Here is a 111,714-nt window from a genome sequence, read left to right as displayed (position 1 = left end):
CAGCAGGTCCCACCACATGGGGTTGGCCGCCGGCTGGAACAGGCCCATGTGGTTGGGCACGATGTCGACGACCAGGCCCAGGCCCGCGGCGCGCAGCCGGGCGGCCAGCCGGTCCAGGGCGGCCGCCCCGCCGAGCTGCGGGTTGACCACCCGCGGGTCGACGACGTCGTAGCCGTGCGGCGAGCCCGGCGTTGCGGCCAGCAGCGGCGCCGAGTACAGGTGCCCGACGCCGAGCGCGTGCAGGTACGGCACGAGGGCCGCGGTCGCGTCGAGGTCGAAGTCGGGGCGCACCTGCACCCGGTACGTGCTCTTCGGGACGCTCATACCGTGCGGTCCAGCACGACGAGGGACCGGTCCGGCACGGTGATCGTCCCGCCCGCGATGTAGGCGCCGCCGTCGCGGGCCGGACCCGTCGCGGTGGCGATCACCAGCTCCCACTCCTTGCCGTACTCCTGCGGCGGCACCACGAAGTCCAGCGGCTCGTGGTGGGCGTTGAAGCACAGCAGGAACGAGTCGTCGACGTGCCGCTCCCCGTGCGAGCCCCGCTCGGTGATCGACTCGCCGTTGACGAACAGCATCAGCGCCCGGCCGAAGTGGTTGTCCCAGTCCTCCTCGGTCATGAGCCGCCCGTCGGTGGCGAACCACGCCACGTCCGGCAGCGGCGTGCCCTCCGCCCGGGCGACCGGCCGGCCGGTGAAGAACCGCCGGCGGCGGAACACCCGGTGCCGCTCCCGGAACAGCGCCAGCCCCCGCGCGAAGGCCAGCAGCTGCTCGTCGACGTTGCCCCAGTCGATCCAGCTGATCTCGTTGTCCTGGCAGTACGCGTTGTTGTTCCCGCCCTGCGTGCGGCCCAGCTCGTCGCCGGCGCAGATCATCGGCGTGCCCTGCGACAGCATGAGCGTGGTGAGGAAGTTGCGCCGCTGCTTGGCCCGCAGCGCGTTGATCGCCGGGTCGTCGGTCGGGCCCTCCACCCCGCAGTTCCAGGAGCGGTTGTACGACTCGCCGTCGCGGTTGTCCTCGGTGTTGGCCTCGTTGTGCTTGTCGTTGTAGGACACCAGGTCGTTGAGCGTGAACCCGTCGTGGCAGGTGACGAAGTTGATGCTGGCGAACGGGCGGCGGCCGTCGTCCTGGTAGAGGTCGGCCGAGCCGCAGATGCGCGACGCGAACTCGCCCAGCGTCGCCGGCTCGCCCCGCCAGAAGTCGCGGACCGTGTCCCGGAACCGGCCGTTCCACTCCGTCCACAGCGGCGGGAAGTTGCCGACCTGGTAGCCGCCGGGCCCGACGTCCCACGGCTCGGCGATCAGCTTCACCTGGTTGACGACCGGATCCTGCTGTACCACCTCGAAGAATGTGGACAGGCGGTCCACCTCGTAGAACTCCCGCGCGAGGGTGGAGGCGAGGTCGAAGCGGAACCCGTCGACGCGCATCTCCGTCACCCAGTACCGCAGCGAGTCCATCACCAGCTGCAGCGAGTGCGGGTTGCGCACGTTGAGGCTGTTGCCCGTGCCCGTGTAGTCGGTGTAGTAGCGGTTGTCGTCGTCCTCGAGCTTGTAGTAGTGGCCGTTGTCGATGCCGCGGAAGCTCAGCGTCGGGCCCAGGTGGTTGCCCTCGGCGGTGTGGTTGTAGACGACGTCGAGGATGACCTCGATCCCGGCCGCGTGCAGCGCCTTCACCATCCCGCGGAACTCCTGCACCTGCTGGCCGCGGTGCCGGCGGGCGTAGCCGTGGTACGGGGCGAAGAACCCGATCGTGTTGTAGCCCCAGTAGTTGGACAGCCCCAGCTCCACCAGGCGCTGGTCGTGCACGAAATGGTGCACCGGCAGCAGCTCCAGGGCCGTGATGCCCAGCCGCTTCAGGTGCTCGATGACCGCCGGGTGGGCGATGCCGGCGTACGTGCCGCGCAGCTCCTCCGGCACGTCAGGGTGGCGCATCGTCAGGCCCCGCACGTGCGCCTCGTACACGACCGTGTGGTGGTACGGCACCCGCGGGGCGGCGTCGTTGCCCCAGTCGAAGTACGGGTTGACCACGACCGCCTTCGGCATGAACGCCGCCGAGTCGGCGCCGGACATCTGCTCCGGGTCGTTGAAGTCGTAGCCGTACACCGCCGGATCCCACGCGATGTCGCCGTCGATGGCCTTCGCGTACGGGTCGAGCAGCAGCTTGTGCGGGTTGCAGCGCAGCCCCCGCGCCGGATCGTACGGCCCGTGGACCCGGAAGCCGTAGCGCTGCCCCGGCTCGATGCCCGGCAGGTACGCGTGCCAGACGAACGCGTCGACCTCGACGAGCCTGATCCGCTCCTCCCGGTCTTCGTCGTCGAACAGACACAGCTCGACCGCGTCCGCCACCTCGCTGAAGATCGCGAAGTTGGTCCCCTGTCCGTCGTAGGTCGCCCCGAGGGGGTACCGGTTGCCCGGCCAGACCTGCATGCTCGCTCCTGCTCTGTAGCTCGGCACCGCGGTACAACGGATCCTCCGTTGCCACAGTGTTACGTGCGTCGAAAGTTCACGCGCGGGTACGCGCGAAGCTGGCTGAGATATGCCCGATGCGTCCAATAATGAATCGTGCCCGCCGGGTGGTCGGAATTCCGACACCGGTTTCGGGATGAACCTCAGGCGAATTCGGCCGTGGCGCGTGTTTCAACCAAGGGGGTAAGGATCATAGTTGCTCACATGCCCCCGGGATCGGTGATGACCTTCGGCCCGCATGCCTGCACGACGCCGGCGTCGTTCGAGTCGGAGTGGCTGCTCACCGACGGGCTCGGGGGGTACGCGACCGGCACGATCGCGGGCCTGCGCACGCGCCGCTACCACGCCCTGCTCGTCACGCCCGACCGGCATGTGGCGCTCGCCGCGCTCGACCCGGTGCTGAGCGTCCCCGGCCGGGCCCCGATCCGCCTCGCCACCCACGAGTGGGGCTCCGGCGCCCTCGACCCCTCCGGGTTCGCGTTCCTGGAGTCGTTCGAGATCATCGAGTCGGTACCGCGGTGGCGCTGGCGCGTCGGCGAGTACGTGCTCGAGCGGGAGATCGCGATGACGTACGGCCGCAACGCCGTCGCCGTCGTGCACCGCCTCGTCGCCGCCCCGCCGTCCGGCCAGGCCCGCCTCACGCTCACCGCCCTGTGCACCTGGCGCGACGCCGACTCCGAGCGGTTCTCCTCCGGGCCCGCCCTGGAGACGGGCGCCTACCGCCTCGACGGGCCCGCCTGGAAGCCGGTCGGGGAGTGGTACCTCGACGCGTACTACCGCGAGGAGGCCGCCCGCGGGCTCAACCCGGTCGAGGACCTGTACGCCGCCGGGACCTTCGAGGGCACCCTGCGCGTCGGCGCCGACCTCACCGTCACCGCGTGCTCCGGCGACCTCGAGACCCCGCTGCCGGCCGGGCCCGCCGTCGTCGACGCCGCCCGCCGCCGCGCCCGCAGGCTCGTCCGCCAGGCCGGCGCCCGCGACGCCGCCGACCGGCTGCTCGTCCTCGCCGCCGACCAGTTCATCGTCGCCGGCGACGACGGCGCCCCGGCCGTCATCGCCGGATACCCGTGGTTCGGCAGCTACCTGCGCGACACCATGACGGCGTACGAGGGCCTGTTCCTGCACACCGGCCGCGCCGCCGAGGGCCGGCAGCTGCTGCGCGCCCACGCCGACCTCGGGGCGCGGATGCGCAGCAGGGAGCTCAAGGACGCCGACGGGCCGCTGTGGTACATCCACGCCGTCGAGCGCCACGTCGCGCGGACCAACGACACCGACCTCGCCCAGGAGCTGCTGCCCGCCGTCGAGGCGGTCGTCGCCGCCTACACGAAGGGCACCCGCGACGGCGTCACCGTCGACCCGCTCGACGGGCTGCTCGCCCTCGACGCCGAGCACGCCGGCGGCACCTGGATGAACGCGGTCTTCCCGCGCGGCCCGGTCACCCCCCGCGACGGCAAGCCCGTCGAGCTCAACGCCCTGTGGGCCAACGCCCTCGGCGCCGTCGCCGCCCTGCGCGAGCGCTGCGGCCGCGACGCCTCCGTCGTCCACGCCCGCCGCGACGCCGTCAAGGCCCAGTTCGTGAAGCGGTTCCGGGCCCCCGACGGCTGGCTCTACGACCTCGTCGACGCCGGCCCCGCGCCGTACCCGAAGGGCGGCAGCGGCGTGCACGACGACTCCGTGCTGCGCCCCAACCAGCTGCTCGCGTTCAGCCTGCCGTACGCGCCCGCCGCCGACGAGCCGCACCTGCGCGACGCCGTGCTGCGCGCCGTCGGCGCCGAGCTGTTCACGCCGCTGGGCCTGCGGACGCTGGCCGCGAGCGAGTACGGGTACTCGGGGGTCCACCGGGGCGGGGTGGTCGCCCGGGACACCGCCTACCACCAGGGAACGGTGTGGCCGTGGTGGCTGGGGCCGTACACCGACGCGCTGTGCGCGGCCGGCCGGCCGGTGGACGCGCTGCTCGGCGGAATTGAGGGACATTTGGGTGAGTGCGGCCTCGGCTCGGTGAGCGAAATCGCAGAGGGTGACGCTCCTCACCGCGCGACGGGCGCACCGTTTTCTGCTCGCTCGGTCGCCGCGTTTTTGCACGCACGTGCGGCGATCAGGCAAAACTGCAACTTGCAGGGATTGGAAAAAAAGAAATTGGCCCGCGAAGCCCGCCCGCGAACGCGGCGGAACGCGCTACGGTGACAGTCGGCGACGAGAGGTATCCGCTATGCGCGTATTGATGATCGCCTGGGAATTTCCGTCGAGTGAAGAGATAGCCGCGCGCCGGGGCCGTATCGCCGCCCTGTCCGCGGCCCTGGTCGCGGCCGGCCACGACGTCACCGTCGTCACCCGCCACCGCCCCGCCGCACCCGCCAACGAGACCTTCGGCGGCGTCCGGGTGGTCCGCGCCTCCGCGCTGCCGCCGTTCGACGACACCGACCTCGGCCACACCATGGCCGTCAACCACCTCCTGGCCGAGGCCGCGATCCGCTCGGCCCCGCCCGCCGGCTACGACGTGATCCACGCCCACGACTGGCTGGTCACCCACGCCGCGGTCACCCTGAAGGAGCACTTCGCGGTCCCGTTCGTGGCCACGCTGCAGGCCACCGAGGCCGGCCGCCACCAGGGCGTGCTCAGCGGCGAGACCAGCCGCTCGGTCCACTCGGTCGAGTGGTGGCTCGGCAGCGAGGCCTGCCGCGTCATCGTCCCGACGGAGTACCTGCGCTGGGAGGTCCAGCACCTCTTCGACGTCCCCGCCGAGCGCGTCGACGTCGTCCCGAGCGGCATCGACCCGGACATCTGGACCGCCGAGCCCCGCGCCGTGCTGCAGGCCCGGCTCCGCTTCGCCGGCGAGGGCCCCCTGCTGGTCTACGCGGGCCGCCTCATCGCCGAGAAGGGCGTCCAGGACCTGCTGGCCGCGATGCCCGCGATCCGCGAGCGCCATCCCGGCACCCGCGCCGTCGTCGCCGGCGACGGCGACTACCGCGGCACCCTGATCGAGGAGGCCCGGCGCCTCAAGCTCCACCGCGCCGTCTCCTTCCCCGGCCCCCTGGACCAGCCCACCCTGGCCGCCGTCCTCGCCGCCGCCGACGCGTTCGTCATCCCCAGCCGCTACGAGCCCACCGGCACGGTCGCCCTGGAGGCCGCGGCGTCCGGCGCGGCCCTGGTCGTCGCGTCCACCGGCGGCCTGGCGTCGATCGTCGAGCACGGCGTCACCGGCATCCGCTTCCCGGTCGGCGACCCCGACGGCCTCGCCGACGCGGTCGGCGCGCTGCTGCAGGACCCGATGTTCGCCCAGACCCTGGCGACCCGCGCCCGCCAGATGGCCCGCGAGCGGCACTCCTGGCACGCCATCGCCGCCCGCACCGCCGCCGTCTACGGCGCCGCGGTCGACGAGGCCCCCGCCTTCGAGGCCCGCCGCCAGGCCGCGGCCCTCGACAGCGGCCGCCCGGTCGTCTTCGTCCCGCCCGGCAACCTCCTCGCCGACCCGCCGCGCGTGCCCGTCGGCGAGCGCCCCGCCAGCCTGGTGCGGGCCGCCGCGGCCGAGGAGGCGGCGTGGCAGGCCGGGGCGTCCGCGGCCCGGGCCGCGATCGCCGCCGAGGGCTCGCTGTGGGGCTTCGACGCCGCCGAGCGGGAGGCCGCGGACCGCGATGCCGCCGCCCGCGCGGCCGCCGCGCCGTTCGACGTGGTGATGGCCGCCGTCGAACGCCGCTGACCCCGCCCCTGTCACCTTCGCTCGCCGCCCCGGGTCATCACGCTGACAACGCCCAATCGGGCCGGATTTCAGCGGAGGAACCCATGGGAGCACGGATGAGCAGCATCGCGACGCTCATGCCGGAGGCGCTGAAGGCGCTCATCGCCTTCAGCGCCGCGGCGCGCGACGAGGGCGGGCCGGAGGCGACGGCGTACCTCGTACGCCTGCGCGCCAGCCAGATCAACGGCTGCAGCGTCTGCACCGAGATGCACGCCCGCGAGCTGCAGCGGGCCGGCGATCCCGTCGAGCGCGTCTTCGCCGTCGCCGCCTGGCGGGAGTCGTCGCACTTCACCCCGGCCGAGCGGGCCGCGCTCGCGCTGACCGAGGCCGCGACCCGGCTGGCGGACCGCCCCGACGCGGTGCCCGACGACGTCTGGGACGAGGCCGCCCGCCACTACGGCGAGCGGGCTCTCGCCGCCCTCATCGTCGAGATCGCGACCATCAACGCGTTCAACCGGCTCAGCGTCCCGATCCGCCAGCCGGCCTAGCCACACTGCCCTGTCACCTTTGCCGCCCGCCGGGGGTCATTGCTGTGACACCCGGCGGCGCACGGAGGTACACATGAACGGCGACGAGTGGCTCGCGACGCACTTCGAGCGGCACCGCCCGCGGCTGCGCGCCGTGGCGTACCGGATGCTGGGCTCCCTGACCGAGGCCGACGACGCCGTGCAGGACACCTGGCTGCGCCTGAGCCGCGCCGGCACCGAGGACGTCTCGAACCTCGACGGCTGGATGACCACGATCACCGCCCGGGTGTGCCTCAACATGCTACGAACGCGCAGTCAGCGCCGCGAGGAGCCCTTCCCGGTGCACGTGCCCGACCCGGTGATCAGCCTCGAGGGCGAGCCGCAGCCGGAGGAGCAGGCGCTGCTCGCCGACGCCGTGGGCCTCGCCCTGCTGGTCGTCCTCGACACGCTCTCACCGGACGAACGGCTGGCCTTCGTGCTGCATGACCTGTTCGCGGTGCCGTTCGCGGAGATCGGGCCGCTGCTGGGCCGGACGCCTGCGGCGACCAAGCAGCTGGCCAGCCGGGCACGCCGGCGGGTCCGGCTCGCCGAGTCACCGGCCGCCGGGGACATTGCCGGCCCGGCTGCCCCGGACCTGGCCCAGCCGGCCGCCTCGGCCGTCGTGCCGGCAGTTGTCGCTTCGGCTGGGGGTGTCGCTTCGGCCGTTGCCCGTTCGGCTGGGGGTGTCGCTTCGGCCGTTGCCCGTTCGGCTGGGGGCGCGGCTTCGGCTGGGGGTGTCGATTCGGCCGCCGCCGCGGCACTTGCCGCCTCGGCCGCCCGCGATGTCGCCGGCCTCGCCGCTCGGGACCACGGTCGGCCTGCTGCCGGTGTACCGTCCTGCCCAGGCGGCGCGGACCTCGGCGGCTCGGCTGCGGACGTCGCGGACCTCGCCGCCGGGGCCCGCGGCCGGCGCGCTGTCGGCGGCCCAGCCGGTCCGGTCGCCGCGGACGTCGCCGCCTCGGCCACCGGTAATGTTGCCGCCCCTGCCGACGGCGACGTCGTCGGCTCGGGCGCCACGGACACGGCCGCCTCGGCCGCCGGGAATCGCGTCCGGCGCGCTGCCGGTGACCCCGCCCGTCCGGCCGCCGCGGATCTCGGCCGCCAGCGGGAGGTCGTCGACGCCTTCTTCGCCGCCGCCCGCGAGGGCGACCTCCGCGCCCTCGTCGCGGTGCTCCACCCCGCGGTCGTGCTGCGCCTTGATGCCGGCCCGGCCCGCCCCGGGGCCTCGATGCTGCTCCGCGGCCCGGACGCGGTCGCCCGCCAGGCCGCCACGGGCATCCGGCTCCTGCTCGACGCCCCGGCCGCCCAGCTGCGCCCGGTCGTGGTGAACGGCACGGCCGGCGTGATCGTCGTCCGCGACGCCCAGCCGTTCGCGGTGATGGCCTTCACCACGACCGGCGGCGCCATCGTCGAGATCAACGCGATCACCGATCCCGCCCGCGTCCGAGCGGCCACGGCCGCCATCGTCCCGCCCGGGCCACGCGAAGCCATGTGACGCACCCGGGCACGGCCCTGCCGCTTCGCCGTGCGCGCCCAGCCACCTCACCTGACGACCGTCGGCGGTCGAGCGGTCAAGCCGCGAAAGACGCTCGCGCCCACCTCACCGGACGAGCGAAAGACGCTCGCGCCGACCTCACCGGACGACCGACGGCGGTCGAGCCGCGCAAGACGCTCGCGCCCACCTCACCGGACGAGCGAAAGACGCTCGCGCCGACCTCACCGGACGACCGACGGCGGTCGAGACGCCAGAAGACGCCCGCGCTCACCTCACCGGACGAGCGAAAGACGCTCGCGCCGACCTCACCGGACGACCGACGGTGGTCGAGACGCGAAAGACGCCCGCGCCCAGCCACCTCACCTGACGATCGACGGCGGTCAAGCCGCGGAAGACGCTCGCGCGCGGGCGCGTTCATCCACGACATCGGCCGGCGATCGGCCGAACCAGGGGCAGGCCCACCCGATCAGTGCACTCGACCTCAGCGGCGGCGCCATTCCGCTTTGGCTTTTCCCACCGTACCCGACGCCACCTAATCGCTCTTGAACCCGATCACCCAGCGTGCACAGTCAGCCACTCCTGCAGCGGCGCGCACCCGCGGAGGAACTGCTCCACCTGCCCGCGGGCCTTCGCCGTGCCGAGCCAGGGCTTCAGCGGGAACTGGTGCCACGCGATCAGACCCTTGTGCCGCAGCAGGTCCGCGCGCGGGTGCTCCTTGTCGAAGCCCCGCGGCACGGACTTCAGCTGCTCGTGCGACGTCACCGACCAGCCCCGCGCCTCCAGCGCCGCCACGATGGCGGCCAGCGCCGCGCCCGAGGAGTCGTCGGCCACGGCCTGGCGGAAGCGGGCCAGCCGCTGGGAGTCCATCATGTACGCCCCGGCGCCCGCGGCCAGGCCCTGCGCCGTCAGCTGGATGTACCCGCCGCGCTCGAACGACGCCGAGCAGGACGTCTTGTACGGGGACTTGTCGGCGCTGAAGCGCACGTCGCGGTACGGGCGGAAGATCTTCGCCGGGCCGAACTCGGGCTCCAGCTCGGCGAGCAGCTCCGTCATGGGGCCGCGCACCTTCTCCTCGTACGTCGCCTTGTGCGCGGTCCAGTACGTCTTGGAATTGTCGGCCTCGAGCCCGTCGTAGAACTCGAGGGCCTCGACCGGCCAGCCACGGAACGTCACGAGAACGAAGCTTACGACGACACCACGAGGGCGGGGTTGGCCCGCAGGAAGCCGACCACCTCCGGTGGAGCCGTGGCGGGGGAGCCGGCGGCGAACGGGGGCCGCGGGTCGTACTCGATCGCCAGCTGGATCGTCTGCGCCACCTCCGGCCCGGCGATCCGCGCCGCGAGGGTGAGGGCCAGGTCGATGCCGGCCGAGACCCCGGCCGCGGTCGCGTACCTGCCGTCGACGACGACCCGCTCGCTCACCGGTGAGGCGCCGTACGCGCGCAGCCGTTCCGTCACCATCCAGTGCGACGTCGCCGGGCGGCCGCGCAGCAGGCCGGCGGCCGCGAGGATCAGCGAGCCGGTGCAGACCGACGTCATCCAGGTCGCGCCCGCGTCCACGGCGCGCAGCCACTCGTGCAGCGGCGCGTCCGCCACCTGCGCCGCGACGTCCGGGCCGCCGGGCACCACAACCAGGTCAGGAGATGAAATTTCCGAAAAATCGGACTCGGCGACCAGTCGAAGCGCCCCCGTGTCCGCCAGCACCGGGCCTCGAACGGCGGCCGTGAACACCGCCGATGCGTCCGGCAGCCGGGACAGCACTTCATAAGGGCCGACGATGTCGAGGGCGGTCATTCTGGGGTACAGCACCATGGCAATCTGCATTTAGAAACGCTCCCGATAATCGGCCGGGCCGACGCCCAGCTCCCGTTGGAAGGCGCGGCGCATCGCCTCCGCCGTCCCGTATCCGCAGGCCCGGGCGATCTCCTCCACGCCCGAGCGGCCCTCCTCGAGCAGCCGCCGCGCCGCCTCGAGCCGCACCCGGTCGACGTAGCGGCCGGGCGGCGTGCCCACCTCGGCCGCGAACGCCCGGCTGAACTGCCGCGGCGACAGGTTCGCGCGCCGGGCCAGGGCGGGGATGGAGAGGTCGGCGGCGGGGTGCTCGGTGGCGTACCGCTGGATCTCCCGCAACGGATCGCGGGCCGCGACCTGGGCGGCGAGCTGGACGCTGAACTGCCGCTGGCCGCCGGGCCGGCGCAGGAACATCACGAGGTGGCGGGCGATGGCGAGCGCCACGTCGCGCCCGAGGTCCTCCTCGACCAGGGCGAGCGCGAGGTCGATCCCGGCGGTGACCCCGGCCGACGTCGCGACGGACCCGTCCCGCACGAAGATCGGCTCCGGGTCGACGGCCACGGCCGGGAACCGCCGGGCCAGCGCCGCGCAGTGGTCCCAGTGCGTGGTCGCCCGCCGCCCGTCGAGCAGCCCGGCCTCGGCGAGCGGGAACGCGCCGGTGCAGACGGACATGATCCGCCGCGCGCCGGCCCCGTGCTCACGCAGCCAGGCGACGAGCCGGGGGTCGGACGCCTTGGTCCCGGCCCCGCCCGGCACGATGAGCAGGTCGGCCGCTGCGGTGGCGTCGAGCCCGCCGTCGGGCATGATCTGCAGGCCGCTGGAGCTGCGGACGGGGAGCCCGTCGATGCTGCAGATCCGGATACGGTACCGCGGGAAGCCCGCCTGGTTGGCCCCCGCAAACACCTCGAGGGGGCCGGTCACGTCGAGGCTCTGCACCCCGTCGAAGACCGCGATCACGACGCGTTCGTCCGGCACGCCTCCGATCCTGCGTGCCCGGCCGGGGCGTCAGCAACGACGCGTACCCCACCTTTCGTGCCACGCCCCGCTTTTGTCGTACCCCTGTTCTAAAGTCATTGGCGTGATCAGATGGTGGGTCTTGCGAAGCTCAGCCGGCGCGGCGCCGCGCCCGGCGCATCGCGAGCTCATCGCCGGTGTTGAACGGCTCGTCCGCGCCGCTGGTGCTGGTCGCCGGTGGGGCGGGAATCTCCTCGCCGGTGGTCGCCGCCTCGGCCGGCAGGTGCGACAGCGTGCCCTCGATCTCCTTGAACGCCCCGGAGATCGCAATGCCGAAGACGCCCTGCCCGCCCTGCAGCAGGTCGACGACCTCCTCGGGCGACCGGCACTCGTAGACGGTGGTCCCGTCGGAGATGAGCGTGATCCCGGCCAGGTCACCGACCCCGCGCGAGCGCAGCGTGTCGATCGCCTTGCGGATGTTCTGCAGCGAGACCCCGGCGTCGAGCAGCCGCTTGACGACCTTGAGCACGACGATGTCGCGGAAGGAGTAGAGCCGCTGGCTCCCGGACCCGGCCGCGTCCCGCACGGACGGCACCACGAGCCCGGTGCGGGCCCAGTAGTCGAGCTGCCGGTAGCTGATCCCGGCGGCGTGGCAGGCGGTCGGCCCGCGGTAGCCGACGTCCTCGGCCCCCGCGAGTGCGCTCGCCAGCATCCCCGTCGCGCCCGCGTGGCCGGTGCCGGCCTGGGCGTCGCCAAGGCTCGCCCCGGCGTGACCGGCGGCGGTGTGGTGGGTGCCCGGCACGTCGTCGCCAGGGTGACTCGCGCCCGGCACGGCCCCGCTCGGCTCGTCGTCGGCGCGGTAGGCGCCCGGCGCGTTCGCAAACCCGGCGTCGTGCCCGGCGCTCGAGCCGGACCGGTCGGAGGCCGTGAACGAGCCCACCTTCGGGACCGTCACGTGGACGTGCTCAGGGGCATGACCGGGTATCCCGGGATCGGGCGGCTGTTGCATTGCGACCCACCTCCAGCGTCAACACCCGCAACCCTATAGCGCACCTTGAGGGTCTGCGGGGAGGTAACGCCGCGACACGCCGCGTGCCGGTGCGCGAATCCCTGCGCGCGCCGACGCCCCGACGTACGTGCCCGCCGGCGACCCCCGCCAACGGCTCCCGACGACTTACAGCAGACGCTACTCGCCCCCGGTCACGCCCGCCCGCCCCTTGAACGAACCAGCCAGGGTGAACCCCCGGCGCCCCGCTCCCCACCCGCGGCCCACGCCGCTCCCACCCGTCCGCCGCCGACCCCTCACCACACCGCCGCCCACCGCCCGGACGCCCCCACCCGGGTGACGCCTGCCGTCGCCGCACCGCCCACGATGTCCCATCTGTGTGACGCCCGCCCTCGCCGCACCTCCACCCGGGGCGAGTCAAATCCGGGTAGCGCCCGCTCTAGCCGCCCAGCCGATCACTGCCCAGGCGCGTCCCATCTGGGTGGCGCCGCCTCTCGCCGCGCCACTTGGGCGCGCCCCAGCCCAGGCGCGTCCCATCTGGGTGGCGCCGCCTCTCGCCGCACCACTCGGGGTCGTGTCCGCGCCCAGGTGACGCCCCGGTTGGCGCACGTTGCCTCCCCGCGCACGTGGCGGCCAAGCCTCAACGCGCCGCCGCGCCCGCCCTGGTGCCGTAATCCGGCCGCGCCGCCGTCCGGCCGCCGCTGGCGCCCGTCACACCTCGGGGACCATGATGTTCGCCGCGCGCCTGCCGCTCGCGCTGGCCTGCCTTGGTGCGGCAGCCGTCCGCCGCCTGACCGTCTCGCCGCGCCACGTTCACGCTGTGGAACCGAGCCGGAGCGGGGGAGAACTGCGGGTGCGACTGGCGGTCGGCGCCTATGGCGGGGAATCGGTCGCCGGAGCGGAGTAGGGCCTCAAGCTGCCCGGCCGTCCGAGGGGGCGCCATACGAATGCGAGCGGGTAGCGCGGACTGCTGAGATGCGAAAAGGGAACTCGTCCGTCGTCAGAGAACGCCGCTGCAGGTTTTGAGGGGGTTTGGGTGGAGCGAAGCTCCCCCAATGCGAGCGAAGCGAGCCAGCCAACTCAGCAACTCATCCCGCGAAGTCCTCCGGGCGCACCTGCTCCAGGAACTCGCGGAACTTCTCGACCTCGTCCTCCTGCTCGTCCGGGATGACGATGGCGGCCTCGGTCAGGACCTGGTCGGCGCAGCGGATCGGGGCGCCGACGCGCAGGGCCAGCGCGATCGAGTCGCTCGGCCGGGCCGAGACGCGCACGTTGTCGCCGATGACGAGTTCGGCGTAGAAGATGTTGTCGCGCATCTCCACGATTTCCACCGCGTGCAGCGGGGCCTTCAAGGCCGCCAGCATGTCGCGCATCAGGTCGTGGGTCAGTGGGCGAGCCGGCTTGACGCCCTGCTGCTCGTAGGCGATCGCGGTCGCCTCTACCGCACCGATCCAGATCGGCAGGTAGCGGTCGCCGTCGACCTCCTTGAGCAACACGATGGGCTGATTGGTGGGCAGCTCCACGCGAACCCCGACCACATTCAGCTCTCGCACCGCCGCCGCCTCCGTGTCGACTTCCCTCTCCCTGCACGTTACACGGCCTCCATGGCAGTCGTGCCACTCGCGACGCCGCTGTTGTGTGCCTAGTGGTGAAGATCGCCCGCAAACAACAGGCGTTATTTACCCAGGATTTCCCTAAGTCCGGCGCGTACCAGGGCGGCGTGGACCCGTTGGGTGAGCGCGGCGAGCTCGTGGACGGTGTCGGCGGCGCGGGCGCGGCCCGCGGGGCCGTTCTGGCGTGTGAGCGGGGTCACCAGCTGGCTGAACAAACCGATCTCGCGGTCGGCGGCGGCGCGGTAGGCGCGCAGGTGACGGGGCTCGACGCCGAACTCCGCCAGGCGGGCCGCGGCGGTGGCGACCTCGAGGGCGTCCGCGTCGTAGGCGCCGCCGGGGCGGGGCTTGAGCAGGCCGTGGTCCTCGAGCGACTGCAAAGAAGCCGCGTCGAGGCCGGTCTTGGTCAGCAACTCGTCCTGGGTGAGGCGGACCTCGGCGGGGGCTTCCTGCGGTACCACATCGGAAACCTCGGTCAGCGGCTCCCGCATGGTGGCGAGGTGCTCGCGGATCACGCGCAGCGGCAGGTACTGATCGCGCTGCGCGGTCAGCACGTAGCGGAGGCGGGCGACGTCGGTCCACGTGTACTTGCGGTACCCGGCGGGGGTGCGCCGCGGCTCGACCAGCCCCTCGGTCTCCAGGAAGCGCAGCTTGGAGATCGTCACGTCGGGGAAGTCGGCGCGCAGGTGCGCGAGCACCTCGCCGATGCTCATGAGACGTTCACCCCGGGTGAGGTCCTCACCCGGGGTCGAGGGGTTCCAGGCGGCCGCGGACGCCGTCATCGCCTCAGCTTTCGTCGGGGCGCGGTCCTGCCACGAACACGAGGCGGAACTTGCCGATCTGGACCTCGTCGCCGTTGCTCAGCGTGGCGGCCTCGACACGCTCGCGGTTGACGTACGTGCCGTTGAGGCTGCCGACGTCGCGAACGGTGAACGTGCCACCCTCGCGGTGGAACTCGGCGTGGCGGCGGGAGACCGTCACGTCGTCGAGGAAGATGTCGCTGTCGGGGTGCCGGCCGCTCGTGGTCACGTCGTGGTCGAGCAGGAAGCGTGCGCCGGCGTTCGGGCCCCGGCGAACCGCGAGCAGCGCCGTGCCCGGCGGCAGGGAGCCCGACATGCGCGTGGGCACCTGGTCGTTGTCCGGGCCCTCGATGGCATCCTCAATGGCGCCAAGGTTGAGCGTGGACGTGACGTCGAGCGGGGGAAACTCGTCGTCTGGGCGCGTCATCGAACCACCTCACGGTCGTATGTCTGAGGGAGCCTAGTCACGCCCGAAATAGCGGGTCAACCGGACGCGCGGCAAAGGTACTGGCGAAAAAAAGCGGTCAGCCGGCGGTCAGTTCGCCGTAGGCCTTGGCGTCCAGCAGCGCCTCGACCGCGGCGGCGTCGGCGACCTTGAGCTCGACGAGCCAGCCCTCACCGTACGGGTCGGAGTTGATCAGCTCGGGTGCGCCCTCGAGGGCCGGGTTGACGGCGACGATCTCGCCCGTGACCGGCGCGTAGATCTCCGAGACGCTCTTGGTCGACTCGACCTCGCCCAGCGCCGCGCCCGCCTCGAACGTCTCGCCGGCCGAGGGCAGTTGGACGAACACGATGTCGCCCAGGGAGTCCTGCGCGAAGTGCGTGATGCCGACCTTGAACGTGCCGTCGCCGGAGGGCGCGAGCCACTCGTGTTCGGCCGTGTACCGCAGATCCTCGGGAATCACGTAAATCCTTCTGTCAGGCGGGGCCGTTGTTACGACGGCTTTGCGTACTGCAACGCACCGGCATTGTGTAACGCGCTCACGTGCACCGGATCCGCTTCGCGCACGGAAACCGTACCGCCGTGCTGGCGGACGCTGTCCACGACCCCTCCCGGGATGTTCAGCGCCGTCCGCATGGTGTCCGGTCCTCCGATGACCGTGATCGTATATGGCGCGCCGAGCGTCGTCCCGTCGACCACGAGGCGGCCCCCTTCCGGGGCGTCCACGAAGTAGGTCGAGGCGACGATCCGCACGGCCGAGCCGCCCGCCCCGGCGATCTGCATCGCCTCGGCGCCGGCGCCGCGCAGCTCCTCGACGGCGTCGAGCACCGTTTCGGACTTAATAGGGTCTGAACTTATACGATCGGTACCCTGCATGAGGTCGATCTGCAGGCCCGGCCCTTCGGCGGGCAGCGTCCCGGCCAGGATGCCCAGTTCGTCGGCGCGCTTGCGGGCCTCGGCCAGGGCGGCGTCGCGGCCCTGGGCGCCCGAGTCGAGCTGCCGCTGGCTGTCCTCCAGGTCGCTGATCTCCGCGCGGAGGCGGTTCTGCTGCGCGTCGAGGTCGGAGAGGATCCGCACGAGGTCCTCCGGCCGCGCCGAGGACAGCCCGGCGTCGGACGAGCCCGCCTTGAACTGGACCGCCACGGCGAAGCCGAGCAGGCCCACGAGCAGCGCGATGACGAGGTTGGCCGGCTTGCGCAAGACGTTCACGCCCGGAACAGGTGGCGCCGGATGGCCGCCACGTTGCCGAAGATCCGCACGCCGAGGACGACGACCACGCCCGTGGACAGCTGGCCGCCGACGCCGAGCTTGTCGCCGAGGTACACGATGAGGGCCGCGACGAGCACGTTGGACACGAACGACACGACGAACTGCTTGTCGTCGAAGATGCCGTCGAGCTTGGCCCGCACCCCGCCGAAGACGGCGTCGAGGGCCGCGACGACCGCGATCGGCAGGTACGGCAGCAGTCCCCCCGGCACCGTCGGTTCGAGGAAGATGCCGGCCGCAACCCCGATGGCCAGGGCGATCACGGCGATCATCGCGTGGGACCTCCAGAGGGAGTCGGCGAGGGCGTCCTCGCGTAGCGCAGCGGCGGCTCGGCGGCCGCGGCCAGGGTCAGGTTGGTGCGCTTCTTCACGCTGAACTGCATGCGGTACTCGTCGATGTACCGCTTGAACCGCTTGGCCACGCCGGAGGAGGAGAACGTGTCGGCGATGTCCGGCGGCCCGATCGCGGTCACCTCGTACGGGCTGGTCACCGGCCGGAAGTCGACGAGGATCACGCCGCCGGCGGCCCGGATCGTGCTCGTCGCCGTGAGCCGCTGCCCGTTGACGGCGACCGCCTCGGCCCCGGCCTGCCACAGCCCGTTGGCGATGTCCTGCAGGTCGCGGTCCACCACCAGGCCGAGGTTCTCCGCGGCGGCCTTGCCGGTCACCGGGTCGACCTGCGGCGGGGCGTCGACGAGCCGGACCGCGACCCCGTCGCCGCTGACCTTGCCGGTGCCGGTGCGGGCCGCGAGGTTGCGCAGCCGGGCCGCGCTGTCGTCGTCGGCGAGCGCGGCGTCGCGGGCCTGGTCGACCTGGGTGCGCAGCTCGGCGGCGCGCCGCTGCAGGTCGTCGGCGGTCTTCTGCCGGGCCCGCACGTCGGCGACGAGGTCGGAGCGGGCCTTCGTGGTGCCCGGCGCCGCCGCGACGACCTGGTGGTACGCGACGGCGAGCAGGAACCCGATGGCGAGCATCGCCACGCCGGTCAGCCAGCGCCCCGACCTCGGCGGCGGGTTGTCGCCGCGGCGGGCGGCGGCGGCCGCGTACCCGGGGTCGAGCGGATTGCGGAACAGCTCGCCCAGCAGGTCGTCGCGGCGCGGCGAGCTCACGGCGCGCTGGCGGCCGCGGCGCGCCCGGCGCGCACGTGCACGGAGGCCTGGATGAAGTAGAAGACGGCGGCGACCCAGTACAGCACGATGCCCCACCACAGCAGCGCCCAGCCGCTGGGCAGCGCCCACGAGCGCGCCGCCGAGCTGAAGTGCGCCAGCAGCATCATCGGGAAACCCATGAGCAGGATCGCGGTGGCGGTCTTGCCGACGTAGTGCACCGGCGGCGGCCCGTGGCCGAGGATCCGCAGCACCACCAGGCACAGCACCATGACGGCCTCGCGGCCCAGCAGCAGGAACGTGAACCACCAGGGCACGACGTCCTTGAACGTCAGCGCGAAGAGGGTGGCGAGGATGTAGAGCCGGTCGGCCAGCGGGTCGAGCAGCTCGCCGAGCCGGCTGACCTGCTTGAGCCGCCGCGCCGCGAACCCGTCGACCCAGTCGGACAGCCCGCCGACGGCGAGCACGCCGACCGCCCAGCCGGTGTGGTCGGTGCCGAGGAAGAGGTACAGGAACAGGGGCACGCCGAGCAGGCGCGCGAAGCTGATGAGGTTCGGGACGGTGAGCACCGGCCCGAGACCCGGCCGGTCCGCCTGCCCGTCAACCACGGTCGGAATGCTAACAGCCCGGGCGGGTGACCCAGTGGAGCCACAACGGGCCGGCCCGGTAGCGTCCGGCGGCATGAGGCGGACGATTGCCGTTTTGGCCGTTTTGGTACTCCAGGGTTGCTCCCAGTCCGCCGCCAAGCCCCCCGCCACCGCGCCTTCGGCGGACTCGTCGGCGCTCCCGGCCGGGCAGGGCGCCCTGGGCGCCGCCCCGTCGGGCTCCGCCTCGCCGAGCGCCGCCGGCCCGTGCACCATCTTCCCGGCCGACAACGTCTGGCACGCCGACGTCTCCAAGCTGCCGGTCCACCGCGACTCCGCCGCGTGGGTCGCGAGCATCGGCGCCACGGCCCACGCCCACCCGGACTTCGGCTCCGGCCTGATCGACGGCGCCCCCTTCGGCATCCCGGTCACCGTCGTGCCGGCCGGCCAGGCCAGGGTCAAGGTCGGTTTCACGTACGCCGGGGAGAGCGACCCCGGCCCGTACCCGATCCCGAAGAACGCCCGCATCGAGGGCGGCCCCAACGCCGGCGGCGACCGCCACGTGATCGTGCAGGACACGGCGGCGTGCAAGGCGTACGAGCTGTTCGACGCCCACCCGAACGCCGACGGCTCGTGGAAGGCGGGCTCCGGCGCCGTCTACGACCTGCGCGGCAACGCCCTGCGCAAGGCCGGCTGGACCTCCGCCGACGCCGCCGGCCTGCCGATCCTGCCCGGCCTGCCCCGCGCCGACGAGGCCGCCGCCGGCCGGATCGACCACGCGATCCGCTTCACCGCGCCGAAGACCCGCAAGTCGTACATCTGGCCGGCCCGCCACGCCGCGTCCGACGCCACCGACGCCGCGCTGCCGCCGATGGGCGCCCGGTTCCGGCTGAAGGCGTCGGTGGACATCTCGAAGTACCCGCCGCAGGCCCGCGCGGTCGCCCAGGCACTGAAGACCTACGGCGCGATCCTGGCCGACAACGGCTCCCCGTGGTACTTCTCCGGCACCCAGGACGACCGCTGGAACAACGGCCAGCTGGACGCCCTGAAGTCCCTGAAGGGCTCCGACTTCGAGGCGGTCGACTCCTCGCTGCTGATGCTGGACCCGAACTCCGCCCGCTGCCGCCCCTGAGCCGCTACTTGAGCAGGGCGAGGGTGAAGTCGCCGCCCTGGGGGTGGTACGCGTGGTCGATCACCCAGCGGTCCGTGAGCGCGGCGGCGAAGCGGGCCAGGACGGACGGGTCGGCGTAGAGCTCGTCGTCGGCCTTGGCCGCCTCGGGGCGCAGCGCGCTGAGGAACGTGACGGCGGCCGCGCGGCGGGAAATGTCGTACGCCTGTTCTAAAATCTGGAGGTAGTAAAGGGGGTCGTCCGGGTCCTTGAACTGGAAGATGCCGCTCGCGAAGACGTAGTCGTAGCTGCCCCCCGGAGCCTGGCCGGCGGGGAGCGCGGCGACGTGCGGGGCGCCGCGGGCCGTTGCCAGTTCGACCATGCGGGGGTCCAGGTCGACGCCGGTGTACGAGAGGGGGAGGTCCATGGCGCGCAGGTGGAAGTAGAGGTCGGCGGGGCCGCAGCCCCAGTCGAGGACCGAGCCTCCGCGGTAGCCGGACGCGCGGGTCAGGGCCTCGAAGCGGATGCGCTGCAGCTCCTCGCTGCCCCAGCCGGCGATGCGCCACGACGGGCCGTCCAGCGCGGCGTGGAACGCGAGGATCGCCTCCGTTCGTGACGTCATACGGCAGCCTCGGTCCAGGCGCGGGCCAGGATCTCGTCGGCCAGGGTCTCGTCGGGCAGGGTCTCGTCGGGCAGGGTTTCGTCGGGCAGGGCCTGGGCGAGGGCCGGCCTGCCCGCCGCCTGGATGCCGGTGATCAGGACCATCGCCGGGGAGTCGCCGGGCATCGTCACCGGGCCAGGCGGGTGCGGATCAGCAGGGCGTCCAGCGCCTCGGCCGCCGACGGGGACGCGGGCAGCTTCGAGGCGTCCCGGGCCGACTCCAGCTCGGCCGTCAGGCGCTGCACGTCCGCGGCCAGGACCTCCGGGGCGACCAGTGACGGGGGCAGGCGGTCGTGCTCGCCGGCCTTCTTGGCCTCGATGAGGTCGGGGACGTACTGCAGGGTGTTCAGCACGCGCAGGTCCGCCTGGACCTCGCCCGTGCGCATCAGGTGGATGCCGGTGTGCAGGACGCGCAGGGTGTACAGCGCCGGCTTCAGCTCGCCCGTCTTCTGGAACAGCTGCCACTGGCCCGCGGCGAAGCCCAGGTAGTGGCGGGCGTGCTCCGGGGTCAGGCAGAACGGTGCCAGCGACTTGAGCTCCTCGTGCAGCGCGGACGTCCGGATGACCAGCGGGGAGAGCAGCTGCTCCAGGACGTAGCCGTTCGGGCGCAGGAGCAGGCGGATGAACTTCGCCAGCTCCTGGCTGACGACGTCGAGCTCCATGCCCTCGCGCTCGCCGCCGATCTCGACCGTCTCCGGGCCGGTCTGCAGGCCGACCACCTCGTTGAGCGGCAGCACGTGGCAGGCGCGCAGGTCCAGGTCCGAGTCGACCGAGGCGAAGCCGTACAGGTGGGCGCCGCTGACCGTGGCGAAGACCAGCGGGTACGGGTGTTCGTCGGCCACCTCGCCGGCCCACGGCGGGATGTCGGGCAGGCTCGGCAGCGGGCGCGTCAGGAACGCGGGGCCGGCCGGCGGGGGCGCGGCGCGCAGCGCGACCAGGAACGCGTCGACGGCGGCCCGGTCGGGCTCGGCCGGCAGCGTGGTCGAGGACTCGGCCGCGGCCAGGTCGGCCTCGAGGTCGGCGGCCAGGGCGGTGAACTGCTCCCAGGTCAGCTCGCCGCGGCGGATCGCGAGGAACTCGTGGCGGTGGGCGGAGACGTCGACCAGGACCTCGCCGGTGCGCAGGACGTGGGCGCCGGCGCGCAGCAGGCGGGCCATGTGCATCGCCTGCTTCCAGCGGACCTCGCCCGTCTTCGCGCGGGTCGACGTCAGCCTCGACAGTTGGTCGCGGGCGTAGTCGCCGTACGTGCGGGCGGCGCGGACCGACAGGAACGCCGGGCGCAGGTCCAGCAGGGCCCGGCCGGCCTCCGTGACGTGCTCGACCAGCGGCGAGGACAGGCACTCCCACACGGTCGGGTTGGCGGCCAGCGCGAGGGTGCAGGCGCGCTCGACCTCCCACGAGAACTGCTCCGGCAGCGGGCCCTCGACGTGCGTCGGCGGCTTGTCCAGGCGCCAGTACGCGGGCGTCGGCGCCTGGAACACGCCGCGCCGGTCGGTGTCGGAGCTGGGGCCGTCCAGGCCGTAGGCGCGGGAGCCGACGATCGCCGAGTAGATCGTGTGCTTCGCCACGATGGTCAAGTCCTGCACAGTTGGTAGGGTAGGCACGCCGGCAATACCCGCGTGGGAGAGATCGCCGCCCGGATCGGGCGGTGGCGCCGAAGGGGCAACTCCTCCCCGGAACCTCTCAGGCAAAAGGACCTCGTCGGGTTGGCACCTCTGGAGTCTGCGACAGAGGGGGAGGAACGCACCGTTCGCCCCTGTCCCGCGACCAGAGAGTATGGCTATGACTGGTTTCGCTGCGCGGCACATCGGACCGTCCGCCGATGAACAGGCCCGCATGCTCAAGACCGTCGGGTACGAGTCGGTCGAGGAGCTCATGACCGCCGCGATCCCCGGCTCGATCCGCTGGCACCAGCCCCTCGACCTGCCGCTCGCGGCGTCCGAGGCGGAGGTCCTGGCCGAGCTGCGAGCCCTCGCGTCGGCCAACCGGCCGCTCGTGTCGATGATCGGGCTCGGGTACTACGGTACTCACACGCCGCCGGTGATCCTGCGCAACGTCCTCGAGGACCCGTCGTGGTACACGGCCTACACGCCGTACCAGCCGGAGATCAGCCAGGGGCGGCTCGAGGCGCTGCTGAACTTCCAGACCGTCGTGGCCGACCTCACCGGGCTGCCGGTCGCCGGGGCGTCGCTGCTGGACGAGGCCACCGCCGCGGCCGAGGCGATGACCCTCGCGCGCCGCTCGTCCAAGGTGAAATCCGACGTGTACGTCGTGGACGCCGACACGCTGCCGCAGACCCTCGCCGTGATCCGGACCCGGGCCGAGCCGCTCGGCATCGAGGTGCGTGTCGCCGACGTGACCGTGGAGGAGCTCCCGGCCGAGTTCTTCGGGCTGCACCTGCAGTACCCCGGGGCGTCCGGCGTGGTCCGCGACCACGAGGCCCTCGTCGCGCAGGCCCACGAGCGGGGCGCGATCGTCACCGTCGCCGCCGACCTGCTCGCCCTGTGCTTGCTGCGCGAGCCCGGCGCGATCGGCGCCGACGTCGCCGTCGGCAGCGCCCAGCGCTTCGGCGTGCCGATGGGCTTCGGCGGCCCGCACGCCGGCTACATCTCGGTCCGCCAGGGCCTCGAGCGGACCCTGCCCGGCCGGCTCGTCGGCGTGTCCAAGGACGCCGGCGGCGCCCCGGCCCTCCGGCTCGCGCTGCAGACCCGCGAGCAGCACATCCGCCGCGAGAAGGCGACCAGCAACATCTGCACCGCGCAGGTGCTGCTCGCCGTGACCGCGAGCATGTACGCGGTGTACCACGGCCCCGACGGGCTGCGCGAGATCGCCGCCCGCACCCACGACATGGCGGCCCGGCTCGCCGCCGGCCTGCGCTCCGGCGGGGTCACCACCGAGCACCTCGCGTTCTTCGACACCGTCACCGCCGTCGTGCCCGGCCAGGCCGGCCAGGTCGTCGAGGCGGCCGCCGCCCGCGGCATCAACCTGCGCCGCATCGACGCCGACCGGGTCGGCATCGCCTGCGACGAGACCACGACGTTCGGCCACCTGCGCGACGTGCTCGCCGCGTTCGGGCTGTCCCACGTCGACGTGACCGCGCTCGACACCACCGACGCCGTGCCGGGCGGGCTGCGCCGCGCGTCGGCGTACCTGACCCACCCGGTGTTCTCCAGCCACCGTTCCGAAACGGCGATGCTGCGGTACCTCCGGAAGCTCTCCGACAAGGACTACGCGCTCGACCGCGGCATGATCCCGCTGGGCTCCTGCACGATGAAGCTCAACGCGACCACCGAGATGGAGCCGATCACCTGGCCCGAGTTCGCGAACATGCACCCGTTCGCGCCGGCGTCGCAGACCCAGGGGTACCGGCGGCTGATCGGCGACCTCGAGCGCTGGCTGGCCGAGGTGACCGGCTACGACGCCGTGAGCCTGCAGCCCAACGCCGGATCGCAGGGCGAGCTCGCCGGCCTGCTCGCCATCCGGGCGTACCACCGGGACCGCGGCGACACCGAGCGCGACATGTGCCTGATCCCGTCCAGCGCCCACGGCACCAACGCGGCCAGCGCCGTCATGGCCGGCATGCGCGTCGCCGTCGTCGCCTGTGACGAGCTCGGCAACGTCGACCTCGCCGACCTCGAGAAGAAGATCGAGCAGCACCGCGACCGGCTCGCCGCGATCATGGTGACGTACCCGTCGACGCACGGGGTGTACGAAACCGGGATCTCCGATCTTTGTGCCAAGGTCCACGAGGCCGGCGGGCAGGTCTACGTCGACGGCGCCAACCTCAACGCGCTGCTCGGCTACGCCAAGCCGGGCCAGTTCGGCGCCGACGTGTCGCACCTCAACCTGCACAAGACCTTCTGCATCCCGCACGGCGGCGGCGGTCCCGGCGTCGGGCCGGTCGCGGTGCGGGCGCACCTGGCGAAGTTCCTGCCGTCGCACCCGTTCCTGGCCGCCGACGCGCCGGTCGGGCCGGTGTCGGCCGCGCCGTTCGGCTCGGCGGGGATCCTGCCGATCCCGTGGGCGTACCTGCGGCTGATGGGCCCGGACGGGCTGAGCAAGGCGACGGCGACCGCGGTGCTGGCGGCCAACTACGTCGCGGCGCGGCTGCGCGAGCACTACCCGGTGCTGTACAGCGGCGCCGAGCACCTCGTGGCCCACGAGTGCATCCTCGACCTGCGCGGGATCACCAAGGCCAGCGGCGTGAGCGTCGCCGACGTGGCGAAGCGGCTGATCGACTACGGGTTCCACGCCCCGACGATGTCGTTCCCGGTCTCCGGCACGCTCATGGTCGAGCCGACCGAGAGCGAGGACCTGGGGGAGCTGGACCGCTTCTGCGACGCGATGATCGCGATCAAGGCGGAGATCGACCGGGTCGTGGCGGGAGAGTGGCCCGCGGGCGACAACCCGCTCGCGAACGCGCCGCACACCGCGGCGGTGGTCACGGCCGACGAGTGGGCGCACGCCTACCCGCGCTCGCTTGCCGCGTACCCGAGCCCGTCGGCCCGCGAGGCGAAGTACTGGCCGCCGGTGCGCCGCATCGACGACAGCTTCGGGGACCGCAACCTGGTCTGCGCGTGCCCGCCGGCCTCTGCTTACGAAGAGTGACGGCGGGATGACTACTGAAAGTTACGCTACGCGGCGGTGACGAGGGTGTGAGGAGCCGGACCACGGTGCGGCTCAATCACACTGCAATCGGGCAGAAGCTCCCCGGTGTCCTCAAAAACGATCACACCGTTGCATAGAAGGCTCCAGCCCTGCTCCGGGTGGCTCGCCGTGATCTTGGCGGCCTCCCGGTCGGAGTCGGCGGCGGAGGGGCAGGCTGGCAGGTGCTGGCAGAGCATCGGGGGTCTCCGATTGAGAGATTCAGTTGGGTCTGTGTGGTTGTTCACATGACCAGTGATGCACGCTACTACGGCCAACGACACTATTCCGAACATGTGACGGCACAACTTGGGGATAATCCACCCTTCGTATGAGCACATTAGGTCCGGTCGTCGGGTACGGGCCCGGGACTGTGGATCTTCATCCTCCCGGGCTACCGGAGCCATGTCGCACACGAGTTTGGGAGCGCTCCCGGTTCGAATGGTACGCCGCGGACGGCGGAGACCCACTTCGATTACTGGGTGAGTTCGCGGCGACACATGGTGTACCGGTGCAGGACATCTCGGGGTCACCGAGCGTTACCAACTCGTCAACGTGTGGCATCGCGGTCCTCCTGTCGCCACCCTCCGTGACCCCCTCGCCCTCACCCGGGGTGCCCGATCTGGTGGCCGTCGCCTACTCCCACGGCGGCTCCGGCTCACCCGTCGAGGCCGGTCGCCCCGGAACTGTCGGATTGTGGACACCGAGCTGGTCGCCCGCCGAGCACGCCGCCGCGGTCGACGCGGTACGCGCGGCCATCGCCCGCGGGGACGTCTATGTGGTGAACCTGGTCGGCCACGCCAGCGCCCCATTCGCGGGTGACCCGGCCCCGGCGCTCGCCCGGGTCGCGGCGCTGCCCGGCGCCCGGTACGGCGGCGTCCTGCGCGGCGCCGATTGGTGGGTCGCGACCGCCTCGCCCGAGACGCTCGTGTCGGTCGCCGCCGGCCGGGCCGTGACGCGCCCGATCAAGGGCACCCGGCCCGCGACCGCGGCGGGCCGGGCCGACCTGCTCGGCTCGGCGAAGGAGCGCGCCGAGCACGTGATGATCGTCGACCTGGAGCGCAACGACCTCGGCCGGGTCGCCGCGGTCGGCTCCGTGCGGGTCGAGGAGCTCTTCGCCCTGCGGCGGTGGTCCGGCCTGTGGCAGGCGGAGTCGACGGTCTCGGCCCGGCTCGCGCCCGGGGTCGGCCTCGCGGAGCTGCTCGGCGCCATCTGGCCCGGGGGCTCGGTGACCGGCGCGCCGAAGCTCGCGGCGATCGACGTGGCCTCGCGGCTCGAGCCCGTGGGGCGCGGCCCGAGCATGGGGGCGATCGGGTGGATCGGGCACGGGCGGGACGGGCGGCTGGAGATCGACCTCGGGCTGACCATCCGGACCGTGGCCGTTGCGGGCGGGCGGGTTCATGCGTGGGCGGGCGGGGGGATCGTGTGGGACAGCGATCCGGCGGCGGAGGTTGCGGAGGCGGCGGCGAAGACCGCCCCGATCAAGGCCGCCCTGCGCGGCGTCTAGCTCCGCCCGCCGCACCCGGCCGCTCTTCGGCGACGTGCACCCCGCGCGTCGGCACCGTGGCGGCGCATGGCTCGGCGGCGGGTGGCGTGCGTCAGCACTCGGCGGCACACCGCCTGGCGCGTCCGCGAGGGGCGCGTCCGCGAGGGGCGCGTCCGCGAGGGGCGCATCCGCGAGGGGCGCATCCGCGAGGGGCGCATCCGCGGAGAGTCGCGATCGCTGAGCCGGCGGCGCTGAAGCGCAACCGGCGGGGGGAGCGAAGTGAGCTAGTCGCGGCGGAGCATGATTTCGAAGGCGCGCTGGGAAGGCTCCGGGGCGGCGTGGAACGACGCGAACAGCGTGCACGACAGCGGTGCGTCTGGCGTGGTGACGCGATGGGCCGTCACGTGCGGAGAGTCCCAGTGCACGCGCGGCAGGTTCTGGCTCGGGCCGAAGCAGGCGTCCAGCTCCGCGCGGCTCAGCGCCGGCTCGGCGAAGCGGATCTCGACCGACGCCAGGCCCGCGCGCTCGTTCATGAACAGCTGCAGCCAGGCCGTGCCGGGCGGGCTCGGCTGGACGAACAGGCGGCCGAGGTCGTCCTGGGTCGGGGCCGGCAGGCCGAGCAGCGCGGCGACCTCGGCGGCGTGCTCCGTCGTCACGCCGCAGATGCGCCGGGCCCACGTCCACAGCAGGTCGGTGGTGACCGGGCGGGCGACCAGGTCCAGCAGGTGGCTGGGGACCGGCGGGCGGCGCCACGACGCGGGCCAGTCGTCGAGGTCGGCGAGCTCGGCGCCGTCCACCATCAAGGTGTACAGCGGCTCGGCCGGGAAGTCGTTGACCCGCACGGTGAGCTTCCGGCCGTCTACCTCGGCGTGGTACGGGAACTCGCCGTCGCCGGAGTGCTCCCACGCGATGGGAAGGTCGGTCAGGTCGGTCATGACTGTCCTCAAGAACGGCAAAGCAAACCCGATATACGGCAAAGCAGACTCCGACAGCGTAGGCGGTGTCTGCAAACCCACAGTTGAGGGCCGTCACAGTCACCCCCCAAGACCGCCCCTTACCGATAGCGTCAACGTTGCTATGCGCCGCTACCTCATCTGGAGCGTCGGGCTCCTTGCGTACGTTGTCGCCGTCTTCCATCGATCGTCCCTCGGCGTAGCCGGGGTCGCCGCCGCCGAGCGTCTCGGCGTGGGGACCGCCCTGCTGTCGATGCTTTCCGTGGCGCAGCTGGCCGTGTACGCCGGCATGCAGATCCCGGTGGGCGTGCTCCTCGACCGGTTGGGGTCGCGCCGGCTGCTCGCCGCGGGCGGGGTTCTCATGCTCGCCGGGCAGCTCATCTTCGCCTTCGCGGGCGACATCGGCACGGCGATCGCGGCGCGGGTGCTCATCGGCGTCGGTGACGCGATGACGTTCATCAGCGTGCTGCGCATCGTCGCGCTGTGGTTCCCGCCCCGGCGTAACCCGCTCATGGTGCAGCTGACGGGCATGGTGGGGCAGCTGGGTGCGCTCGCTTCGGCGGTACCGCTGGTGCTCCTGCTGCGCCACGCCGGCTGGACGGCGACGTTCCTCGGCGCGGCCGGCCTGGGTGCCGCGGCGGTCGTGCTGGTGCTGACCTCGATCCGCGACCGCCCGGCATCCGAGACGCCGGAGAAGTCGGAAACTCGCGAGCTGGGGCTCAAGAACTCGTGGGCGCACCCCGGCACCCGGCTCGGCCTGTGGACGCACTTCGTGACGCAGTTCTCCGGGTCGGTGTTCGCGCTGCTGTGGGGGTACCCCTTCCTGACCCAGGGCGAAGGACTGGCGCCGGACACCGCGGCGCTGCTGCTGTCCGTGCTCACCATCGGCGCCCTGGTCATGGGGCCGGTCATCGGGCACTTCTGCGGGCGGCTGCCGTACCACCGCTCGACCCTCGTCCTGGCCATCGTCGGCGCGTCCGCGGCGGCGTGGACCCTCGTGCTGCTGTGGCCGGGGCGCGCGCCGCTGTGGCTGCTGGCCGGGCTCGTCGTCGTGCTGACCGTCAACGGCCCCGGCTCGATGATCGGCTTCGACTACGCCCGCTCGTTCAACCCGGCCGACCGCATCGGCGGTGCGACCGGGATCGTGAACGTGGGCGGGTTCGTGGCGTCGATCCTGCTGATCGTCGCCGTGGGCGTCCTGCTCGACCTGCAGACGGCGCCGGGGGCCGACCACCCGTCGCTGGGCGCGTTCCGGTGGGCGTTCGCCGTGCAGTACATCCTCTGGGGCGTCGGCGCGGCGCAGGTGTACCGCTACCGGCGCACCACCCGCCGCCGCGTCGCCGCCGAGGAGCTACGCCTCGCCGTCGCCTAGCGTGCGCCACAGAAACTCGAAGGCCAGGGCCCATTTGTACGCCAGCTGGGCATTGTCGGCCGCGCCGCCGTGGCCGCCCTCGATGTTCTCGTAGTACGTGACGTTCTGGCCGTGCTCGCGCAGCCGGGCCACCATCTTGCGGGCGTGGCCGGGGTGGACGCGGTCGTCGCGGGTCGAGGTCGTGATGAGCGTCGGCGGGTACGGCACCCCGGCGCGCACGTTCTGGTACGGCGAGAACAGCGACAGGTACGCCCAGTCGTCCGGGTCGTCGGGGTCGCCGTACTCGGCCATCCACGACGCGCCGGCCAGCAGCAGGTGGTAGCGGCGCATGTCCAGCAGCGGCACCGCGCACACGATCGCGCCGAACAGCTCCGGGTACCGCGTCAGCATCACGCCCATGAGCAGCCCGCCGTTGGAGCCGCCCTCGATGCCGAGCCGCTCGCGGGTGGTGATGCCGCGCGCGACCAGGTCGGCGGCGACGGCGGCGAAGTCCTCGTAGGCGCGGGGGCGGTTCTCCCGCAGCGCCGAGCGGTGCCACGCCGGGCCGTACTCGCCGCCGCCGCGGATGTTGGCCACGACGTAGGTGCCGCCGCGGGCGAGCCAGCCGCGGCCGATGATCGGGTTGTACGACGGGACGCGCGAGACCTCGAAGCCGCCGTACCCGGACAGCAGCGTCGGGGCGGGCCCGGCGTCGGGGCGGCCGACGACGAAGTACGGGACCTGCGTGCCGTCGGCCGACGTGGCGAAGAACTGGCGGGTGGTGACGCCGTCGGCCGGGAAGTACGCCGGGCCCTGCTTGAGGGTCTGCGGCGCGTCGCCGCCGAGGACGCCGTGGCGCAGCGTCGGCGGGAGGGTGAAGCCGCTGGACAGCAGCAGGTACTGCTCGTCGGCGTCCGGGTTGGTGTCCCACACGTCGGTCTGGCCCAGCTCGCTGCCGAGGACCGTCTTGTGCCACTCGCCGTCGCGGTACCGCAGCAGCTCCAGCCGGCTCTGCACGTCGGCCAGCAGGACCAGGATCAGCCCGGTCCGCGTCCAGTCGGCGTAGCTCAGCGACGTGTGCGGGTCGGGGGTGAACAGCACCGTGAGGTCCCGGCCGCCGGCGATGAAGTCGTCGAGCCGGGTGACGAGCAGCAACCCGGCCGGGTGCGTGACGTCGCCGACGGTCCAGTCGGTGCGCACCCGCACGAGCAGCCACTCGCGGTGCACGTCGACGCCGGCGTCGTCCGGCACGTCGATGCGGGTGAGGGTGCCGCCGGCGTAGAGGTACCGCTCGGAGTGGAAGAAGTCGGTGGAGCGGCGGATGATGGCGCGCTCGCCGTCGGCGCTCGGGTCGCTGCTGGCCCGCGCCGACACGTCGTCCGGGGAGGCCTCGAAGATGACCGGCGCGTCGGCGACCGCCTGGCCGCGGGTCCACACGCGGACCTGGCGAGGGTAGCCGGAGGACGTCATCGAGCCGGGGCCCGTATCCGTACCGACGAAGACCCGATCGGCGTCGATCCAGCTGACGTCGCTCTTGGCCTCGGGCAGCGTGAAGCCGTCCGCGACGAACTCCAGCGCGTCGAGGTCGAACTCGCGCACCACCGCGGCGTCGGCGCCGCCGCGCGACAGCGAGAGCAGGCAGCGCCGCTCGCCGGCGAGCGGGCCGGTGCGCAGGAAGGTCACGCCCTGCCACACCCAGTTCTCGCCCTCGGCGGCGGCGAGCGCGTCGAGGTCCAGGACCGTCTCCCAGGCCGGTTCGGCGCCACGGTAGGACTCGAGGGTGGTGCGCCGCCACAGGCCCCGCGGGTGCGTGCCGTCCTTCCACAGGTTGTACACCCGCCGCCCGTGCCACGCGATCATCGGGATGCGGTCGTCGGCGTCGAGCACCGCCCGGATGCCGTCGTACATCTCGGTGAAGCGATCATTGCCGGTCAGCGCCGCCGTCGTCTCGGCGTTGCGCTCGCGGACCCAGGACAGTGCCCGCTCGCCCTCGACGTCCTCGAGCCACAGGTACGCATCGTCGCGAATGATCGTTTCCGTCATCCGATCAGTCTGACCGACCCGCGGCCGGTTCGACCACACGTTCTCGGTGCCGTTGGCGCGCCGCGAAGTCCGCGGCCGGCACGGCCTTGTCCCAGAGCCAGCCCTGCGCCAGCGGTACCCCCAGTGCCGCCAGCACGTCCCGCTGGGCGGTCGTCTCCACGCCCTCGGCCACGACCGCCAGGTTAAGCGCGCTGCTCATGGCCACGACGGCCCGCACGATCTCCTCGTCCTCCGGGCTGGTGCCGAGCCCGCCGACGAACGAGCGGTCGATCTTCACGCCGGTGACGGGATGGCGGCGCAGGTACCCCAGGGCCGAGAACCCGGTGCCGAAGTCGTCGACGGAAATACGCACGCCGAGCTCGCGCAGGCGCCGCAGCAGCCGCTCGGTCAGCTCGCTGCCCTCGACCATCACCGACTCGGTGATCTCCAGCACGAGGTTGCCGGCCGGCAGGTGCGCCTGCTCGAGGATCGCGGCGACCCGGTCGGCGAACGCGGCGTCGCCGAGCTGGCGCGGCGAGACGTTCACCGACATCCAGAAGTCCTCGCCGACCGTGCCGTCGGCGCGCCAGCGGGCCGCCTGCTGCACAGACTCGCGCAGCACCCAGGCGCCGAGCGCGGAGATGAGGTTGGCGTCCTCGGCGACGGCGATGAACATGTTCGGCCCGATCCAGCCGCGCACCGGGTGCTCCCAGCGCACCAGCGCCTCGGCGCCGACGGTCCGCTCGCCGAGCCCGTCGGTGAGGTCGACGATCGGCTGGTACGCGATCGACAGCTGCTCCTGCGCGACCGCCGCCCGCAGCGCCACCTCGATCTCCACCCGCTCGCGGACCGCGTCGCGCATCGAGGCGTCGAAGACCGTCCAGCGGTTTCGGCCCTGTTCCTTCGCGCGGTACATCGCGGTGTCGGCGTCGCGCATCAGCGCCTCGGCGGTCCCGTGCCGCTCGGCCCGCACGATGCCCATCGAGGCGCCGACGACGACCTCCGCCTCGGTCCCGTCCGGCCCGGTGAGGCGCAGCGGCCGCTCGACGCACTCCATGATCCGCCGGGCGTCGGCCATCGCCGCCGGCTCGGCGCAGCGCTGCACGACCACGAACTCGTCCCCGCCGACCCGCGCCACGGTCGCCGCGGCCGGCAGCGCGTGGCGCAGCCGGGCACCGACCTCGGCGATGAGCCGGTCGCCGGCCGGGTGCCCCCACGAGTCGTTCACGAGCTTGAACCCGTCGAGGTCGAGGTAGAACATCCACACGTCGCCGGGCCCGGCGCCGGTCAGCAGCCGGTCGACCATGATGCCGAGCAGCCGCCGGTTCGGCAGCCCGGTGAGCGGGTCGTGGGTCGCCTGGTGCTCGAACCGCCGCTGCGCCGCGGCGTGGCTCTGCACCGCGTCGGAGGCCCGCACGAGCAGCAGCGCGACGATCGCCGCCCCGCCGACGCCGAGGATCCACCGCGACAGTGGCGTGGGGTGGGCGAGCACGACCGTGAGCACGAACGGCACCGCGACCGCCGGCCCGATGACCAGCATCCGGGCCGGCGACCAGGCCTGGATCGGCAGCGGCGTGGCCTGCCCGAGCGCCTTCGCGGTCGGGTGCAGCGCGGCCGCGCCGCCGAGCGCGAACCCGGCCAGGAACGGCAGCGCCATGAGCCGCGGCCCGTTGACGTCGCCGTGGCGGCCGATGACGGCGTACCCCAGGTCACCCGCGAACAGCAGCAGCATCATCGACCCGAGCAGCACGAACGCGGGCTCGCGGACGGCCGTCGTGAACGCCAGGTTCACCCCGAGCAGCACGATGACGACGTCGAGCAGCGGGTACAGCCCGGCGAGGACGCTCACCAGCAGCGGCCGTCCGGGTATGCCGACGGCCGGCAGCACGAAGAGCAGAGCGGAGGCGATCGCCGCGCCGAGGCACACGATGAGCCCGTCGAGCAGCGCGTGCCGGTTGATGCCCCAGCGGTTCAGGAACGTGACCATGGCGGCGATGAAGAACCCGAACCCGCACACGGAGAAGGCGTCGCCGAGCTGGGCCAGCGGGTACGGCTGGTCCTGCAGCAGCGCCCGCACGACGACCCCGACGAGGAAGAACAGCGCCGCGGCGGTGAACATCCGCCAGGGCCGGCGCGGCCGCGCGTCGTGCAGCCGCGGCCCGAACGCCCACGCGAGCACGGACAGCCCGCCGACGAGCGGAAACGCCAGCCCCGGCACGATGTCGAACGCCCACAGCGCGGTGGCGGCACCCCCGATGACGAGCACCCCGATCCACAGCGCGCGCCGCATGCCCCTCGCATCGGCGCCGTTCCGGACGAGCTTAAGTTTTTGCGCGTTCCGCAACCTTGCGTGCCGCGCACTTTTGGTCGTACGCTGAGTGGCATGGAACCGGGCCTGCGCGAGCGCAAGAAACAGGCGACCCGCCACGCGCTCGCCCTGGCCGCCCTGCGCCTGACCGTGGAGCGCGGCCTGGACGGCGTGCTGGTCGAGGACATCGCCGCCGAGGTGGGCGTGTCCCCGCGGACCTTCAACAACTACTTCTCGAGCAAGGCGGAGGCGATCTGCGCCCTGGCGCTGGACCGGGCCCAACGCGCCGGTGCCGCGCTGCGGGCCCGGCCTGCCGGCGAGCCGTTGCGGGCCGCGATCGAGGCGACGGTGCTGGCGGAGTTCTCCGGCGGCGCCGTCCCTGAACACGTCCCGGACCGGGTGTGGTTCGCCGGGCTGCGGCTCGTGCTGGCCACGCCCGCGATCCAGGGCGAGTATCTGCGGGTGCGGGCGGCGATGCAGGAGGCGCTGTCGGCGGCGATCCGCGATCGGCTGGCGCTGCCGCCGGAGTCGTTGCTGCCGGACGTGATCGGGGGAGCGGTGGCGACGGCGTGCGACGTGGCGTCGAACCACTGGCTGCACGCGGACCCGCCGGTGCCGCTGCGTTCGCTGCTTGAGGAGGCGCTGCGCCACTTGGCCGACTACTGAGCCGGCCCGGTTGCTGTTTTTCCGGATTTATCCGGCGCTGGCGCGCCAGATAAATCCGACATTTCGGTTATGCGGCGTTGGGGCGTTTCTCGCGGCCGTGCGCCAGTACTACGCCCGGCGCCGCGACGTCAGAGGGCGACGTCTGGCACCTCGGCGTGGCGGTGTCTGGGCCCGCTGCGGGCGTCGCGGCGTCGGGGGGGGTCTGGCGCTGCGAGGTGGGGGGCGCCAAGGCAACGCATGGCGGGGCCCCACGCGGCGTCGGGGGCGAGTCTGGCGCCTCGGCGTGGTGGTGCCGGGGTGGCCCCGTCTGGCTCTGCGGCGTGGTGGCGTCGAGGCACGTGCGTCGCGGCGTCAGAGGGCAACGTCTGGCGCGGCGTCGCGCCAGGACAACGCCGGCACTGCGGCGCCGCGACAACGCCGAGGCGCCGGACAAGGCTGGCGCTGCGGTGTCGCAGGGCCAGGGCGACACCCGGCGCCGCGGGCGTTGCGCGATGTGCGGGACCCGAAATAAGCGAAATGTCGGATAAATCTGGCGCGCCAGCGCCGGATTTATCCGCCCAAAACCCCCACCGTCGCGGTGGGCCGAGCGAGGAGAGCGCGACATGACACTGCACGTCGAAGTGCGCGGCGAAGGGCCCGCGCTGCTGCTCATCCCCGGCGGCGCCGGGGACGCCGCCACCTTCACGCGGCTGGCGGACGAGATGGCCGGGGAGCGGACCGTGGTGACGTGGGACCGCCGGGGGTTCAGCCGCAGCCCCATCGCCGAGGAGGAGCTGCCGCGGCGGTACGAGCTCGACGTCGAGGACGCCGCCGGGCTGATCGACCGGTACGGGGGCGGGCGCGCCGACATCCTGGGCAGCAGCTCCGGCGGGATCGTCGCGCTCGGGCTCGTCGAGCGGCACCCGGGCAAGGGCGGCGTCGTCATCGCGCACGAGCCGCCGCTCACCGCGATGGTCGAGGACGGAGGCGAGATCCGGCACGGGTTCGACGGGGTCGTCGAGCTGCAGGAGCGGGCGGGGACCGAGGCGGCCATGCGGCGGTTCGGGGAGGTCGCCGGGCTCGGGTACCGGGAGCTGCCGCCACTGGAACAGCTGCCGCCCGCGATGCGGGAGCTGCTGGGGCGGCTGGCCGGCAACGGGAGGTTCTTCGTCGAGCAGGAGCTGCGGCGGTACACCGCCGTCGCCCCCGACCTCGATGCCGTGCGCGGGCGGGTGGTCATCGCGGCGGGCGAGCGCTCGGGCGCGCAGTTCCCGGCCCGGGCCGCGCGCGGGCTCGCCGCGCGGCTCGGTGCGACGGTCGTCGAGTTTCCCGGGGACCACGACGGCTACGTGGAGTTCCCGGTCGAGTTCGCGAAGAGGCTCCGCGAGGTGCTCAGCCGAGCGACGTGAGGCGCTCGCCCAGGTCGGTGCGGCGGTAGTCGAGGCGCCGGCCGTTGCGCGCGGCGACGATCAGGCCCGCGTCGCGCAGGGCCGTCAGGTGGTGCGAGGCGGTGGCCGGGGCCAGGCCCAGGCGCTCGGCCACGTCGCCGGTGCTCGACGGCGTGGCCAGCAGCGTCAGGACCGCGGCGCGGGTCCCGCCCAGCAGCGCGGCCAGCGGCGCCGGCGGGGGCGGGGCGGCGGCGAAGACGGCGTGGACGGAGCGGGGCGGGTACCACAGCGCGCGCCGGTCGCCCGACTCCAGGATCCAGGCGTGGCGGCCGCTGAAGGCCGTCGGCAGGATCGCCAGCGGGTGGCCGTCGAGGTGCCACGGCGGGTACTCGGCGTCCTTCAGGTAGTCCAGGCGCAGCGCGTCCGGGTCCCAGCGCAGGCGCGGGTGCAGGTCGTCGAGGAGGGCGCGCGGGCCGGGGAACGCCGCCGCGGACGTGCGGTGGGCGATCTCGGCGTCGGCGAGCGCGCGCAGGCGGGGCCAGAGCTCGGCGAGGGCGCCGGTGAAGTACCGCCGGATCTGCTCGATGAGCGTGGGCATCAGCGCCGCCGGGTCCTCGCACGGGACGCCGGCGGCGTGCAGCTCGGCGGCGACGTGGTCGGGCGGGGTGGCGGCGATCGCGTCGAGCTCGTCCGGGAGGGTGGGGCGGGCGGTTCGCGGTACCGGAGACAGGAAATCGGGGATCGCGCCCGTCGGCGGGGCGAAGACGCGCCAGAAGACGTCCAGGCCGGACACCCGCGCGGCGACGCGGGCGCGCCAGCGGGCGTGCTCCCACGAGCCGGAGCGCAGCGCCATCGCGCTCGTCACGACCTCGGCCATCGGTGAGTGGGCGAAGCGCACGCGGAGCAGGTCGTCGGGGGTCAGCTCCAGGCGCTTCACGCTGCCATTCGACCACGGTCGAACGGCTCCGGCCCAGTCCCGCGGGCGCCTACCGTGCGGCTCATGCAGTACACGAAACTGGGCCGCACGGGGCTCGCGGTCAGCCGGCTGTGCCTCGGCACGATGAACTTCGGGTGGCAGCTCGGCGAGGCCGACTCGCACGCCGTCCTCGACCGTGCCCTCGCCGACGGGATCAACTTCGTCGACACCGCCGACATGTACGGCGCGCGCGACTACGAGGGGACCAGCGAGACGTACATCGGCACGTGGTTCGCCAAGACCGGGCGGCGCGACGAGGTGGTGCTGGCCACGAAGGTGTACCAGCCGATGGGGGACGGGCCGAACGACCGCGGCCTGTCGGCTCGGCGCATCGTGGCCGCCTGCGAGGCCTCGCTGCGCCGCCTCGGCACGGACCGGATCGATCTCTACCAGATGCACCACATCGACCGCGGTACGCCCTGGGACGAGATCTGGCAGGCCATGGACCTCCTGGTGGCGCAGGGCAAGGTGGTGTACGTCGGGAGCTCCAACTTCGCCGGCTGGCACCTGGTGGCCGCGCAGGCCGCGGCGGATCGGCGGCGTTCGCTCGGGCTGGTGTCGGAGCAGCTGAAGTACAGCCTCCTGAGCCGGGAGGTGGAGCTCGAGGTCGTGCCGGCCGCGCAGGCGCTCGGGATCGGGCTGCTGCCGTGGTCGCCGCTCGCGCAGGGGCTGCTCTCCGGGGCGCTGCGCAAGCACCGCGACGGCGCCGCCGGGCGCACGACGACCCACGCCGCCGCCCGGGTGCGGGAGCATCGGGAGGTCCTCGCCGCGTACGAGAGGCTGTGCGACGACCTCGGCCGGCACCCGGCCGCCGTCGCCCTGGCGTGGCTGCTGTCGCGGCCGGGCGTGACGGCGCCGATCGTCGGGCCGCGCGCGCCGGAGCAGCTCGACCTCGCCGTCGAGGCCCTCACCACGACGCTCGGCGATGACGCTGAGGCCCGGCTGAACGAACTGTTCCCGCCGGTCGGGCGGGGCGGGCCGGGGCCGGAGGCGTGGGCCTGGTGACGTTGTCCACCGACCGCCGGGCGGGGCCGCCGATCGCCCGACAGCGCTGAAGAAATCCTGTCGGGTGATCGGCGCGAAGTCGTCACGACCTCGTGACTTTCGGTGTATGGCACCCCATCGTGGTGTTTCGGATGCACACAGTGAGCCTGTGTTCGTGCTCCACGGATGGGGAGATGTGGATGAGGAAACCGAGAGCCCGGCGGTGGGGCCGGGGCGCCGCGGGAGCCGTCGCGGCGGCATTGTCGATCGGCGTGGTGGCGGGCGCTCCGGCCTTCGCCGCCGGTAGCGAGGGGATCGCCGCGGGCCTGCACGCCGCACCGCGCGCCGGCGGCGGCTTCCTGGCCGACGAGTGGCCGGCCACCGCCGGCACCACGGTCAAGAGCGTCCGCTCGATCGTCAAGGCCGACTCCGGCTCGGCGGCGTCGCTGACCGGCCAGGGCGTCGGCATCGCGCTGATCGACACCGGCATCTCGCCGGTCACGGGCCTGCCCGCGGGGCAGGTCGTCAACGGCCCGGACCTGTCGTTCGAGTCGCAGTCCGGCCAGCTGCGCTACCTCGACACGTTCGGCCACGGCACGCACATGGCCGGCATCATGGTCGGCAACGACACCGCCGGCGGCACCGTCGGGCTCGCCCCGAAGGCCAAGGTCACGTCGGTCAAGGTCGGCACCGCCACCGGCGCCGTCGACGTGTCGCAGATGATCGCGGCCATCGACTGGGTCGTGGCCAACCGCAACTACGACCCGTCGAACCCGATCCGGGTGCTCAACCTGTCGTACGGCACCGCGGGCATGTCGGGCCAGAACGTCGACCCGCTGATGTACGCCGTCGAGCAGGCCTGGCAGGCCGGCATCGTCGTCGTCATCGCCGCCGGCAACGACGGCACCTCGACCACCGCGCTGACCAACCCGGCGATGGACCCGTTCGTCGTCGCGGTCGGCGCGTCCACGACCAACCAGACCGTGTCGACCGCCGACGACGACCTCGCGACCTTCACCAACGGCTCGACCGCCAGCCGCAAGGTGGACATCCTGGCCCCCGGCATGTCGATCGTCTCCCTGCGCGACGTCGGCTCGTACATCGACCAGACGTACCCCAGCGCCCGCGTCGGCGACACCGGCTTCAAGGGCTCCGGCACGTCCCAGGCGGCCGCGGTCGTCTCCTCCGCGGCGGCGCTGCTGCTGCAGCAGCGGCCGGGCCTCACCGCCGACCAGGTGAAGACGCTGCTGGTCAACGGCGGCACGACCCTGACCACGGGCGTCGCCGGCAGCAGCAAGATGAAGGAGCTCAACGTCGCCGCGTCGGCCGCGCTGGGCACCCCGTCGACCACGCAGGCCTTCGCCAAGGGCGTCGGCACCGGCTCGATCGAGACGGCCCGCGGCGGCAACCACCTCGTCGCCGACAACGTGTCGCTGACCGGCGAGAACACGCCGTTCGGCCCGTTCAACAACGCCGCGTGGGCGTCGCTGGCGGCGCAGAAGACGTCCTGGAACGGGGGCGTCTGGATGGGGTACCGCATGGCCGGCGACACCTGGACGGGCGCCGGCGGCGACGGCGGTACGGGCCAGGTCTCGGGCCTCGCCGGCAAGTGCGTCGACGTGATGAACCGCCTGAACAACAACGGCACGCCGATCCAGCTGTACGACTGCAACAACACGCCGGCGCAGTACTGGCAGCTGCAGTCCGACGGCACGGTCCGCGCCCTGGGCAAGTGCATGGACGTGACCTCGGCCGGCAACACCAACGGCACGAAGATCCAGCTCTTCGACTGCAACGGCACCCCGGCGCAGCAGTGGAAGGTCACCTCGCTGCGGCAGCTGATCAACGTCGGCTCGGGCCGGTGCCTCGACGTGACGGGCTGGAACTCGACCAACGGCACGCAGCTGCAGCTCTGGGACTGCCTGGACCAGGACAACCAGCGCTGGGTCCCCCCGTACACGTCCCGGACCTGGTCCGCCGCGACGTGGCAGGGCAAGCCGTGGACGGGCATCGGCACGTGGGCCGACCCGCAGTGGTCCGAGAACTACTGGACCGGCCACTACTGGTCGGGCCACTACTGGTCCGGCCACTACTGGTCGGCGGACGGCTGGTCGACGGCCGGCTGGTACTGAGCTGCCGGCTCGCTTCGCTCGCGCCGGGGGAGCTTCGCTCCACCCGGACCCCTGAGCTGCCGGCTCGCTTCGCTCGCGCCGGGGGAGCTTCGCTCCACCCGGACCCCCTCAACACCTGCGGCGGGGTGCTCCGGCGGTGCATGAGTGCCCTGCTCGCACGGGGTGTGCCGGCCCTCGGCGGGTTGGATGCGAGCGGAGCCCGTCCGTAACGAAGGTCGCGTATGAGGCCGTCGCCCACTTGGGCGGCGGCCTCTGCGCGTTCCCACTGGAGCGCGGCCGGCAAGGTCGCCCGCGATCCCGACAAGTCGGGCACTCCGTGCCACGACTTGTCGGATTTATCGCTCGGCAGGCGAAAAATCATGACAATCCGGTGGCGGTGGCGGTGGCGGTGGCGGTGGCGGTGGCGGTGGCGGTGGCGGTGGCGGTGGCGGTGGCGGGTGGCGGGTGGCGCGGCGGGCGAGGCGGCGCCGTTGCTCACGTCCGCGGGGCGGGCAGGCGCTGCGCTCGGACGGAGGCCGCGGGAGGCGCTGCGCTCGCGCGAGGCGGCGGGAGGCGCTGCGCTCGCGCGAGGCGGCGGGAGGCGCTGCGCTCGCGCGAGGCGGCGGGAGGCGCTGCGCTCGCGCGAGGCGGCGGGAGGCGCTGCGCTCGCGCGAGGCGGCGGGAGGCGCTGCGCTCGGGGAGACGGCCTTGTGCGCCACCGGCGCGGGGCGGCGCCGCGGTCGGCGGCGCCTTAGCCAAGCGCCCGCCCGGCGGCCGTCGGCCTTCGCCGCCGACCGGCCGGTGGCGGGGCTAGCCGGCGTGCTCGGCCAGGACCGCGTCGGACAGTGCCGGCCACACCTCGGCCGCCCACTCGCCGAAGTCGCGGTCCGTCAGGCAGGCCAGCGCCAGGCCCGCGTCCGGGTCCACCCACAGGAACGTGCCCGTCTTGCCGAAGTGGCCGAAGGTCCGCGGGCTGTTGTGCGCCCCCGTCCAGTGCGGCGACTTGCCGTCGCGCAGCTCGAAGCCGAGGCCCCAGTCGTTCGGGTCCTGGCGGCCGAAGCCGGGCAGGACGCCCGAGACGCCGGGGTACTGCACCGCGGTCGCCTCCGGCATGAGGTCCGGAACCAGGGACGGGTCCAGCAGCTCCTGGCCCAGCAGCGCCAGGTCGGAGACCGGGCCGACCGCGCCGGCGGCGGGGGAGCCCTCGAGGCGGGTGCCGCCCATGCCCAGCGGGCGCAGCACCGACTCGGTCATGAGCTCCGCGAACGTACCGCCCGTGCGGGTCAGGACGAAGTCGGCCAGGAGCTCGAAGCCGCGGTTGGAGTAGATGCGCTTGCGGCCGGGGGCGGACAGGATCGAGGGCTCGTCGAAGGCGACGCCGGAGGTGTGCGCGAGCAGATGGCGGACCGTCGCGCCGTCGGGGCCGGCGGGCTCGTCCAGCAGTACGTCACCCTTGTCCACCGCCACGAGGACCGTCAGGGCCGTGAGCAGCTTCGTGACCGACGCCCACGGCAGGGCGGTGTCCGGGCCGTGGCGGTCGCGGACACCCTCGGCATCCACGACCGCCACGGAAGCGGTCTCTACGGGCCAGCTGTTCACCAGGTCAAGTGCGCTCACCCGTTGAAAGCTACGGCAACGCGTTGAGGAACGGTTCCTGGGCGTTCATGAACTCCCAGTTGTAGTACCGGTCCCAGTTGATCGACCAGGTCATGAGGCCGCGGAACGCCGGTGACGTACCGCCGCGGAGGGTGTATGAACCGCACCCGGTGCCCTTGACGAGGCAGGTCACCGCGCTCTGCACGACGGCCGGGGCCACGTAGCCGTTGCCGGCGCTCACCGCGGCCGGCACGCCGATGCCGATCTGGTCGGGGCGCAGGCCCGGGAAGGTCTGGCCGGTGTTGGCGACCGGGAACCCGGCCTTGAGCATGTCGGTCATGGCGATGTGGAAGTCCGCGCCGCCCATGGTGTGGTACTGGCCGTCGAGGCCCCAGATCGGGCCGGAGTTGTAGTCCTGCACGTGCAGGATCGTGAGGAAGTCGCGCACGGCGTAGATGACCGGCAGGAAGGAGCCGGCGCGGTTGTCGCCGTTGCTCGTGCCGCCGTAGAACTGGTAGCCGAGCTGGACGAAGAACGTCTCGGGGGCCATGGTGAGCACGAACTTGGTGCCGTACTTGGCCTTGAGGGTCTTCAGCGCCGAGATGAGGTTCACGATCACCGGCGTCGTCGGGTTGCGGAAGTCGCTGTCGCCGGCGTTGAGGTACAGCGAGTGCCCCTCGAAGTCGACGTCGAGCCCGTCCAGGCCCCACCGGTCGATGATGGCGCTGACCGAGGAGACGAACGTGTCGCGGGCGGCGGCCGTGGTCAGCTGGACCTCGCCGTTCTGCCCGCCGATGGAGAGCAGGACCTTCTTGCCCTGGGCCTGCTTGGCCTTGATGGCGGCGAGGAAGTCGGCGTCGCTCTCGACGTTCGGGCACTCCGAGACCGAGCAGCGGTTGAACCGGATGTCGCCGGAGGTGACGCTGGTCGGCTCGCCGAACGCGAGGTCGATGACGTCCCAGGCGGCCGGGATGTCGGCCATGCGGATGTAGCCGGAGCCGTTGGCGAAGCTGGCGTGCATGTACCCGATGAGGGCGTGCTTCGGCAGCCCGGTCACCGGCGGCTGGCTGGTGCTGGGCGAGGTCGACGGCGACGACGAGGGGGACTTCGAAGGGGACTTCGAGGGGGAGGGCGAGGTGTTCGGCGTGGTCGGCGACGTGGGCGGGGTCGTGGTCGGCGGCGTGCCGGGGCCGTCGAGCGAGATGTCGTCGGCGTTGTAGGCGCCGGTGCCGTACCACCCGTGCAGGAACACCTGGACCGACGTCTGCCCGGCGCCGGTGGTGAACGGCACCGTCAGCTTGGTGTAGGCGGAGGCGGCGGGCGTCCAGGTGGAGGCGCCGCCGGTGACCCCGATATAGACGTAGTTGCCCTTGACCCAGCCCGAGAGGGTGTACGCCGTGTTCGGCTGGACGGTGACGGTCTGCGTGCACTGGGCGTTGTCGGAGGCGGTGGCGTTGCCGTTGAGGGCATAGCTGCCCGAGTGCACGGGCGAGGTGACCGCGCCCGAGCCCGAACCGGTGCACGACCAGCCGGACAGGTTCCCGCTCTCGAAGCCGGGGTTGGACAACAGATTGGCCGCGTACGCGTTGGTGGCCACGAACAGGCCCGTGACCAGCAATGCGACGGCGCCGACAACGATCGCGACGCGCTTCATGGGCGACTCCCATCGACGGTGGTCGCCATTATTAGGTTTGTTAACTGTTGTTGTCCAGAGCTCTTAACCCTGCGGTAATGATCACGATCGTCCGCCGTGCCCGACACCGCCCTGCAGGATCGCCTGCGGGCGGTGCCGGAACAGCTGACGCCTAGACGCGCGCGGGCTCGGCCGGCGCCGGGTCGGTCGCCAGGTGCTGGCGCAGCTTCTCGCCCTCGATGTCGACGTTGGGCAGGATGCGGTTGAGCCAGCGCGGCAGCCACCAGGCGGCCCGGCCGAGCAGCGACACCACCGCCGGCACGATCGTCATGCGCACGATGAACGCGTCGATCGCCACGCCGATGGCCAGCGCGAAGCCCATCGACTTGATGACCGGGTCGTCGACGAGCACGAAGCCGCCGAACACCGACGCCATGATGATCGCCGCCGCCGTCACGACCCGGGCGCCGTGGCCCATGCCGCTGATCGTGGCCTGCCGCGGGCTCTCGCCGTGCACGAAGTCCTCGCGCATCCGCGACACGAGGAACACCTCGTAGTCCATGGCCAGGCCGAACAGGATGCCGATGAGCAGGATCGGCAGGAAGCTCACCAGCGGCCCGGGCCGGTCCAGCCCGACCAGCGAGCCGAGGTGGCCGTCCTGGAACACCAGTACCGTGATGCCGAACGTGGCGCCGACGGTGAGCAGGAACCCGGCCGCGGCCTTGAGCGGCACCAGGATCGAGCGGAACACCAGCATCAGCAGCAGCACCGACAACCCGACGACCAGCAGCAGGTAGATCGGCATCGCGTTGGACAGCTTCTCGGACACGTCGATGCCGACGGCCGTCTGCCCGGTGACCGCGAAGTCGGCCCCGCCGATCGTCTTGAGCTTGTCCCGGACCGCGTGGACCAGGTCCTCGGTCGCCGCGTCGGTCGGCCCGGTCTTCGGGATCAGCGCGACCAGCGCCGTCTTGCCGTCGCGGCTGAAGTTCGGCTGGGTCGCGGCGAGCAGGTTCTCGGTGCCGGTGAGCTTCTGGATCGCCTCGCCGGACTTCGCCTTGGTCGTGTCCGGCGAGTCGCTGGACACCACGAGCGCGAGCCGGCCGTTGAAGCCGGGCCCGAAGCCCTGGTCGATGAGGTCGGCGGCCTTGCGGGCCGGGGTGTCGGCCGGGCCGGCGCTCGCCCCGGGCAGCGCGATGCGCATGTGCGCGGCCGGGATCGCCAGCGCCGCGAGGCCGAGCACGCCGACCAGGATCACGGGAACCCGCAGCCGGATCATCCAGCGGGCCCAGCGGAAGCCGAAGTTCTCGCTGTGGTGCGCGGCGCCGTCGGTGACGGCCTTGCGCTGGGCGCGGGAGAGGATCCGGTTGCCGGCGAAGGCCAGCAGCGCCGGCTGCAGCGTGATCGCGACCAGCACGGCGACGGCCACGGTGCCGGCCGCGGCCAGGCCCATCACGGTCAGGAACGGGATGTTGACGACCGACAGGCCGGCCAGCGCGATGACGACCGTGAGACCGGCGAACACGACCGCGGATCCCGCGGTACCGACGGCGCGGCCCGCCGCCTCGTCCGGCGCAAGCCCCTCGACGAGGTTCTGCCGGTGCCGCGAGGAGATGAACAGCGAGTAGTCGATGCCGACGGCGAGCCCGAGCATGAGCGCCAGCACCGGCGCCGTGCTGGTGAGCTGGACGACGCCGGACAGCGCGTACAGCCCCGCCATGCCCGCCCCGACACCGAGCAGCGCGTTGAGCATCGTCATGCCGGCCGCGACCAGCGACCCGAACGTCACGAGCAGTACCACCAGGGCGATGGCGACGCCGATGCCCTCCTTGCCGCCGACCTCCGGTTCGTGGTTCATGACCTCGCCGCCGTGCTCGACGCGCAGCCCCGCCTGCTCCGCCGCCTTGCCCGTCGCCTCGTACGCGGCCCGCTGGTCCTTCGTGACCTTGTCGGCCCGGTCGACGAACTGCACCGTGATGAGCGCGTACTGCCCGTTCGGCGAGAGCGCCCGCGTGCTGTACGGATCGAGGGCCCCGACGACGCCGGGCAGCTTGTTGGCCTCGCCGACCAGCCCCATCACCGCGTTCTTGTTGTTCCCGTCGGCGAGGTTGGCGCCGTCCGGTGCCTTGATCACGATCGTGCCGGTGGCGCCGCTGGCCTCGGGAAACTCATGCTTGAGCGCGTCGATCGCGCGCTGCGACTCGGTGCCGGGCATCGTGAAGTCGCTGGAGGTCGGCCCCTTGAACGCGGCCGCCGCGCCGCCGAGCGCGCCGAGCACCACGATCCACAGGACGAGCACCAGCCAGCGGTGCCGGAACGAGCCCCGGCCGAGCCGGTAGAGCACAGTAGCCATGACGTTCGCGTCCTAACGGTTGTCAGGGGTGAGGGGAGCGAGGGCGCGCGTCGCCGCCTCGATGAGCGCGGCGCGCAGTTCCTCGTCGGAGTAGTCGTGCGTCTCGAGGTCGATACCGAACGCGATCGCCGGGATGCCGGCGAGCACGAGCTTGGCCGCGATGACCGCGGCGGGCGAGCCGGACCCCGCGGCGAGGACCTCGCACACTTTCTGGGCCATAAGGTGTACGCGTTGAAAGGCCGGCTGCTGCAGCAACCCGGGAAGGTCGCCGAAAATGACCTGGATCTCCTTGCGGTAGCGCATCGACAGGTCGACGAACCCTTCGATCGCCGCCTCGCGTGCCTCGCCGCCCTCCAGGTGCCCGAGCCGCTCGTGCAGCTGCTCAAGCTCGGCGATGGCCGGCGCGCAGAGCTGGGTGAGGATCGCTTCCTTGCTGTCGAAGTGGTACAGCAGCGCCGCCTTCGAGCACCCGACGTCCACGGCGATGTCGTGCAGCGAGGTCCCCTTGTACCCGGCCTGCGCAAACAGCCGGGCCGCCGACGCCAGGATCTCGTCGCGGGTACTGCTCCGCACCACCCCGCACCTCCTCTGCGCCGCTGCCGCCCGTACCTGTCCGATCGGTCAGGTTTTCCTGCGACAGCATGCCTGGCCGATCGGTCAGGATCTGACCGATCGGCCAGTTTGAGAGCCACGTCACAGCCGCGGCCCTGTTCCGTTGACATCGGCCCGCGCCCGTCGCTTCCGAGAGATCCACAACCGGCGGATGTATTCCGCCTCCATCGCTGCGATCATCAACGCCGTCGGACGGCCGCAGCGACACACGCAACGACGGAGTGGACCATGGATGGAACCGTTGGTGCAGAAGACTTCTACCGTTTGTTCGAGCAGGCGTACGAGGACGAGCTGGCCGCGATCGGCCGCTTCAACCTCGTGGTCGTGGGCGACACCGGAGCGGGCAAGAGCACGCTCGTGAACGCGGTGTTCGGCGTGGACGACGCCGCGACCGGCGTCGGCCGGCCGATCACCCCCGAGATCATGGGTTACGAGGGTCCGCCGCCGTCCCGGTTACGGATCTTCGACACTCCGGGTTTCGAGGTCGGCCACTCCACCGACCAGCTCATCGCCGGCCTGACGGCTCTGATCCAGGACCGCCGCCAGCAGCCGCCGTCCGAGCATATTCACGCCGTGTGGTTCGTCATCAACCAGAACAGCCACCGCATCCAGCTCGGCCACGAGAAGATCATCCGCGCGCTGGCCGCGCTGCACCTTCCGCCGCTCATGGTCCTGACCCACGTGGAACTGCGGCAGGGCCGCCCCCAGCGCTCCGCGATCGAGCTGGCGCGCGAGATCAACGCCCTGGCCCTGCCGCTGGGCGCCCGGGGCAATGTGTTCCTGGTCAACTCCGTGGTGGAGGAGGAGGGGGCGAGCCCCCAGCACGGCCTGACCGAGCTGGTGAACGCCACGGTCGGTCAGATTCCCCACGCCGCCCGCCTCGCCTTCAAGGTCGCCCAGATCGTCGACTTACGGCTGAAGCGCGAGCTCGCGCTGCGACATCTGAAGCGGGCCCGCCCGTTCGCCTTCGCGGCCGGCGCCGTGCCGGTACCGCTGGCGGACGTTGCGGCGCTCATGACGGTACACGCGAACCTCCTGGCCCGAATCGGCGCCGCCTACGGCCTCAAGCTGGCCCCGGCCCAACTGGCGAAGCTGGCCGCGCTCACGGCGGTTATCGGCGGATCGGCGGCCCTGGCGTCGCGCCGCGTCGCCGCGACCGCGGCCACGTGGGTCGCGACGACGGGCGCGGAGCGAACGGCCGAGCTGGCGGCCCGCGAGGTAGCCAAGATCATGGCCGAGGAGGCCGGTCGCGAGGCGGCCAAGATCGCGGCCCGGAAGGTCGCGGCACGCAAGGTCGCCGAGCTCGTGGTCGACGAGGCCGCCCAGCGGATAGCCGCGAAGACGGTGGACGGCGTGCTCAACGTCGCCGCCCGTAAGGCCGTCGAGGAGGCGGGCAAGGAGACGGCGAAGATCGCCGCCCGCAAGGCCGTGGCGGTAGCGGCCGAGCACACCGGCAAGGAGGCGGCCAAGGTAGCCGCCCGCCAGGCGGCGAAGCGGAGTATCTGGAAGATCGTCGGCAAGGCGGCCCCGGGGGTGAACGCGGCGATTGCGGTCTTCAACGGCACGCTGTGCGTGGGCATCACGATCGCGGTCGGCCATGCGTGGATGAAGGCGTGCGAGGAGATGATCAAACGCCCGGACCTCTTCGCCAACGTCGCGGAGGTCGACGTCATCGCCCTGTACAACTCGTTCTTCAAACGCCGTAAGTCTCAGCCTCCGACGGACGACGACCTGGACGCAATGCTCGACGCCGACGCCGAGGAGTTCTTCGCGGGCGCCGCGGATGAGCCCGCTCCGGACGCCGGCGTCGAGGCCGAGCGCCCAGCCGGCGCCGGCGAGGCGGCCTAGCAGTCGGCGGCCTCCACGCCGCAGACGCCGCCAGCGCCGTGGAGGCCAATCCCGCGGTCAGGTACGAGGCGGGGGCCCCTCTGCGGCCGCTTGTGGTCGCGTGTGCGGGCTCTCCGCGGTCGCCGCCCGCGGTCGCGTATGAGGTCCCTCTGTGGCCGGTCCCTGTCCCTGGGCCCCGCCCACAGTCGCGCGTGTGGCCCCTCTGCTGCGGTTGAGGCCGCGCGCAACGGTCGTGTCCGCGCCCGCGATCTGGCAGACCTTCGCAATGCCACGCGCCTGAGGGCCGTCCGGGGGTCGGTGTCAAGCCGCCGTCAACTGGGCGCGGACCGCAGCGATCACCGCCTCCGCATCCTCGATCGTCGAGCGCGGGTTGACCACGCACGCTCGCAGCGCGAACGCCCCGTTGACGACGGTCCCGGACAGGAACGCCCTCCCGCTGTGCTGCAGCGCGGTCAGCACCCGCCGGTTGAGAACGTCGAGGTCCTCCTCCTGCCGCGAGCGCGGACGGCCGCGGAAACACACGACGCTCAGCCCGCGAGCGAGCAGTTCCAGGTCGGGCGCAGCGTCGACTGCGGCGGCGAGTGCGTCGGCGACCGCGAGGTCGTGCTCGATCAGCGACCGGTAGCCAGCCACTCCCAGGTGCTTGAGCAGCATCCACACCTTCAGTGCGCGGAACGGCCGGGTTTGCTCGAAGCCGTACTCGCTGAACCACGCCGGGCCGCCGACGCCGTCCTGGTCGTCGTCGGTGCGCAAGTACGGCGGCACCAGGCTGAACGCCTCCCGGGCGCCCGTCGCATCGCGGAAGAGCACCAAACCGGCGTCCACGGGTGCGTACAGCCACTTGTGAGGGTCGAGGGTGATGCTGTCGGCCCGCGCCAGCGCCTTGCGGACGGCCGCGAGGTCGTCGAGGAGCAGCACGGCCGGTCCGCCATATGCGGCATCGACGTGCAGCCACACTCCACGCTCGGCGCACACGTCGGCGATCGCCTCGAGATCGTCCACGGCGCCGGTGTTGACCGTGCCGGCGCTGCCGAGCACCGCGACCGGCACGCACCCGGCCCGCACGTCGGCGTCGATCGCGTCGCGCAGCAGGTCGACCCGCATCCGGTGCTGCGTGTCGGCCGGGATGATCCGCGTGTTTGCAGAGCCGATGCCCAGCAGCTCGGCGGCCTTGAGGGCGGACCCGTGCCCCTCGCCGCCCTGGTAGAGCACGAACCGCGGTCCGCCCTGCACCCCGTCGCGGCGGACGTCGATCCCGGATCGGTGCGCTGCCCGGTGTCGCGCGGCGGCGAACCCGGTGAGCGTCGCCGCCGACCCGCCCGACACGAGCAGCCCGCCCGAACCGGCCGGCAGCCCGGCCAGTTCGGCGAACCATCGGACCACCTGCCGCTCCACGTGCACGGCTGCGTGGTTGCCCCCGGCGACACTGGGATTCATGGCGGCCGCCAGCAGTTCGGCGAAGACCCCCAGCGGATGCGGCGGCGGATTGACCCACCCGTAGAACCGCGGATGCCCGTTGCCGAACGGCCACGGCTCCACACGGGCCGCGAAGTCGTCCAGCACGCCGTCGACCGGCGCTCCCGTCAGGGGCGGCGCCCCCCGCTCGAACCCGCGCACGATGTCGCCCGGAACCGGCGCGAACACGTCCCGCTCCGGCATTCCGGCAATGTGTCGGACGGCGAGCTCGACAACCTGATGCCCGACGGCCCGCAGACGCTCCGCCGACCACTCGAAGTCCGGCGAAGGGCCGCGCCGTTCAGCGAGTCCGTGATCGTGCGGTGCGGCCCCCTGATGCCCGACGGCCCGCGGGTGTGTCGCCGACCTCTTGAAGCCCGGCGGAAGGTTGCGTCCTTCAGCGTGTCCACGCCCGTGCGGCGCGGCCCCGATGCCGTCCACCGCGTCACCGCTCATGGCGACTCCCCATGTGCCGCCACGTCCATGGCCAGGTAGTAGACGCACGGCTCGTCGGCGGGATTGGCGAAGCCGTGGTGGCGGTCGCCGGCGTAGAACGCGCTGTCGCCCGTGTGCAGGTCGATCGGGTCGCCGTCCAGCGTGAGGCGCAGCGTGCCGGACTCGACCGCCACATACTCCCTCGAGCCCGCGCCGTGCGGCGTGAACGTGCCCGCGTCGACGTGGGCCTCGATCGTGGTGCGCATCAGCTCGAACTCCACGCCCGGCAGGACGGGGCTGAGGACCCGCCGCTCCCAGCCCGCCGGGTCGCGGGCCACGTCCTGCTCGGCGCGGCGCAGCACCGTCGTCTGCGGCGGGTGCTCGTCGCGCAGCAGGCGGGCGATGGTCGTGCCGAGGCCGGTCGCGATCCGGTCCAGCACGGCGACGGTCGGCATCCGGCCGTTGCGCTCCACCTCCGACAGCATCGACCGGCTCACCCCGCTGGCCGCGGCGAGCTCCTCGAGCGTCATGCCGCGCCGGAGTCGCTCCTGCTTGATCCGGCGCCCGAGTTCATCGATTCCCACGCCTTCCACTATAGCGGAATTCCGCTATAGTGGAAGAGTCTTCCGAACGACGGCCTCGACGGCCGCGGGGCATACGCCGTCGTGGAGGGCATCCAGGGCCAGCAGGGCCGCGCCGGCGACGGGCGGTGACGAAAGGACGGTGACCGATGCTTCGGGTGACATTGCGGCGATGCGCGCCACCACGTCGTCGTGCAGCTGTGGGTGCCGGGCCGTAAGCACGCCCCCGCCGAGGACCACCGTGTAGGGGCGATCGAGCAGGTCGAGCCGCGTCGCCGCGACCCGGACCAGGGCCTCGATCTCGTCGGCCAGGCGGCGCACCACCCGGCTCGCCACCTCGTCGCCGGTGGCCGCGACCGTGAACAGCACCTTGGACAGCTCGTCCAGCCGGGCGGGCGGCAACTCTCCCAGGTGCAGCGCGATCGCGACCGCCTCGACGGTGGGGCGCCCGAAGTGGCGGCATACCGCGTCGGCGAGGGCGGTCGCGGGACCGCGGCCGTCCTCGGCCCGGCACGCGTGGTAGAGCGCCATGGACGCCAGGTGGCGGCCTCCGCCCCAGTCCCCGGACAGCGGCCCGAGGGCGGGAAAGCGTGACGTGGCGCCGTCGGCGCGGCGACCAGCCGCGTTGATGCCGGCGCCGCAGACCACGCCGACCGCGTCCGGGGCGGAGGTGCCGGCGCGCAGCAGCGCGAAGAGGTCGTTGTCGACGACGGTGACGCCGGCCAGCCCGAGCCCGCCGACGGCGGCGTTGAGCTGCTCGACTTCGAAGGGCAGGTCGGCGCCGGCGACGTACACGGACAACCGGTCGAGCTCCACCGACGCGGGCAGGGCGGCCGCCGCCCGGGCCTGGGCGACGAGCTCGGCGAGCTGGGCGACGGCGGCGGGCAGCCCGAGCACGTGCGGCGACGTGGTCGGGCCGGTGACCCGCGCGAGGATCCGCCCGTCGGAGTCGCCGAGCACCACGTCGGTCTTCGAGTTTCCACCGTCGGCCGCGGCAAAGAGCCGTGCCGTGCCGGCCGTCGAGGCGCCGCCCCTCGTCGTGGCGGACTGCGTCACGGTGGTGGTGGTGGCCGTCGGGCGGGCGCTGTCGGCTGTGGCGGTGTGCTGTGCCATGTCGGCCGTCGAGGCGCCGCCGCTCGTCGTGGCGGAGTGCGTCGTGGTGGTGGCGGTCGGGCGGGCGGCGTCGGCCGTGGCGGTGTGCTGTGCCGTGCCAGCCGTCGAGGCGCCGCTGCTCGTCGTGGTGGAGTGCGTCGCGGTGGTGGCCGTCGGGCGGGCGGCGTCGGCTGTGGCGGTGTGCTGCGCCGTGTCGGCCGTCGGGCGGGCGCTGTCGGCTGTGGTGGTGTGCGGTGCCGTGCTGGTCGTCGAGGCGCTGCCCCTCGTCGTTGCGGACTGCGTCGCGGTGGTGGTCGTTGGGGCGGCGGCGTCGGCTGTGGTGGTCGTCGGGGTGGTGCCGTCGGGCGTGGTGGTGTGGCGTGTCGTGGTCGCTGGCGAGGCGGCGCCGCTCGTCGTGGTGGCCTGGGTTGCGGTGGTGGTTGTTGGGGCGGCGTTGTCGGGTGTGGCGGTGTGCTGTGCCGTGCTGGCCGGCGGTGTGGGGTCGGCGCTGACCGGAGTCGGGGGCGGTGGGGTTTCGGTGGTCGAGGTGGTGCCGTCAGCTGGCGGTGGCGGGGTCACGACAGCCAGGCCAGGTGGTCGCGGTTGGCCGACAGGAGCTCGTCGGTCAGGCGGTCGGCCTTGGCGTGCTGGGCCACCAGCGGGTGGGACAGCAGGGCGCGGTAGACGCGGTCGCGGCCGCCGTGGAGGGCGGCCTCGACGGCCAGTTCCTCGTAGGCCGACACCGAGGAGATCAGGCCGGCCAGCTCGGGGCGCAGCGGGGGTGCCGGCAGGGGCGTGGCGCCCGTGGCGCCGACGCGGCAGGTGGTCTCGATGACCGCGTCGTCGGAGAGGAACGGGAAGAAGCCGCGGTTGCGGACGTTCACGGCGTGGATGCCGCCGTCGTCGTGTTGCAGCGACGCGATCAGGCCCACCGCGGCCTCCGAGTAGAAGGCGCCGCCGCGCTCGCCGAGGAGGGCGGGCTTCTGGGTCAGGGACGGGTCGGCGTACAGGGACAGGAGCTCCGACTCTATTTCCGAGACCCGCTCGCCGCGCGTGGGCTTGCCGCGCTCCTCGCGCACGACCTCGTCGTGGCTGTAGAAGTAGCGCAGGTAGTAGGAGGGGACGCAGGCCAGGGACGAGATGACCTCGCGGGGGAGTTGCAGGCCCGAGGCGATCTCGTCCAGGGCCTTGTCCAGCAGCTCCGGCAGGCGGTCGACGCCGTCGACGTAGGCCGCGCGCTCCCAGGTCAGGTGGTTCAGGCCGACGTGGCCCAGCGTGACGGCGGACGGGTCGACGCCCAGCGCGGCGGCCCAGCGGCGCTGGAAGCCGATGGCCACGTTGCACAGGCCGGCGGCGCGGTGGCCGTCGTCCAGCAGGGCGCGGGTGACGATGCCGACCGGGTTGGTGAAGTTGACGATCCAGGCGCCGGGGTCGGCGCGGCGGGCGATGTCGAGCACCACCGGGACGGTGCGCAGGGCCTTGGCGAAGCCGCCGGCGCCCGTGGTCTCCTGGCCGACGCAGTCGCAGGCGAGCGGGAAGGTCTCGTCGCTGATGCGGGCCTGCTGGCCGCCGACGCGCAGCTGGATGACGACCGTGGACGCGCCGCGCAGGGCGTCGTCCACGTCGGACGTCCAGCGCAGCGACGCGGCGCTGCCGTGGAACGCCAGCAGGCGGCGGGCGAAGGCGCCGACGACCGCCAGGCGATCGGCCTGCGGGTCGAGCAGCACGATCTCCGAGGCGAACGGCGCCAGGCGCGCGAACCCGTCGATCAGCTCCGGGGTGTAGGTGGACCCGCCCCCGACGACGGCGATTTTCAACCCTTGACTCCTGTCAGTGTCACGCCCTGCACGAAGGCGCGTTGTGCGAAGAAGAACAGCGCCACGACCGGGACCATGGTCAGGATGGTCGCGGCGCTCACCAGGTTCCACTGCACATGGTGCAGTGTCCGGAACGAGGCCAGGCCCAGCGAGAGCGTCCAGTTCTGCTCATTCTCGCTGGTGTACAGCAGGGGGCCGTAGTAGTCGTTCCAGGCGTAGAAGAACTGGAACAGCGCGGCGGCGGCGATGCCGGGGCGGGCCATCGGCAGCACGACCCGCAGCAGGGTGCGCCACTCGCCGCAGCCGTCGACGCGGGCCGCGTCCAGGTACTCGCCGGGGATGGTGACGAGGAACTGGCGCAGCAGGAAGATCGAGAACGCGTCGCCGAAGAGCATCGGCAGGACGAGGGGCCATAGGGTGCCGGTGAGGCCGTAGTTGGCCCACATGAGGTACAGCGGCACGGTCGTCACCTGCGGCGGGATCATCATCATCGACACGATGACGACCAGCACGAAGCCGCGGCCGCGCCACCGCAGCTTGGCCAGGGCGTAGGCGGCCGGGATGCTGGAGAGCAGCATGAACAGCGTCGCGAGGGTCGCGTAGAGGACGGTGTTGAGCAGGTACCGCGGCACCGGCGTCTTGGCGAACACGGTCCCGTAGTTGGAGAAGTGCCAGGTCGAGGGCCAGTAGGAGGCCGTCAGCGCCTGCGAGTCGGACATGAACGAGGTCAGCAGCAGGAACCCGACCGGCGCGATGAACATGATGCTCAGCGCGATCGCGATGCTGTGGCGGGCGACGAAGGCGAGTTTCACGACGCGGTCTCCGGATTCACGGTACGGCGAAGCAGCAGCAGCGACACCCCGAACGCGACCACGAACAGCACGACGGCCAGGGCGTTGGCGTAGCCGAGCGCCCCGTAGCGGAACCCGACGACGTAGAGCCAAAGGGGGTACGTGAACGTCGAGCCCTCCGGGTACCCGAACGTCGAGGAGATCCCCGCCCCGGTGGTGGCCTGGCCGCTGGCGGCCGATGCGGCGACGGCGGCCTGTGCGAAGTACTGCAGCGTCGTGATGACCCCGATGACGGCCGTGAACACCACGACCGGCCGGATGTGCGGCATCGTCACGTGCCGGAACCGCTGCCAGGCGTTGGCCCCGTCCATGGTGGCCGCCTCCAGCTGCGCGGTCGGCGCGTCGAGCAGCGCCGCGAGGTACAGCACCATCATGTCCCCGCAGCCCCACAGGGCCAGCAGGACCAGCGACGGCTTGGACCAGTCGGGGGAGTTGAACCACAGCGGCGGGCTCATGCCCAGGTGCGACAGCGCCGAGTTCACCGGGCCGACGCCGGGCTTGAGCAGGTACACGAAGGCGAGCGTCGCGGCGACCGGCGGGGCGAGGGCCGGCAGGTAGAAGATGGTGCGGTACCACCCGCCGGCCCGCCGCAGCTTCGTGAGCAGCAGCGCGGAGGCGAGGCCGCCGAGCATCCGGGCCGGCACCATGAACGCGACGAACCACAGCGTGTTGCGCACCGCGGTGGCCAGGAACGCGTCCTCGAACATGTGCCGGTAGTTGCGCAGCCCGACCCACTCGGGGACGGTCAGCAGGTCGAACTTCGTGAACGAGAAGTACACCGCGGACACCAGCGGGTACACGAAGAACACCACGATGCCGACCGTCGCCGGCGCCATGAAGGAGGCGACGGTCAGCGTGTGGCGGAGCCGGTGGCGCATTCAGCCGCCCAGCTGCAGCAGCGAGTTTACCTGCTTGTCGACGTCGGTCAGCCCGGCCTTGAGGTCGGCGACCTTGCCGCTCTGCCAGGAGTCGCAGAACGTCTGGAACGTCTCCTGGTAGGCCGGCCCGGCCGAGGACGGCGGCGTGGTCGTGGTCTTCGGGTGGTTGAAGATGTCCACGAACGTCTTGAACTCGGCGTCGAGCTTGAGGTCGGGCGAGGCGAGCGCGTCCTTTGTGGACGGTATGTTCTTCAGGCTGTTGGCCAGCTTGACGATCGCCTTCGTGTCTGTGGTGAGGTACTTGATGAGCTCCCACGCCGCCTCGGGGTTCTTGGCGGTCTTGGAGATGCCGATGACGTTGCCGGTCACGTACCCGGCGCCGTAACGGTCCGATGTGGACGTCGGCATCGGCGCCACGCCGAACTGCAGGTCCGGCGACTGGTCCTTGGCGAAGGCGATGCGGTACTCGCCGTCGATCGCCATCGCCACCTGCCCCTTCTGGAAGGCGTTGGCGTCGGAGTACTCGTCGCCGAGCCCGGCCCGGAAGGCCTCAAGCTTGTCGTACCCGAACCAGTCCACAAGGGACTTCTGCCACTGCAGCAGCTGCGGCCAGGCCGCGTCCCCGCCGATCGCCGAGGAACCGTCGGGCTTGAGCCACTGCGCGCCGACCATCGGCCCGAGGTGCGACGGCGTGTTCTCGTAGAAGCCGAACTCCGGCAGGAACCCGGCGGTGGTGATGGTGCCGTCGGCCGAGCGCTTGGTGAGCTTCTTGGCGTCCTCGGCGAACTCCTCAAGGGTCTTCGGCGGCCCGGAGATGCCCGCGTCGGCGAACATCTGCTTGTTGTAGTACAGGCCGTAGGCGTCGGCGAGGACCGGCATGGCGCAGCGCTTGCCCTTGAACTCGGTGTACTGCTTCACGGTCGGCGGGAACGCGTCCATCGAGACCTTGTCGCGGGCGATGTACGGCGCCAGGTCGAGCCACGCGCCGGAGGAGCAGAACTGCCCGACGATGTCGGTGGAGTACGACAGGCCGACGTCCGGGCCCTGCCCGCCGCCGATCGCCTGGGTCATCTTCGAGTCGTCCTGGCCCGACTTGACCACGACGTTGATCTTCGGGTGGCTCGCCTGGAAGTCCTTCACGACCGCGTCGATGGCCTCGGCCTCGCGGTCGGTGAAGAAGTGCCAGAACTCCACGGTGCCGGAGACGTCGGCGCCCGGGTCGGCGATCGGTTTGTTCTTCGGGGCGGGAGTACACGCGGCGGTCAGGGCGACGGCCGCGGCGATCACGAGGAGGCGACGCACGGGGGGCTCCTTGGTCGTGGGGTGGTGCTAGGGGGTGGGTTGGCGCAGTGCGGCGAGGAGGGACTCGCGCACCGCGGACACCGCGGCGTCGGCGGCGCCCAGCAGCGGCGCGTCGTCGTCGACGGTGCTGACCGCGATCGCCGTCTCCAGCGGCGCGGCGTTGGACATGGCCTTGGTGACGGCCTCGCCGAGCGGCGCGCCGTACTGCCGGGCGAGCTCGCCGCCGATGACGACGAGCGGCGGGTCGAGGACCGCGACGACGGCCGCGAGCCCGAGCACGATCCGGCCGGCGAGCTCCTTGAGTAGTTCGTCGGTGGTGTCGTACCGCGCGGCCAGCGCCCGGACCGCGTCCGGCCCGACGAGGTCGTGGAAGTCGCCGTCGCCGACCGGGATGTAGCCGATCTCGCCGGCGCCGCCGCGGGCGCCGCGCAGCATCACGCCGTTGCCGAGGTCGATGGCGAGGCCGAGGCCGCTGTCGCCGAGCCACAGCAGCACGAAGGACTCCGCGCCCTGCGCCGCCCCGTGGGCCCGCTCGGCGAGCGCGGCGAGGTTGACGTCGTTGTCGACGCCGACCACGGTGCCCAGCCGGTCCTGCAGCTCGTCGACGAGCCCGGCACGGCTCCAGCCCGGCACGTCGACGTGGTGGATCACGCGGTCGCGGGGGTCGAACGCGCCGGCCACCGCGAGCTGCACGTGCGCCAGCCGGTCGCGGTCCACGCCGAGCTCGCCGATCGCCTCCTCGACCGCGCGCACAGGGTCGGTGTGCGCGAAGTCGACGGGCACCTCGAGCCGCGCCCGCTGGACGCCCCGCAGGTCGTAGAGGGCGGCGGTGAGCGCGGGGGAGTGGTCGCGCACCGACATCGCCACGGCGTAGGCGGCGCCGGCGTCCACCGCGTACACCTCGGCGTTGGGGCCGGGGCGCCCGGTCTCGTGCCCGACGCCGACGACGAGCCCGGCCTCGGTCAGCCGCCGGATCGCCTCGGAGATCGTCGGCTTGGACAGGCCGGTGAGCGCCCGCAGCTCGGCCCGGGTGAGCTCGCCGTGGTCGAGGAGGTGCCCGAGGGCGGCCGCCTCGTTGAGCGCCTTGAGCAGCTTGGAGGATCCCCCGACCGCCACGGCTTGCCCCCAAACTAATAGGCAGACTGACTAACAGTTGGGGGAAAGGTATGCGCCACGCTCGGCGCTGTCAATGGCTACGCGCGGGCGCTACGCCACGCGGTGACGATCTCCTCGACGTCCAGTGGCCGCAGGATCGCCGGCGGGCCCTCGATGAAGCCCCGCTTGGCGCGCTCGATGCGCGTGTTGAGGTCGGCTACTGCACGCCGTACCGAATCCTCGGTCTTGAACTTGACCAGCGCTTCGGGGAAGTCCTCGACCTCCCGGCGCAGCCGCAGGGTCGGCGGGATGCCGCCGGGCAGGCTCTCGCGGCGGGCGAGATCCTTGATCCACCAGTCCTCGTCGTAGAGTTCACCGTGATCGGGCAGGGGCTTGCCGGCGCCGGGGAGGTTGTCGAACTCGCCCCGCTCCCGCGCCTCGCGGATCTGCCGGTCGATGTGGGACTCATACCAACTGGTCATTGCCCTCAATGGTACCCGTGGCAGGATCAAGATCGATGGAGCATCTCGAGCGGTACGGCTACCCGGCGCTGGCACTCCTGGTGCTCCTGGAGGGCATCGGCATCCCGACCCCGGCGGTCAGCGTCGTGGTCGCCGCCGCGGCCCTCGCCGCGCACGGCCACCTGTGGATGCCGGCCGTCGTCGCCGTCACGCTGGTCGCCGCGGTGCTCGGCGACAACCTCGGCTACCTGCTCGGCCGGCGCGCCGGGCGGCCCGCGCTGCTGCGCTTCGGCGGGCGGGTCGGGCTCACCGAGGCGCGCCTGTCGAAGGCCGAGAACTTCATCGCCACGCGCGGGCTCAACATCGTGGTGGTCGCCCGGTTCATCGACGGGCTGCGCCAGACCAACGGCCTGATCTGCGGTGCGACCGCGCTGCCGTGGCGGCGCTACGTGGTGCGCGACGGCATCGGCGCCGTGCTGTGGACGTCGTTGTGGGTCACCGTCGGCGCCGTCGTGGGCAACAACCTGGAGCGGATCGCGCGGTACAAGCTGCCCGCGCTGCTCGCGGTGGCCGTCGTCCTGATCGTCCTGGGGCTCCGGTACATCCTCCGCCGCTTCCGCCATCGCTGAGCGCTACGTTATGTCACCGCACGGGTGCATTGCGTGACGGAATTTCGTGAAATATCCGTCCGCAGCTCGCATTTCGGGTTAGGTGGAGGGCGCGACGGACGTTCCCCGTCGATCACTCGTCGAAAGGTCGTCATCATGAAACGCTGGCTCATCCGGTCGGTGCAGATCGCCGCGCTGGCAATGGGTGGCCTCGCGCTCACCGGCACCGCCGCGCACGCCGACAGCTGGAACAGTGGTCCCAACGTCGGCCTCTTCAACGGCAACCAGAGCTCCACCACCATCCAGACGCCGGTGAACATCTGCGGCAACTCATTGGCGATCATCGGCTTCGCCAGCGCCAACTGCAACGGCGGCGCGTTCGCCTACAACGGCAACGGCGGCGCGGCCAGTGGCGCCGGTTACCACGACGGCTCCAACGGCAACGGCAACGCCAGCAGCTACGGGGTCCACAACAAGAAGCACAAGAAGCACAAGAAGAACGGCGGCGGCGCCAACGCGAACGCCTACGACGACGGCAACGGCCGCAACCACGGCAACGGCGGCGCGTCGGCGTACAGCAACAACGGCGACTGGAACACCGGCTTCAACGCCGGCATCGGCAACGGCAACCAGTCCTCGTTCACGTTCCAGGCGCCGATCAACGTTTCCTGCAACTCCGTTGCGCTGGTCGGCTTCGCCTCCAGCTGCTGAGCTCTGCTTCGGGGCACCGCCTGTCCCTTGTGAGCGTTGGCCGATCTACGCGGAAGTTCAGCCCTTCCGCATTCGGCCAACGCTCATCGGCGTCCGCTCACTGTCCTATTCGGACGGCCCGGCCCGTCACCGTCGGGTTGGCGCCCTCCTGCAGGCCGACGCGCAGGAGGCTCGGGCGCCCCATGTCGTGTCCCTGGTGGACGGTCAGCGTCGCCGGGGTCGTCACGAGTCCGAGCTCGCGCACGTACCCGCCGAACGCCGCCGCGGCCGCGCCGGTGGCCGGGTCCTCGTACACGCCGCCGGGCGGGAACGGGTTGCGGGCGTGGAAGACCGTCTCGGTCTCCCGGTGCACGAGGGCGACGGTCGTCCAGTCGCGTTCGGCCATGAGCCGCTGCAGCCCGCCGAAGTCGTAGTCGAGCCGCGCGAGCCGTTCGCGTTGCCGGACCGCGACGATCGGATGCCAGGCGCCGGCGAACGTCGCGCGGATCGGGAACGCCGCGTCGAGGTCTTCGCGGTCGTACCGCAGCATCGCCAGCAGCCGCTCGATGTCCCGCTCGTCGATGGCAACGCTTCGGGGCGCGACGCTGCTGAGCGTGGCGGACCCGTCGGCGGTCCGGACCGGGATGCGGCCGACCGGCGCGTCCAGCGCGATGTCGCCGTCGCCGAACCGGTCCGCGTACGCCACGGCGGTGGCGATGGTCGCGTGGCCGCAGAACGGGACCTCGGCGAGGGGGCTGAAGTACCGGACGGCGGCGCTGCGCCGCTGCGGGTCGTTGCCGGTCAGGAACGCGGTCTCGGAGTAGCCGACCTCGGCCGCGATGCGCTGCAGGTCGGCGTCGGCGAGCCCGGTCGCGTCCAGGACCACGCCCGCCGGGTTGCCGCCGTTCGGGTCGTCGGTGAACGCGCTGTACCGCAGGATCTCCATGTGTGCCGAGGCTAGGCCGGTTTCCCGCTCGCGGCGCAGTCCAATCGCGCCGGCCTGGCCTCGGTTCTCCGATCGGCCGGACATGGTTCAGGCCGGCGTCCGCTCGGACGCCGGCCTCAGGTCTGTGCCCGGGTCAGCTGGACGCGACGCCGAGATGCCCGCCCTCGCCGCCGTGCAGCTCGGTCCCCTCGGCGAACGCGGAGTCGAAGCGCTGCTGCAGCGCGTCGAGCTCGCCGAACTCGGCCTGGTGGGCGTGCTCGCTGCCCTCGGCGGCGAAGACGTGGTCGTCGACGCTGCCGTCGTGGCTGTAGTTGGTGTAGTCGTCCGACTCGTAGTGCACGGCCGGGCCCTGGTCGAACTCGGTGTGGTGCCCCTGCGAGAAGTCGGTCGAGGTGTCGGCGTGGTGGTCGTTCTCGTACACGCCGTACTGGTTGCCGTAGTCCGACTCCGAGCCGTGGGCCTGGTGCAGCTGGTCGAGACCAGCGTGCTCCTGGCCCGTCTCGAAGTGCCCGTAGTCGACGTCGCCCCCGCCGTCGTAGGAGCCGGTGTCGATGTCGCTCATGGAGTGTTCCCCCTCGCTGGCTGACAGAGTGCGATGCCATCGACGTTACGGTCTGTGCGTCATCCGGGAATCCCCCGAACGTGCCACGCGTCACACCGGCTGGCCCATGCCCTCCCGACGTGCCAACTATCGGCCCATCCCACGCAAGGCCATCGACGGTCACCATCGTGTCCGCTCACTGTCCGTCGCCGGCGCTTCCGGCATCCCGGAAGTTCTTCGGAGAAATCCGCGATGCGGTGTCGGATCGGGGTGGTGGCGTTCGTAGCAGGGGTGAGGCCGCCCGCAAGGGGTAGCGCCCGTTTCGACGCACAGGAGATGATCTTCAGATGCAGTACCTGATTTCCGTGATCGACGACGGCACCGGCCCGGCCACCGCGAAGGAGGACGCCGCCATCGACGCGTTCAACGACCGGCTCCAGGCCGAGGGGCACTGGGTCTTCGCCGGCGGCCTCGCATCGCCCAGCACGGCCACCGTCATCGACAACCGCGAGGGGCAGGCGCTGTTCACCGACGGGCCCTTCGTGGAGTCAAAGGAGTACCTCGCCGGCTTCTGGATCATGGAGGCACCCGACCTGGACGTGGCGCTCAAGCTCGCCGCCGAGGGGTCGAAGGCCTGCAACCGGAAGATCGAGGTGCGGCCGTTCCTGTCCGCGTGATCGACGTCCGCCAGGCGGCCACCCGGGCCCACCGGCCCGGGTGGCCGCCGTGCTGACCAGGCGCGAGCGCACAGTTTTTTCGGAGGCGGTGTCGGATCAGGTCAGGGGCGTTCGTAGTAGCGATGAGGCCGCCCAAGAGGGGCGCCCGAGCGTGAAGGACGTTCCTCATGACTACGCTGGCGGAGCCGGGCACCGACACCACACGCCGCTCCAGTCGCCTGATGTGGGCGATCCTCGGCTTGGTGCTGCTTGCCGACGCTCTCGACGTGATCGACGCAACGGTCACGAACATCGCCGCCCCGACCATCGCCCGCGAGCTCAACGGCGGGGAGAGCCTGATCAAGTGGTTGGGCCCGGCGTACATGCTCGCCATGGGCGTCCTGCTCGTGCTCGGCGGACGGCTGGGTGACAAGTTCGGCCAGCGCAGGCTCTTCCTGATCGGCATCAGCGGATTCACCCTGGCCTCGGCGGTCGCCGGGTTCTCACCCGACCCGACCCTGCTCATCGCCGCCCGGGTCGCTCAGGGAGCGTTCGGCGCTCTCCTGATCCCGCAGGGCATGGCGATCATGGCGAAAGCGTTCGACCGTGACATGCTCGCCAGGGCGTTCGGGTTGTTCGGCCCGGTGCTCGCCCTGTCCAGTGTCGGCACCCCGGTCCTGGCCGGCTTCATCATCAGCGCCGACCTGTTGGGCCTGTCCTGGCGCCCGATCTTCCTCGCCAACATCATCCTCGGCATCATCGGGCTGGTCATGGCCGCCAGGATCCTGCCGCGTGACGACGACGGCGACCGGTCCGCCGTCGTCGACGGCTGGGGCTCCGGCCTGCTTGCGGTAACCATGCTCGGGCTGCTGTTCGGCCTGATCGAGGGCTCGACCAACGGCTGGACCGCCGTCCCCGTCGTCTCGATCATCGTCGGAGTCCTGTTCTTCGCGGCCGTCGCCTACCGCCAGCGGACCGCGACCCACCCGCTCATCAAGCCCTCGCTCATGAAGAACCGGGGTTTCACGTCCGGATTGCTCGTGTGCCTGGTCGCCGTCGCCGCCGGCACCGGCCTGATCTTCGTGCTGTCGCTCTTCCTGCAGGAGGGGTTGCACGTCAGCGCGCGGGACACCTCGCTCGGCCTGTTACCGCTCACCCTGGGGCTCGTCGCCGCCGGGTTCGCCGCCATGGGTGGCCTGGTTGCCAGGCTCGGCCGCCGGCTCGTCTTCATCGGCCTCACCGTCGACCTCGTCGGTTGCGGCTGGGTTCTGGCCCTCGTCGCTCACTCCGGGACGAACGTCAGCCTCTGGGCGCTGGCCCCGGCGCTGTTCGTCATCGGCGTTGGCATCGGCCTCAGCTTCGCCACGATCCCCACCGTCGCTCTCGGCGACGCTAAACCCGACGAGGCCGGCAGTGCCAGCGGCTCGTTCAGCTCGATCCAGCAACTCGCGTCAGCGATCGGCTCGGCCGCGGTCGCGTCGATCTTCTTCCAAGCCGCGACCTCCGGACTGGCCCACGCGATGAAAGTCACGCTGATCGTCGTTCTGGCCGTCACCACCCTCAGCCTCCCGGTCGTCGCCCTGATGCCCCGCAGGGCACCGTCAGAGTGAGCAACCGGCCAATCGTGGCGTGAGATCAGGGTTCGTGGGCGTTGCCGGCGTCGTCGAGCGTGACTGATCGTCCGTCAAGCCGCGCGTGGACTTCCCGAGCGCGTCTGGTCTTCCGGAAAGCCCGCCCAGCGCCCGCCCCTCGCGGTCGCCCTGGCGCCCGCGCCTCGCGTGCGGCCTCCTCCCGGTCGACCGCCCCTCGCGCGTGCCCGCGTGCGGCCCCTCCGTTCGCGCGTCCCAATGTCACCCGGTCGACCAGCTCTCGCCCTGTCCGTTTCTGATCAGTGCACCCGCGACACCCCTCGCCCGCCGCCCTGGCCTGTTTTATGCGTTCAGCCTACCCACGACGTATGACACTTTCCGGCCGTGAAGAGCCGATCCGAGCGGCGCGTGGCGGGATTTGTCACTTGGGGCATCCAGGGTATTCACGGCGAACCGATATCCAGTGGACGCGACGCCGCGGCGCCGGGGAGGATCCGGAAGCATGGTGCAAGCGTCCGGGGTGCGGATCGGCTGGGGTGACCTGCCGCGCAGCGTGCAAGACGGGATCGCCGGCGTGCTCGGGGAAGCCGTGGTCGAGAGCGTCTCGCAGATAGGGGGCTTCTCACCCGGCACCGCCGACCGGGTCGTCACCGCGTCGGGGCGGCGGGCGTTCGTCAAAGCCGTCGGCAGCGGGCTCAACGAGCACAGCGTGGAGTTGCACCGGGCCGAGGCCGGGATCGTGCGGCGGCTGCCGGGTGGCCTCCCGACGCCGCGGCTGCTTGGCGTACACGATGACGGAGACTGGGTCGCCCTGGTCTACGAGGACGTCGAAGGGCGTCATCCGCACACGCCGTGGGTGGACGCCGAGGTCGAAGCGGTGCTCGAGGCGTTGCGCCGGCTCGCGGTACCGGTCCAGGGGCTCCCGCGCCTGCAGGACGGTTGCGCCGACGACTTCGCGGGGTGGCGCCGGCTCGCGGCCGAACCGGACGAGAGCCTCGGGCCGTGGGTCAACGATAACCTCGGCCTGTTCGACGAGCTCGCCCAGCAGGGGCTCGCGGCGCTCGAGGGCGACTACCTCGTGCACGGCGACGTCAGGGCCGACAACCTGCTCGTCCGCGACGACGGATCGGTGGTCGTCGTCGACTGGCCGTTCGGCTGCGCGGGGCCGAAGTGGTTCGACACGCTCACCCTGGTGCTCAACGTCCGGCTGTACGGCGGGTGGCTCGACGACGGCGTCATCGACGCCCGTCCCGAGGAGATCACCGGGTGCGTGGCCGGGGTGGCCGCGCTCTTTGCCGACCGGGCGCGGCGGCCGGCGCCGGTGGGGCTGCCGACGCTGCGGAAGTTCCAGCGGGATCAGGCCGGCGTCATGGTGGCCTGGCTGCGGGACCGGGTCAGCGCGCCGACACCACGTTGAGCGGGGCGGCCGAGGCGGCGTTCGGGAACACCTCGGTCAGCGCGCCGAGGCCGCAGCGGCGCTGCAGGATCTCGCCGATGACGGTGCGGTAGTCGGTCGTCGCCGTGAGGTCGCCGGCCGTCAGGTTGGCGGGGGCCAGGCCGGGCCAGGTTCCGTGTACCCGGCCGCCCCGCACGCCGCCGCCCAGCAGCAGCATCGCGTTGCCGTTGCCGTGGTCGACGCCGCGGGAGCCGTTCTCGGCCACGCGGCGGCCGAACTCGCTCAGCGTGACGAGGGTGACCCGGGTGAACGCGTCGCCGAGGTCGGTGGCGAAGGCGTCGAGGGCCAGGGCCAGCTCGGTCAGGTGGTCGTACATCCGCTGGCCCTTCACCGCCGTCCCGAGCGCCTCGTGCATGTCCCAGTCGCCGAAGTCGACGGCGGCGGCCATCAGGCCGACGTTGCCCTTGACGAGGCGGGCGACGTCGCGCAGGGCGTTGCCGAGCGCGGTCGCGGGGTAGGTGGCGGCCGGCGTGTAGGCGGGCAGGGCGCCGACCGTGCCGAGGGTCTGGCCGACGGCGCGGGCCGGCTGGGCGAGCAGGTCGGGGGCGCCGTCGAAGAGCTTCGTCAGGGTACCCATCATCGGGGTCTTCGCGTCGTTGCCGTTGAGCTTGAACGAGTCGACGCCGAGCATGCTCAGCGACGGGGCCGGGCCGGACAGCAGGCGCGCGGGCGAGCTCGTGCCCATGGCCACGCCGGCCATCGGGAACGACGCGCCCGCGACGCCGAGCGTGCGGTCCAGCCAGCCGGTGCGGATCGACGTGCCGGCGGCGGCGCGCTCCATGTCCTCCATCGCCTGGAAGTGCGAGCGGGACGGGTTGGGCTGGCCGACCGCGTGCACCGCGCCGAACGTGCCGGCCGCCCAGCGCGCCTGCAGCGGGGCGAACGCGGGGTGCAGGCCGAACATGGCGTCCCCGGCGATGACGTTCGTCTTCGGTACCGCGATGTTCGGCCGCGCCTTGTAGTACTCGGCGTCGCCGATGGGCACGATCGCGGAGAGGCCGTCGAAGCCGCCCCGCAGCGACAGCACGACGAGGGTGTCTCCGGTGTACGGGGTACCGGCGAAGGCCAGCCGGGTCGACAGGCCCTCGCCGATCAGGCCGGTCAGCGCGGCGCCGGCGCCGATCGTGAGCACCCCGCGGCGGGAGACGCAGCAGTCAGCAAGCATGTCGTGAACCCCAAAGAACGAAGAGCGGATTTCAGCGGTACAGGAAGTAGGGCGAGTCCAGCATCAGCGCGACGACGTGCGGGAGGCGGCCGGTGATCGCCGGGTCGGTGGCCTTGAGCGGGCTCGCCGCCGTCTTGCCGAGGAACGACAGCACCGCGGCCGCGTGGGCGGGGGCGAGGGGCTGCCCGACGAGCCGTGTGGCGAGCTGGTCGACGAGCGCGCCGTGGGTCGCCGGCAGGCTCGGCACGAGGTACGCGAGCGTCGACACGGGCCGGGTCAGCTGCTTGGGATACCAACCGGCGGCCAGGTTCAGGTGCGCGTTCCAGCGGATGAGCAGCCCCGACGGCGCGGCCCAGGCGGCGGCCACGTCCGGGTAGCCGTTCGGCGGCGCCCAGCGCAGCGGCGCGTGGCCCATGTCGGCCAGGTAGTTGTAGAGGCCGCGCACCGCGGTCATGTCCGCCGACGGGCCGATGCCGAGCACGCGCACGGTGGCGGCCAGGTCCTCCAGCGGCGTGCGCAGCTTGGCGCCGTTCGCCGCCGCGAACTCCGCCGAGGTGAAGAGGGCGCGCAGGACCGGGACGATGGCGGTGTTCTGCTGGAGGTACACCTGGGAAAGCCTCGACACGAGGGCGGCCGGCGGGTCGTCGGAGACGAAGCGGACGCAGAGCTTGCGGGCGATGCGCTCGGCCGTCGCCGGGTGCGCGGCCAGCATGTCGGCGAAGGCGAGCGCGGCCGCCTCGCCGCCGCCCGCGGTCGCGTTGTCGTGGCGCCAGCCGAGGATCGTGACCGGCCCGGTCGCGTGCTGGTTGGCGTCGAAGCGGTACAGCCCGGTCTTGCCGTCGACGGTGAGCCCGGTCAGCAGCCGCGCGGCGTCCCTGACGTCGTTCTCGGTGTACACCAGCCCGACCGTGTGCAGCTCCATGAGCTCGCGGGCGTAGTTCTCGTTCGGCTTGGCCTTCGTCGAGGACCGGTTGTCCAGATAGGACAGCATGGCGGGCGCGGTCATCGACGCCTTGAGCAGATCCGCGAACCGCCCGAGCGCAAACCTGCGCACAATGGCGTCGTACGCGCCCCGGCTGTCCCACACCTCGCCGGACGGGCACGTCACGTTGAGGTGGTTCGACCAGAAGTCCACCATGAGCTCGAACAGCTGCCGCCTGCTCCACGCCGCCCGCGCGACCGCGGCGGTGCCGAGTTGCTGCATGACGTCCCACGCCCCGGACTTGAGCGCGCCGCCCTGCACGAGCGCGCGGACGCCCGCGATGTCCTTCTGGATCAAGGTGTACTTCGAGAGCACGGCATCGCACGCGGCGTCATCGATCGACGCCGGGTTGAGCTGCCGCTCGAGCCACGCGGCGGCGCCGAGCTTGCGAAGCTCGCTCTCGCTCTCGGGCGTCGGCCCGTACGTGGCACGCCGCAGCAGATGCAGCACCGGATCGGCGGGGGTGAAGCTGGTCACGCGCCTTACGTCGGCACACGTCATGCCGGCCTTGACGCCTGTACCCGCCCGGCAACCGTACTGCGCCGTGCAGCCAACTGGTCGGCGCTCGTCCGGGGCGACTCCCGTTAAGTCGGGCGCTGGCGCGCCACGACTTAACGGATTTATCGCCTGTCAGGGCATAAGTCCGACAGGTCGCGACGCGGCGGATAAGTCGGGCGGTTCGCGCCGCAACTTATCAGCATTTTTCGCCTGTCGGGGTATAAATCCGACAAGTCGTGGCGCGCCAGCGCCCGACTTGTCGCAAATGCTCGCCGGCCGTGAAGACGCCGCTCAAGGCGGTGCAACGCCCGCTGCGATGGGTCTTGCGTGCCGTGAACATCAACGGTGCCGTGGTCGTTTGGGTCGCGGAGATCAAGGTGCCGCGACTGAGGCAGCACTGCGATCCGCTGGGCCGCGACTGCTGCGGACCGTTCGGCCGTCGGCGATCGCGGCGCTGGCGGCGAACGCAGCGCCCCGGCGGACGAGGGCGTGCGCGACCACGACGCGCTGGGCGGCGGGGGTGGCAATCGGGGCGGGGTGGTTCAGGGGAGTGTGGCGCCCAACGCGTGGGCGAAGGCGACGACCGCCGGATGCGCGGCGGAGCCGGCCCGGAACGCCAGCCGGGTGCGGCGCCGCGTCGGCAGCGGCGTGAGCACCACGCCGGCCGGCACGTCCGTCGCGGCCAGCTCCGGCACCAGGGCCACCCCCTGGCCGGCGGCGACGAACGTGAGGACGGTGACGAAGTCGTCGGCGTGGTGGCGTACGCGCGGGGTGAAGCCGGCGGCCTCGCACGCCCGCACCGTCATGGTGTGGCACAGCGTGCCGCGGCTGGCGAGGATCCACGGTTCGTCGCGGCACTCCGGCAGCGAGCGCGGGCCGGCGGCGGCGATGAAGATCGTCTCCTCGAGCAGGGGAGCGGTCCGCAGGGCGGGGTCCGGCTCGATGGGGACCAGGTCGTAATCGTGCACCAGGGCCACGTCCAGGGCGTCGTCGCGCAGCAATGCGGGTACCGCGGCCGGGTCCAGCTCCTGCACCGCCAGCTCGAGGGCCGGGTGGGCGGCGGCCAGCGCGACCAGGGCGGGCAGCAGCAGCGTGCGCATCGCGGTCGGGAACGCGCCGATGCGCAGCGGGCCCGACAGGCCCGTGCGGGTGGCGACGACGGCGGCGCCGGCGCGTTCGAGGGCGGCCAGGACCTCCTCGGCGTGGGTCGCCAGCACCACGCCGGCCGGGGTGAGGGTCACGCGGCGGCCGGTGCGGGCCAGCAGGGGCACGCCGGCCTCCCGCTCCAGGGCGGCGAGCTGCTGCGAGATCGCCGACGGGGTGTACCGGTGGGCGGCCGCGACCGCCGCGATCGTGCCGTGCTGGGAGAGGTCGCGCAGCAGGCGCAGGCGGCGGACGTCGAGCATCAGCTCAGCTTACGCTCGACGGTGCGAATATGAACTGGACCTTGCGCTCGGGAGCGGGCGACGCTGGACGGCATGGAGCTGCATGGGATCTTCGTACCGCTCGTGACCCCCTTCGACGCCGGCGGCGGCGTCGACATCAAGGCGCTGCGGCGGCTGGGGGAGTCGGTGCTCGGCGACGGCGCGGCGGGGCTCGTCGCGCTCGGCACGACCGGCGAGCCCGCCACGCTGACGCCGGCCGAGCGGGCCGAGGTCGTCGGCGCCTGCCGCGAGCTGGGCGCACCACTGCTGGTCGGGGTCGGGGGCAGCTCGACCGCGGCGTGCGCGGCCGAGGTGGCGGCGCTGCCCGACGGGGTGGCGGCGATGGTGGTCGTCCCGCCGTACACGCGGCCGGGGGAGGCGGGGGTCGTCGCGCACTTCCGGGCTGTGGCGGCGGCGTCGGCGGTGCCGGTCGTGGTGTACCACGTGCCGTACCGCACGGGGCAGACGCTCTCGCCGGCCACCGTGCTGGAGGTGCTGTCGATCCCGAACGTGATCGGCATGAAGCTCTCCGACGGGCCGATCACGGGCGACACCGTCGCGCTGCTGGGCGCCACCGACCGCAGCATCCTCGGCGGCGACGACGCCGTCATCTCCCCGCTGCTGGCGCTCGGGGCGAGCGGCGGCATCCTCGCCTCGGCGCACGTGGCCACCGCCTCGTACGTCGCCCTCTACGAAGCCTGGCGGGACGGCGACGCGAAGGCGGCGCGCGGGCTCGGCGGCGGGCTCGCGGCGCTGTCGGCGGCGCTGTTCGCCGAGCCGAACCCGGCGGTGATCAAGGCGGTGCTGCACGCGCAGGGGCGCATCGCGACCGCCGCGGTGCGGCTGCCGCTGCTGCCGGCCGGCGACGCGGCGCGCGACGCCGCGCTCGCCCTGCTATGAGTCGCCCTTGCGCTCCTCGCGCTTGCGCAGCTCCTCCTCGCGGCGGCGCAGGTCGGCCTCCCACTTGGAGAACATCTCCTCGTCCGCCTTGCGGTTGCGGGCGATTTCGCGCAGGAACTCCGGGTCGTCGTCTGGGGCGAGCCGGCGCTGCCGCGACGGGCGCTGGTCCTCGGGGAAGCCCGCGCCCGGGCGCCACTGCGCGCCGGCGCCGGCCCGGGCCGCCTGCTGCGGGCGGCCGGCAACGAACCAGGCGATCCAGCCGACCGGCGAGAACAGCAGGATGATGAAGACCCAGGCGATCTTCGGCAGGTTGCGCACCAGGTACTCGTCCGTCGACAGGCAGTCGATCAGCGCGACCACGAGCATGACGAGGTCGATCAGGAACAGCAGACCATAGAGGCGAATCACGCCGGACATCATGCCGGAACCCGGCGCCGTGTGTTGTCCCGCCGGGCGTTTGGCAGGATCGGCCGTGTGACCGATACCGACCTGGCCGCGCGTATCGCCGGCACCTGCCGCCTGACCGGGCAGTTCGTCCTGCGCTCGGGGCGCACGGCGACCGAGTACTTCGACAAGTACCGCTTCGAGGCCGACCCGCGCCTGCTGGACGAGGTCGCGGCGCGCGTGGCCGCGCTGATCCCGCCCGGCACCGAGGTCCTCGCCGGGCTCGAGATGGGCGGCATCGCCGTCGTGGTGGCCGTGGCCCGGCACGCGGGCCTGCCGTGCGCGTTCGTGCGCAAGGCGGCGAAGCCCTACGGCACCCGCCGCCTCGCCGAGGGCGCCGACGTCGCCGGCCGGCGGGTGGTGCTCGTCGAGGACGTGGTGACCTCCGGCGGCCAGGTCCTGCTGTCGGCGGCCGAGCTGCGCGCGCTCGGCGCCGACATCGGGCACGCGCTGTGCGTCATCGACCGGCAGGAGGGCGGCGCCGAGGCCCTCGCCGCCGAGGGCATCGAGCTGCGGGCCGCCTTCACCCGCGCGGACCTCGACGAGTCGACGCCGCGGGGCTAGGCGAGCGCGACGCGCAAGTACCCGAGGTCGAGCTCGCCCCGCCGCAGCCGCTCGACGTCGGTGCGGTGCGCGTCGACCGGGATCAGCAGCGCGTTGCGGGCCGCCTCGGGGCGGGCCGGACTCCGGCGCTTCGGCGGCGGCCCGGCCGGCTCGCGCTTGACGTGCCGCTCCCGGCGGCCGGCGCCGAGCCGGGCCCGCACGTCGGACCAGCGCGCCGCCGGGAACTTCAGCGACTCGTCGGCGAGGACCAGGTCGCGGGGGATGCCGCGCTCGTCGCGGACCGGGAACACGACGATGGTGCGCTCGGCGGCGAGCTCGGCCAGGGCGAGCATCCGCAGGCCCTCGCGGCGCGACACGCACAGCTCGCGGTCGCGGATGAGCACGGCGCCGCGGGACGGGCGGGCCAGGCGCAACACGCGATAGGCGTAGGGGCCGACCTGCACGTCGTCGCGGATCGTCACGACATAGGGTTGGGTCCTATGGTGCGCATCGAGCGGCTGGTCACGTCGGGCACGTTCTCCCTGGACGGGGAGACCTTTGACGTCGACAACAACGTCTGGATCGTCGGTGACGACGAGGAGGCCGTGGTCATCGACGCCGCCCACGACGCGGGGGCGATCGTGGACGCGCTCGGCGGTCGCCGTGCCCTCGCGATCGTGTGCACCCACGGTCATGACGACCACATCGATGCCGCGCCCGAGGTGGCGCTGCACACCGGCGCGCCGATCCTGCTGCACCCGGACGATCTGCCGCTGTGGCACATGAGGCACCCCGCTCTCGAACCGAACACGCACCTTACCGACGGCGACGTCATCCGGGTAGGCGGCGCGCAGCTGCACGTGCTGCACACCCCCGGCCACAGCCCCGGCGCCGTCTGCCTGCACGCCCCTGAGCTGGGCGTCGTCTTCTCCGGCGACACCCTCTTCCAGGGCGGCCCCGGCGCGACCGGCCGCTCGTTCTCCGACCGCCCGACCATCCTCGCATCGATCCGGTCCCGTCTGCTGACCCTGCCGCCGGAGACGATCGTGCACACCGGCCACGGCCCCGACACCACGATCGGCGCCGAGGCGCCCGGCATCGAGGACTGACCGGACACGCGTCAGCCGGCGTCGGCGAGACGCTCCAGGATCGCGGCGGCGTGCAGGAGCGCGTCGCGCTCGCCCGGGCTCAGCTCGCCGGCCATGACCGCGGCGAGCCACTCGTCGCGCAGCCGCATGTCCGCGCGCAGCGCCGCGCGCCCCTCGTCGCTGATCGCGAACACCCGCTGCCGCTTGTCGGCCGGGTTGTCCAGCCGCCGGATGTGCCCGTCGGCCTCGAGGTCGGCGAGCACGCGCGTGACCGACTGTGGCTGCAGCCGGTCGGCGGCGGCGAGCGCCCCGGCGGTCAGCGGCCCCTTGCGCGCCAGGTGCGACAGCATGCTGATCTTCGTCAGGCTCAGCCCGTCGGGCGCGCGCTGCAGCTGCAGCCGGCGCGAGAGCCGCTGGGTGGCGCGGCGCACCGCGCGGGCCGCGGACAGGTCGGGATCAGGTTCCACCGGCGCCTCACGTCACGAGCTTGACGCTCACCGTACCGCGCTGCGATATTCAGCATGTGCGTAATATCTGGTCCGCGATGGCCGGCTTCGCGCCGGTCCTCGCCACCGTCGCCACGCTCATCCCGGTCGCCGGCGCCGCGCACACCGGCATCGGCATCGTCGTGCTCGGCGCCGCGGTCAGCCTCATGTCCGGCCGCGCCGCGCACGGCGGCGGCCCCTGGCGCCTGCTGCTGGTCCCGGTCGGCGCGGTCGTCGTGGCCGCCTTCGCCGTGCTGTTCCACGCCGCCCACGCGTACGGCGACGCCTTCTTCGTCGTGGCGGTCGCCGCCGCCACCGCGGCCCGCGCCCTCGGCCCGGCGGCCGGCCGGCTGGGCCGCGCCCTGGTCCTGCCGCTCATCGGCATGCTGCTCGCCCCGGTCAACCCCGGCCCGCATCCGGCGCAGACGCTGGCGTGGGCGACCCTGGCCGTCTTCGTGGCCGAGGCGTATGTGCTGCTGGCGCGGCTGATCCGGCGTACCGATGCGGAAGAGGAACTGCCGAGCACGGCCCCTGCCCGCGTCCACGTCTGGCGCGGCGTCCAGTCGGCCCTCGCGCTGACGCTGGCGTTCGCGATCGGCCAGACGTGCTTCGGTGAGCACTGGGCGTGGACCGTGATCAGCGCCTACACGGTCGGCGCGGCGGCGCGCTCGCGCGGCGACGCGCTGCTCAGGGGCGCCCACCGCACCCTGGGCGCGCTCGGCGGCACGCTGGTCGCCACGGTCCTGGCGCTGGCGATCGGCGAGCGCCCGGCCGTGGCCGTGGCGCTGCTGCTGGCGATCCTGGCCGCCGCGTACTACCTGCGTCAGTTCGGCTACGCCTGGTGGGCCGCGGGCGTCACGGCCGCGCTCGCGCTGCTGTACTCGCTGCTCGGCGTGTCCGGCACGGCCGCGCTGCCGCTGCTCGGCGCCCGCCTCCTGGCGGTCCTGATCGGCGCGCTGTGCGCGATCCTGCCGGCGACGCTGCTGGCGCCGATCCGCACGGGCGCGGTCCTGCGCAAGCGCACCGCCGAGGCGCTGCGCTCGGCCCGCGACGGCGACTACGCCCTGGCCCAGCGCCAGGTCGCCGCGCTGCGCGAGGCCGCTGCGCCGCTGCTGGCGATCCGCCGCCTCCGCGAGCGCCGCGAGCTGATGTGGGTCGACGCGCTGACGGCCGCGCTGCCCGACCTGCGGACCCTGGCCGAGCGCCCGCAGGACCCGGCCGCGCTGCGCCGCGTCCGCAAGACCCTGTCGGAGGTGGCGGACGACCTGCGCGCCGCGGCCGGCCGTCCGGCTCCGGTGCCCGTTGCATAAACAGGGCCGGGACTCGGGTCCGTGCAACTGACGACCGTTGTTCCCACCAGACAAAACTCGGGCCTGGCGGCCCTCGGCCAGGTCCGCGGTGCCAAGACCCCTACTCGTACTCGGCCGCCCGCGCCAGCAACGCCTGGCGTTCGGCATCCGCATGGGCCAGCCCGGCCGCCTGCCGGAACAACGCGGCCGCGCGCGCCCGGTCCCCGTCGCGCCCGGTGAGGTCGGCCTCGGCCGCGATCGCGTGCGGATAGTCGTCGAGCGCCCCGGAGGCCCGGGCGGCGGCCAGCAGGGCCAGGCCCGCCCGCGGCCCGTGCGCGTAACCGTGCGCCACGGCCCGGTTGAGCGCGATGACGGGCGTGGGCTGCCGCGCGTACAGCGCGTCGTAGCACTCGGCGATCCGCGTCCAGTCGGTCTGCGCGGCGCTGCTCGCGGTGGCATGACAGGCGGCGATGCGGGCCTGCAGCGTGTACGGCCCGTCGCCGCCGGACGGCCGCGCGTCGAGGGCGGCCAGGATCGCGACCCCCTCGGCGATGGCGGCGTGATCCCACAGCGCCCGGTCCTGCTGCTCGAGCGTGAGCAGCCGCCCGTCGCCGTCGCGCCGCGCCGCCCGCCGCGAGTGCTGGAAGAGAAACAGCGCCAGAAGCCCGGAAATTTCGGATAGATCGGTCGCGGCGGCGGCCCGGGGCAGCAGCGCCCCGAGCAGCCGCGCGAGCCGGATCGCCTCGTCGGCGAAGGCCGGCGACCCGTCCGCGTTGTACCCGTTCGTGAACAACAGATAGAGCACCCCGAGCACGCCGGGCAGCCGCTCCGCGAGCGCCGCCCCCTCCGGCACCCGGTACGGGATCCCCGCCTGCGCGATCTTCGCCTTCGCCCGCGTCAGCCGCCGCGTCATCGTGGCCTCCGACACCAGGAACGCCCGCGCGATGTCCCCCGTCGGCACACCGCACACGATCCTCAGCGTCAACGCCACCCGCGCCTCGAGCGGCAGCGCCGGGTGGCAGCACGTGAACACCAGCCGCAGCCGGTCGTCGGGAAACCCGGAGGCGTCGCCCGGCGCCGGCTCCCCCCGCTCGAGCACGGCGACGTCGCGCAGCTTCCCCCGCTCCACGCTGGCCCGCCGCAGCACGTCGACGGCCCGGTTGCGCGCCGCCGTCATCAGCCACGCCGCCGGGTTGTCCGGCACCCCGCCGGAGGGCCACCGCTGCAGCGCCGCCGTCATCGCCTCCTGCGCGCAGTCCTCCGCGAGGTCCCAGTCGCCGGTCATGCGGATCAGCGCCCCGACGATGCGCGGATACGCCTCCCGGGCCGCCGACGCGACCGCCGCCGCGGTGGCGTCCACCGCGGCGGCAGCCGGGACCGAGGGGCGCGACGTCACCGCTCGAGGTCGACGAGCGGCCGGATCTCGAGCCGCCCGCCGCGGGCCATCGGGTGGGCCCGCGCGACCGCGATCGCCTCGTCCAGGTCGGCGCACTCGAGCAGGTCGAAGCCGACGATGACCTCCTTCGTCTCGGCGAACGGCCCGTCGGTGACGAGCAGCTCGCCGTTGCGCACGCGGACCGTGGTGGCCGCCTCCGCGGGCCCCAGGACCGAACCCATGACCCGCCGCCCGGCCGAGTCGTTCTCCGACACCCACAGCTCGATGTCGGGCTCGTTCGACTTGTCGGTGTCGGGCTCGGTGTCGCTGCAGACGAACATCATGTACTTCATCAGGGATTTTCCCTTCATCGGAAGTCGCTTCAACCCTAGTGACGAACGGGTGCCGCGCGTCCGGACCGGTCGCCCGAAGATTTTTCTACTGCAGGGGGAAACGCCCGTTGCGGAACAGGTCGACGAAGATCTGGTGGTCGGCGCGGGCCCGGGCGCCGTAGGAGTGGGCGAAGTCGACCAGCATCGCGGCGAAGCCCGGCTCGTCGCGCTCGAGCGCCGCCAGGATCGCCTCCTCGGTGGAGAAGTCGACGAGGGCGTGCGCGTAGTCGTCGTCGGCGACGGAGTGCATCCGCGCCGTCGCCCGGCCCAGGTAGGACCACACCGGTCACGTCGGCGAGCTCGTTGACGTCGCTCCAGTCGAGGTCCGCGGCGTACGGCGACACCTCGGCCACCATCTGGCCGACCCCGCGCAGCTCCGTGTGCCCCGCCCACGTGTCGGCGTGGGCCTGCAGGGCGCGCTGCGACTCGCTCGTGCGGTGGCCCTGGTGGCGGAAGTACTCGCGCACCCGCGGGTCGGTGACCCAGCGAGAGACCGCCGGGGTCTGTCCCTGCCCGTCGAAGTCGTTGACGTTGAACACCAGGACGCCGGCCGAGTTCATGTAGGTGCCGAAGTTCTCGGCGTGCAGGTCCCCGTGGATCCACACGGCGGAGGTCCGCGGGTCGAGGAACTCGTCGGCCGTGCCCTGCACGTCGGCGTAGAACAGGCAGGCGCTGCCCCGGTAGAACGCGAACGGCGACGCCGCCATCTTGCGGAACTTGCGCCGGAACGCGGCCGGGTCGAGCGCCATCAACTCCCCGAACTCGGTAACAACACATCGGTCAGCACCTCGGCACGCTCCATCACCCGACGATACGGACCGCATGACGTTTGTCATCGCAACCGGTGCGCGGCGGCACTGATGCCGCCGGCCGGCGCCCCTGAGCCAACGACGGGTCAGGCCTCTGTTCGCGGACAAGGGTCGCTCGGGGGTGATCTATTCAGCCGTTCCAACGATCTCGGTGGAGCGCTGCTTGCCCACCCAGCCGGGGGCCGTGGGGCTCTGGCTGCTTGTGGCGTGGCGTCGGCGGCGGAACTCGCAGGCGAGCGTGGTGCTCCGCACGCGGCCGGCCGGCCCGCCGGTGACCGGGCACCTGTTCGTTGCCGGGTGCGCCGCTGCGGGTTTTGAGGGGGTGCGGGTGGAGCGAAGCTCCCCCGCCGCGAGCGAAGCGAGCCGGGTACTCAGCCTGCGGCGAGGCCGTCGGCGACCAGGCGGAGGCCGCGGCCCTTCGACGACTCCGGCAGGCGCTGCTCCATGACGAGCGCGCCCGCGATCACCGCGTGCAGCTCCCGTGTCGTCAGGTCTGGCCGCACCGCGCCCGCCGCCTGTGCGCGCTCGAGGAGCCGTGACAGGGCGGCCTCCAGCTGTGCGCCGGCGGCGTGGATCGCCGGGCCCGGGCCGGCGGTGTCGGTCAGGGCGGCCGACAGCGCCAGGTTCTGGGCCGCCTCGCCGGCCAGGTGGTGGAAGAAGTCGAAGAAGGCGGGGCCGGGGTCGGCGGCGTCCGCGAGGGCCGCCGCGCGCTCGGCCAGCTGCCGCAGGCGGTCCTCGATCACCGCGGCGAACAGCGCGTCCTTCGTCGGGAAGTGGCGGTGCACCGTGCCCGGGCCGACGCCGGCCCGGCGGGCCACGTCGTCGAGGCTCACCGACGGGCCCGACTCGGCGAACGCCTCGCTGGCGGCGGACAGCACCCGCTGGCGGTTGCGCACCGCGTCGGCGCGCGGCTGGCGTTCGGGCATGGGACATCAACCCCTTGAAACCGGGGCGACGGCCCCGCTACAGTCCAAGCGGGGCGGTTGCCCCGGATAATGAAAGGACAGGCTGCGGATGATTATCGTGACCGGGGCCAACGGCCCGTTCGGGCGGCTCGTCGCGGAGCGGCTGCTGGGGGAGGACCTCGCGGTCAGCGTGCGGGACGTCGGCAAGGCGGCGGCGCTGCGCGAGCGCGGGGCCGCCGTGCGGCACGGCGACTTCGGGCGGCCCGAGACGCTGCCGGGCGCGTTCGCCGGCGCGGACACCATCCTGCTCAACGCCACCTACTACGGCACGCCGCCGGAGGTCCGCGGCGCCCACCTGCGGGCCGCGCTCGGCGCCGCCGTCGCGGCCGGCGCGCGGCGGGTCGTCGTCACCAGCTGGCAGGACGCGGAGGCCAGCACCATCCCGTCGGTGGCCGACTTCCCCGCGACCGAGCGGGCCGTGCGGAACCTGCCCGTGGCGTGGACCGTGGTCCGGGTCGGGTACGGGCTGGCCGCCGCCCTCGCGCGGGACGTCATCGCCGCCCGGCGCGACGGCGTGCTCACCGCGCCCGCGGGTGAGGCGCGGGTGGCCGTGGGTGAGACCGCCGAGCAGGCCGAGGCACTCGCGCGGGTCGTGGCCGAGCGTGGCGGCGTCCACGACGGGCGCACATACGACCTGACCGGCCCCGACACCGTCGGCTGGGCCGACCTGGCGGCGATGGCGGGGGAGGGGGTCGCCTACCGGCCGGAGACCGACGCCGGCTTCCGTGAACGATCGATCGCCGCCGGTTTCCCGCCGGCCGTCGCCGAGCAGTTGCTGGCGCTGTACGCATCGTTTCGCAGCGGGTGGGCCGGCACTCCCACGGGTGACCTCGAGGCCCTGCTCGGGCGCCGCCCGCTCGCCGCCCGCGACGCGGTGCGCAATGCCATCGACGGGTGGAAATGGTCCTGAACCACGCAACGGCCGGGTGAGGGATAGCATCAAGATCCTGACCCGGGTGATCGGCGCGATGAATCCGACCCGAACAGCCGGGTGGAACGGCCGTTCCGGGGCAGGCGTCCCGCGGTACCGGCGAGTAGGGTATTGATCTTGTGTCGATGCATTGCGTGACGTGTGGTGCTCCCGGACACGACACTCGCGGCGCCATCCTCTGTGTCCACCACGGCGGCGTGCCCTCCGCGGCCTACGTGGCCGCCCTCGTCGGCGGCGGCGTGGCCGAGTCGGCCGCGGCCGACCTCGTGCCCGACGAGCTCGACGCCGAGCTCGACGACCTCGACGCGCGGCCGCCGACCGCGCTGCGGGCGTACACCTGGCTGTTCGTCGTCGTCACCGCGCTGCACACCGCCCTGCTCGCCGTCGACGTGCTCGTGCTGCGCCGCGAGGACGCCGTCCTGCGGGCCTACGAGGTCGACGCGGCCACCCTGGAGCGGCCGGGCACCGCGGCCGTGTTCGCGCTCGTCGAGCGGCTCGGCGAGGCGGTCACCGTGGCCCTGTGGGTGACGCTGCTGATGTTCGCCGTCTGGCTCGGCGTCGTCGGGCGGGTCGCCGACCGGCTCGGGCACGACCGGCGCTTGCTCATGCGGCACTGGACGTACCTCGGCTGGCGCATGACCCTCATCCCGCTGGTGATCTACCTGTTCATCGAGGCGGCCCGCGACGACGTGCGCCCGGCCGACCCCGCGGCGTTCGTCGCCGAGGCCCTGACCGCCAACCACACGGCGATCATGTTCGCGTCGCTGCGCATCGTGATGCTGGTGCTGCTCGGGTCGTACACCGTGATCGTGTGGCGCCGGCTCAACCCGCGCGAGCCGGTCATCCCCCCGCCGTACTGAACGGGATGCTCAGCTCTGCTCCATCCACCACTCCGTGAACTCGCGCGCCTGCCCGACCTGGTCCAGGCGCAGCAGCCACAGGTTGCTGTAGGTCGTCGACGGGTACACCGTCGTGCCCTGCACCACCGACAGCTCGGGCGTCACCACGACCGGGAACCAGCTGAACGTGGCCTCCCCGGGGGCGTCCTTGCGCGCGAGCCACTCCGCGATGATCGTGTCCCGGCCGCGCCACGGCTCGCGGTACGGCGCGGTGTAGTACGCCGCGTCCGCGGCGAACAGGGCCCCGATCTCGGCCGGGTCATTGCTGTTCCACGCCCGCACGTAGCCCTCGACCCAGCCCGTCACGGCCTCCAGATCCGTCATGGGCTATTCCTACACGTACGCTGGAGCCGTGGCGAGGTACTTCGACGTACATCCGGACAATCCGCAGCCCCGGCTGATCGGGCAGATCGTCGCGCTGCTGCGCGAGGACGGCCTGGTCGCCTACCCCACGGACTCCTGCTATGCGCTGGGCTGCCAGCTCGGCAGCCGCCCGGGGCTGGAGCGCATCCGCGAAGTACGCCGCCTGGACGACCGGCATCACTTCACGCTCATGTGCGCCGACTTCGCCCAGCTCGGGCAGTTCGTGCAGATCTCCAACTCGGTGTTCCGGCTGGTCAAGGCCGTCACCCCGGGCAGTTACACGTTCATCCTGCCGGCCAGCCCCGAGGTGCCCCGCCGGCTGCTGCACCCGAAGAAGCGCACCGTCGGCGTGCGCATCCCCCAGCACACCGTCACCCAGGCGCTGCTGGCCGAGCTCGGCGAGCCGCTGCTGTCCAGCACGCTGCTGCTGCCCGGCCAGGACGAGCCGATGACGCAGGGCTGGGAGATCAAGGAGATGCTCGACCACCAGCTCGACGCGGTCATCGACGGCGAGTGCGGCACCGAGCCGACCACGGTGGTCGACCTGTCCGAAGACGAGCCGGAGATCCTGCGCGTCGGCGCGGGTGACCCCAGCCGCTTCGAATAACAACCCCCAACCGCCAATCGAGCTCTGAGGCCTCATCGGGCAACCAGGTCGTTCGCGGTGCGCAGGACCGGCGCGGCCGACCACGCGGCCGGGTCGGTGTTCGTCGTGCCGTGGACCGTCAGTGTCACCGACTCGCCTGGTAGCAGCGTCACCAGCTGGCGGTCGATGGTCGCCGACGGATCGACGCGGTCCGGGAACACCGTCAGGTCGCGCACGAACGTGCGCGCGGTGACGTCCAGGGCGACGCCGCCGGAGATCGGGCGCACCGCCACGTCGACGGCGGGGGCGGGGTAGCGCAGGTCGACGTCCTCGGCGAAGAACCACACGGCGTCCCCGGCGACGAGGAGCTCGGCGCTCGGGTCGTCCGCGGTGGCCACGTCCGGCGGGAGCGGGACCGTCGCCGCGCCACCGGGCGGTACGTCGAGGGTGATCGCCGTCTTGGCCAGCACCGCGCCGGTGAAGGAGACGCGGCGGACCTCCAGCGGGGTCTGCCACCTCGCCGGGGTGTCGTTGAGCGCGACCAGCGCCAGGCCGCCGTCGCGGGGCTGGATGGTGAGCAGCTGCGGGGCGTAGACGCGGCGCAGGGCGTACCACAGGGGCTTGCGGCGGCCGTCGCCGTCGACCGCGGACCACGACGTGACCGGCCAGTCGTCGTTGAGCTGCCACATGATCGTGCCCATGCACAGGGGCTTGAGCGAGCGGAAGTGCTCGATGCCGAAGGCCAGGGCGCAGGCCTGGTTGAGCTGCGTCGACCAGTGCCAGTCGTCGAACGACGACGGCGGGGGGAAGTGGCCCGACAGGCCGCGCAGGAGCTTCTCGTTGCCGCCGGTGGCCTTCTGGTGGGACGACTCCGGGGTGAGCGGCTCCGCCGTCACCGAGCGGCGCAGCGTGGCGTACGCGGGCGGGGCCTGGAAGCCGAACTCGGCCAGGAAGCGCGGGCGGTAGGTGCCGTAGTGGCGGTAGTCGTGGGTGTTCCACACGTCCCAGATGTGGGTGGTGCCGTGGGACGGGTCGTTCGGGTGCAGGTCCGGGGTGCCCGAGTAGGGGCTGCCGGGCCAGTAGGTCCGGGTCGGGTCCAGCGACGCCACGATCCGGGGCAGGACGTCGAGGTAGTAGCCCTCGCCCCAGGTGCGGCCCTGCAGCTCCTCCGGCCAGCCCCAGTCGTGGTAGCCCCAGATGTTCTCGTTGTTGCCGACCCACAGGACCAGCGACGGGTGCGGCATGAGGCGGACCACCTGCTCGCGGGCCTCGGCGGCGACCTCCGGGCCGATGGGGGGCTCCTCAGGGTAGGCGGCGCAGGCGAACGGGAAGTCCTGGCCGACCAGGAGGCCGAGCTCGTCGGCGAGGTCGTAGAAGTCGTCGCTCTCGTAGATGCCGCCGCCCCACACCCGCAGGTAGTTCACGCCGGCGTCGCAGGCCTGGGCGATCCGCTCGGCGTACCGGGCGCGGTCGACGCGGGTGACGAACGCGTCGTCGGGGATCCAGTTCACGCCGCGGACGAAGATCGGGCGGCCGTTGACGACCAGGGTGAAGCGGGAGCCGTCGGCGTCCGCCGTCGTGTCCCACTCGACGGTGCGGAAGCCGATGCGGCGGTGCCACGCGTCCAGCCGCGCGCCGCCGGCGTCCTCGAGCGTGACCTGCAGGTCGTAGAGGGGCTGGTCGCCGTGGCCGCGGGGCCACCACCGCCGGGCGTCGGGGACCTCCAGGCTCACCGTCGCCGCCGTGGCGTCCGGCGCGATCTCGGCGGTCGTCGTCCGGCCGGCGACCTCCATGCGCAGCCGCAGGGCCGCCGGCCGCCCCCGTTCCAGGTCGACGTGGAGGTCCACCCGGTCGGCGCCCACGAGCGGCCGGACCCGGGCCAGGCGGGCCGTGGACCAGGCGTGCAGGCCGATCGGGCGCCAGATGCCGGCGGTCACGACGGTCGGGCCCCAGTCCCAGCCGAAGTTGCTGGCCATCTTGCGGATGTACTGAAACGGTTCAGGATAGGCGTTGGGGCGGGCCCCGACCTCGTCGCGGACGCGCTCCGCGTAGTCGTACGCCGAGTCGAACCGCACCCGCAGCACGTTGCCGGAGGGGCGCAGGGCGCCGGCGGTGTCGAAGCGGTACGACCGGTGCATGTTCGCCGTCCGCCCGAGCTCGACGCCGTTGAGCTCGACGGCGGCCACCGTGTCCAGGCCCTCGGCGACCAGGTCGACCCGCTCGCCGTCGATGCCGTCGAACGTCGTCTCGTACACCCAGGCCGACCGGCCGATCCAGTGCAGCCGGTCCTCGTTGTCGTCGAGGAACGGGTCCGGGATCGCGCCCGCGGCGAGCAGGTCGGTGTGTACGCAGCCGGGCACCGCCGCGGGGAACTCCCGGCCGTCGGCGGCCCGGAGGGTCCAGCCGGTGTGCAGCGGACGCTGGACTGCCATGTGGACTCCCGAAGTACTGAACCGGATAAGCTCCTGGAACCCGAACACTAGGTGGCGGCCCGAAGCAGTGTCAACTGAAGCGTTTAGGCGGGCGGGTCGACTGGCGGGCCGTCAGGGTCCCCGGCGGGAGGGTCAGGTGGGTCTCGCCCCCGCCGCCGATCGCCTGCAGCAGCGCCCGGGCGGTCAGCTCGGCCTGCAGCGCCGGCACCTGCACGACGGCGGTGATCTCCGGGACCGTGATCTGGCACAGGTCGGAGTCGTCCCAGGCCACGACCGAGAAGTCGTCGGGCACCGACAGGCCCATCTCGTGGGCGACCTTGAGCGCGGCGGCGGCCATGACGTCGTTGTCGAAGACGAGCGCGGTCGGCGGCTCGGCCCGGCTCAGCAGCTCCCGGGTCGCGCGCATGCCGTCGGCGGCGCTGTAGTTGGTGTACACCACCCGGTATCGCACCTCGCCCAGCTCCTCGACCGCCGCGACGTAGGCCGCGTCGCGCTGGGCGGTGTGCAGCAGCTCCCGGGGGCCGGCGACGCGGGCGACGTCGCGGTGGCGCAGGGCGCGCAGGTAGCCGATGATGCCGTGCGCGGTGCCGGCGACGTCGGCGTCGACGGAGCTCAGGCCGGACAGGTCGAAGCCCTCGGACCCGCCGCCGATGACCGCGGCCGGCAGCCCGATGTCGCGCAGCGCGGCCGGGCGCGGGTCGCCGTGGCGCAGGTCGGTGAGGATCACGCCGTCGACGTGGCGGCCCGCGTACCAACGGCGGTACACGTCGATCGTCTCGGTGAAGTCGTCGACCAGGTGCAGTACCAGGGCCACGTCGTTGCGGTTGAGCTCCGCCTCGACGCCGCTGAGCATCTGGGTGAAGAAGGAGTCGACGACCATCACCCGCGGCGGGCGCACGAGCACGATGCCGACCGCGTTGGCCCGGGCGGTGCCGAGCGAGCGGGCGGCGATGTTCGGGGCCCAGCCCAGGTCGCGGGCGGCCGCGAGCACCCGGGCCCGGGTCTGCTCGGACACGCCGGGGCGGCCGTTGAGCGCGTAGGAGACCGCGGCCTCCGAGACGCCGGCGTGCACGGCGACCTGCCGGATCGTCACTCGCCCGTGATGGTGCTGTTCGCCCGAACCTGTCATCAGAACGGCAGTCTAGCCTCGAAGAAAGCATGAGCAGCTCACTTGGTGGCACCGGCGGTGAAGCCGTTGTAGATGAACCGCTGCAGGAGCAGGAACACGATGAGGGTGGGGACGATGACGAGGATGACCCCGGCCGAGATGACCTCCCACTGGGCGCCGAAGGGCCCCTTGAAGCGGAACAGCGACGTGGAGATGACGCCGAGGTCCTGCGACGGCATGTACAGGAACGGGATGTAGAACTCGTTGTAGATCGCGATGCCCTTGATGATGACGACGGTGGCGATCGCCGGCTTCATGAGCGGCAGGATGATGCGCCGGTAGATCGTGAACGGGCCGGCGCCCTCCAGCGCCGCCGCCTCGTCGAGCTCCGTCGGCACGCCGCGCAGGAACTGCCGGAAGATGTAGATCGCGATGATGTCGGTGCCGAGGAACAGCGCGATCGCCGACCAGCGGGTGTCGTAGAGGCCGAGGGTGTCGACGACCTTGAACGTGGCCACCTGGGTCGTCACCCCCGGCACGAGCGTGGCCAGCAGGAACAGCGCGATGACGACGCCGCGCAGGCGGAACTCGAAGCGGTCGATGGCGTAGGCGGCCATCGAGCCGATCAGGACGGTGCCGGCCAGGGACACGGCCAGGATGATCGAGGTGTTGACGAAGCCGCGCAGCATGTGGCCGTCGCTGAACGCCACCGCGTAGTTGTGCAGGTTGAACCAGTCGTGCGGCGGGTCGAACGGGCCGGTGGTGGCGAACTCCTGGTGCGTCTTGAGCGAGGCGAGCACCAGGACCAGCGGGGGCAGCAGGACGACGATCGACGCGCCGGCGAGCGACAGGTACTGCAAGACCCGAGTCACGATGCGACCTTCCGCTGGGCCCACGTCACCAGGCTGACGATCGCCAACAGGACGACGGCCATCGCCGAGGCGAGACCGAACTTGTAGTACTTGAACGCCATGTTGACCGTCTGGATCACGAACGTCTCGCTCTCGTTCGCGCCGCCGGTCATGATGAACGGGATCTCGAAGACCGACAGGGCGCCCGAGATCGCGAGGATGAACGACAGCCCGACGACCGGGCGGATGCCGGGCAGGATGATGTACCGGAACCGGGCCCACCGGCCGGCGCCGTCGAGCTCGGCGGCCTCGTAGAGGTGCGCGGGTATCGACTGGATCGCGCCCAGGAACAGCACGAAGTTGAGCCCGAGGTACCGCCAGATCGACGTGCCGGCCAGGGACCAGTTCACGACGTCGGGGTCGCCCAGCCACTGCTGGCGCGCCCCGTCCAGCCCGACGGCGCCGAGCGCGGAGTCGAGGGTGCCGCCGGGCTGGAAGAAGAACAGGAAGATCATCCCGATGGCGACGCCGTTGATGAGGTACGGGAAGAAGATGATCCCCTTGAACACGTTGCGGAACCAGGTGCTGAAGCTCAGCACGGTGGCGAAGTACAGCGCGAGCAGGATCTGGACCACCGCCCCGGCCACGTAGTACAGGCTGACCTTCAGCACGCCGAACAGCTCGGGGCGGGTGAAGATCTCCACGTAGTTGCCGAGCCCCACGAACTCCTTGCTGGGACTCAGCCCGTCCCAGGAGGTCACGCTGTACCAGAACATGTTCACGACCGGGATGTACGTGAACACGATCAGGAACAGCAGCGGCACGACCAGGAACGCGTACGGGGCGGCGGTCCGGCGGGTGCTCACTTGAGCTTGGCCCGGGCCTGAGCCCACTTCTTGTTCAGGTCGGCGAAGATCTGGTCCTTGGACTCGTTCTTCGCGCCGCGCGCGGCGTCGACGATGCCCTGGCGGTACTTGCCGTCGAACAGCGCGATCTCCGCCGCGTTGCCGATCTTGTCGGCCAGCCCCTCCTGGCCCTTCGGCGCCGGGTTGAGCTCGATGAACTCGGTCTTCGCGGCGGTCAGGTCGGCGAGGGTCGAGGGCATCGCCGCGCTCTTGAGCGTGGCCACGCCGCCCTGGTCGGTGGCGTAGTTCGACTCGTCGGTGAACCAGTCGATCCAGGCCCGCGCGGTCGCCTTGTTCTTCGAGTTGATGTTGATCGCGTTCTTGTAGTCGCCCCCGACGACGGTGTGGAACTTTCCGTCGGTCTGGTACGGGAACGGCCAGTACCCGATGTCGTCCTTGCTCGCCGCCGCCTGCTGCATCTGCACGATCGACCACGAGCCGAGCATCATCGTGGCGATCTTGCCGGTGCCGAGCAGGTTCTTGGACTGCTCCCAGTTGGTCGTCGTCGGGTCGGGTTCGGTGTAGCCGCCCTTGACGGCGTCGTAGAGCAGCGAGTCGATGACGTACTGCTCCTTGCCGGCGGTCCAGGGCGCGTCGTCCTGGCCGAGCTTGTTGACGGCGTCGGGGTCGCCGCTGATCGCGCCGCGGGCGCCCTCCCACTGGCCCAGCGGCCAGCCGTCCTTGTAGTTGGTGTACAGCGGGATGGCCCCGGTCTTGTCCTTGATGGCCTTGAGCGCGGCGAGGAACTCCTCGGGCGTCCTGGGCGCCTCGGTGATCCCGGCCTGGGCCCAGACCTTCTTGTTGAACACGTACCCCTGCGCGTTGCCGGTGATGGAGAGCCCGTACACCTTGCCGTTGTACGTCTGCTCGGTGCGCACGAAGCGGTACTTGTCCTTGAGCTCGTCGACGGTGCCGAGCGGCTCGAAGAACGAGGGCAGCTGGTCGGCGTTGACCGAGTTGGGGATGAGCAGCACGTCGCCGTAGTTCTTGGTGTTCATGCGGACCCGGACCTCGCCCTCGTAGTCCGTGATCGCCTCGAACTTGACGGTCGTGCCGGGGTACTTCGCCTCGAACTTCTTCTTGTAGTCCTGGAAGACCGTGTTGACGATGTCGGTGCGCTGCGTCAGGACGGTGATCTCGCCGGCGATCTTGCCCGGGTCGGCGGCCTTGTCGTCACCGCAGGCGGCGAGGGCCAGGCTCAAGGCGAGCAGTCCGATGAGGGGTGTTTTCATGGAGAGCCCCTTTCGTTATTCGGCGCGGAGATTGGCGATGTCGAACGAGCCGCCGCCCGAGAACCACAGGTAGTAGGCGCGCACGTCGGCCAGCGCGGCGCCGTCGCACGACATGGCGGTCGTGAGGTCGATCGAGACGGTCGTGGCGGTGCCGGCGTTGACCCAGCCGAACGTGGACTGGCACCAGGTCCAGGCGTCGCCGGTCTGCACCGCGAGGCTGGTCGAGGTGCCGGCCGCGCCGGTGGTCAGGTCGTACTTGACGGTGCCCCTGCCCGACAGGTCGAGCGACGCCGGCAAGGGGGAGACGCCGAACCAGCCGCCGTCGGCCGTGTCGATGTGCAGACCCGTGACGGTCCCGGCGTTGGTCTGCCAGTTCGCCGAGGCGAAGCCGTCGGTGGGGATGGGCAGCGGGTCGCCCGGGCGCGGGCGGACCGTGACCGTGATCGTGGCCGCGTTGGAGGTGCGGCCGGCCTCATCGCGGATGGTGTACGTCGTCGTGGCGCGGCCCACGAAGCCCGCCGCGGGCGTGAACGTCACCGCGCCGGTCGCGGCGTTCAGGGTGAACGCGCCGCCGCCCGGGGCGAGCGTGATCGTCGAGGGCCTGACCTTCGTCCGGTATGCGATGTCGTTCGCGGCCGGCATCAGCGTCACCGGCTCGTCGTGCAGGGTCTGGGCGGCATCGTCGTCGGCCACGGGCGGGCGGGAGCGCCGGCCGTGGAGCAGCTCGTCGCCGGCGTTGGAGATCGTGGTGCAGACCGGGCTCGGGCAGTACACGGTGAAGCCGTCGTAGTCGGGGTAGTTCGTCCCGTCGTCCTGGACGCCGGAGAGGAGCCAGTAGAGGAACCCGTCGATGCCGTCGCGCACCGCCTCGTCGGTCCAGGCCTTGTACACCGGGTTGCGGGTGGCCCTGTCCTTGTACCCGAACTCGCCCAGCATCACGGGCTTGCGGATCCGGTCGGCGACCTGCACATGGGTGCGGATCCACCGGGTGCCCCAGGCGGCGTCCTTGCCCCAGCCGTCGGGGTACAGATGGAAGGACATGAGGTCGACCGCGGGCAGCGCGGCGAGGGCCGCCGAGTCGACGCCGTCGGCGCAGTTGACGGTCCAGTCCGTGCTCGCGCGGTCGCTGCACAGGAAGCCCTCGTCGCCGACGCCGACGAGGTGGTGCGGGTCGCTGGCGTGGATGAAGCGGCTCACGTCGTCGGCCCAGCTCACCAGGGTCTTGTCGGTGCACGTCGCGGATCTGGGCAGGGCGCCGGACCCGCCGCAGCGCGGCTCGTTGGCCAGCTCCCAGGCCATGACGGCCGGGTCGTCCTTGTACTGCACGCCGGTCAGGCTGTTGGTGCGGTTCAGGACGTGGGCGACCCAGTCCTTGTACCAGCCCCGCACGACCGGGTCGGTGTAGAAGTCGTCGTGGTGGGTGCCCCCGTGCCAGCGCACGTACTGGTCCATGCCCCCGAAGTCGCTCCAGTTGTTCGTGAGCGGGATGACGAGCCGGATTCCCTTGTCGTGGGCGGCCTTGAGCACGTAGTCGAGGCGCTGCAGGCCGTCGGGGCCGTCGTTGGGGACGGGCTTCGTGCCGTCGAAGGACAGGAACGACACGCCGTTCTGCCCGGACTCCATGAAGCCCCAGGTGCGCAGCACGTTGAAGCCGGCCGCCGCGGCGTCGCCGAGCACGTCGTCGACCATCGCGCGCGAGTTGTAGTGCAGGTAGTAGTTGTTGGAGCCGGCGAACCGGAACGTCTTGCCGTCCAGCCGCAGGTCGGATCCCTGCCGCGTGACGAAACCGGTGCCGCGCTCCGCGGCCTCGGCATTCCCGGCGAAGGTGAGGATCGCGAGGGCGGCGGCCGCGCTCGCGAGCAGTCTTTTGTACATCGATGGCCTCCTTTGGCGGGGGAGGGTAGTCAGCAACGTGCATGCGTCAATGGAGCCGGACCACCCACGCTGATCAGCCCGGACGCCGGGCGTGAAACTTTCCGCGGGCACATCGTGTTAAGCGCTTAATCTGAGCCGACGATACGAGCCGGGCCCAGGTCAGTCAAGGACGTGATTACCCGCTTCAGTCGCGCATGAGGTCGGCGGCGGTGAGCAGCGAGCGGGTGCCGAGGCGCCGCCGCGTCTCGTCGCGCTCACCCAGGTCGTCGACGACGCAGGCCAGCCCGAGCCACTCGGCGCCGGCCTCCTCGACCATCTCCCGGACGGCCAGGGCCTGGGCGCCGGTCTCGACCCAGTCGTCGACGCACAGCACCCGGTCGGCCGGGCGGATCAGCGCGCGGCGGAAGCTCAGGACGGCGCCGCCCTCGTGGTACGTCCCGGGCAGCCGCCGGGTGGCGTAGAACGCCGAGTGCAGCGCGACCCGGTCGTTCTTGCGCGCCTCGACGAGCCCGACGCCGAGGTGGGCGGCGACGAGTGCGCCGAGCAGCGTCCCGCGCGAGGCCGGCCCGATGACGACGGTCGGCGTGGCGTCGATGAGGCCGGCGACGGCCGCGGGCAGGTCCCGCAGGACGACGGGGTCGCGCCACCACTCCGTGATGTCGGCGAAGACGACGTCGGGCCCGCCGCGCCAGTGGAAGCCGACGCGGAGCCGGGCCTTGATGTCAGGCACGTAGCTCAGGCACCGAGCGCCGGGGCCGGCTGCCAGCGCCAGCGGGGGTGGCAGTCGGGGTCGTTCGCGGCCAGCACCGCCTTCAGGACGCCGTCGGGGTCGCAGCTGTACAACCCGGAGCTCCAGACGTTGTTGACCTCGAGGAACGCGAACTGCCCGGCGTCGGTGCGCCCGACGTCGATGACCGCGGTCGGCGGCACGTCCTGCGCCGGCAGGTCGGCCAGCACGAGCGCGACGAACGCCGCCGCCTCGTCGTGCCACGACGCCCGGTGCGTGCGCAGCGACGGGCTCCACTCCTCGCCCTCGACCAGGTACGGCGACCAGGCCACCGGCTGCCGGCCGATGGTGAAGACGCGGTACTCCGAGGCGAGGTCCAGCCAGTGGTCCATGATGATCAGCGTGCTGTCGGCCGGCAGCCGGGCGGTGCGCAGCCGGTTGCGCAGGTCGTCGGCGTTGCGCACCCACGCCGCGGAGAACGCCGGGTGCTTCTCGTCGGCGAGCTTGGCCACCGCGGGCCGCGGCCCGACGATGTCCGGCGCCTCGCCGACGCTCACGAGCCGGATGTCGCGCCCGGTGACGTCCCGCGGCAGGGCGGCGAACCACGCCGGTGACGCCCCAAACAGGCACACGTCGGCGCCGCCGGCGATGAGCGTGGTGAGGTAGCCGCCGGCCGCGCGCCAGGCCACCCCGTCCGCCGAGTGCAGCCCCTTGACCTCCGCCGGGTCGCCCGGCAGCTGCTCGACCGGCAGGCCCATGCGCTGGGCGGCGTGCGTCAGCGCCGCGCTCGCCTCGGGGGAGCGCACGCGCATTGCCAGGGTCCGGAACTGACGCACCCTCACATCCTGCCAGCGAGCTTCGTCAGTGTCGTTGCCGGAGGCCACAGACGGCACAACGCTGCCCGGACGGGCTCACCGAGGGCATCCACGGTGACACTTTCGGGGACATCGAGGTCGACTTTTGGTATGAAAGTTACAAATCGGGCACGGTAATGCCATGGCTACCGAGCTGCGGAACCGCTTCGTCGTCCCGCCGATGGCGCGCCGCCGCCGCGTCCAGCGCCGCCGCCGGCTGGTGATCGCCGTCACGCTGCTGACCGTGGTGTCCGGCACGACGGTGGTGCGCACCTACGCGCACGACGTCGACCGCGGGGTACACGTGCTGGGCATCGACGTCGGCGGCCGTTCCCGCGACGACGCGCGCCGCGCCCTCGCCGCCGGCCTGGCCGCCCGGGTGCGCCAGCCGGTCGCGGTCAAGGTCGGCAGCGAGCCCGCCGTCGTCGAGCCCGCGTCCGTGGGCCTGGCCGTCGACGTCGACGCCACGATCGCGCGGGCCGAGGCGGCGTCCCCGGCGCCGTTCGCGGCGGCCGACGTCGAGCCGGTGGTGACCGTCGACGCCGCCCGCCTGTACGCGGTGCTCATGGACCACCTCGGCCCGCAGGGCGACGCGCCGGTCATGCCGGCCGTGCGCTTCGACGGGCTGCGGCCGGTCCCGGTGTACCCCGAGGCCGGCCGCGGCCTGGACCGCCGCGCGATCGGCGCGGTCGCCGCCGCCGGCTGGCTGCGCCGGCCGGTGCTCGAGTTCCCGGTCGTCGACCTGGTGCCGCGCAGCACCCGCGCCGACGTCGACCGCCTGGTCCGCGAGCTGGCCGCGCCCGCCGTCGCCGCCCCGCTGGTCCTGGCCACCCCGCGCGGCGACGTCACCGTCCCGGCCGCCGGCATCGCCGCCGCCCTGCGCCTGGAGTCCGGCCCGGACGGCGCGATCACCCCGTCGCTGGACGCCGGCGCCCTGCGCCGCGCCGTGCCCGCCGCCCTGGCCCGGGTGGAGATCCCGGCGACCGACGCCCGCATCGAGATCGAGGCGGGCCGGCCGGTCATCCGCCCGCAGACCGACGGCCGGCGGGTCGACCTGAGCGCCCCGGCGCTGCTGGCCGCGCTGCGCTCGACCGCCACCCCGCGCCGCGTCCAGGCCCCGCTGATCTCCGCCCCGGCCGCCGTCACCGCCCAGTCCCTGGCCAAGCTCGGCGTCACCGAGCCGGTCGGCACGTTCACGACCCACTTCGACCCCGACCAGCCGCGGGTGGTGAACATCCGCACGATGGCCGAGGCGCTGCGCGGCGCCCTGGTCCGCCCCGGCGAGACGTTCAGCCTCAACCAGCGCGCCGGCGACCGCACCCACGCCCGCGGCTACGTCGACGCGCCCGGCATCGAGGACGGCAAGATCAAGAACACCCCCGGCGGCGGCGTCTCCCAGGTCGCCACGACGCTGTTCAACGCCGCCTACCTGGCCGGCCTGCAGGACGTCGAGCACCACCCGCACAGCTACTACTTCGACCGCTACCCCGCGGTGATCGAGGCGACGGTCGTCTACGGCGCCCTGGACCTGCGCTTCCGCAACGACGGCCCGAGCGGCATCCTGATCGACACGGCGACGGCGGCCGACTCGGTGACGGTCACGCTCTACGGCACGCGCCGCTACGAGGTCTCCACCGAGTACGGGCCGCGCATGAAGGTCGTCCAGCCGCGTCCGGTGTACCTCACCGAGTCCGACTGCAACCCGACGAACGGCGCCCCGGGCTTCACGCAGGAGGCGTACCGCGTCTTCCGCCACGACGGCAAGGAGCTTCGCCGCGAGCGCTTCGTGTGGCGCTACGACCCCGAGCCGCAGTTCATCTGCGGCCCGCCCCCGCCGCCGTCGAACCGCCCCACGGCCGCCCCCTGACTGAGCCAGGCTCCAGCTCGCGCCACGCCCGCGGCGACCCGCCGCGCCTCGCGGTCGTTCAGCTCTCGCCATTTCCGCAAGGTCAACATCCGCCGCACGCTACCCGTCGCCCGCGCGGTGCCAAGGTGCGTCCGGCGTAGGGCAGGGGCGTCGTCGGCGTCGGTCCAGGACGGCGTTGCCGTTCTGTCACTGAAGACTCTTCGTTCGTTCACGACCGAACGACGACGGGCTGGAATGATGCACGCATGTCGATGAAAAAGATCGTCGTTGCGGCGGCGGTAGGTGCCGCCGCGCTGCTCGTCGCCACGCCCGGGCCGGCCGGCGCCACGCCGCCGGGGATTCCTTCGAAGGCCACCGCGCAGACGCAGCTCAACGCGCTCACCGTCGCCGCCGAGGGGTCGATGAGCGGGTACTCGCGCGACCTGTTCCCACACTGGATCACCATCAGCGGCTCGTGCGACACCCGCGAGACCGTCCTCAAGCGCGACGGCACGTCGGTCGTCACCAACAGCTCCTGCTCGGCCACCTCTGGGCGCTGGTACAGCCCGTACGACGGCGCGACCTGGACCGCCGCCTCCGACGTGGACATCGACCACGTGGTGCCGCTGGCCGAGGCGTGGCGCTCCGGGGCGAGCGGCTGGACGACGGCGAAGCGCCAGAGCTTCGCCAACGACCTGAGCCACCCGCAGCTCATCGCCGTCACCGACAACGTGAACCAGGCCAAGGGCGACCAGGACCCCACCACGTGGCAGCCGCCCTTGACCTCTTACCGGTGCACCTACGCCAGGATGTGGATCAACGTGAAGTACACCTGGGGCCTGAAGCTGCAGTCGGCGGAGAAGTCCGCGCTGCAGTCCATGCTCAACCTGTGCTGAGCGTGCTGGTCCCGGCCTCCACGACGTAGGACGCGCTCGTCGACACCGCCGCCGTGCGCGTGGCGACGGTGTCGACGGTGCGCGCGTCGGTGCGCCACAGGTCCTTGCCGACCTCGCAGCGCAGGTAGCCGCGGCGGGATCCGTCGAAGTAGCGCACGTGCGGGTTCAGCACCGGTTGAGCAGCTCCCGCCGGCCGAGGCGGCGGCCTGGCTGAGCCGGGTCGCCCCGCCGAAGCGAGGTTAGTGGGTGTAGGGCTCCAGGCAGCCGAACTCGGCGGCGGAGCCCCGGACCTCGGCGGTCACCCGCTCCGGGCGCACGTCGCCGATCACGCACGCGCGGGTGCCGATGCGCACGGCGTAGACGGCGCCGGCGACCGTGGGGTCGCGCATGCTCTGGACCTGGATCCGGTCGGCGGCGTAGCCCAGGGCGAGCAGGGCCGACCGGGTGGCGGTGTAGCCGAAGTCGTTGCCGGCCCGCACCGCCTCCAGGGCCGGCTTGATCTTGTCCGCGGCCGCCTGGGCCTCGGCCTTCTCGGCGTCGGTGAGCTCGGTCCGCACCTTCCACGCGTTGTTCTCGGCGTTGTGCGGCGCGCCGTCGCCCGGCGGGACCGTCCGCGGCGTCGGCGACGGGCCCAGCGGGTCGGGGGCGGCGGGCGCCTCGGCCGGGCGCGCGCATCCCGCGGCGAGGGCCAGGGTGAGCGCCAGGGCCGCGGCGAGTCGGATTCGCATGGGCCGATCCTGCCGTAGCCGGGCGGATCGGGAATCCGTGCGGCTACTCAACAGCCGGCTGAGTACAGTGCGCGGATGTCGCCTCGTGAGCTCGTCGTGCTGGGCACCTCCAGCCAGGTGCCGACCCGGTCGCGCAACCACAACGGGTACTTCCTGTCGTGGGACGGCGAGGGCATCCTCTTCGACCCGGGCGACGGCACGCAGCGGCAGATGGTCCACGCCGGGGTGGCGGCGAGCGACATCAGCCGCATCTGCATCACCCACTTCCACGGCGACCACTGTCTCGGGCTGCCGGGCGTGATCCAGCGCATCTCGCTGGACCGGTCCCCGCGGGACGTCCAGGTGTACTTCCCGGCGAGCGGCCGGGAGTACTTCGACCGGCTGCGCTCGGCCGCGCCGTTCCACGACTGCGCGACGATCACCCCGCGCCCGGTCGCCGGCGACGGCGTGGTCGCGCAGACGGCGACGTTCCGCATCGAGGCGCACCGGCTCGATCACGGCATCGAGGCCTACGGCTACCGGCTGGTCGAGCGCGACGGGCGGCGCATGCTCCCGCAGCGGCTGCGGGAACGCGGCATCGCCGGGCCCGACGTGTCGGTGCTGCAGCGCGAGGGGGAGCTACGCGGGGTGCGGCTGGAGGAGGTGAGCGAGCCGCGGCGTGGGCAGCGGTTCGCCTTCGTGATGGACACGCGGCTCTGCGACGGCGTCGGGCGGCTGGCCGAGGGAGCCGACGTGCTCGTGATCGAGTCCACCTACCTCGCCGAGGACGAAGGGCTGGCCGTCGAGCATGGACACCTGACCGCCGGGCAGGCGGCGCGGGTGGCCGCGGAAGCAGGAGTGCGCACGCTCGTGCTCACCCACTTCTCGCAGCGCTACGACGACCCGTCGCGCTTCCGGCGGGAGGCGGAAGCGGTGTACGACGGCGAGGTTGTGGTGGCGGAGGACCTGAGCCGGGTCAGGATCCGCGGTTAGGTCGTGTCTCGTGGATCTTTGGTGAGGTCGCGTAGCCAGATCTTCATCGTGGCGATGTCGACGGTGGCCCGGAACATGTAGTCGCGTTTGTCGTACCTGGTCGCCACGGCGCGGAACTGCTTGAGTTTGTTGATGCAGCGTTCGACGGTGTTGCGCTGTTTGTAGCGTTCGCGATCGAAGTTGGGTGGCCGGCCGCCGTGGGAGCCTTTCTTGCGGCGGTTGGCCGCCTGGTCGGCCTTGACCGGGATGGTCGCGGTGATGCCCCGTCGGCGCAGGTGCGTCCGGATCGCCTTGGACGAATATGCCTTGTCGGCCAGGACGTGCCCGGGCCGGGTCCGGGGACGCCCGCGCCGGCGCTGCACTCGGATACCGGTCATCACCTGCGCGAAGCCGGTGCAGTCGGCGCGTTGCCCCGGCGTGGTGTGCCGGGAGATCGGCCGGCAGCGCCGGTCCGCGGCGAGGTGCAGCTTCGTCGTCAGCCCGCCCCGGGACCGTCCGAGGCACTCCCGGCCGCCCGATTCGTCCTTTGCTGCTTCCCCTTTTTCGGATGGTCGACGGCTGGGGCATGGCGGGCGCCGGCGGCGTGCGGGTGCGCCCGGATCGAGGAACTGTCCACGGACACGGTCCAGTCCTCGCCTTCCTCGGCGTCGCAGTCGATGCGCAGCGTGTCGCAGATCCGCATCCAGGTGCCGTCGATAGCCCAGCGACGTTTTCGCTGGTAGACCGTCTTCCACGGGCCGAACCGCTCGGGGAGGTCCCGCCAGGTGATCCCAGTGCGTTCCCGGAACAGGATCGCCGAGACCACCGTGCGGTGGTCCCGCCAGCGACCACCACGCGGTGGATCAGGCGGCAGCAGCGGCTGCAGCAACGCCCATTCCTCATCAGTCAGCTCATGCCGTCGAGACACAGCCGTCTATTTACCGCATCCGACACCGATGATCCACGAGACACGCCCTAGTCGCATTCAGTGCAGATCGGCGCCCCGTTCTTCTCCCGCGACAGCTGGCTGCGGTGGTGCACGAGGAAGCAGCTCGAGCAGCGGAACTCGTCGCCGCGCATCGGCACGACGGGAACCGTGAGTTCCTCGTCGGGCAGCTCGGCGCCGGGCAGCTCGAAGCCGGCCTCGGTCTCGTCGACGTCGACTGATGCGGACTGGCCATTGGCCCGGCGCGCGGTGAGCTCCTCGAGACTGTCCTCTGCGAGGTCGCCGCCGACCGGGTGGCGTGGCGCGTCGTAGTCGGTGCTGATGGCCATGGCGTTCACCCTCTCTTGGTGACTTGGTTGTGTAACGAACGCCGCCGGCCTCGGATGTGTTCCCGACCGACATGAATGAATCCAATGTGTTCCGGATCACGCCCGTTCACGCAGAAACGGGCCCGATTCGGTCCACTGTGGACATATCAACAGCGGCAGCGCCAACGAGGCTACCTCGCCGGGTCGGCCGTGTGCGCCTTTTTGGGATTCTCCGCGCGGATGTTGTGTGCCGAATCGCATCGCCGCAGGTCACGGGCTTGCGCCGGCCGATCGGAGGAACGCGGCGGTGACCGCGGTTACAGTGCACGGCATGAACCTCCCCGAACGGGCCCGCGTGGTGGTCGTGGGCGGCGGCGTCATCGGCACGTCGGTCGCGTACCACCTGGCGAAGATGGGCGTGGCCGATGTACTGCTGCTGGAGCGGGACCGGCTCACGGCCGGGACCACGTGGCACGCGGCCGGGCTGATGGTGACCTTCGGTTCCCTGTCGGAGACGTCCACCCGGCTGCGGCAGTACACGCGCGACCTCTACGCCGGCCTGGAGGCCGAGACCGGTCTCGCGACCGGCCTGCGCCGGTGCGGGTTCATCGAGCTCGCCGCCGACGAGGGGCGGCTCGAGGAGTACCGGCGGGTGGCCGCGTTCAACCGGCACATGGGTGTCGACGTGCACGAGATCTCCCCGGCCGAGGTTCGCGAGCTGTTCCCCTTGGCCCGCACGGACGACGTGCTGGCCGGCTTCTATGTACCCGAGGACGGCCGGGCCAACCCCGTCGACGTGACCATGTCGCTGGCCAAGGGCGCCCGGCAGCGCGGCGTGCGCGTCCTGGAGGGCGTGCCGGTGACCGGCACGCTGCGCCGCGGGGACACCGTCACGGGCGTCCGGACGCCGTACGGCGACATCGAGGCCGAGATCGTCGTGAACTGCGCCGGCATGTGGGCCCGCCAGCTCGGCGAGGAGGCCGGCGTGAGCATCCCGCTGCAGGCCGCCGAGCACTACTACCTCATCACCGAGCCGATCGACGGGGTGAGCGCCGACCTGCCGGTGCTGGAGGACCCCGGCGCCTACGGGTACTTCCGCGAGGAGACCGGCGGCCTCATGGTCGGGCTGTTCGAGGGCGCCGCCGCGCCGTGGAGCGTCGAGCGGGTGCCCGACGGCTTCTCCTTCGGCACCCTCCCGCCGGACTGGGACCGCATGGCGCCCTACCTGGAGAAGGCGATGGCCCGCATCCCGGTGACCGCCACCGCCGGCGTGCGCACCTTCTTCTGCGGCCCGGAGAGCTTCACCCCGGACCTGGCGCCGATCTTCGGCGAGTCGCCCGAGCTGCGCAACTACTTCGTGGCCGCCGGGATGAACTCGATCGGCATCCTGACCGGCGGCGGGATCGGCCGGGCCCTGGCCGCCTGGATCGCCGAGGGCCGGCCCGACGTGGACGTGACCGGGATGCACATCGACCGGCTCCAGCCGTACCAGCGCAATCGGGCATATCGCGCGAGCCGCACCGTTGAGGCTCTCGGACAGGTATATGCGACACACTTCCCCAACAAGGCCTTCACCTCGGCGCGCGACGCGCGGCGCTCGCCGCTGCACGACCGCCTGGAGCCGCTGCGGCCGTACCGCCGCGACGTGTCCGGCTGGGAAATGCCCGACTTCTACGACTTCTCCGGACAGACAGCGCCTTCCTGGCAGAAACCGGAATGGTTCGGGCAGTGGGCGCAGGAGCATCGCGCGGCGCGCGAGGACGCGATCCTCATGGACATGTCGTTCATGGCCAAGTTCCTCGTCCAGGGCCGCGACGCCGCCGCCGCCCTCGAGGAGCTGTCCGCGAACCGCGTGGCCAACCCGGGCCGGGTCACCTACACGCAGTGGCTCAACGAGGGCGGCACGATCGAGGCCGACCTCACCGTCACCCAGCTCGACGAGGACCGGTTCTGGGTCGTCGCCTCCGACACCGCCCACCGCCACGCCCTGACCCGCCTGCGCCGGCACCTCGGCGACCGGCACGCGTTCGTCACCGACGTGACCTCGGGCTGGGCGCAGATCAACCTGCAGGGCCCGCGCTCCCGGGAGATCCTCGCCGCCGCCGCGGAGGCCGAGATCGGCCTGCCGTTCCGCGGCGCCGCCGAGATCGAGGTCGGCTACGCGCGGGTGCTGTGCCTGCGCATCACGTACGTCGGGGAGCTGGGCTACGAGCTCTACGTACCGGCCGACCAAGCCGTGCACGTCTACGACCGCCTGGTCGCCGCCGGGGCCGGGCGCGGGCTGCGCCACGCCGGGCTCAAGGCCGTCGCCAGCCTGCGCATGGAGAAGGGGTACCGCGACTACGGCCACGACATCGACAACACCGACGACGTCCTCGAGGCCGGCCTGGGCTTCGCCGTGGCCCTGGACAAGGAGCACTTCATCGGCCGCGACGCCGTCCTGGCCCGCCGCGCCCGCGGCCCGCTGACCCGCCGCCTGGTCCAGGTGCTCGTCACGGACCCCAAGGCGCTCATGTTCCACGGCGAGGTGGTCCGCCGCGACGGCCGGGACGTCGGCTATGTGCGGGCCGCCTCCTACGGCCACACGCTCGGCGGCGCGGTCGGCCTGGCGATGCTCGACGCCGGCGCCCAGCCGCTGGACCAGGCGTGGCTCGACGCCGGCGAGCTGACGGTGGAGATCGCCGGCGCGACGTATCCGGCCCGCGCGTCGCTCCGCCCGCTGTACGACCCGACGAGCGGGCGTGTCCGCGACTGACAAGCTTGCTTTCAGTAGTTGTGCAACTACGCTCAGTGCCATGAGGATCAAGACGCTGGGCGTCGCGGCCGTCGCTCTCGCCACGCTGGTGGCGCCGGCGACCCCGGCCGCGGCCGCCACCGAGGCTTACACGTTCGCCGGCCTCGCGGACTGGGACCGCGACGGCCACCAGGACATCGTGGCCCGCAACAACGGCACGGGCGACCTGATGCTGTATCCGGGCCGGTCGGTCCGCGGCTACAGCGGGGGTCGCGCCGGCGAGGATCGGCAACGGCTGGGAAGGGTTCACGGTGGCCGGCATCGGCGACTGGGACCGCGACGGCCACCAGGACGTCGTCGCCCGCAATGACGCGACGCAGGACCTGTGGCTGTACCCGGGGGAGTCGCAGCGCCGCTACAGCTCCCAGGACCGGGTGAAGATCGGCAGCGGCTGGGGCGGCTTCACGTTCGCCGGTGTCACCGACTGGGACCGCGACGGCAACCAGGACCTCATCGCCCGCACGGCCGCCGGCGACCTGATGCTGTACCCGGGCCAGTCGGTCCGCGGCTACAGCACGGTCGCGCCGGTCAGGATCGGCAACGGCTGGTGATCCGCAGGGCGATCAGGGCGGCCTCGGCCGCGGCGATGAGCGCCGCGGCCGGGTAGCCGTGCCAGATCGTCAGCTGGACCGCCGCGGCGAGCCAGAGGGCGTCGGTGACGAAGTACGGCACCGACGCGGTGTTGATCGTCAGTTCGACGCGGCCGAACCGGTGGATCGTGATCTCGTACCGGCCGCGCGCGGCCCGGCTCACCACCAGCGCCACCAGGCCCGCGCACAGCGGGCCGAGGATCGCCATGGCCCAGTCGGGCTCGCCGCGGACCAGGCCGGTCAGCACCGCGTCGAGCCCGAACACGCCGATCAGCAGCCAGAGCAGGTCGAGCGCCGACCCGGCCAGGTTGGCCAGGAACCCCTCCCGCACGGCCCGCGGGTCAGGACAGGACGCGGACCTGGACGGTGGTGGCCATGTTGGCGAGCTGGGTCAGGATCTCCTGCGGGTAGTTGATCGCGATGTCGGTCAGCAGGTAGCCGTACTCGCCGCGGGTGGCCAGGATCTGGCCCTCCACGTTGACCTTGTGGCCGGCCATGATGCTGTTGACGTCGGCGAGCACGCCCGGGACGTTGTGGTGCAGCAGCGCGATGCGGTGCGTGTCGGGGGCCTGCACGAGGTTGAGCGAGGGCAGGTTGACGCTCAGCGTCGTGGAGCCCTCGGCGATGTACTTGTGCAGCTTCTCGGCGACGAAGGAGCCGATGTCGGACTGCGCCTCCTCGGTCGAGCCGCCGATGTGCGGGGTGAGGATGACGTTGGGCAGGCCGCGCAGGGCCGAGACGAACTCGTCGCCCTTCGCCTTCGGCTCCTTCGGGAACACGTCGACGGCGGCGCCGGCGAGGTGGCCGTTGTCGAGGTGCCGGCGCAGCGCGTCGTGGTCGATGACGAAGCCGCGGCTGAGGTTGAGGAAGATGCTGCGCGGGCGCATCCGCGCGAACTGCTCCTCGCCGAAGAAGCCGCTGTTGCCGGGGCGGCCGTCGACGTGCAGGGTGACGATGTCGGCGACCTCGAGCAGCTCGTCGAGGGAGTTGCAGCGCACGGCGTTGCCCAGCGCGAGCTTCTCGGAGGTGTCGTAGAAGTACACCCGCAGGCCGAGGTTCTCGGCGAGCACCGACAGCTGGGTGCCGATGTTGCCGTAGCCGACGATGCCGATGGACCGGCCGCGGATCTCGTGCGAGCCCTCCGCGTCCTTGTTCCAGACGCCGTTGTGCATGTCGGCGTTCTTCTCCGTCAGCCGCCGGGTGAGCGCGATGATCTCGGCGATCGCGAGCTCGACGACGCTGCGGGTGTTGGAGAACGGCGCGTTGAACACGGCGATGCCGGACTCCGCGGCGGTGCGCAGGTCGATCTGGTCGGTGCCGATGCAGAACGCGCCGACCGCGCGCAGCTGCGTCGCCTCGCTCAGCACCCGGGCGGTGACCTGCGATTTGGACCGGATGCCCAGCAGGTGGACGCCGTCGAGCCGCGCGATCAGCTCGTCCTCGTCCAGCGCGCGCCCGACGGTCTCTACCTCATACCCCTCGGAGCGCAGCCGCTCGACCGCGACCGGGTGGATGTTCTCGAGGAGCAGGACCCGCACGGGGTCGGCCTGGGAAGTCAGTGGCTGCACAACACCTACCCTATGTGGCCTCAGCCGTCACCGGTACGTGACCCGCGACTCGTCGGCGGGCCGTCACCGGCGGATCGGGAAGCCGTCGGGTCCTGCGCCACAGCGTGCCGCTCGCGCAGACGCGAGCGAATTTCTTCCGGCGTGTACGCCCGGCGGCGCCGCTCGGCCCGCGCGACCAGCACGCCCGTGGCCGCCACGCCGACGACACCGGCCAGCCCCGCCACCTTCCACCACTTGATACGCATGAGGCCCTAGGGTAGTACCGGTGATGGTCGATCTCGATGAGGCCGTGCGGATGACACGCACGGGTGACCTCTGGGTGTTCCGCGGCCGCTCGACCGCCGACCGCGCCATCCAGACCCTGACGAACAGCCCCGTCAACCACGTCGGCATGGCCGTCGTCCTCGACGACATGCCGCCGCTGATGTGGCACGCCGAGCTGGGCCGCTCGCTGCGGGACATGTGGACCGGCAACCACCAGCGCGGCGTGCAGCTGCACGACCTGCGCGACGCCGTGCTCGTCTGGGGCCGCCGCTACGGCCAGCGGGCGTGGCTGCGCCAGCTGTTCCCCGAGGCCGGCCCGGCCATGGAGGACGCCGTCCTGCGCACCATCGCCCGCCTCGACGGCACCCCCTTCCCCTCGACCGCCCGCCTCGCCGGCCGCTGGTTCCGGGGCCGCCTGCCCCACCTGCGGGAGCAGACCTCCGGCAACCTGGAGACGGCGTACTGCGCCGAGGTCGTCGCCGTCACCTACGAGGAGATGGGGCTGCTCGCGCGGGGCAGGCGCGCCAACTGGTACGACCCGGGCAAGTTCTGGAGCGGCGACGACCTCGAACTGCAGGGCGGCGCGACGCTCGGCGAGGAGATCTCGGTGTCGCTGGACGGCGCATGAGGCCGCTGGGGCTCGGCCTGGTCGGCGCGGGCGAGGTCGCCGCCCGGCACGTGCAGGCCGCGGATTCGGTACCCGAGGTGCGCATCGCGGCCACCTACGACCTTCGCCCCGAGCGGTCCACCGTGCCCGACTTCGACGCGCTGCTGGCCCACCCCGGCGTCGAGGTGGTCGTGCTCACCGTGCCGCACGCCCTGCACGAGGACCTCGCCGTGCGCGCCCTGGCGGCCGGCAAGCACGTGCTGGTCGAGAAGCCGATGGCCACCACGACCGCCGCCTGCGCCCGGATGATCGCCGCCGCCGAGGCGGCCGGGACCGTCCTGTGGGTCGGCCAGCAGCAGCGGCAGTTCGCGCACGTGCGGGCCGCCCGCGACCTGCTGCGCTCCGGCGAGCTGGGGGAGATCCGGGCGTACCGCGAAATCCGCAGCAACCACTACGGACCCGGACGGCCGGCCTGGTTCTTCGACCCCGGCCTGGCCGGCGGCGGCGTTGCGATGCTGGTCGGCATCCACACCATCGACCGCGCCGCGATCCTGCTCGGCGCCGCCCCGGTCGCGGTCGCCGCCACGACCGAAACCCCGCCGGGCTGGCGCATCGAGACGTCCGCCGAGGGCGAACTGTTCTTCGACGCACCCTTCACGTGCCATTTCCGGTGGTACTCCGCGGAGGATTTTCAGTACGACACGACCGTCGAGTGCGAGCGCGGCGCGCTGCACCTCGACCCGGCCGGCCTGACGGTCGCCGGGCGCCGGGTCGTCGACTTCGACGCCGACCGCGAGTACACGGAATCCTTCGCCCGGCAGTACCGCGCCCTGGCCCGAACGGTCCGTGAGGGCGCCGGAATGGACATCCAACCGGCCGAGGGGCTCGCCGCGGTCGCGGCCGTTGCGGCGATTTATGCCTCGTCGCAACGTCTGGGTGTGCGGATGCCCATAAGTTCCTGACCAACTCTGGCCGTTCGGAGGTGCGCAGTCTGCGAACGGGCCGTTGTAGCTTTTTCGCGTGACCGAAGAGCCCGAAGAGCCTCTCGACCACCAGGCTCAGCTCGAGCCCGACGCGGAAGCGACCGTGCCACTGCCGGACCTCGACGGGCAGCCCACCGTGCCGCTGCCGCCGCCCGTGCGGACCGAGCCGGCCCACCGGCCGCCGACGGCGCTCATCGCGGGGCTGGTCGCGGGCGTGCTGATCGCCGGTGGCGTGCTCGCCGTCCTCGTCGGGCGGATCGGTCGCGAGCCGGCGGCCGCCTCCGAGGGGCCGCCGCAGCGGTTCGCCTCGCCGCAGGCGCTGGTGGAGTACCTCGACCGGCGCGGCTTCGCCTGCAACAGTTTCGAGGCCGTCGGCGACCTGCACGACGGCACCGGACAGGCCCGCTGCGTGGCCGGCGGGGCTCGGGTCGGCGTCGGCGTGTACGCCATCCACAGCGAGGTCGAGGCGCAGTGGTCGGCGCTGGCCGGCAGCCGCGACCCGCTGTTCATGGCCCTGGGGGAGAACTGGACCGTCGACGGCCCGGCCGACTGGACCAAGCGCGTCGCCGACGCGCTCGACGCGCAGTACCGCGCGCAGGCCTGAGGCCGCTTTCCGGCGGATGCCCCGGACCGTCTCGTCGACCGGACCCGGTTGTGCGGCAGGCCTTAACATACTCGGATGCTCGATCGGTTCCTGCGCGTATGGCTCGGTAGCTGGCCGTCGCCCGGTGGGCTCGCCGTCGTCGGCAGCCCGCTGCGGGACAAGCCGCGATGGGACGGCGGCGAGCAGCGCGCGCTCGGCGTGACCGACGGGGCGGGCAACGGGGTGCTGTCCGTGCCGCCGGCCGCCCGCGACGCGGTCGCCGCGCTGGTGGCCCGGACCGCGCCGGGCGACCTCGAGGCGGTCCTCGCCGAGCGCCTGCCGGCGCTGGTCGGCCGGCCCGAGCAGCACTTCTTCACCGGCGTGTTCCGCTGGAGTGACGCGCCGGCCGACCTGCCGGACGAGGGCGCCTGGGAGCCGTCGGACGGGCCCGGCCTGCCGGAGTGGCTGCGGCCGTTCCCGGGGGAGGTGCTCGTGGCGCGCGCGCCGGGCACGGGGGAGTACCTGGCCGGCGTCGGGCTCAAGCCGCACGACCCGACCGGGATCGAGATCTCCGTCGGCACCACCGAGGCCGCCCGCGGCCGGGGGCTGGCCCGGCGGCTCGTCGCCCGGGCGGCGCGGCGGATCGCCGGCGCCGGTGCGGTACCGATATATCTGCACGACCCGGCGAACACCGCGAGCGCCCACGTGGCCGTCGCGTCCGGCTTCCCCGACCTCGGCTGGAAGGTGCACGCCCTTGCCGGGGCGGCCTGACAACGAATCCGGCGATAATCCGCAGATCCCGACCGGCGGCGACGATGTGTGCGGTATGTTCCCCCCTTCCGGCGCAGTGCATGTCGGCCGCCAGCCGATCTTCTCGCGGCACGGCGACGTCCACGGCTACGAGTTGCTCTTCCGCGGCGACGCGGCCGCGGTGGACGCGGACGAACGCGGCGCCTACGCCACGAGCCGGGTGCTGATCACCGCCTTCACCGAGATCGGCATCGAGCCGCTGTGCGGGCGGGCGCTGTGCTTCGTGAACCTGACCCGGGAGTTCCTCGTCGGCGACCTGCCGCTGCCGTTCGACGCCGAGCAGGTGGTCCTCGAGATCCTCGAGACCGTCGAGATCGACGACGTGGTCGTGGACGCCGTCGCGGCGCTGGTCCGCCAGGGGTACCGCATCGCGCTGGACGACTACGTCTTCGGCCTCGGCCACGAGCCGCTGCTCGAGCTGGCCACCTACGTGAAGATCGACATCCTGGAGACCGCGCCGGCGGATCTCGTCGACACGGTCGAGCGCTGCCGGAAGTACCCCGGCGTGAAGATGGTCGCCGAGCGCCTCGAGACCCCCGAGCAGCTCGACCTCGCGCGGGGCCTCGGGTTCGACTACTTCCAGGGGTACGTGCTCGGCCGGCCCCAGGTCGTCAGCGCCGCCGCGCTGTCGCCGTCCCGGCTGGCCCGCGTCGAACTGCTGAGCCTGCTCGTCGGCCCCAGCATCCCGCTCGGCCGCGTGGTCGGCCTCGTCACCAGCGACCCGGCGCTGAGCCTGCGCCTCATGGCGGCCGCCAACGCCGACTCGCTCGGCCTGCCGGTGAAGGTGTCCTCGGTACACGAGGCGGTCCTGCTGCTCGGCGTGGACCGGCTGCGCGACTGGGCCACCCTGATGCTCGTCAGCGACCTCGACGACCCCGGCACCCACCAGCTGTCCGCGGCCATCACCCGGGCCCGGATGTGCCAGAACATCGCCGGGCGGATGGACCTGCCGCCGGAGGCCGCATTCACCGTCGGGCTCGTCTCCGCCGTCGCCGAGCTGCTCGGCCAGGGCGCCGCCGAGCTGGCCCTGCGCCTGTCGCTCAGCGCCGAGGTGAGCGAGGCCCTCGTCGACGGCGCCGGCCCGCTGGGCGAGCTGCTGTCCCTCGTCGCCGCCTACGAGGCCTCGGACCTGCCGATGCTGCTCGCCGCGCCGCTGCCGGTGGAGGACACCGCGCGGGCCTATCTGGACGCGGTGGCGTACACCGGCCAAATCATCGCGCCGCGCGCGCGGCCCGCTTGATTTCCGGCGCCCGGGGCCGATAAGTGGGCGTGGACAGCACCCGCCCCGTGCACATCGGCCGCCAGGCGCTCTACGACGAGCGCGGCGCGGTGGCGGCGTACGAGCTGCTGTTCCGCGACGGCCCCGACGTGCACCACGCCACCGTCCGCGACAGCGCCGCCACCAGCCGGGTCATCGTCGAGGCGTTCACCGCGTTCGGCATCGAGGAGCTGGTCGGCGACAAGCCCTGCTTCGTCAACCTCACCCGCGAGTTCCTCGTCGGCGAGCTGCCGCTGCCGTTCCCGCCCGGCCGGGTCGGCCTGGAGCTCATGCCCGGCCTGCCGGTCGACGACGACCTCGTCGCCGCCGTGGCCGCCCTCAACGCGCAGGGCCACCGCCTGGCGCTGGACGCCTTCACCGGCGACCCGGCCACCTCCCGGCTGCTGCCCCACGTGCACTACGCCAAGGTCGACATGCTCGCCGGCGACCGGCACACCATCGCCCGCATCGTCGAGCAGTGCCGCCGCATCCCGCGCATCCGCCTCGTCGCCCAGCGCGTCGAGAACCACGAGCTGCTCGAGCTCGCCCAGCGCCTGCGCTTCCAGCTCTTCCAGGGCCACGTGCTCAGCCGCCCGCACCTCGTCACCACGCACGCGCTCAACCCGACGCGGCTGGCCCGGGTGCGGCTGCTGACCGAGCTCGCCGCCGAGGACGTCGACCTGGACCGCGCCGTGGCGACGATCGAGCGCGACCCGGCCCTCGCCGTGCGCATCCTGCGCGGGGTGAACGCCGCCGCCAACGGCCTGAAGCAGCCCGTCTCGTCCATCTTCCAGGCGGTGGTACTGCTGGGGATCCCTCAGGTCCGGCAGTGGGCGACGCTCATGATGGTCGCCGACTTCGCCGGCGGCGACGAGTCCGTGCTCACCGACGCCGTCGTGCGGGCCCGCATGTGCCAGACGGTGGCCGAGCGGCGCGGGTCGCACGACGGCGCGACCGCGTTCACCATCGGCCTGCTCTCCGCGATCGGCGACCTGCTCGGCGGCGACGCCGGCGCGCTGACCGCCCAGCTCCCGCTCACCCCCGACGTCGCCGAGGCGGTCGTGCACGGCCGCGGCGAGCTCGGCGCGGTCCTCGGCGACGTGCGCAGCTACCAGCGCGGCGGCGGGGGCGACCTCGGCGAGGACCTGCTGGCCGCGCTGCGCTGGACCAACGCCTCGCTCGCCGAGCCCGAGCCGGCGGCCCGCTGAGCATGCGCGCGCAACCGGGTCAGCGAGGCTGCAGCTCGCGCCGGCTGATCCCCAGGTACACCCGGTGGTCCCGGTGGTCGATGCGCTCAACGGCGCTCACGTCCACGTTGAGGAGCGCGCCGTCACGGGCGGCCACGACGACCTTCCGCCCGTCGTACGTGCGGCGGTCGATCGCCCCGACCTCCCCGTCGGTCGCCTCGACCGTGTACCCCACGAGCACCATGGTCCCACCGCCCCTCGTCCGTTCAACGGTGCTTATACCCATCGGGATGTGCTTTCTCCCTTCCGGCCCTTGATCGGGATGAGCATAGTTCGCGGCTTTGGGCTATCTTGCCTGCCATGCGTGGGTGGCCCATCGGGCTGGCATTGTGGCTCGTGTTCCTGGCCGCCGTGGAAGCGGCGGGCTTCCTGGCGGTCTGGCGCTTCTTTGTCGACAGCGTCCAGGGGCAGCAGCTCGACTTCGTGGCCATCACCGGCAACAGCATCGGCCGCGTGCGCCTCGAGTCCCTGGTGCACAACACCCTGAACGGCATCTCGATCGTCTCGCTCACGGCCGCGACGATCGCGATCGGCTTCATCGCCCTGGCCCGGCGCCGGGTCGCCCTGGCGGTCGGCGCGCTGCTGCTCATCGGCGGCGCGAACGCCACCACCCAGCTGTTCAAGGCCCTCATCTACCGCCCCGACCTGGGTGTCGACCCGGAGCGCGCGGCGGCCGGCAACAGCCTGCCGAGCGGCCACACGACGATCGCGGCCTCGGTGGCCGTCGCGCTGGTGTTGGTGGTCCCGTCGAAGGCCCGCGGCCCCGCGGCCCTGCTGGGCGCGGTCTTCACGTCGCTGGCCGGCGTGGCGACGCTCTCGGCGGGCTGGCACCGCCCGAGCGACGCGGTGGCGGCGCTGCTCGTCGTCGGCGCCTGGGCCGCGGTCGCCGGCCTGTTCATCGTGCTGGCCCAGCGCCGCCACGGCGGCGTCTCGTACGGCCCGCCCAGCGCCTACACGACCCTCTTCCTGGCCTTGGTCTCGTTGGGCCTCCTGCTCGGCGCGGTGCTGTGCCTGCGGCTGACCGACGACGTCATCACGAGGTCGGTGGAGGACCTGAGCCGCCGTCGGCTGTTCGTGGCGTACGCGGGCGGCGCTTTGGGCATCACCGGCACGGCCGGCCTGATGATCGCCGCGGTCCTGTCGACGGTCCACCGCGTGGTGCCTCACCTGGTCCCCGACGACGAGACCCCCGTCGAGGGCGCGCCGCTCAGCAGTGAGCTGCCCACGGTCGATCTGAGGGCCGCGGGCGACGACCCGACGACGCAGGTGCTCCCCTCCTAGCGCCTGTTTCATTACTGGGGTGGGAGCGAGGCCGAGTCCAGATTTCGTCTGGCGGTGGCCCGCGGAAGCCTGGCTACCGGTGTTGTAACCCGGCTTTCGCGGGACGCCGCCAGGCGGAATCTGGGCCGGCCGCAGCCCCGCCTCAGTAATGAAACAGGCGCTTGGGGCTGCTGTCACGTCCACTTGACCGTGTCGAAGGCGGCGGCGACGTTGGGCCACAGTGCCGCCGGGTCGGTGCCGGCCAGCTCCCGGCCGGTGTGGTAGCACGCCAGGGCCAGCCGCGGGGCGAGCACGGCCGTCTCCGACGTGGCGCCGCGCTCGGCGAGCAGGAGCCGCATCCGCTCCGCGAACGCCCGTTGCTTGCGCGCGTTGCGGTCCTCGAGCTCGGGGTTTCTGGCGAGCAGGCGCTCCCGCCGCACGTACAGCTCGGGATCGCTCGTCACGGCGGCGCAGATCTGCTGGGCAACCGCCCGGAGCAGCGCGATGGCCTCGCCGAAGCCGGGCCCGGACGGGCCGGTGGCCGCCGGCAGCTCCAGGCCGTCGAGCCAGTCCTGCTCGCCGGCGAACACGACTTCCTGCTTGTCGCCGAAGTACCGGAAGAAGGTCGTCCGCCCGACCTGCGCCCGCTCGGCGATGTCGGTGACGGTCACGTCGGCGTAGCCGCGCTCCTCGAACAGGTCATACGCCGCGGCGATGATCTCCTCGCGCGCCCGTTGCTGCTTGCGCTCCCGCAGTGACGCCTCGTGTCCAACCACCCGATCAGTCTAGCGTTCTTGAACTGAGTGCGTTACGGTACTGAGTACCAGAAGGTACTCGATACCGATGACGGGGGACCAGGCATGCGTGCGGTGGAGATCAGACAGTTCGGCGGCCCGGAGGTCGTGCAGGTGCGCGACGTGCCCGACCCGGTGCCCGGCCCGTCGGAGGTGCTCGTCGAGGTCGCCCGAAGCGGCGTCAACTTCGCCGACACCCTGCTGCGCGAGGACGGCTACATCACGTCGGCGACGCTGCCGGTGATCCCCGGCGGCGAGGTCACCGGCCGTGCGCCCGACGGCCGGCGGGTGGCGGCGATGACCGAGCGCGGCGGCTACGCGGAACGGGTGGCGGTCCCGGCGGCGCACGCATTCCCGGTCCCCGACGAGCTGGACGACGTCGAGGCGGTGGCCCTGCTGGCCCAGGGCCTGACGGCGTGGTGGCTGGTCCACCACACGGCGCGGGTCCAGCCCGGCGACAGCGTGGTGGTCCACGCGGCGGCCGGCGGCGTCGGCTCGCTGGCCGTCCAGCTGGCCCGGATGCGCGGCGCCGCCCGGGTGATCGCCGTGGCGAGCACCCCGGAGAAGCGAGACGTGGCGATGTCGCTGGGCGCCGACATCGCGGTCGACCCGGCCGCCGACGACCTCACCGCCGCGCTGCTGGCGGCCAACGACGGCACCGGCGTGGACGCGGTCCTGGAGATGACGGGCGGCCGCGTGACGGACCGGAGCCTGGCCGCGCTGGCGCCGTTCGGCCGACTCGCCTTCTACGGCATGGCCGGCGGCGTCGAGCCGGAGAAGGTCTCCCCGCGGGCTCTGCAGCGCCGCTCGGCCACGGTGAGCGGCTTCTGGCTGATGCACGCCTTCGATCGCCCGGAGGTCCTGCAGAAGGCTTACGCGGAGCTGTCCGCGCTCGTCATCGCCGGCGAACTGCGAGTCATCCACGGCGGCGACCACGCCATGAGCGACGTCCGCCGCGTCCACGAGGACCTACGCGGCCGCCGCTCGATCGGCAAACTTGTCCTCGATCCGGCGAGGTAGCCCCTGGCGCCCGGCCTCACCGGATCGCTCCGGCTCGCTCGCCTGCGGTCCATCCCGTCGGCTTCGCGCTCGGCCGGCCGAGGTGATGCAGTCCGGTCGGCGAGGCTGGACGAACCTTCCGCGCTGGCGCCGGGGTTGATGCGGTCAGCGAGGTCGGTGAGGCGAACGCGGGGCGGACGAAACGGAAGACTTCGCGGGGCTGACGACGTCGCCGTGCCGAGCAAACTACGCTCAGTGACGTGAAGACTACCTTGTGTGCGGCGTTCCTCGGGCTGGTCGTGGTGCTCGGCGGGTGCGCCGGGCGGGACAACACGCGCGGGGAGGGCGGCGGCGCCGAGGGGTTCAACGCGGGGCTCACCGGGGTCGTCAACCCCTCCGACGTCGCCGGCGGCACGTTGAAGCTCGCGAGTGCCAACGACGTCGACTCCTGGGACCCGACCCGGTCATACATCAACGCCGTGTACAACCTGCAGCGGTTGTACGTGCGGACGCTGCTCACGCCGGCGGCGGCGCCCGGGGGCGACGGGCTGGCGCTCCAGCCTGACCTGGCCGAGGCGATGCCGGGCGTGTCGGCGGACGGGTTGACGTACAGCTTCCGGCTGAAGGAAGGCCTCCGCTTCGAGGACGGCAGCGCGATCCGGGCGCAGGACGTGAAGTACGGCATCGAGCGGCTGTTCGCGCAGGACACGCTGTCCGGCGGGCCGACGTACCTCATCGACCAGCTCGACCAGGGGCAGCACTACCCGGGGCCGTACGCGTCGGCCGACGGGCTCAAGTCGGTCACCACGCCCGACGACCGGACGATCGTGTTCCACCTGGCCGAGCCGTTCGCGGACTTCCCGTACCTGCTGGCCATGGGGGTTGCGGCGCCGGTGCCGCAGAAGCTCGACACGGGGGAGCGGTACGGGGACAAGCCGGTCGCGTCCGGGCCGTACAAGTTCGAGAGCATCGACCCGGGCAAGAAGGTGGTCTGGGTGCGCAACGACGCGTGGGCGCGCGGCTCCGACGACGTGCGGCGGGCGCTGCCGGACCGGATCGAGCTCACGATCGGGGCCGAGCCGACCGAGATCGACCAGCAGCTGTTCGACGGGGCGCTCGACGCCGACGCGGGGCAGGGCGGCGTGCAGACGGCGTCGCAGGCCAAGGTGCTGCTCGATCCGGCGTTGAAGAAGAACGCCGACGCGCCGACGACCGGGTTCGTGCAGTACGCGGCGCTGAGCACCGCCGTGGCGCCGTTCGACGACGTGCACTGCCGGCGGGCGGTGCAGTACGCGATCGACAAGGCAGCGGTGCAGACGGCCCGCGGCGGCGCCGACGCCGGCGGCCAGATCGCGGGCGGGATGCTGCCGCCGGGCATCCCCGGCTACGACGAGGGGCTCGACCCGTACCAGACCAGGAGCGGCAAGCCGCAGGCCGACAAGGCCAGGAGCGAGCTGCAGCGCTGCGGCCGGCCCGACGGGTTCGACACCGTCATCGCGGCCACCGACAGTCCCAAGGCGATGAAGACGGCCGAGGCGGTCCAGGCGTCGCTGGCCACGGTCGGCATCAAGGCGCGGATCGACCCGTCGGACCCGTCGCTGTACGCGCGGTCGGTCGTGGGCAGCCCGGACAACGTGCACAAGAAGGGGTACGGCATCATCCTGTCGGCCTGGTCCGCGGACTTCCCGACCGGGTACGGGTTCTACCCGACACTCATCGACGGCCGGCAGATCCTGCCCAGCGGCAACAACAACTACGCCGAACTGGACGACCCGCAGATCAACCAGCAGCTCGACGACGTGCGCACGGTCACCGACCGCACCCGGGCGGCCGGGATCTGGCAGCAGATCAACGCCGAGGTCATGGACAACGCCTCGATGGTGCCGCTGACGTACGACCGGGTGCTCAACTACCGCAACCCGCGCCTGACGAACGTGTTCGTCAGCCAGTACTACGGCATGTGGGACGTCACCGCGATGGGGGTCGGTGGCTGATGCGACGTTTTACGCAGTACCGCCGCGGATAATTGGACAGTATGGCGAAGACGGATGACCTCGGGGTGCCCCGCGTCGACGAGGCTGTCGACCTCGACACCGTCCGGGACGAGGCGGAAGAGATTGCGGTACCGGCGTTCGACTACATCGCGCAGCCGATCGCGGGCATCGTCGAGGGGCTGACGGGCCACGCGCACGACTTCGAGCGCGACCACGAGGACACGCAGGTCGAGCCCGAACCGTCTGAGCACACGTCCAGAAGCGTCGAAGAGTCCGCGAACATCTACGACGAGCGCTGAGCGTCAGGGGCACGACCACGGGGCCGCGGTGAGCAGCTGGTTCACACGCGCCGCCGGCCCCGTGGCCCAGGCCCCGGCGTGCTCGTGGCCGCCGACGGCGATCGCCCGGTGCCAGGTGATGGCGCGGACCACGTTGCCGGCGATCATGGCGTGGCGCATGTCCACGACGCCGATGGCGAGCAGGCCGTCGACGGCGGGCATGAGGGTGCGCTGCCGCTCGGCGTACCGCGGCAGGACCCTGATCAGAGCCTCGTCGACCTTCTCGGTGACCTCGTTGTTCACCGTTGCGGGGCCGGGTGGGGCAGCGGGTGTGCGCCCTCGGGCCGCAGGCCGTCGAAGATGATCGCGAGGTAGCGCCGCCACAGGTCGGGCGGGGCGCCCGGCGCGTAGCCGGCGACGTAGTTCGGCGCGCACATGAGCAGGAACAGGTCCGTGCCCGTGATGTCGTCGCGCACGGCGCCCTGGTCGCGGGCCTTGTCCACGAGCGCGTCGATCGTCTCCCGCAGCCGCGCCTGCACGCGCGACACCTCCGCGTTGCCGCCGCTCGCCCCCTGCAGGAACGACAGGTCCCGCTGCTGGCGCTGCTCGGCCGCCACGCTCAGGAACTCCATCAGCGCCGCGCCGGAGTCCTCCGCCGCGAGCAGGTGGTCGCCGGTCTCGATGAGGACCTCGACGCGGTCGAGCACGATCGCCGCGATCAGGTCCTCCTTCGTCGCGAAGTGCCGGAACACGGTCCCCTTGCCGACCCCGGCCCGCCGGGCGATGTCGGCGATCGACGCCTCGAGCCCGCGCTCGGCGAACTCATCGGCGGCCGCCGCGAGCAGCAGCCGCCGGTTGCGCGCGGCGTCGGCACGCAGCGGTCGGGTCACGTCCGACAGCCTAACAAGTTGACCGCCCGGTCCGCTTACGATAAGGTGACCGCATGGTCCGCTTGACCTCGATGCAAGCCCTCGTCGCCTTCCAATACGGCCCTCCCGAAGCCCACACGATCGCCGAGCTGCCGATTCCCGAGCCCGGACCGGGCCAGATCCAGGTCCGCATCGCCGCCGTGTCGCTCAACCCCGCCGACGTCCGGCTCGCCGCCGGCGACTTCCGCGGCGCCGTCGACCTGCCGTTCCCGCACGTCCCCGGCAACGACTTCGCCGGCACCGTGAGCGCCGTCGGCGAGAGCGTCACCCGCTTCGAGCCCGGCGACGAGATCTTCGGCTTCGCCACCCCGCGGGCGCTGCGCCACATGGGCAGCTCGTCGCTCAGCACCGGCGCCCTTGCCGAATACGCGGTGTTCGAGGCCGAGACGCCGTTCCTGGCGCGAAGGCCCGCCGCGCTCGACGTCGAGCAGGCGGCCGCCCTGCCCACGGTCGGCCTCACGGCCCGCGCCCTCATGGCGTCCGCCGAGGTCAGGCCCGGCATGAAGGTCCTGGTCGTCGGCGCCACCGGCGGCGTCGGCACCGCCGTGCTGCCCCTGCTGGCCGCGGCCGGCGCCCACGTGGTGGCGACCGCTCGCGATGCGGGTGCCGCGGCGGGGAACGCGGCCGAGCCCGGCGCTCGCGTGGTGGCGGCCGCTCGCGATGCCGGTGCCGAGGCCGGGAGCCGCCTGGCCGAGGCCGGCGCTCACGTGGTGGCGGCCGGTCGCGATGCCGGTGCCGTGGCGGGGAGCGCGGGCGATGCCGATCTGGTGCGCTCGCTCGGCGCGGCCGAGGCGGTCGGCTACGACGACTATCCGGACGGCGTGGACCTCGCGCTCAACCTGGTGCTGCCCGGCGACCGGCTCGACCGGCTCGTCGCGGCCGTCCGTCCCGGCGGCACCCTGCTGAGCATCACGTTCCCGCCGCCCGCCGCGCACGACGACGTCGACGTCCGGCTCGTGCTCGACATGGAGGCCCGCCACGGCGGGATGGCCGAGGTCGCCGCCGACGCGCTGGCCGGCCGGCTGCGGGCGAGGATCGCCGCGCGATACGAGTTCGCGGACGCCGTGCGGGC

At 72.4% G+C, this 111,714-nt stretch carries 107 protein-coding genes, 2 pseudogenes and 1 riboswitch (2 of these 110 running past the window's edge); of the genes and pseudogenes, 41 read left to right on the top strand and 68 right to left on the bottom strand.

What is annotated here, in order from left to right:
- On the bottom strand, positions 1-324 hold the 5' end (the start) of the coding sequence (gene treY, locus ACQEVU_RS32840) for a malto-oligosyltrehalose synthase (RefSeq protein ID WP_433330420.1). It extends 1,896 nt beyond the left edge of the window; only the first 324 of its 2,220 coding nucleotides appear in the window; its start codon is at positions 322-324; its stop codon lies off the left edge, out of view.
- Positions 321-2,426 carry a glycogen debranching protein GlgX gene (gene glgX, locus ACQEVU_RS32835; RefSeq protein ID WP_433330418.1) on the bottom strand — a complete coding sequence of 702 codons (2,106 nt, stop codon included), beginning with the start codon at positions 2,424-2,426 and terminating at the stop codon, positions 321-323. Before glgX ends, treY begins: the two co-directional genes overlap by 4 nt.
- 243 nt (positions 2,427-2,669) lie before the next feature.
- Here glgX and ACQEVU_RS32830 point away from each other — a divergent pair, with 243 nt between their 5' ends.
- The 4 genes from ACQEVU_RS32830 (at position 2,670) to ACQEVU_RS32815 (ending at position 8,202) form a co-directional block, all read left to right on the top strand.
- Positions 2,670-4,649, top strand: a complete 1,980-nt coding sequence (locus tag ACQEVU_RS32830) for an amylo-alpha-1,6-glucosidase (protein ID WP_433330416.1) — start codon at positions 2,670-2,672, stop codon at positions 4,647-4,649.
- Between the two features lie 25 nt (positions 4,650-4,674).
- A complete protein-coding gene (locus tag ACQEVU_RS32825) occupies positions 4,675-6,162 on the top strand; it encodes a glycosyltransferase family 4 protein (protein WP_433330414.1) in 1,488 nt (495 codons plus the stop codon).
- Positions 6,163-6,257: 95 nt separating this feature from the next.
- A complete protein-coding gene (locus ACQEVU_RS32820; protein ID WP_433330412.1) occupies positions 6,258-6,689 on the top strand; it encodes a carboxymuconolactone decarboxylase family protein in 432 nt (143 codons plus the stop codon).
- Positions 6,690-6,762: 73 nt separating this feature from the next.
- Entirely contained in the window at positions 6,763-8,202 is a 1,440-nt protein-coding gene (locus ACQEVU_RS32815; protein ID WP_433330410.1) for a sigma-70 family RNA polymerase sigma factor, read from the top strand.
- 552 nt (positions 8,203-8,754) lie between these two features.
- Here ACQEVU_RS32815 and ACQEVU_RS32810 read toward each other — a convergent pair.
- From ACQEVU_RS32810 to ACQEVU_RS32755, 12 genes are all read right to left on the bottom strand, one after another.
- Entirely contained in the window at positions 8,755-9,375 is a 621-nt protein-coding gene (locus tag ACQEVU_RS32810) for a DUF2461 domain-containing protein (RefSeq protein ID WP_433330408.1), read from the bottom strand.
- A gap of 11 nt (positions 9,376-9,386) precedes the next feature.
- Positions 9,387-10,025: a DJ-1/PfpI family protein gene (locus tag ACQEVU_RS32805; protein WP_433330406.1), complete on the bottom strand. Its 639-nt coding sequence runs from the start codon at positions 10,023-10,025 to the stop codon at positions 9,387-9,389.
- Positions 10,026-10,967 carry a GlxA family transcriptional regulator gene (locus tag ACQEVU_RS32800; protein ID WP_433330404.1) on the bottom strand — a complete coding sequence of 314 codons (942 nt, stop codon included), beginning with the start codon at positions 10,965-10,967 and terminating at the stop codon, positions 10,026-10,028.
- Between the two features lie 130 nt (positions 10,968-11,097).
- Positions 11,098-11,658, bottom strand: coding sequence for a MerR family transcriptional regulator (locus tag ACQEVU_RS32795; protein WP_433335174.1), 561 nt, complete (start codon positions 11,656-11,658; stop codon positions 11,098-11,100).
- Positions 11,659-13,040: 1,382 nt separating this feature from the next.
- Entirely contained in the window at positions 13,041-13,505 is a 465-nt protein-coding gene (locus ACQEVU_RS32790; protein ID WP_223093836.1) for a bifunctional nuclease family protein, read from the bottom strand.
- A 122-nt stretch (positions 13,506-13,627) separates the two neighbouring features.
- On the bottom strand, positions 13,628-14,275 hold the full coding sequence (gene ftsR / locus ACQEVU_RS32785; protein WP_433335172.1) for a transcriptional regulator FtsR: 648 nt from the start codon (positions 14,273-14,275) through the stop codon (positions 13,628-13,630).
- Between the two features lie 73 nt (positions 14,276-14,348).
- Entirely contained in the window at positions 14,349-14,789 is a 441-nt protein-coding gene (gene odhI / locus ACQEVU_RS32780) for an oxoglutarate dehydrogenase inhibitor Odhl (RefSeq protein ID WP_433330401.1), read from the bottom strand.
- 97 nt (positions 14,790-14,886) lie between these two features.
- Complete coding sequence (gene gcvH, locus ACQEVU_RS32775; RefSeq protein WP_433330399.1) at positions 14,887-15,267, bottom strand: glycine cleavage system protein GcvH; 381 nt, start codon at positions 15,265-15,267, stop codon at positions 14,887-14,889.
- A gap of 29 nt (positions 15,268-15,296) precedes the next feature.
- Positions 15,297-16,013 (bottom strand): DUF881 domain-containing protein, encoded by a 717-nt coding sequence (locus tag ACQEVU_RS32770; RefSeq protein WP_433330397.1) that lies wholly within the window; start codon positions 16,011-16,013, stop codon positions 15,297-15,299.
- The gene (locus ACQEVU_RS32765; RefSeq protein WP_433330395.1) at positions 16,010-16,342 is read right to left on the bottom strand and encodes a small basic family protein; all 333 of its coding nucleotides are present in this window, start codon (positions 16,340-16,342) and stop codon (positions 16,010-16,012) included. The genes ACQEVU_RS32770 and ACQEVU_RS32765 overlap by 4 nt, the downstream gene beginning before the upstream one ends.
- Positions 16,339-17,175, bottom strand: a complete 837-nt coding sequence (locus ACQEVU_RS32760; protein WP_433330393.1) for a DUF881 domain-containing protein — start codon at positions 17,173-17,175, stop codon at positions 16,339-16,341. Before ACQEVU_RS32760 ends, ACQEVU_RS32765 begins: the two co-directional genes overlap by 4 nt.
- A complete protein-coding gene (locus tag ACQEVU_RS32755) occupies positions 17,172-17,780 on the bottom strand; it encodes a CDP-alcohol phosphatidyltransferase family protein (RefSeq protein WP_433330391.1) in 609 nt (202 codons plus the stop codon). The genes ACQEVU_RS32760 and ACQEVU_RS32755 overlap by 4 nt, the downstream gene beginning before the upstream one ends.
- A 73-nt stretch (positions 17,781-17,853) precedes the next feature.
- On the opposite strand from ACQEVU_RS32755, the gene ACQEVU_RS32750 reads away from it, so the two are divergent.
- Positions 17,854-18,888: a hypothetical protein gene (locus ACQEVU_RS32750; RefSeq protein ID WP_433330389.1), complete on the top strand. Its 1,035-nt coding sequence runs from the start codon at positions 17,854-17,856 to the stop codon at positions 18,886-18,888.
- 4 nt (positions 18,889-18,892) lie between these two features.
- Here ACQEVU_RS32750 and ACQEVU_RS32745 read toward each other — a convergent pair whose 3' ends face one another.
- The 4 genes and pseudogenes from ACQEVU_RS32745 to ACQEVU_RS32730 form a co-directional block, all read right to left on the bottom strand.
- Positions 18,893-19,486, bottom strand: a complete 594-nt coding sequence (locus ACQEVU_RS32745; protein ID WP_433330387.1) for a class I SAM-dependent methyltransferase — start codon at positions 19,484-19,486, stop codon at positions 18,893-18,895.
- Entirely contained in the window at positions 19,483-19,656 is a 174-nt protein-coding gene (locus ACQEVU_RS32740) for a hypothetical protein (protein ID WP_433330385.1), read from the bottom strand. Before ACQEVU_RS32740 ends, ACQEVU_RS32745 begins: the two co-directional genes overlap by 4 nt.
- A complete protein-coding gene (locus ACQEVU_RS32735) occupies positions 19,653-20,396 on the bottom strand; it encodes a nucleotidyltransferase domain-containing protein (protein WP_433335170.1) in 744 nt (247 codons plus the stop codon). The genes ACQEVU_RS32740 and ACQEVU_RS32735 overlap by 4 nt, the downstream gene beginning before the upstream one ends.
- 51 nt (positions 20,397-20,447) lie before the next feature.
- Positions 20,448-21,101: pseudogene (locus ACQEVU_RS32730) on the bottom strand (nucleotidyltransferase domain-containing protein); the annotation flags it as partial.
- Between the two features lie 33 nt (positions 21,102-21,134).
- Positions 21,135-21,233, top strand: a riboswitch (glycine riboswitch).
- A 67-nt stretch (positions 21,234-21,300) separates the two neighbouring features.
- Here ACQEVU_RS32730 and gcvP point away from each other — a divergent pair.
- Positions 21,301-24,132: an aminomethyl-transferring glycine dehydrogenase gene (gene gcvP, locus ACQEVU_RS32725; RefSeq protein WP_433330383.1), complete on the top strand. Its 2,832-nt coding sequence runs from the start codon at positions 21,301-21,303 to the stop codon at positions 24,130-24,132.
- 26 nt (positions 24,133-24,158) lie between these two features.
- Here the strand turns inward: gcvP and ACQEVU_RS32720 are convergent, their stop codons facing one another.
- On the bottom strand, positions 24,159-24,368 hold the full coding sequence (locus ACQEVU_RS32720) for a DUF5999 family protein (RefSeq protein WP_433330381.1): 210 nt from the start codon (positions 24,366-24,368) through the stop codon (positions 24,159-24,161).
- A gap of 131 nt (positions 24,369-24,499) precedes the next feature.
- On the opposite strand from ACQEVU_RS32720, the gene ACQEVU_RS32715 reads away from it, so the two are divergent.
- On the top strand, positions 24,500-25,675 hold the full coding sequence (locus tag ACQEVU_RS32715; RefSeq protein ID WP_433330379.1) for a chorismate-binding protein: 1,176 nt from the start codon (positions 24,500-24,502) through the stop codon (positions 25,673-25,675).
- A gap of 263 nt (positions 25,676-25,938) precedes the next feature.
- On the opposite strand, the gene ACQEVU_RS32710 is transcribed toward ACQEVU_RS32715, so the two are convergent.
- Positions 25,939-26,589, bottom strand: a complete 651-nt coding sequence (locus tag ACQEVU_RS32710) for a hypothetical protein (protein ID WP_433330377.1) — start codon at positions 26,587-26,589, stop codon at positions 25,939-25,941.
- 142 nt (positions 26,590-26,731) lie between these two features.
- On the opposite strand from ACQEVU_RS32710, the gene ACQEVU_RS32705 reads away from it, so the two are divergent.
- Positions 26,732-27,979: an MFS transporter gene (locus tag ACQEVU_RS32705; protein WP_433330375.1), complete on the top strand. Its 1,248-nt coding sequence runs from the start codon at positions 26,732-26,734 to the stop codon at positions 27,977-27,979.
- Here ACQEVU_RS32705 and ACQEVU_RS32700 read toward each other — a convergent pair.
- Positions 27,959-30,001 carry a prolyl oligopeptidase family serine peptidase gene (locus tag ACQEVU_RS32700; RefSeq protein WP_433330373.1) on the bottom strand — a complete coding sequence of 681 codons (2,043 nt, stop codon included), beginning with the start codon at positions 29,999-30,001 and terminating at the stop codon, positions 27,959-27,961. The genes ACQEVU_RS32705 and ACQEVU_RS32700 overlap by 21 nt on opposite strands.
- 4 nt (positions 30,002-30,005) lie before the next feature.
- Entirely contained in the window at positions 30,006-32,270 is a 2,265-nt protein-coding gene (locus tag ACQEVU_RS32695; protein ID WP_433330371.1) for a putative bifunctional diguanylate cyclase/phosphodiesterase, read from the bottom strand.
- A gap of 93 nt (positions 32,271-32,363) precedes the next feature.
- Between ACQEVU_RS32695 and ACQEVU_RS32690 the strand changes: the two genes are divergently transcribed.
- Together ACQEVU_RS32690 and ACQEVU_RS32685 are read left to right on the top strand one after the other, a co-directional pair.
- On the top strand, positions 32,364-32,954 hold the full coding sequence (locus ACQEVU_RS32690) for a TetR/AcrR family transcriptional regulator (RefSeq protein WP_433330369.1): 591 nt from the start codon (positions 32,364-32,366) through the stop codon (positions 32,952-32,954).
- Positions 32,955-33,556: 602 nt separating this feature from the next.
- Positions 33,557-34,342, top strand: a complete 786-nt coding sequence (locus ACQEVU_RS32685; RefSeq protein WP_433330367.1) for an alpha/beta fold hydrolase — start codon at positions 33,557-33,559, stop codon at positions 34,340-34,342.
- Here ACQEVU_RS32685 and ACQEVU_RS32680 read toward each other — a convergent pair.
- Complete coding sequence (locus ACQEVU_RS32680) at positions 34,326-35,258, bottom strand: ArsR/SmtB family transcription factor (RefSeq protein WP_433330365.1); 933 nt, start codon at positions 35,256-35,258, stop codon at positions 34,326-34,328. The two genes, ACQEVU_RS32685 and ACQEVU_RS32680, sit on opposite strands and share 17 nt — an antisense overlap.
- Before the next feature lie 63 nt (positions 35,259-35,321).
- On the opposite strand from ACQEVU_RS32680, the gene ACQEVU_RS32675 reads away from it, so the two are divergent.
- Complete coding sequence (locus ACQEVU_RS32675; RefSeq protein ID WP_433330363.1) at positions 35,322-36,302, top strand: aldo/keto reductase; 981 nt, start codon at positions 35,322-35,324, stop codon at positions 36,300-36,302.
- 179 nt (positions 36,303-36,481) lie between these two features.
- A complete protein-coding gene (locus ACQEVU_RS32670; RefSeq protein ID WP_433330361.1) occupies positions 36,482-38,413 on the top strand; it encodes a S8 family serine peptidase in 1,932 nt (643 codons plus the stop codon).
- 789 nt (positions 38,414-39,202) lie between these two features.
- Here ACQEVU_RS32670 and ACQEVU_RS32665 read toward each other — a convergent pair.
- From ACQEVU_RS32665 to ACQEVU_RS32650, 4 genes are all read right to left on the bottom strand, one after another.
- A complete protein-coding gene (locus tag ACQEVU_RS32665; RefSeq protein WP_433330359.1) occupies positions 39,203-40,009 on the bottom strand; it encodes a serine hydrolase domain-containing protein in 807 nt (268 codons plus the stop codon).
- Between the two features lie 10 nt (positions 40,010-40,019).
- On the bottom strand, positions 40,020-41,642 hold the full coding sequence (locus tag ACQEVU_RS32660; RefSeq protein ID WP_433330357.1) for a chitinase: 1,623 nt from the start codon (positions 41,640-41,642) through the stop codon (positions 40,020-40,022).
- A gap of 151 nt (positions 41,643-41,793) precedes the next feature.
- Complete coding sequence (locus ACQEVU_RS32655) at positions 41,794-43,974, bottom strand: MMPL family transporter (RefSeq protein ID WP_433330355.1); 2,181 nt, start codon at positions 43,972-43,974, stop codon at positions 41,794-41,796.
- A gap of 12 nt (positions 43,975-43,986) precedes the next feature.
- Positions 43,987-44,550, bottom strand: a complete 564-nt coding sequence (locus ACQEVU_RS32650; protein WP_433330353.1) for a TetR/AcrR family transcriptional regulator — start codon at positions 44,548-44,550, stop codon at positions 43,987-43,989.
- A gap of 264 nt (positions 44,551-44,814) precedes the next feature.
- Here ACQEVU_RS32650 and ACQEVU_RS32645 point away from each other — a divergent pair, with 264 nt between their 5' ends.
- Positions 44,815-46,434, top strand: coding sequence for a GTPase family protein (locus ACQEVU_RS32645; protein WP_433330351.1), 1,620 nt, complete (start codon positions 44,815-44,817; stop codon positions 46,432-46,434).
- A 300-nt stretch (positions 46,435-46,734) separates the two neighbouring features.
- Here the strand turns inward: ACQEVU_RS32645 and ACQEVU_RS32640 are convergent, their stop codons facing one another.
- The 9 genes from ACQEVU_RS32640 to ACQEVU_RS32600 form a co-directional block, all read right to left on the bottom strand.
- Positions 46,735-48,093 (bottom strand): pyridoxal phosphate-dependent decarboxylase family protein, encoded by a 1,359-nt coding sequence (locus ACQEVU_RS32640; protein ID WP_433330349.1) that lies wholly within the window; start codon positions 48,091-48,093, stop codon positions 46,735-46,737.
- 248 nt (positions 48,094-48,341) lie between these two features.
- On the bottom strand, positions 48,342-48,908 hold the full coding sequence (locus tag ACQEVU_RS32635; protein WP_433330347.1) for a helix-turn-helix domain-containing protein: 567 nt from the start codon (positions 48,906-48,908) through the stop codon (positions 48,342-48,344).
- Between the two features lie 24 nt (positions 48,909-48,932).
- Complete coding sequence (locus tag ACQEVU_RS32630; protein ID WP_433330345.1) at positions 48,933-50,576, bottom strand: N-acetylglucosamine kinase; 1,644 nt, start codon at positions 50,574-50,576, stop codon at positions 48,933-48,935.
- On the bottom strand, positions 50,573-51,814 hold the full coding sequence (locus tag ACQEVU_RS32625) for a 6-phospho-beta-glucosidase (RefSeq protein ID WP_433330343.1): 1,242 nt from the start codon (positions 51,812-51,814) through the stop codon (positions 50,573-50,575). The genes ACQEVU_RS32630 and ACQEVU_RS32625 overlap by 4 nt, the downstream gene beginning before the upstream one ends.
- Positions 51,811-52,626, bottom strand: a complete 816-nt coding sequence (locus ACQEVU_RS32620) for a carbohydrate ABC transporter permease (RefSeq protein WP_433330341.1) — start codon at positions 52,624-52,626, stop codon at positions 51,811-51,813. The genes ACQEVU_RS32625 and ACQEVU_RS32620 overlap by 4 nt, the downstream gene beginning before the upstream one ends.
- The gene (locus ACQEVU_RS32615) at positions 52,623-53,543 is read right to left on the bottom strand and encodes a carbohydrate ABC transporter permease (protein WP_433330339.1); all 921 of its coding nucleotides are present in this window, start codon (positions 53,541-53,543) and stop codon (positions 52,623-52,625) included. The genes ACQEVU_RS32620 and ACQEVU_RS32615 overlap by 4 nt, the downstream gene beginning before the upstream one ends.
- Entirely contained in the window at positions 53,544-54,845 is a 1,302-nt protein-coding gene (locus ACQEVU_RS32610) for an ABC transporter substrate-binding protein (protein WP_433330337.1), read from the bottom strand.
- A gap of 27 nt (positions 54,846-54,872) precedes the next feature.
- Positions 54,873-55,961, bottom strand: a complete 1,089-nt coding sequence (locus tag ACQEVU_RS32605) for an ROK family transcriptional regulator (RefSeq protein WP_433330335.1) — start codon at positions 55,959-55,961, stop codon at positions 54,873-54,875.
- A gap of 77 nt (positions 55,962-56,038) precedes the next feature.
- Complete coding sequence (locus ACQEVU_RS32600; protein WP_433330333.1) at positions 56,039-56,422, bottom strand: DUF1992 domain-containing protein; 384 nt, start codon at positions 56,420-56,422, stop codon at positions 56,039-56,041.
- A gap of 35 nt (positions 56,423-56,457) precedes the next feature.
- Between ACQEVU_RS32600 and ACQEVU_RS32595 the strand changes: the two genes are divergently transcribed.
- A complete protein-coding gene (locus ACQEVU_RS32595; RefSeq protein WP_433330331.1) occupies positions 56,458-57,030 on the top strand; it encodes a DedA family protein in 573 nt (190 codons plus the stop codon).
- Positions 57,031-57,165: 135 nt separating this feature from the next.
- Complete coding sequence (locus tag ACQEVU_RS32590) at positions 57,166-57,720, top strand: chaplin family protein (RefSeq protein WP_433330329.1); 555 nt, start codon at positions 57,166-57,168, stop codon at positions 57,718-57,720.
- Positions 57,721-57,817: 97 nt separating this feature from the next.
- Here the strand turns inward: ACQEVU_RS32590 and ACQEVU_RS32585 are convergent, their stop codons facing one another.
- Together ACQEVU_RS32585 and ACQEVU_RS32580 are read right to left on the bottom strand one after the other, a co-directional pair.
- A complete protein-coding gene (locus ACQEVU_RS32585; protein WP_433330327.1) occupies positions 57,818-58,645 on the bottom strand; it encodes a PhzF family phenazine biosynthesis protein in 828 nt (275 codons plus the stop codon).
- A gap of 133 nt (positions 58,646-58,778) precedes the next feature.
- Positions 58,779-59,207, bottom strand: a complete 429-nt coding sequence (locus ACQEVU_RS32580; RefSeq protein WP_433330325.1) for a hypothetical protein — start codon at positions 59,205-59,207, stop codon at positions 58,779-58,781.
- Between the two features lie 326 nt (positions 59,208-59,533).
- Here ACQEVU_RS32580 and ACQEVU_RS32575 point away from each other — a divergent pair, with 326 nt between their 5' ends.
- The 3 genes from ACQEVU_RS32575 (at position 59,534) to ACQEVU_RS32565 (ending at position 62,848) form a co-directional block, all read left to right on the top strand.
- A complete protein-coding gene (locus ACQEVU_RS32575) occupies positions 59,534-59,863 on the top strand; it encodes a YciI family protein (RefSeq protein WP_433330323.1) in 330 nt (109 codons plus the stop codon).
- Positions 59,864-60,030: 167 nt separating this feature from the next.
- A complete protein-coding gene (locus tag ACQEVU_RS32570; RefSeq protein WP_433330321.1) occupies positions 60,031-61,452 on the top strand; it encodes an MFS transporter in 1,422 nt (473 codons plus the stop codon).
- Positions 61,453-61,933: 481 nt separating this feature from the next.
- Positions 61,934-62,848: a phosphotransferase gene (locus tag ACQEVU_RS32565; protein WP_433330319.1), complete on the top strand. Its 915-nt coding sequence runs from the start codon at positions 61,934-61,936 to the stop codon at positions 62,846-62,848.
- Here the strand turns inward: ACQEVU_RS32565 and ACQEVU_RS32560 are convergent.
- The 3 genes from ACQEVU_RS32560 to ACQEVU_RS32550 all read right to left on the bottom strand — a co-directional run bounded on the left by ACQEVU_RS32560 (position 62,826) and on the right by ACQEVU_RS32550 (position 66,938).
- Positions 62,826-64,052: a DUF1501 domain-containing protein gene (locus ACQEVU_RS32560; RefSeq protein ID WP_433330317.1), complete on the bottom strand. Its 1,227-nt coding sequence runs from the start codon at positions 64,050-64,052 to the stop codon at positions 62,826-62,828. The two genes, ACQEVU_RS32565 and ACQEVU_RS32560, sit on opposite strands and share 23 nt — an antisense overlap.
- A gap of 31 nt (positions 64,053-64,083) precedes the next feature.
- A complete protein-coding gene (locus tag ACQEVU_RS32555) occupies positions 64,084-65,511 on the bottom strand; it encodes a DUF1800 domain-containing protein (protein ID WP_433330315.1) in 1,428 nt (475 codons plus the stop codon).
- A 563-nt stretch (positions 65,512-66,074) separates the two neighbouring features.
- Positions 66,075-66,938, bottom strand: coding sequence for a LysR family transcriptional regulator (locus ACQEVU_RS32550; RefSeq protein WP_433330313.1), 864 nt, complete (start codon positions 66,936-66,938; stop codon positions 66,075-66,077).
- Between the two features lie 72 nt (positions 66,939-67,010).
- Here ACQEVU_RS32550 and ACQEVU_RS32545 point away from each other — a divergent pair, with 72 nt between their 5' ends.
- Positions 67,011-67,856: a dihydrodipicolinate synthase family protein gene (locus ACQEVU_RS32545; RefSeq protein WP_433330311.1), complete on the top strand. Its 846-nt coding sequence runs from the start codon at positions 67,011-67,013 to the stop codon at positions 67,854-67,856.
- On the opposite strand, the gene ACQEVU_RS32540 is transcribed toward ACQEVU_RS32545, so the two are convergent.
- On the bottom strand, positions 67,851-68,264 hold the full coding sequence (locus ACQEVU_RS32540; protein ID WP_433330309.1) for a PLD nuclease N-terminal domain-containing protein: 414 nt from the start codon (positions 68,262-68,264) through the stop codon (positions 67,851-67,853). The two genes, ACQEVU_RS32545 and ACQEVU_RS32540, sit on opposite strands and share 6 nt — an antisense overlap.
- A 66-nt stretch (positions 68,265-68,330) precedes the next feature.
- Here ACQEVU_RS32540 and ACQEVU_RS32535 point away from each other — a divergent pair, with 66 nt between their 5' ends.
- Positions 68,331-68,864 carry an orotate phosphoribosyltransferase gene (locus ACQEVU_RS32535; RefSeq protein WP_433330307.1) on the top strand — a complete coding sequence of 178 codons (534 nt, stop codon included), beginning with the start codon at positions 68,331-68,333 and terminating at the stop codon, positions 68,862-68,864.
- Here the strand turns inward: ACQEVU_RS32535 and ACQEVU_RS32530 are convergent.
- Positions 68,861-69,325 (bottom strand): hypothetical protein, encoded by a 465-nt coding sequence (locus ACQEVU_RS32530; protein WP_433330305.1) that lies wholly within the window; start codon positions 69,323-69,325, stop codon positions 68,861-68,863. The two genes, ACQEVU_RS32535 and ACQEVU_RS32530, sit on opposite strands and share 4 nt — an antisense overlap.
- Positions 69,326-69,343: 18 nt before the next feature.
- On the opposite strand from ACQEVU_RS32530, the gene ACQEVU_RS32525 reads away from it, so the two are divergent.
- Positions 69,344-69,952 carry an MBL fold metallo-hydrolase gene (locus ACQEVU_RS32525; protein ID WP_433330303.1) on the top strand — a complete coding sequence of 203 codons (609 nt, stop codon included), beginning with the start codon at positions 69,344-69,346 and terminating at the stop codon, positions 69,950-69,952.
- A gap of 11 nt (positions 69,953-69,963) precedes the next feature.
- Here ACQEVU_RS32525 and ACQEVU_RS32520 read toward each other — a convergent pair whose 3' ends face one another.
- On the bottom strand, positions 69,964-70,398 hold the full coding sequence (locus ACQEVU_RS32520) for a MarR family winged helix-turn-helix transcriptional regulator (protein ID WP_433330301.1): 435 nt from the start codon (positions 70,396-70,398) through the stop codon (positions 69,964-69,966).
- Between the two features lie 56 nt (positions 70,399-70,454).
- Between ACQEVU_RS32520 and ACQEVU_RS32515 the strand changes: the two genes are divergently transcribed.
- Positions 70,455-71,726 carry an FUSC family protein gene (locus tag ACQEVU_RS32515; protein ID WP_433330299.1) on the top strand — a complete coding sequence of 424 codons (1,272 nt, stop codon included), beginning with the start codon at positions 70,455-70,457 and terminating at the stop codon, positions 71,724-71,726.
- Between the two features lie 100 nt (positions 71,727-71,826).
- Here ACQEVU_RS32515 and ACQEVU_RS32510 read toward each other — a convergent pair whose 3' ends face one another.
- From ACQEVU_RS32510 to ACQEVU_RS32495, 4 genes and pseudogenes are all read right to left on the bottom strand, one after another.
- Positions 71,827-73,101 (bottom strand): RNA polymerase sigma factor, encoded by a 1,275-nt coding sequence (locus tag ACQEVU_RS32510; RefSeq protein WP_433330297.1) that lies wholly within the window; start codon positions 73,099-73,101, stop codon positions 71,827-71,829.
- Positions 73,098-73,433, bottom strand: a complete 336-nt coding sequence (locus tag ACQEVU_RS32505; RefSeq protein ID WP_433330295.1) for a YciI family protein — start codon at positions 73,431-73,433, stop codon at positions 73,098-73,100. Before ACQEVU_RS32505 ends, ACQEVU_RS32510 begins: the two co-directional genes overlap by 4 nt.
- Positions 73,434-73,518: 85 nt before the next feature.
- Positions 73,519-74,274 (bottom strand): annotated as a pseudogene (locus ACQEVU_RS32500) (DUF2252 family protein).
- Between the two features lie 378 nt (positions 74,275-74,652).
- The gene (locus tag ACQEVU_RS32495; protein ID WP_433330293.1) at positions 74,653-75,207 is read right to left on the bottom strand and encodes a TetR/AcrR family transcriptional regulator; all 555 of its coding nucleotides are present in this window, start codon (positions 75,205-75,207) and stop codon (positions 74,653-74,655) included.
- 88 nt (positions 75,208-75,295) lie between these two features.
- Here ACQEVU_RS32495 and ACQEVU_RS32490 point away from each other — a divergent pair, with 88 nt between their 5' ends.
- Entirely contained in the window at positions 75,296-76,156 is an 861-nt protein-coding gene (locus ACQEVU_RS32490) for an NAD(P)H-binding protein (RefSeq protein ID WP_433330291.1), read from the top strand.
- A 218-nt stretch (positions 76,157-76,374) separates the two neighbouring features.
- On the top strand, positions 76,375-77,037 hold the full coding sequence (locus tag ACQEVU_RS32485; RefSeq protein ID WP_433330289.1) for a hypothetical protein: 663 nt from the start codon (positions 76,375-76,377) through the stop codon (positions 77,035-77,037).
- 9 nt (positions 77,038-77,046) lie between these two features.
- On the opposite strand, the gene ACQEVU_RS32480 is transcribed toward ACQEVU_RS32485, so the two are convergent.
- Positions 77,047-77,400: a nuclear transport factor 2 family protein gene (locus ACQEVU_RS32480; protein WP_433330287.1), complete on the bottom strand. Its 354-nt coding sequence runs from the start codon at positions 77,398-77,400 to the stop codon at positions 77,047-77,049.
- A 28-nt stretch (positions 77,401-77,428) separates the two neighbouring features.
- On the opposite strand from ACQEVU_RS32480, the gene ACQEVU_RS32475 reads away from it, so the two are divergent.
- Positions 77,429-78,046 (top strand): L-threonylcarbamoyladenylate synthase, encoded by a 618-nt coding sequence (locus tag ACQEVU_RS32475; protein ID WP_433330285.1) that lies wholly within the window; start codon positions 77,429-77,431, stop codon positions 78,044-78,046.
- Positions 78,047-78,078: 32 nt separating this feature from the next.
- Here the strand turns inward: ACQEVU_RS32475 and ACQEVU_RS32470 are convergent, their stop codons facing one another.
- The 8 genes from ACQEVU_RS32470 to ACQEVU_RS32435 form a co-directional block, all read right to left on the bottom strand.
- Positions 78,079-80,457: a glycoside hydrolase family 2 protein gene (locus ACQEVU_RS32470; RefSeq protein ID WP_433330283.1), complete on the bottom strand. Its 2,379-nt coding sequence runs from the start codon at positions 80,455-80,457 to the stop codon at positions 78,079-78,081.
- 70 nt (positions 80,458-80,527) lie between these two features.
- Entirely contained in the window at positions 80,528-81,550 is a 1,023-nt protein-coding gene (locus tag ACQEVU_RS32465; RefSeq protein ID WP_433330281.1) for a LacI family DNA-binding transcriptional regulator, read from the bottom strand.
- 74 nt (positions 81,551-81,624) lie between these two features.
- Positions 81,625-82,437, bottom strand: a complete 813-nt coding sequence (locus tag ACQEVU_RS32460; protein ID WP_433330279.1) for a carbohydrate ABC transporter permease — start codon at positions 82,435-82,437, stop codon at positions 81,625-81,627.
- Entirely contained in the window at positions 82,434-83,282 is an 849-nt protein-coding gene (locus tag ACQEVU_RS32455; RefSeq protein WP_433330277.1) for a carbohydrate ABC transporter permease, read from the bottom strand. The genes ACQEVU_RS32460 and ACQEVU_RS32455 overlap by 4 nt, the downstream gene beginning before the upstream one ends.
- Positions 83,279-84,553, bottom strand: a complete 1,275-nt coding sequence (locus ACQEVU_RS32450) for an ABC transporter substrate-binding protein (protein ID WP_433330275.1) — start codon at positions 84,551-84,553, stop codon at positions 83,279-83,281. Before ACQEVU_RS32450 ends, ACQEVU_RS32455 begins: the two co-directional genes overlap by 4 nt.
- Positions 84,554-84,568: 15 nt before the next feature.
- Positions 84,569-86,428: a cellulase family glycosylhydrolase gene (locus tag ACQEVU_RS32445; protein WP_433330273.1), complete on the bottom strand. Its 1,860-nt coding sequence runs from the start codon at positions 86,426-86,428 to the stop codon at positions 84,569-84,571.
- Between the two features lie 184 nt (positions 86,429-86,612).
- Positions 86,613-87,158, bottom strand: a complete 546-nt coding sequence (locus ACQEVU_RS32440; protein ID WP_433330271.1) for a phosphoribosyltransferase family protein — start codon at positions 87,156-87,158, stop codon at positions 86,613-86,615.
- Between the two features lie 5 nt (positions 87,159-87,163).
- Positions 87,164-87,991 carry an ATP-grasp domain-containing protein gene (locus tag ACQEVU_RS32435; protein ID WP_433330269.1) on the bottom strand — a complete coding sequence of 276 codons (828 nt, stop codon included), beginning with the start codon at positions 87,989-87,991 and terminating at the stop codon, positions 87,164-87,166.
- Positions 87,992-88,151: 160 nt separating this feature from the next.
- Between ACQEVU_RS32435 and ACQEVU_RS32430 the strand changes: the two genes are divergently transcribed.
- A complete protein-coding gene (locus ACQEVU_RS32430; protein WP_433330267.1) occupies positions 88,152-89,876 on the top strand; it encodes a VanW family protein in 1,725 nt (574 codons plus the stop codon).
- 251 nt (positions 89,877-90,127) lie between these two features.
- Positions 90,128-90,751, top strand: a complete 624-nt coding sequence (locus ACQEVU_RS32425; protein WP_433335168.1) for an HNH endonuclease family protein — start codon at positions 90,128-90,130, stop codon at positions 90,749-90,751.
- On the opposite strand, the gene ACQEVU_RS32420 is transcribed toward ACQEVU_RS32425, so the two are convergent.
- Complete coding sequence (locus tag ACQEVU_RS32420; RefSeq protein ID WP_433330265.1) at positions 90,738-90,923, bottom strand: hypothetical protein; 186 nt, start codon at positions 90,921-90,923, stop codon at positions 90,738-90,740. The two genes, ACQEVU_RS32425 and ACQEVU_RS32420, sit on opposite strands and share 14 nt — an antisense overlap.
- 67 nt (positions 90,924-90,990) lie before the next feature.
- Entirely contained in the window at positions 90,991-91,479 is a 489-nt protein-coding gene (locus ACQEVU_RS32415; protein WP_433330263.1) for a hypothetical protein, read from the bottom strand.
- Between the two features lie 75 nt (positions 91,480-91,554).
- Here ACQEVU_RS32415 and ACQEVU_RS32410 point away from each other — a divergent pair, with 75 nt between their 5' ends.
- Positions 91,555-92,451, top strand: coding sequence for a ribonuclease Z (locus ACQEVU_RS32410; protein ID WP_433330261.1), 897 nt, complete (start codon positions 91,555-91,557; stop codon positions 92,449-92,451).
- On the opposite strand, the gene ACQEVU_RS32405 is transcribed toward ACQEVU_RS32410, so the two are convergent.
- Positions 92,448-93,358 (bottom strand): IS5 family transposase gene (locus tag ACQEVU_RS32405; RefSeq protein WP_433319090.1). Its coding sequence is split into 2 segments (ribosomal slippage): positions 92,448-92,960 and positions 92,963-93,358, totalling 909 coding nucleotides; the frame shifts between segments, so codons are not numbered across the junction. The genes ACQEVU_RS32410 and ACQEVU_RS32405 overlap by 4 nt on opposite strands.
- Positions 93,359-93,405: 47 nt before the next feature.
- Positions 93,406-93,699 (bottom strand): DUF4193 domain-containing protein, encoded by a 294-nt coding sequence (locus tag ACQEVU_RS32400; RefSeq protein ID WP_433335166.1) that lies wholly within the window; start codon positions 93,697-93,699, stop codon positions 93,406-93,408.
- Between the two features lie 316 nt (positions 93,700-94,015).
- Between ACQEVU_RS32400 and ACQEVU_RS32395 the strand changes: the two genes are divergently transcribed.
- Positions 94,016-96,439 (top strand): GcvT family protein, encoded by a 2,424-nt coding sequence (locus tag ACQEVU_RS32395; RefSeq protein WP_433330259.1) that lies wholly within the window; start codon positions 94,016-94,018, stop codon positions 96,437-96,439.
- Between the two features lie 290 nt (positions 96,440-96,729).
- On the top strand, positions 96,730-97,029 hold the full coding sequence (locus ACQEVU_RS32390; protein WP_433330257.1) for an FG-GAP repeat domain-containing protein: 300 nt from the start codon (positions 96,730-96,732) through the stop codon (positions 97,027-97,029).
- Here the strand turns inward: ACQEVU_RS32390 and ACQEVU_RS32385 are convergent.
- The 3 genes from ACQEVU_RS32385 to ACQEVU_RS32375 are packed head-to-tail and all read right to left on the bottom strand — an operon-like array spanning position 97,007 to position 98,881.
- Positions 97,007-97,399, bottom strand: coding sequence for a hypothetical protein (locus tag ACQEVU_RS32385; protein ID WP_433330255.1), 393 nt, complete (start codon positions 97,397-97,399; stop codon positions 97,007-97,009). The two genes, ACQEVU_RS32390 and ACQEVU_RS32385, sit on opposite strands and share 23 nt — an antisense overlap.
- Before the next feature lie 10 nt (positions 97,400-97,409).
- Positions 97,410-98,636, bottom strand: a complete 1,227-nt coding sequence (gene serA / locus ACQEVU_RS32380; RefSeq protein ID WP_433330253.1) for a phosphoglycerate dehydrogenase — start codon at positions 98,634-98,636, stop codon at positions 97,410-97,412.
- A gap of 20 nt (positions 98,637-98,656) precedes the next feature.
- The gene (locus ACQEVU_RS32375) at positions 98,657-98,881 is read right to left on the bottom strand and encodes a hypothetical protein (protein ID WP_433330251.1); all 225 of its coding nucleotides are present in this window, start codon (positions 98,879-98,881) and stop codon (positions 98,657-98,659) included.
- Between the two features lie 23 nt (positions 98,882-98,904).
- Here ACQEVU_RS32375 and ACQEVU_RS32370 point away from each other — a divergent pair, with 23 nt between their 5' ends.
- The 6 genes from ACQEVU_RS32370 (at position 98,905) to ACQEVU_RS32345 (ending at position 104,349) form a co-directional block, all read left to right on the top strand.
- The gene (locus ACQEVU_RS32370) at positions 98,905-99,528 is read left to right on the top strand and encodes a hypothetical protein (RefSeq protein ID WP_433335164.1); all 624 of its coding nucleotides are present in this window, start codon (positions 98,905-98,907) and stop codon (positions 99,526-99,528) included.
- Positions 99,525-100,469, top strand: coding sequence for a Gfo/Idh/MocA family protein (locus tag ACQEVU_RS32365; RefSeq protein ID WP_433330249.1), 945 nt, complete (start codon positions 99,525-99,527; stop codon positions 100,467-100,469). The genes ACQEVU_RS32370 and ACQEVU_RS32365 overlap by 4 nt, the downstream gene beginning before the upstream one ends.
- Before the next feature lie 58 nt (positions 100,470-100,527).
- Positions 100,528-101,094 carry a hypothetical protein gene (locus ACQEVU_RS32360; RefSeq protein ID WP_433330247.1) on the top strand — a complete coding sequence of 189 codons (567 nt, stop codon included), beginning with the start codon at positions 100,528-100,530 and terminating at the stop codon, positions 101,092-101,094.
- Between the two features lie 75 nt (positions 101,095-101,169).
- Entirely contained in the window at positions 101,170-101,844 is a 675-nt protein-coding gene (locus ACQEVU_RS32355) for a GNAT family N-acetyltransferase (RefSeq protein WP_433330245.1), read from the top strand.
- A gap of 55 nt (positions 101,845-101,899) precedes the next feature.
- Positions 101,900-103,123, top strand: coding sequence for an EAL and HDOD domain-containing protein (locus tag ACQEVU_RS32350; RefSeq protein ID WP_433330243.1), 1,224 nt, complete (start codon positions 101,900-101,902; stop codon positions 103,121-103,123).
- 29 nt (positions 103,124-103,152) lie between these two features.
- Positions 103,153-104,349 carry an EAL and HDOD domain-containing protein gene (locus ACQEVU_RS32345; RefSeq protein WP_433330241.1) on the top strand — a complete coding sequence of 399 codons (1,197 nt, stop codon included), beginning with the start codon at positions 103,153-103,155 and terminating at the stop codon, positions 104,347-104,349.
- Between the two features lie 19 nt (positions 104,350-104,368).
- Here the strand turns inward: ACQEVU_RS32345 and ACQEVU_RS32340 are convergent, their stop codons facing one another.
- Positions 104,369-104,572, bottom strand: coding sequence for a hypothetical protein (locus ACQEVU_RS32340; protein WP_433330239.1), 204 nt, complete (start codon positions 104,570-104,572; stop codon positions 104,369-104,371).
- A 116-nt stretch (positions 104,573-104,688) separates the two neighbouring features.
- Between ACQEVU_RS32340 and ACQEVU_RS32335 the strand changes: the two genes are divergently transcribed.
- A complete protein-coding gene (locus ACQEVU_RS32335) occupies positions 104,689-105,669 on the top strand; it encodes a phosphatase PAP2 family protein (RefSeq protein WP_433330237.1) in 981 nt (326 codons plus the stop codon).
- 173 nt (positions 105,670-105,842) lie between these two features.
- Here the strand turns inward: ACQEVU_RS32335 and ACQEVU_RS32330 are convergent, their stop codons facing one another.
- Positions 105,843-106,424, bottom strand: a complete 582-nt coding sequence (locus ACQEVU_RS32330) for a TetR/AcrR family transcriptional regulator (RefSeq protein WP_433330235.1) — start codon at positions 106,422-106,424, stop codon at positions 105,843-105,845.
- A 93-nt stretch (positions 106,425-106,517) separates the two neighbouring features.
- Between ACQEVU_RS32330 and ACQEVU_RS32325 the strand changes: the two genes are divergently transcribed.
- The 3 genes from ACQEVU_RS32325 to ACQEVU_RS32315 all read left to right on the top strand — a co-directional run bounded on the left by ACQEVU_RS32325 (position 106,518) and on the right by ACQEVU_RS32315 (position 109,734).
- Complete coding sequence (locus ACQEVU_RS32325) at positions 106,518-107,462, top strand: quinone oxidoreductase family protein (RefSeq protein ID WP_433330233.1); 945 nt, start codon at positions 106,518-106,520, stop codon at positions 107,460-107,462.
- Between the two features lie 239 nt (positions 107,463-107,701).
- Positions 107,702-109,435 (top strand): ABC transporter substrate-binding protein, encoded by a 1,734-nt coding sequence (locus ACQEVU_RS32320; RefSeq protein ID WP_433330231.1) that lies wholly within the window; start codon positions 107,702-107,704, stop codon positions 109,433-109,435.
- Between the two features lie 41 nt (positions 109,436-109,476).
- Positions 109,477-109,734, top strand: coding sequence for a hypothetical protein (locus ACQEVU_RS32315; protein ID WP_433330229.1), 258 nt, complete (start codon positions 109,477-109,479; stop codon positions 109,732-109,734).
- A gap of 3 nt (positions 109,735-109,737) precedes the next feature.
- Here the strand turns inward: ACQEVU_RS32315 and ACQEVU_RS32310 are convergent, their stop codons facing one another.
- Entirely contained in the window at positions 109,738-110,016 is a 279-nt protein-coding gene (locus ACQEVU_RS32310; protein WP_433330227.1) for a hypothetical protein, read from the bottom strand.
- Positions 110,013-110,603 carry a TetR family transcriptional regulator gene (locus ACQEVU_RS32305; RefSeq protein ID WP_433330225.1) on the bottom strand — a complete coding sequence of 197 codons (591 nt, stop codon included), beginning with the start codon at positions 110,601-110,603 and terminating at the stop codon, positions 110,013-110,015. Before ACQEVU_RS32305 ends, ACQEVU_RS32310 begins: the two co-directional genes overlap by 4 nt.
- Before the next feature lie 53 nt (positions 110,604-110,656).
- Between ACQEVU_RS32305 and ACQEVU_RS32300 the strand changes: the two genes are divergently transcribed.
- Positions 110,657-111,714, top strand: partial view of an NADP-dependent oxidoreductase gene (locus ACQEVU_RS32300; protein WP_433330223.1) — the 5' portion only. It continues 67 nt past the right edge of the window; 1,058 of the gene's 1,125 nt are visible here — the first part of the coding sequence; it begins with the start codon at positions 110,657-110,659; the stop codon falls past the right edge of the window.

Origin of the sequence: Dactylosporangium sp. CA-139066 (assembly GCF_050936175.1) — a bacterium.
Classification (GTDB): domain Bacteria; phylum Actinomycetota; class Actinomycetes; order Mycobacteriales; family Micromonosporaceae; genus Dactylosporangium.
The sequence above is the reverse complement of the archived record's forward strand: the minus strand, read 5'-3'. Positions and strand labels throughout refer to the sequence as shown.

What these genes read in the sequence shown, in the direction of transcription:
- ACQEVU_RS32685 (WP_433330367.1), top strand. Translation starts at nt 33,557, where the DNA reads ATGACACTGCACGTCGAAGTGCGCGGCGAAGGGCCCGCGCTGCTGCTC.
- ACQEVU_RS32340 (WP_433330239.1), bottom strand. Translation starts at nt 104,572, where the DNA reads ATGGTGCTCGTGGGGTACACGGTCGAGGCGACCGACGGGGAGGTCGGG.
- ACQEVU_RS32805 (WP_433330406.1), bottom strand. Translation starts at nt 10,025, where the DNA reads ATGCAGATTGCCATGGTGCTGTACCCCAGAATGACCGCCCTCGACATC.
- ACQEVU_RS32315 (WP_433330229.1), top strand. Translation starts at nt 109,477, where the DNA reads ATGGCGAAGACGGATGACCTCGGGGTGCCCCGCGTCGACGAGGCTGTC.
- ACQEVU_RS32825 (WP_433330414.1), top strand. Translation starts at nt 4,675, where the DNA reads ATGCGCGTATTGATGATCGCCTGGGAATTTCCGTCGAGTGAAGAGATA.
- ACQEVU_RS32715 (WP_433330379.1), top strand. Translation starts at nt 24,500, where the DNA reads ATGAGCACATTAGGTCCGGTCGTCGGGTACGGGCCCGGGACTGTGGAT.
- ACQEVU_RS32450 (WP_433330275.1), bottom strand. Translation starts at nt 84,553, where the DNA reads ATGAAAACACCCCTCATCGGACTGCTCGCCTTGAGCCTGGCCCTCGCC.
- ACQEVU_RS32395 (WP_433330259.1), top strand. Translation starts at nt 94,016, where the DNA reads ATGAACCTCCCCGAACGGGCCCGCGTGGTGGTCGTGGGCGGCGGCGTC.
- ACQEVU_RS32355 (WP_433330245.1), top strand. Translation starts at nt 101,170, where the DNA reads ATGCTCGATCGGTTCCTGCGCGTATGGCTCGGTAGCTGGCCGTCGCCC.
- ACQEVU_RS32335 (WP_433330237.1), top strand. Translation starts at nt 104,689, where the DNA reads ATGCGTGGGTGGCCCATCGGGCTGGCATTGTGGCTCGTGTTCCTGGCC.
- ACQEVU_RS32690 (WP_433330369.1), top strand. Translation starts at nt 32,364, where the DNA reads ATGGAACCGGGCCTGCGCGAGCGCAAGAAACAGGCGACCCGCCACGCG.
- ACQEVU_RS32375 (WP_433330251.1), bottom strand. Translation starts at nt 98,881, where the DNA reads ATGCGTATCAAGTGGTGGAAGGTGGCGGGGCTGGCCGGTGTCGTCGGC.
- ACQEVU_RS32695 (WP_433330371.1), bottom strand. Translation starts at nt 32,270, where the DNA reads ATGCGGCGCGCGCTGTGGATCGGGGTGCTCGTCATCGGGGGTGCCGCC.
- ACQEVU_RS32615 (WP_433330339.1), bottom strand. Translation starts at nt 53,543, where the DNA reads ATGCGCCACCGGCTCCGCCACACGCTGACCGTCGCCTCCTTCATGGCG.
- ACQEVU_RS32575 (WP_433330323.1), top strand. Translation starts at nt 59,534, where the DNA reads ATGCAGTACCTGATTTCCGTGATCGACGACGGCACCGGCCCGGCCACC.
- ACQEVU_RS32560 (WP_433330317.1), bottom strand. Translation starts at nt 64,052, where the DNA reads ATGCTTGCTGACTGCTGCGTCTCCCGCCGCGGGGTGCTCACGATCGGC.
- gcvP (WP_433330383.1), top strand. Translation starts at nt 21,301, where the DNA reads ATGGCTATGACTGGTTTCGCTGCGCGGCACATCGGACCGTCCGCCGAT.
- ACQEVU_RS32645 (WP_433330351.1), top strand. Translation starts at nt 44,815, where the DNA reads ATGGATGGAACCGTTGGTGCAGAAGACTTCTACCGTTTGTTCGAGCAG.
- ACQEVU_RS32495 (WP_433330293.1), bottom strand. Translation starts at nt 75,207, where the DNA reads ATGCCCGAACGCCAGCCGCGCGCCGACGCGGTGCGCAACCGCCAGCGG.
- ACQEVU_RS32670 (WP_433330361.1), top strand. Translation starts at nt 36,482, where the DNA reads ATGAGGAAACCGAGAGCCCGGCGGTGGGGCCGGGGCGCCGCGGGAGCC.
- ACQEVU_RS32595 (WP_433330331.1), top strand. Translation starts at nt 56,458, where the DNA reads ATGGAGCATCTCGAGCGGTACGGCTACCCGGCGCTGGCACTCCTGGTG.
- ACQEVU_RS32425 (WP_433335168.1), top strand. Translation starts at nt 90,128, where the DNA reads ATGAAAAAGATCGTCGTTGCGGCGGCGGTAGGTGCCGCCGCGCTGCTC.
- ACQEVU_RS32370 (WP_433335164.1), top strand. Translation starts at nt 98,905, where the DNA reads ATGGTCGATCTCGATGAGGCCGTGCGGATGACACGCACGGGTGACCTC.
- ACQEVU_RS32490 (WP_433330291.1), top strand. Translation starts at nt 75,296, where the DNA reads ATGATTATCGTGACCGGGGCCAACGGCCCGTTCGGGCGGCTCGTCGCG.
- ACQEVU_RS32745 (WP_433330387.1), bottom strand. Translation starts at nt 19,486, where the DNA reads ATGACGTCACGAACGGAGGCGATCCTCGCGTTCCACGCCGCGCTGGAC.
- ACQEVU_RS32365 (WP_433330249.1), top strand. Translation starts at nt 99,525, where the DNA reads ATGAGGCCGCTGGGGCTCGGCCTGGTCGGCGCGGGCGAGGTCGCCGCC.
- ACQEVU_RS32720 (WP_433330381.1), bottom strand. Translation starts at nt 24,368, where the DNA reads ATGCTCTGCCAGCACCTGCCAGCCTGCCCCTCCGCCGCCGACTCCGAC.
- ACQEVU_RS32600 (WP_433330333.1), bottom strand. Translation starts at nt 56,422, where the DNA reads ATGACCAGTTGGTATGAGTCCCACATCGACCGGCAGATCCGCGAGGCG.
- ACQEVU_RS32820 (WP_433330412.1), top strand. Translation starts at nt 6,258, where the DNA reads ATGAGCAGCATCGCGACGCTCATGCCGGAGGCGCTGAAGGCGCTCATC.
- ACQEVU_RS32565 (WP_433330319.1), top strand. Translation starts at nt 61,934, where the DNA reads ATGGTGCAAGCGTCCGGGGTGCGGATCGGCTGGGGTGACCTGCCGCGC.
- ACQEVU_RS32765 (WP_433330395.1), bottom strand. Translation starts at nt 16,342, where the DNA reads ATGATCGCCGTGATCGCCCTGGCCATCGGGGTTGCGGCCGGCATCTTC.
- odhI (WP_433330401.1), bottom strand. Translation starts at nt 14,789, where the DNA reads ATGACGCGCCCAGACGACGAGTTTCCCCCGCTCGACGTCACGTCCACG.
- ACQEVU_RS32350 (WP_433330243.1), top strand. Translation starts at nt 101,900, where the DNA reads ATGTTCCCCCCTTCCGGCGCAGTGCATGTCGGCCGCCAGCCGATCTTC.
- ACQEVU_RS32545 (WP_433330311.1), top strand. Translation starts at nt 67,011, where the DNA reads ATGGAGCTGCATGGGATCTTCGTACCGCTCGTGACCCCCTTCGACGCC.
- ACQEVU_RS32815 (WP_433330410.1), top strand. Translation starts at nt 6,763, where the DNA reads ATGAACGGCGACGAGTGGCTCGCGACGCACTTCGAGCGGCACCGCCCG.
- ACQEVU_RS32710 (WP_433330377.1), bottom strand. Translation starts at nt 26,589, where the DNA reads ATGACCGACCTGACCGACCTTCCCATCGCGTGGGAGCACTCCGGCGAC.
- ACQEVU_RS32705 (WP_433330375.1), top strand. Translation starts at nt 26,732, where the DNA reads ATGCGCCGCTACCTCATCTGGAGCGTCGGGCTCCTTGCGTACGTTGTC.
- ACQEVU_RS32410 (WP_433330261.1), top strand. Translation starts at nt 91,555, where the DNA reads ATGTCGCCTCGTGAGCTCGTCGTGCTGGGCACCTCCAGCCAGGTGCCG.
- ACQEVU_RS32470 (WP_433330283.1), bottom strand. Translation starts at nt 80,457, where the DNA reads ATGGCAGTCCAGCGTCCGCTGCACACCGGCTGGACCCTCCGGGCCGCC.
- ftsR (WP_433335172.1), bottom strand. Translation starts at nt 14,275, where the DNA reads ATGAGCATCGGCGAGGTGCTCGCGCACCTGCGCGCCGACTTCCCCGAC.
- ACQEVU_RS32795 (WP_433335174.1), bottom strand. Translation starts at nt 11,658, where the DNA reads ATGCTGGCGAGCGCACTCGCGGGGGCCGAGGACGTCGGCTACCGCGGG.
- ACQEVU_RS32750 (WP_433330389.1), top strand. Translation starts at nt 17,854, where the DNA reads ATGAGGCGGACGATTGCCGTTTTGGCCGTTTTGGTACTCCAGGGTTGC.
- ACQEVU_RS32445 (WP_433330273.1), bottom strand. Translation starts at nt 86,428, where the DNA reads ATGTACAAAAGACTGCTCGCGAGCGCGGCCGCCGCCCTCGCGATCCTC.
- ACQEVU_RS32505 (WP_433330295.1), bottom strand. Translation starts at nt 73,433, where the DNA reads ATGAAGTACATGATGTTCGTCTGCAGCGACACCGAGCCCGACACCGAC.
- ACQEVU_RS32660 (WP_433330357.1), bottom strand. Translation starts at nt 41,642, where the DNA reads ATGAAGCGCGTCGCGATCGTTGTCGGCGCCGTCGCATTGCTGGTCACG.
- ACQEVU_RS32655 (WP_433330355.1), bottom strand. Translation starts at nt 43,974, where the DNA reads ATGGCTACTGTGCTCTACCGGCTCGGCCGGGGCTCGTTCCGGCACCGC.
- ACQEVU_RS32570 (WP_433330321.1), top strand. Translation starts at nt 60,031, where the DNA reads ATGACTACGCTGGCGGAGCCGGGCACCGACACCACACGCCGCTCCAGT.
- ACQEVU_RS32415 (WP_433330263.1), bottom strand. Translation starts at nt 91,479, where the DNA reads ATGCGAATCCGACTCGCCGCGGCCCTGGCGCTCACCCTGGCCCTCGCC.
- ACQEVU_RS32675 (WP_433330363.1), top strand. Translation starts at nt 35,322, where the DNA reads ATGCAGTACACGAAACTGGGCCGCACGGGGCTCGCGGTCAGCCGGCTG.
- ACQEVU_RS32585 (WP_433330327.1), bottom strand. Translation starts at nt 58,645, where the DNA reads ATGGAGATCCTGCGGTACAGCGCGTTCACCGACGACCCGAACGGCGGC.
- ACQEVU_RS32590 (WP_433330329.1), top strand. Translation starts at nt 57,166, where the DNA reads ATGAAACGCTGGCTCATCCGGTCGGTGCAGATCGCCGCGCTGGCAATG.
- ACQEVU_RS32580 (WP_433330325.1), bottom strand. Translation starts at nt 59,207, where the DNA reads ATGAGCGACATCGACACCGGCTCCTACGACGGCGGGGGCGACGTCGAC.
- ACQEVU_RS32430 (WP_433330267.1), top strand. Translation starts at nt 88,152, where the DNA reads ATGGCTACCGAGCTGCGGAACCGCTTCGTCGTCCCGCCGATGGCGCGC.
- ACQEVU_RS32640 (WP_433330349.1), bottom strand. Translation starts at nt 48,093, where the DNA reads ATGCCGGAGCGGGACGTGTTCGCGCCGGTTCCGGGCGACATCGTGCGC.
- ACQEVU_RS32525 (WP_433330303.1), top strand. Translation starts at nt 69,344, where the DNA reads ATGGTGCGCATCGAGCGGCTGGTCACGTCGGGCACGTTCTCCCTGGAC.
- ACQEVU_RS32480 (WP_433330287.1), bottom strand. Translation starts at nt 77,400, where the DNA reads ATGACGGATCTGGAGGCCGTGACGGGCTGGGTCGAGGGCTACGTGCGG.
- ACQEVU_RS32700 (WP_433330373.1), bottom strand. Translation starts at nt 30,001, where the DNA reads ATGACGGAAACGATCATTCGCGACGATGCGTACCTGTGGCTCGAGGAC.
- glgX (WP_433330418.1), bottom strand. Translation starts at nt 2,426, where the DNA reads ATGCAGGTCTGGCCGGGCAACCGGTACCCCCTCGGGGCGACCTACGAC.
- ACQEVU_RS32550 (WP_433330313.1), bottom strand. Translation starts at nt 66,938, where the DNA reads ATGCTCGACGTCCGCCGCCTGCGCCTGCTGCGCGACCTCTCCCAGCAC.
- ACQEVU_RS32830 (WP_433330416.1), top strand. Translation starts at nt 2,670, where the DNA reads ATGCCCCCGGGATCGGTGATGACCTTCGGCCCGCATGCCTGCACGACG.